This is a genomic window from Duganella fentianensis (assembly GCF_964031615.1).
In the GTDB taxonomy this organism is placed as follows: domain Bacteria; phylum Pseudomonadota; class Gammaproteobacteria; order Burkholderiales; family Burkholderiaceae_D; genus Rugamonas; species Rugamonas fentianensis_A.
In genome coordinates this window covers 57,672-173,014 of the sequence record NZ_CAXIQN010000002.1, presented here as the reverse complement: position 1 = coordinate 173,014, position 115,343 = coordinate 57,672, and the positions used below count along the sequence as shown (strand labels likewise).

The window sequence follows — 115,343 nt, the reverse complement described above, 5'->3', positions numbered from 1 at the left end:
CAGCAGTGGTGCTTCGCGCGTAATGAACTGCGGCAGCACGGCCACCATGAAAATGATGCCTTTCGGGTTGGTGGCATTGGTCAGGAAGCCCGTCAGCAATCGCTGTTTTACCGACGGAATTTTGACTTCCGCATGGGCTGCCTCGCCGCTGATGCTGACTTTGGCGCGCCACTGGCTCAGGCCCAGATAGATCAGGTAGAGCGCGCCCACGGTCTTGACCACATTGAAGGCTACTTCCGACGCCAGCAGCAGCGAGCCCACGCCTGCGCCGGCAATGAACAGCACCAGTAGCAGGCCGGCCTGCAGGCCCAGAATGGTGATGCTGGCGCGTTTCAGGCCATACGATAGGCCGTGCGACATCGACAGGACGGCGCCCGAACCGGGCGAGATGGCGATAATCCAGGCGGCAACAAAGAAGGTGAACCAGGTAGTGAAACTCATGTCATGTCCATAGCATCGGCAGGCAGCCGGCGGCTGCGTCTAAGAGCCCTATTTTAGCGGTCTGCGCGCTTGCCCGCTTCGGTTAATATGTGGACAACTGGGCAAGCCCTCGCGCCTGCCACAATTTTATCCAATTGATAACAAGGAGTTCCTATGGCCGCAAGCAGTCTGCTGGCGCTGATCGACGATATTGCCAGCATCCTCGACGATGTTGCTCTGATGAGCAAAGTGGCCGCCAAAAAAACGGCCGGCGTGCTGGGCGATGATCTGGCCCTCAATGCCCAGCAGGTGGCGGGGGTGCAGGCCGAGCGTGAATTGCCGGTGGTGTGGGCAGTGGCGGTGGGGTCGCTGAAGAACAAGGCTATTCTGGTGCCGGCGGCGCTGGGTATCAGTGCGTTGGCGCCATGGGCCATTGCACCCTTGCTGATGCTGGGTGGACTCTATCTATGCTTCGAGGGCTGTGAAAAAATCGCCCATTCGCTGTGGCATGCCGAGCCGGAAGCACCGGCCGGTACGCTGGCGGCCGTGCTGGCCGAACCGGAGCTGGATCTGGTGGCGCTCGAGCGCGACAAGATCCGTGGTGCCATCCGGACCGATTTCATCCTGTCGGCGGAAATCATCGTAATCGCCTTAGGGACGGTGGCCACGGCGCCGTTCGCCCAGCAGGTGGCCGTGGTGGTGGGCATTGCGCTGGCCATGACGGTGGGGGTGTACGGCATTGTCGCGGCCATCGTCAAACTGGATGACGCGGGCCTGTATCTGAGCCGGCGCCCCGCTGCCGTCTGGCAGGCGCTGGGCCGCATGTTGCTGGCGGCCGCACCCAAGCTGATGAAACTGCTGTCGGTGGCGGGCACGCTGGCCATGTTCATGGTGGGCGGCGGCATCCTCACGCACGGTATTGCTCCAGTGCATGAACTGATCGAACACGCGGGAGCCGTGGCGGCCGCATGGCCGGCACCTGCCTCGTGGCTGGCAGTGCTGCTGCCGTCTGTGCTGAACGCGCTGGCCGGTTTGCTGGCAGGCGGTGTGGCGCTGGGGCTGCTGACAGTCGTGAGTAAGTTGCGTGGTAGCAACGAGCATTGAGTCTCATTACGCCTGTACAGGGCCATTTCGCGCTATAAATTCAGTGCTGCGGCCGCCCGTGGAATACCTATACTGAAGTCATGACACGAGCGGGGCGGCGGTTTTACTCCCCTTATTTGTCCATGTCAAGAAACTGGCCACGGCGTGCCGTGGCTGACCCTATTATTGATAGGGTGTAACACAGGCAATCTGGGGAACTTTGATCTAAATCAATCAAATATCTAGCCAATATCCGTAAACTGACAGGACTATAATTGCGGTAGAGCAATATATCCATCTGGAGAGACAATATGCGCAATAATCAACCGGTAACCAACCGCGAAGTAGAAGTGCAGGAAGATCAGGCGATCGTATCGAAAACCGACTTGAACGGTAACATCGTCTATGTAAATCCGTATTTCTGCCACGTTAGCGGTTACAGCGAAGCCGAGTTGATGGGCGCACCGCAGAATATCGTGCGTCACCCCGACATGCCGCCCGAAGCGTTTGCCGACATGTGGCGCTCCATCCAGTCCGGTACGCCATGGACGGGCATCGTCAAGAACCGCGCCAAGAGTGGCGATTTCTACTGGGTCAAAGCCAACGTCACGCCTATCCGCGAAGCGGGCAAGACCATCGGCTATATGTCGGTGCGTACCAAGGCCGAGCGCAGCCAGATCAATCGCGCGGAAGAGGCGTATCGGGCTATCCGTTCCGGTGGCAAACATAACATCCGCATCAAGAATGGCCAGCTGATCCACGGCAGCGGCGGTTCGCTGGCGGCGCGTCTGACCCGCCGCCTGATTCACTCCTCGCTGGCGCTGCGCATCTGGGCCTCTACCAGTCTGGTGAATACCCTGCTGGCCGGTGTGGGCGCTGCCGCCCTGCTGGGTGGCGGCAGCGGCCATAACTACATCATTTTTGCGGCCACCGTGATCGGTCTGCTGGTCAATGTGTTCCTGTGGTACACCCTGCGCGTCTCGGTGCTGCAGCCGCTCGGTCAGGCCGTGCTGGGCGCTCGCGCGATTGCAGCGGGCGATCTGTCCGGCACGTTTGAAACGGAAGCCACCGATGAAGTAGGCCAGTTGCTGCGCGCCTTGCAGCAGATGAATAACAATCTGATCGCCACCATCCGCGATGTGCGGGTGAATGTGGAAACCATGGCCGTGGCCACGCGCCAGATCGCCGCCGGTAATGCCGACCTGTCCGGCCGCACGGAAGCGCAGGCCGCCAGTCTGGAAGAAACCGCTTCCAGCGTGGAGCAGTTCTCGTCGACCGTGAAACAGAATGCCGACAATTCGGCGCAGGCTAACCAGCTGGCGCTGAACGCATCCAACGTGGCCGTACACGGCGGTGAAATTGTCGCTGACGTTATCGCTACCATGGACGAGATCAATGCCTCGTCGCACAAGATTGTCGACATCATCGGCCTGATCGAAGGCATCGCCTTCCAGACCAATATTCTGGCGCTGAACGCAGCAGTGGAAGCGGCCCGCGCCGGCGAACAGGGCCGTGGTTTTGCCGTGGTGGCAGGCGAGGTACGTAATCTGGCCCAGCGCAGCGCGACGGCCGCCAAAGATATCAAGAATCTCATTAACGTGTCGGTGGGCAAAGTCAGCGCCGGCATGGAGCAGGTGGGACGCGCCGGCGCCACCATGAAGGAAGTAGTGGCCTCGGTGCAGCAAGTGACTTCGATCATGCAGGAAATTACCGTCGCTTCGCAGGAGCAGAGCATCGGTGTCGATCAGGTCAATGCTGCCATCGCCCACATGGATACTGTGACCCAGCAAAATGCCGCGCTGGTGGAACAGGCTGCCGCTGCGACTGCCAGTCTGGCAATCGAAGCGGGCAACCTGACCCAGGCGGTGAGTCTGTTCAAATTCGGCAGCGCACGCACTTCGCGCGCGGCACTGGCCGTCCGTAAACCCCAGCCTATGAAGCGCATTGCAGCCTGATTATGTATAACCACGCAAGTAGCACCGGCTCTGCTTTTCCAGCCGTAGAATTTGATGCCGAAATTATCGGTAAGCTTAGCCAGTCGGGCCCGCGCTATACCTCGTATCCGACGGCCGACCGCTTCCAGCCCGAGTTCGGCTATGGCCAGTTCCTCGAGGCGGTGGCCGGTCTGCGCATGCGCCGCAGCTCGCGCCCGCTGTCGCTGTACATTCATATCCCGTTCTGCGATACCGTGTGCTACTACTGTGGCTGCAACAAGATCGTTACCAAAGACCATAGCAAGGCCGCCACCTACCTCGATTATCTGAAACAGGAAATCGATATGCAGGGCCGTCTGTTTGCCGGCATGGGCAAGCTCGAGCAGCTGCACTTCGGCGGCGGCACGCCCACCTATCTGAGCGACCGCCAGATGGGCGACCTGATGGCGCACCTGCATGCGAGCTTCGATTTCGCGCCGGACCAGCAGGGTGAATATTCGATCGAGATCGATCCCCGCACCGTCAGCGTGGAGCGCGTGCATTCGCTGCGCAAGCAGGGTTTCAACCGCATCAGTCTGGGTGTGCAGGACTTCGATCCGGACGTGCAGAAAGCCGTCAACCGTATCCAGCCGGAAGCGGAAACCCGTGCCGTGATCGATGCCGCCCGTGATGCCGGCTTCCGCTCCATCAGTATCGACCTGATCTACGGCCTGCCCAAGCAGAGCATGACCAGCATGGAGCAGACGCTGGACAAGGTGATCGCCGCCAATCCTGACCGGATTGCGCTGTACAACTACGCCCACCTGCCGCATCTGTTCAAACCGCAGCGCCGCATCAGCGAAGATGATCTGCCGACGCCGGCCGTCAAGCTCGATTTGCTGGCGCTGTGCATCCGCCGCCTGTGCGCGGCCGGCTATGTCTACATCGGCATGGATCACTTTGCCAAACCCGATGACGAACTGGCCGTGGCCCAGCGTCAGGGCCGCTTGCAGCGTAATTTCCAGGGCTATTCCACCCGCGCCGAGTCGGAGCTGATCTCGTGCGGCGTGTCGGCCATCAGCGCGGTCGGCGCCACCTACAGCCAGAACGAAAAGACGCTGGAAGGCTATTACGAAAAACTCGACGAAGGCCGTCTGCCGGTGGTACGCGGCATCAAGCTGGAAAACGATGACCTGCTGCGCCGGATTCTGATCCAGAAGCTGATGTGTAACTTCGAACTGTCGATCGGTTCGATCGAACAATCGTTCCCGATCCGCTTTAGCGAATACTTCGCCACCGAACTGCAGAAGCTCAAAGCCTTCGAGGAAGATGGTCTGCTGATCGTGGAGCCGGACTGGATTACCGTGACGCCGAAGGGCCGTCTGCTGATCCGTAACATCTGCATGGTGTTCGACCGCTACCTGAGCCAGCCACGTCTGGGCGAAGCGCAACCGCTGCGCTATTCCAAGACCATCTGAGCCTGCCATGAACGCATTGCAGCTGCTGCCAGTACTGGTAGTCGGACTGGCCGGCAGCGTGCATTGCATCGGCATGTGCGGCGGCATCGTTGGCGCCCTGTCGGCTTCGGCCGCGAGCCCGGCTGCTGCTGCTGCCGCTGCGCCTAACTCGGCCAGCGCGGCCAGCGCGGCGCGTACTGTCATCCCCATCGCCGTAGCCCAGCCAGCCCGTCCGCTGACCCGCGTGCTCGCGTATAACGCGGGCCGCATCAGCAGCTATATGGTGGCTGGTGCACTGGCCGGCGGACTGGCCAGCGGCGCGCAAAGCCTGAGCGCACTGGCCGGTGTGCAGCTGGGTTTCTACTGGCTGGCCAATCTGATGCTGGTGGCGCTGGGCTTGTATCTGATGAATGCATGGCAGGGGCTGGCCCTGCTGGAACAGGGGGGGCGCGTACTGTGGCAAGCCGCCCAGCCCGCCATTGCTCCCGTCATGAAATCGTTGATGCCGGCCACCCGCCCCCATCAGGCCTATATTCTGGGAGCGCTGTGGGGCTGGCTGCCTTGTGGCATGGTGTACAGCGTGCTGCTGACGGCCATGCTGAGCGGCTCGGCCACGAATGGCGCTGCGGTGATGCTGGCGTTCGGACTGGGCACGCTGCCCATGCTGACCGGGCTGGGGCTGGTCGGTGCGCGCTTGCAGCGTGCCCTGCAGCGCCCGCCCGTACGGCTGGCCTGCGGCCTGCTGGTGCTGGCCTTTGGCCTGCTGGGCCTGTATCGCGCCATAGGCGGCTTCACGCCTGACTGGATGAACACCTTATGTCTGACACCACAACACTAACCCCGCCGCCCGTACTGGGCGCGACTAGCCCGGCCGAGGCTGCGCCTGCTGCCGGCGCTGTGGCCGCGGCGGCGAGCAAGCCGGCCGGCTGCTACCACTGCGGCCTGCCGGTACCGGCCAATGCCAAGCCGGAATGGAAGGTGCATATTGCCGGCGCCGATCAGGCGATGTGCTGCCCCGGCTGCACGGCCGTGGCCCAGACCATCATGGATCTGGGGCAGGAATCGTATTATCTGAACCGCTCCGAGTATGCCGCCACGGCCGAAGGAGCGCAGGTACTGCCGCCGGAACTGCAACTGTATGACAATGCCGACCCGCGTTTCGTCTGCCGCGAAAATACCAGTGAACGGGAAACTACGCTGGCGGTGGACGGCATCCGCTGCGCCGCCTGCGTATGGCTGATCGAACAGCGCCTCAACCAGTTGCCCGGCGTGGCCAGTGCCCAGCTGAATGTGGCGACCGAGCGGCTGTACGTGCGCTGGCGTTCGGACGATTGCCGCCCCGGCGATATTCTGGCCGCACTGCATACCATCGGCTATTCGGCCTATCCTTACGATGCCGCACGCCATAGTGTGCAGCAGCAGCAGGCCCAGCGCACGCTGGGGCGCCAGCTGTTCGTGGCCGGACTGTCCATGATGCAGGTCATGATGTATGTGGCGCCCGCCTATATGGCCGAAGACGGTACGCTGGACGAGAATATGGCGCAGCTGATGCGCTGGGCCAGCCTGCTGCTGACGGCGCCCGCGATCTTCTATTCCGCCCTGCCGTTCTGGCGTGGCGCGTGGTCCAGCCTGCGTGCGCGTGCGCTGGGCATGGATGTGCCGGTGGCGCTGGGTATCGCGGCGGCCTTCGGCGCCAGTGTGCTGGCCACCTTCCAGGGCGGGGGCGAAGTGTATTACGACTCCGTCACCATGTTCATCTTCCTGCTGCTGTGCAGCCGCTATCTGGAACTACGCGCACGGCGTAAAGCGGGGGCGGCGCTGGAACGGCTGCAACACGCTCTGCCCGCTTCGGCGACGGTGCTGGCCGACTATCCGGCCAGCCAGCAGGGCACGCTGGTCAAGGCGGCGGCACTGGAAGTCGATCAGGTCATCATGATCAAGCCGGGCGAGGCCGTGGCGGCCGACTGCGTGATCCTGCAAGGCCATACGGCGCTCGATCTGTCGCTGCTGAGCGGCGAAAGCGCGCCCATTCCCAAACAGGTGGGCGACGAGTTGCCGGGCGGCGCCATCAATGCCAGCAATATGATCATTGCCCGCGTGACCCAGCGGGTGCAGGACAGCACGCTGTCGAATCTGGTCAAGCTGATCGACCGCGCGGGCCGCGACAAGCCGCGCATCGCCCAGTGGGCCGACGATGTGGCGGCGTGGTTCGTGCTGGCGCTGCTGCTGTTCGCCGTGGCCACCTTCGGTTTCTGGTTCTGGCTGGATGGCTATAACGCTACCCGCGCCTGGCCTATCGCGATTGCCGTGCTGGTGGTGTCCTGCCCGTGCGCGCTGTCGCTGGCTACGCCGACGGCACTGGCGGCCGGTACCGACCGCCTGCTGCGTGCAGGGGTGCTGGTGACGGGCGCGCAGACGCTGGAAACGCTGCACCGTGCCACCCATATCGTGTTCGACAAGACGGGCACGCTGACCTATGGCCGTCCCGTGCTGCAGCAGACCACTACTCTGGGACAGATGCAGCCAGATTTCTGCCTGCAGGTCGCAGCGGCACTCGATGCGGCCAGCGCTCACCCGCTGGCGCGCGCCATCGTGCAGGCGGCGGGCGAGGCTGCCTGCGCCAGTGGCGCAACAGCCGATCCGGCCAGCACCGACTGGCATCCGTCCGTGCTGCAGGAAGTGGCCGGACGCGGTGTGGAAGGGGTGCTGCACGAGCGCCGTTACCGGCTAGGGAATGCCAGCTTTGTGGCCGAACTGAGCGGTGGCGTACCGGCCCATGTCGTGCCGGAGGGCGCTACGCCCGTGTATCTGGGAGCGGAAGGCCAGTGGCTGGCCTGTTTCGCCCTGCATGACGGCATCCGTGCCGAAGCGGCCGGCACCATCGATTATTTCCGCAAGGCGGGCAAGACGGTGGTGCTGCTCAGTGGCGACCATGATGCACTGGCGCGCAAGGTGGGCGATCAGCTGGGCATCAGCACCACTATAGGCGGCTATCTACCGGATGAGAAACTGGCATTCGTGAAGCAACTGCAGGCCGGTGGTGCCGTGGTGGCCATGGTGGGCGACGGCATCAACGATGCGGCCGTACTCAGTGCGGCCGATGTGTCGTTCGCCATGGGCGCCGGTGCAGCGCTGGCGCAGGCCCATGCCGATGCCGTGCTGCTCAGTGGACGGATAGACTCGGTAGTCGACAGTGCCGATGTGGCGGCGCGCACCATGGGCGTGATTCGCCAGAACCTGTGGTGGGCTAGCCTGTACAATGGCGTGGCCATCCCGGCCGCGGCGCTGGGCTGGCTCAATCCGTGGCTGTCGGGCGTGGGCATGGCGCTCAGCTCGGCAGTGGTAGTGGCGAACGCCTTGCGACTCAGAAAGGGAGCGTGATGGAAGCTTTGTATCTGCTCATACCGCTGAGCGTATTACTGGTCTTTGTGGCGCTGTGGATCTTCTTCCGCGCTTCGGACAATGGCCAGTTTGAAGATCTGGTCGGTCCCGGCCTGCGCATCCTGCAGGATGACGACAAGCCGCCGCTGGAAGATCCGTCGAAAACTGACTAGTGCAATGCTAGTTTGTGCCGGAGGGGGGCTGCCTCCGGCAAGCGCCCCGGCCGCGCCCTGCGGCCAGCCATGATGGGGACGAAATGTCCCTATGCAATGATTCATAAGAGATATTTTGATCTGTATCAAGGTTTTTTAAGTCTCACCTAAGTAACCTTTGACCCACATCATCAAAGCGTTCTTGGGAGAACATCAAGTGGACCTTGCACAGAACTACAACTACAAGATTGTGAAGCAATTCGCAGTCGCCACCGTGGTCTGGGGCATCATCGGCATGCTGGTCGGCGTCATTATCGCCGCCCAACTGGCATGGCCGGCGTTGAACCTGGACATTCCATGGTTAACTTATGGCCGTCTGCGGCCATTGCACACCAACGCGGTGATTTTCGCGTTCGGTATTTGCGGCCTGTTCGCAACTTCGTACTACGTGGTACAGCGTACCTGCCAGGTACGTCTGTTCTCGGATAAGCTGGCTGCCTTCACCTTCTGGGGCTGGCAAGCTGTCATTCTGAGCGCCGTCGTCACTCTGCCACTGGGTCTGACCCGTGGTAAAGAGTACGCCGAGCTGGAATGGCCTATCACCCTGCTGATCGCTGTCGTGTGGATTGCCTACGCGGTAGTGTTCTTCGGCACCATCATTACCCGCAAAGTTAAGCACATCTACGTGGCTAACTGGTTCTTCGCTTCCTTCATTCTGGCGGTGACGATCCTGCACGTGGTGAACGGTGCTTCGATGCCTGCAACCCTGTTCAAATCCTACTCCGCCTATGCCGGTGTACAGGATGCGATGATCCAGTGGTGGTACGGCCACAATGCGGTGGGCTTCATCCTGACCGCTGGCTACCTGGGCATGGTGTACTACTTCATTCCTAAGCAAGCTGAACGTCCTGTGTACTCGTATCGTCTGTCGATCGTGCACTTCTGGGCGCTGATTTTCACCTACATGTGGGCGGGTCCGCACCACCTGCATTACACTGCACTGCCAGACTGGACTCAGTCGCTGGGTATGGTGTTCTCGCTGATTCTGCTGGCACCATCGTGGGGCGGTATGATCAACGGTATCATGACCCTGTCGGGTGCATGGCACAAACTGCGTACCGATCCTATCCTGAAATTCATGATCGTTTCGCTGTCGTTCTACGGTATCTCGACCTTCGAAGGTCCGATGATGTCGATCAAGACCGTCAACGCACTGTCGCACTACACCGACTGGAGCATTGCTCACGTTCACGGTGGCGCTCTGGGCTGGGTGGGCTTCATCACCATGGGTTCGATCTACTACATCCTGCCACGCATGGCCGGTTCGCAGAAAATGTATAGCACCAAGCTGATCGACCTGCACTTCTGGGTAGCGACCATCGGTATCGTTCTGTACATCGCCGCAATGTGGATTGCCGGTGTGATGCAAGGTCTGATGTGGCGCGCAGTCAATCCAGACGGCACCCTGACCTACACCTTCGTCGAAAGTGTCAAAGCCACCTTCCCGTACTACGTCGTACGTTTCACTGGCGGCCTGCTGTACCTGACCGGCATGTGTGTAATGGGCTACAACACCTGGATGACCTTGCGTAACCGCGAGACCGCCGTAGCGCGTATTCCTGCGCTGAACAGCGGCCACGCTTGATATCGGAGCACCTATGAAATTTTCACATGACTGGATTGAAAGAAATCCCTGGCTGCTGATCGCGCTGGTAGTGCTGGTAATCAGCGTTGGCGGTGCCGTAGAAATCTTGCCGCTGTTCTTCCAGAAGTCGACTACCGAACCGGTAGCTGGCCTGAAGCCTTACTCGGCACTGCGTCTGACCGGCCGTGACATCTATGTTCGCGAAGGTTGCTACAACTGCCACTCGCAGATGGTGCGTCCGTTCCGTGCAGAGACCGAGCGTTATGGTCACTACTCGGTGGCTGGCGAGTTCGTCTACGATCGTCCGTTCCAGTGGGGTTCCAAGCGTACCGGTCCGGATCTGGCCCGTGTAGGCGGCCGTTACAGCGATGAATGGCACCGTACCCACCTGAACAACCCACGTGACGTGGTGCCAGAGTCGAACATGCCGAACTACCCATGGCTGGCGAAGACGGCACTGGACCCACAGGGCGTGATTCCGAAAATGCGTGCACTGCAACGTCTGGGCCATCCGTACACTGACGCTGAAATCGCCGCCGGTCCGGAAGAGCTGAAAGATAAAACTGAAGAAGATGCTCTGATCGCCTATCTGCAAGGCCTGGGCACGTTAATTAAATCGAGGAACTAACATGGCAATCGATTCCCTGTTGGACCGTGCCAGCAGCGTGATGACGGTGATTTCTTTCATCACGTTTGCCGGAATCCTGTGGTGGGCATTGATCCACAATAAAGAAGCTGATTTCGCTCAAGCGGCACATCTGCCGTTCGACGACGAAGATTTGGAGGCGCAACATGGCTGATTTTACTAGTAGCTTCTGGGACCTGTACATTGTTGTACTGACTATCCTGGGTATCGTCGGCTGTGCCGTACTGCTGTATTCGCAATCGAAAGTGACCAGCAAACCCGGTGAAACCACCGGTCACGTGTGGGACGAAGATCTGTCGGAACTGAATACGCCGATGCCGCGCTGGTGGATGTGGATGTTCTACATCACCATCGTGTTCGGTGTCGTGTATCTGGTGCTGTACCCGGGTCTGGGTAGCTTCGCTGGCAAACTGGGCTGGAAATCTTCCGGCCAGTACCAGGCTGAAGTACAGGCTGCTGACGCTGAGTTCGGCCCCCTGTTCGCCCAGTTCCAGAAACAGGACCTGAAGGCCGTAGCAGCTGATCCGAAGGCACACGCCATCGGTGAGCGTCTGTTCCTGACCTACTGCGCCCAGTGCCACGGTTCGGATGCCCGCGGTAACAAAGGCTTCCCTAACCTGACCGATAAAGACTGGCTGTTCGGCGGTGCGCCGGAAACCATCAAGGAAACCATTCTGCATGGCCGTAATGGCGTGATGCCACCGATGGGTGCCGCCGTGGGTTCCGACAAAGATGTGGAAAATGTCGCACACTACGTACTGAGCCTGTCCGGTTCGACCGCTGATCCGATCAAAGCCTCGTTCGGCAAAGAGAAGTTCGCTGCCTGTATGGCTTGCCACGGCGCAGACGGCAAGGGCAACCTGGCCATCGGTGCACCAAATCTGACCGATAAGATCTGGCTGTTTGGCGGCAGTGCTGATACCATCATGGAGACCATCCGCAAAGGTCGCAATACCACCATGCCTGCGTTTGCCGAGTTCCTGGGCGATGCGAAAGTGCATGTACTGGCAGCCTATGTGTGGAGCCTTTCCAACGACGTTAATCAACCGGCCGCTCCGGCTCAAGAAGTCGCCCCGGCAGCACAATGAATGAACCTGCACCACAAGTAATCAAGATGTACGCGGCTCGCGAGGAGATCTATCCTCGCGAGATCAAGGGTAAGTACGTCAGTCTGCGTTGGCTGTTTGTCTGGCTGACGCAGCTGGTGTTCTACTGCGGCCCTTGGCTGCAATGGAACGGCCGCCAGGCTGTGCTGTTTGATCTGGGCGCGCGTAAGTTTTATATCTTCGGGATTGTCTTGTGGCCGCAGGACTTCATTTATCTGGCCGCACTGTTAATCATCAGCGCCTACCTGCTATTTCTGGCCACAGCAGTAGCAGGGCGGGTGTGGTGCGGCTTCGCCTGTCCACAGACGGTTTACACCGAAATCTTCCTGTGGATAGAGCGTAAATGGGAAGGCAATCGCAGCGCCCGTATGGCGCTGGACAAACAACCGCCTTCGCTCAAGAAATTTGTCAAGAAAACCGGTAAGCATCTGACCTGGATCGCCCTTGCGCTCTGGACCGGCTATACCTTTGTTGGTTACTTTACCCCGATCAAAGTACTGGGTAGCGAAGCGGTCACGCTAAGCTTCGGCCCCTGGGAATGGTTCTGGGTAGTGTTCTACGCGTTTGCCACCTACGGCAATGCGGGCTGGATGCGCGAGCAGGTGTGCAAATACATGTGCCCTTACGCCCGCTTCCAGAGCTCGATGTTCGACAAGGACACCCTGATCATTTCCTACGATAAGGAGCGTGGCGAACCGCGTGCTCCTATCTCCAAATCGAAACAGCAAACCGGCAACGGTTCCTGTATTGATTGCTCGCTGTGCGTGCAGGTCTGCCCTACCGGCATCGATATCCGCAATGGCTTGCAATATGAATGTATCGGCTGCGCTTCCTGTGTGGATGCCTGCAACAGTGTGATGGACAAGATAGGCCAGCCGCGTGGTCTGGTGCGTTACACCACCGAGCACGGTCTGGTGAACAAATACACGCCGGCACAGATTCGCGAACGCACTTTCCGTCCCCGTGTACGGATCTATACGGCGATTCTGGGCCTGATCGTCTGCGCTGCGGCCGCTTCGCTGTATCTGCGCACGCCGCTGAAGATGGACGTGATCCGCGACCGCGGCTCGATGGGGCGCGAAGTGGAAGACGGCATGATCGAAAACGTCTACCGTCTGCAGATCATGAATACCTCGGAACGTGGCCATACCTACCAGATCCGCGTCAGTGGCATGGATACGCTGAAGCAGGTAACTGCTGATCAGGTTACCGTGGCGGCCACCGAAACCAAGGGCTATCCTATCCGTCTGCGTGTGGCGCATGGCGTCGGCAAGCCCGGATCCAACAAGATTGATGTGGAGCTGACGGCAATCGACGAGCCGTCGCTGCATGTGAAAGAACACGCGGTGTTCATCGTCCCGCGCTAAGGAGTAAGTATGACCGTCTCGATGCTGGAACAAGCGCCTGCCGCACCCTGGTATAAACACCGCTGGCCTTGGCTGCTGATGCTGGGTCCGGCGACAGCCATCGTCGTGGGTACCATGTTTGCCTACATGGCTTATACCCAGCAGGATGCGCTAGTGGTGGGCGATTACTACAAAAAAGGCAAGGCCATCAATCAGGACTTGCGGCGCGATCACCGTGCGGCCGAACTGGGTCTGTCGGCCCAGCTGTCTTACGATGCCGCCCGTGGCGTGCTGGTGGGGCAGCTGAGCCGTGCTGCCGGTGCCGCCAAGCAGGAAAAACTGTTCGTCCGGCTGTCGCACGCTACCCTGCCCGAAAAAGACATCAATCTGGTGGTGCAGCCCGATGCCAGCGGCGTGTTCGAAATGAACCTGCCTATGCTGGAACAAAGCCGCTGGGTAGTCCTGGTGGAAGGCGAGCAGCGCGACTGGCGTCTGGCCGGTAGCTGGAGCTGGCCTAAGCAGCGGGCCGTCTCGCTGCAGGCTGATCTGGCCAAGCCGGTGGACGATTAAGCTAGCGTCCTTAGAAAAAAAAGCGCCCAGCTGACAGTGGGCGCTTTTTTTATGCCTGCCGGACTGACCTGGCAGAGCGATTAGTTGCAGGAGTGAGTCCCGGCGGTGATGGCTTTCAGGCGCAAGGGATCGAGCAGTTCGATTTCGCGGTTGCTGACGCGCAGCAGGCCTTCTTTCTTGAACTTCGATAGCAGACGGCTGATGCTTTCGATGGTCAGGCCCAGATAGTTGCCGATTTCTTCGCGCGACATGCGCAGCTGGAATGTGTTCGGCGAGTAGCCACGGGCTTCGTAACGGGACGACAGGTTGACCAGGAAGGCAGCAAAGCGCTGGGTGGCCTGCATATTCCCCAGCAGCAGCATGACGCTCTGCTCGCGGGTAATTTCCTGACTCATCATGCGGTGGAAGTGGCGCAGCAGGGCCGGCATATCGGCCAGCAGTTGCTGCAGGCTGCCGAATGGCACTTCGCACACTTCGCTATCTTCCAGCGCCACGGCGGTGCAATGGTGCAGATCGGTGCTGATGGCATCCATGCCCAGCAGTTCGCCAGCCATCTGGAAACCGGTAATCTGTTCGACGCCGTCGCGGTTGACCTGATAGGCCTTGAAGTGGCCCAGCCGGATCGCATACAGGTTCTGGAACGGATCGCCGATGCGGAACAGGGTACTGCCGCGCGCCACTTTGCGGCGCCGGCCGATAATCTGGTCCAGCCTATCCATGTCGTCATTGTCGAGGCCCATCGGCAGGCACAACTGGTGCATGCTGCACGTTGCGCACTTGGCTTTGAGCGCTTCGAGTGGGGTGCTGGGACTAACCAGCGAGTCAAATTCTCGTATCATCCCGCCAGTGTAGACCATTTGTAGTCCTTTTGGGCTATGCCATAGTTACTATCTCGGGTATTCCAGTAAGTATTTTGCCTGTAAAGCCCTTGTGTTGCGTTGCAGCATCGTAAAACTACTGTGGCAGATTCGGCACAGGCAATGCGCACGACGGATTTGTGCTGCGCTGCTCAGGCGGGCGGGCAGTGAATTGTATTGCTAAAAGCTAGCATTAATAGCAAAATTTACTCACCTCCGACGAGGTTCTAACCGGTTTTCTGCAGGTGCTAGACTCACAGGGAACACATGACCTCATTAGGTATCAAGGCAAAAGTTGCGCTGGCCACTAGCCTGACATCGATCCTGATGCTGGCGCTGGTTACGGCAGTGCAGATGCATCGCCTGCAGGAAGATTTCAGCAAAGTGCTGTTTGCCCAGCAGACTGCGCTGATCAACCGTACCGCCGAGGAACTGGACGACAAGCTGCTGATGCTGCGCGATATCATCGCCCAGTCCGCCAGACAGCAGCCACCGGAACTGGCCACCGCGCCCGCCAAGCTGCGCGAATACTATCGCGACCGTGCCGTGCTGGCACTGTTCGACGACGTGCTGATTCTGAGCCCCCAGGGCCGCATCATCGCCGACCTGCCCGAGCAGCCGGGGCGGATCGGCATCAACGCATCCGACCGCGCCTATTTCAAGACGGTGATGCAGACCCGCATGCCGGTGATCTCCGAACCCGTGATCGGGCGCGCCCAGGGCCAGCCCATCGTGCAGATGGTAGCGCCCGTGCTGAATGCGCGTGGCGAAGTGGTGTGCGTGCTGATCGGTGTATTGCGGCTCTACAAGGACAATCTGCTGGGCCACCTGCGCAACGCCAAGGTGGGCCGCACTGGCTACTATTTTGCCCTGACGCGCGAAGCTATGCCACGCTATGTGCTGCATCCGGATGCAGCCCGCCTGCTCAAGCCGCGCCAGCCGTTTGCCAATCCGGCCACCACCCGTGCGCTCGAACAGGGTTTCGAAGGGACCATCGACGGTATCAATGGCAGTGGCCAGCGCACCCTGAACAGCTACAAGGCGCTGCGTGCCGTGAACTGGGTGCTGGCCGCTTCGTTACCGGCCGAGGAAGCCTTCGAGCCTTTCAACGGTGCGGTCCAACGGCTGCTGTGGTGGAGCGGACTGGCCGCCTTGCTGGCGGCTCTGCTGATCGGCTGGCTGACCATGCACCTGCTGGCGCCGCTGGTGCGGTTGCGCGATGCCATCGTGGCGCTGCGTGCGGCGCCGGCCGGCTATACTCCGCTGCCGGTGGCCACGGCCGACGAGGTGGGCCAGTTGACCAGTGCCTTCAATGCGCTGATGCAGGAGCGGCTGGCCGCCGATGCACGGCTGCAGAATCTGGTGGAATATGCCCCCAATGCCATTCTGGTGGTGGATGCCGAGGGCCGCATCGAAAGCATCAACCGTGAAGCGGAGCGCTGCTTCGGCTATGCCCGCACGGAGCTTTTGGGGCGTGCCCTGACCATGCTGGTGCCTGCCCGTTTGCATCAGCTGTATGTGGACATGCAGCAGCGCTTCTTTAACGAGGGTAGCGGCGCCGTGCCGATGCGCATGGGGCGTGAGCAGGTGCTGTATGGCTTGCGGCGTGACGCCAGCGAGTTCCCGCTGGAGCTCAACCTGAGTGCGGTGCGCACTGATCAGGGCATCAAGATGCTGGCCATGATTGCCGATATCACCGAGCGCCACCGTCTGCAGCAGGATGTGGAAGCGCGCGCCGCCGAACTGGAGCGCGAGCGCGACCGCGCCGAAGCGGCCAACCGTGCCAAGAGCGATTTCGTGGCGAATATGAGTCATGAAATCCGCACCCCCATGAATGCCGTGCTGGGCATGGTCTACCTGCTGGGCAATACCCCGCTGACGCCGCAGCAGCGCAAGTATCTGAATATGGTGCGCGAATCGGGCCAGTCGCTGCTGGGCATCCTCAACGATGTGCTGGACTTTTCCAAGATCGAAGCGCGCCACATGGAACTGTCGCCGGTCGACTTTGCGCTCGATGAAGTGGTGAATGCACTGGCCACCCTGATGACGTTGAACAGCGGCGAGAAAGCGCTGGAACTGGCGATCCGGGTGGATCCGGCGATACCGCGCCAGCTGCATGGCGACGCGCTGCGCCTGCAGCAGATACTGGTGAATCTGGTGGGCAATGCCATCAAGTTCACCGAGCAGGGCGAAGTGGCGGTGAATATCGAGCTGGTTGCGGCCGACGCACGCCAGATCCTGCTGCGCTTCGAGGTGCGCGATTCCGGCATGGGGATGACGCAAGCCCAGCTGACCCAGCTGTTCAACGCCTTCACTCAGGGCGACCAGAGCATCACGCGGCGCTTCGGCGGCACGGGGCTGGGGCTGGCCATCAGCAAGCGCCTGATCGAACTGATGGGGGGAGAAATTGCCGTCGCCAGTGTGCCGGGACAGGGGTCGCGTTTCTGGTTCAGTCTGGCGTTCGGGGTGGCCAGCAGTGCTGCCGAAGAACGCCGCCAGCCCGTGCCGGGCCCGCTGTCGGTACTGGTCGCGGTTCAGCACGACAGCAGCCGCGCCATTCTGCTGGAACTGCTGCGCGGCTATGGCTGGCAGGCCGATGAAGCACAGACGGATCAGGCGGCACGCCAGTGTTACCAGCAGCGGCTGGCGGCCGGCCAGCCGTACGACCTGCTGTTGCTGGACTGGCAGTTGCAGGATGCGGACGGTCGCAGTACGGCGCAGGCGTTGCGCAGCGCGGCCGGGGTGGCCGCCGTGCCACTGGTGTTGCTGGCGCATCCACGCGCACGGGCACAGGCGGAAAGCGATGAAAATGCCGTGGTGCTGGTCAAGCCGGTGACACCGACCAATCTGTATGACGCCCTCCAGCATGCACTGGCTGGCTACGGCGAGCACGGCCAGAGCAGTAGTCACGAAGCCAGCATTGCCGGCAGTCTGGCCGGGGTCCACTTCCTGCTGGTGGAAGATAATCTGCTGAATCAGATGGTGGCGCGCGGCATCCTCGAACATGCTGGTGCCACGCTCGATGTGGTGGGTGATGGCCGTCAGGCGGTCGAGCGCATGCGCGCCACGCCCGCGGCCTACGACATGATACTGATGGATATGCAGATGCCGGTGATGGATGGCTATACGGCCACCCGCATATTGCGCCAGCAACTGGGTCTGCGCCTGCCCATCATCGCCATGACGGCAGGCGTACTCGGTAGCGAGCGCCATCGCAGCGAAGAAGCCGGTATCAGCGATTTCATCCCCAAGCCCATCGAAGTGGACGAAATGCTGGCCGTGCTGCAGCGTCACTTGCCGCTGCGCAGTACGGTGCCGCTGGCACAAGCCGTATCGGCGGCGGCCGCCAGCGTTACGCCGGCCGCCGCCGAGGCGGGTGTGTTCAATATGGATAGCCTGATGCGGGTGATGGGCAAGGATGCGGCAGGACGCGCCATGATGGAGCGTATGGTGCGCGGTGCCATCGATAGCGGCATGGGCCCCGTCGAGGTGGCCGGGCTCGCCTTGCAGGAGGGGCGATTGCGCGATGCTGCCCATGCCTTCCATGGCCTGCGCGGCGCGGTGGGCGTGCTGGGCGCCAAGCGACTGGTGCAGGCGACGCTGGATGCGGAACAGGCCATCAACAGCGATGCCGTCAGTGCGGACGGGGCTGATCTAGCGCCCTACTTCCTTGCCGTGCGGCAGGAACTGGCCCTCACGCTGGCTCAGGCCAGAGCGTGGCTGGAGGCGCAAACCGTCGACAAATCGAATTGAGAATAATTCGCATTTACATTTGTATCCTTCCTTGTTACAATCCTGCTACCCCTTGTAGTTCACCGGCAGCCAGACGCCTTTAGCAGCAACTCTTGCAGCGCAGCCAGCCACCCACTCCCACGGATGAAGGATGCACATGATTAAGAGTCGTAAGCACGCGCCTGCGCGTTCGGAACAGCGTTTTAACACCACTCTGGCAGCCCTGTTGCTGCCAGTTAGCATGGCCGTGCAGGCGGCCGAAACCACGCCGCCAGCCCAGAAAACGCTGGAAGAAGTCAAAGTGGTGGCCGATGCCATCAATGATTTCAAGGCTGAGAAAGCCAGCTCGCCCAAGTACACGGAAAAGCTGGTGGATACAGCCCAGACGATTACCGTCATCAAGCGCGAACTGGTGGAGCAGCAAGGCGCCGTGACCCTGACGGAAGCGCTGCGCAACACCCCCGGCGTGGGTGCTTTCTTCCTCGGTGAAAATGGCAGCACGAATACGGGTGACGCCATCTATATGCGCGGTTTCGACGCTTCGGGCAGTATTTTTGTCGATAACGTGCGCGATGTCGGCTCGATTTCGCGTGACACCTTCAATGTCGAGCAGATCGATGTGCTGAAAGGCCCGGCTGGTACTGACAGCGGCCGCAGCACGCCGACCGGTTCCGTCAATCTGGTCAGCAAACAGCCGCAACTGGAAAACTTCAGCAATGCTGCGCTGACGGCCGGCAGCGGCCAGCAGCGGCGTGGCACGGCTGACTTGAATCGCGTCATTAATAGCGACAACGGTACCGCCTTCCGTCTGAATCTGCTGGAGCAGGATAGCGGCAATCCCGCCCGTGACGTGGTGCGCAACAAGCGCTGGGGTGTGGCACCGTCGCTGGCCTTCGGCCTGAATGGACCGACCCGGATCTACCTGAACTATCTGCACGTGCAACAGAACAACATTCCCGATGGCGGTGTGCTGACCATCGGCCTGCCGGGCTGGACGCCGCCGGCCAATATCGCTGCCACCGCCACCAAGCCGGCCCAGAGCTTTGCCTTTATGGCGGGCGCCAAACCGGTCGACCCATCGAATTTCTATGGTTCCGTGCTGGACTTCGACAAAGTCCGTGCCGATATGCTGACCACCCGTATCGAACATGATTTCGCTTCCGGTGCACGCTTGCAGAACACCACCCGCTATGGCCGCACCAAGCAGGACTATCTGCTGACCGCCTTCATGTCGACGGGCGCCAATCTGTCGGCTAACCTGTCCGGCTCCGACCCGTCCAGCTGGGTGATGGCGCGTACCAATCTGACCTACAAGGATCAGCTCAACGAAATTCTCACCAACCAGACTACGCTGAGCTTCAATCTCGACGATGGCCTGTTCAAGCATGCGCTGGTGGCGGGGCTGGAATTGACCAATGAGAAGCAGACCAACTATACCCACGTCAATGGCGCCGTCTCGGTCAATGGTTCCGTGATCGGCTTGCCGCCCACCAGCATCTACAGCCCCAATCCGGCCACCCCGATCAGCACGGCCCAAGTGAATATGGTGCGTAACGGTGCGCGTGGTGATGGCAGCACCAATACCCAGGCGCTGTATCTGTTCGATACGGCCAAGCTGGGCGAGCGCTGGATTTTCAACGCTGGTGTGCGTCTGGACCATTACACCACCACCTATAACGGCGTGACGGTGCAAGGGACGGCCACGCCGCAGACCATACCCGTAGGCACCTTGCTGGCGACTGCGCTCAGCGGCAGCGATACGCTGGTCAACGGCAAGCTGTCGGTCCTGTACAAGCCGACGGAAAACAGCAGCGTGTATGCGCTGGCAGCGAGCTCGAAAGCGCCACCGGGCGGTAACACCTTTACCCTCAGCAGCGCGGCCAGCAGTGCCGCCAATCCGAACTATGATCCGCAAATGACCACGACTTATGAAGTGGGCACCAAGTGGGATCTGCTCAAGCAGAAGCTGTCGCTCTCGGCCGCGGCCTACCGCACCCAGGTGCGCAATGAAGTGGAAGTGGACCCCACCAATAGCGCGCAGTATTTCCAGACGGGTAAAAAGCAGGTGCAGGGTCTGGAACTCGGTGTCACGGGCGAGCTGATGCGCAACTGGTTGATCAGCGCCGGCTATACCCGCATGGCGTCGGAAGTGGTGTCGGGGCGTATCGTTACCAGCAGCGGCGAAAACCGCCTGAGCTACACGCCTAAGCAGGCCTTCACGGCGTGGACCTCGTACACCCTGCCGATGGGCTTGCAGATCGGTGGCGGCGCCCGCTTTGTCGACAAGCTGCTGCGCGGTACCGATGGCGCCGTCGGCACGCCCGCCTATGCCGATGCCTACTGGGTGTATGACGCCATGGCGTCCTACCCGCTCAGCAAGAATATCGACCTGCGTCTGAATGTATATAACCTGGCGGACAAGCAGTACGTGGCAGCGATTAACAAATCGGGCTATCGCTACACACCGGGCGCGCCACGCTCGGCCAGCCTGACTGCCAACTTCCACTTTTAATTAACGCGGTGACGGCGTTCCCAAGAAGGGAACGCCGTTTTAGCTTGTAGGAGTCGTATCATGATGTTGCATATCCCCGGTGTGCTAAGCCGGGAACAGGTGGCCGCTATGCGGCGCAAACTCGATGCCTCGAACTGGGTCGACGGCCGTAGCACGGTGGGCGCGCAAGGCGCCCAGGTGAAACAGAACCGCCAGCTGGCGCAAGGTTCGCCACTGGCGCAGGAACTGGGCGCGGAAGTGCTGGCGGCACTGGCGAATAGCCCGCTGTTCTTCTCGGCCGCGCTACCACTGCGCACCTGTCCGCCGCTGTTCAATTGCTACGCTGGTGGCGAACACTATGGCGACCATGTCGATGGCGCCATGCGCCGCGTGGCCGAGACGGGGCAGTGGCTGCGCACCGATGTTTCTTCCACCCTGTTCCTGAGTGATCCCGACGAATATGAGGGGGGCGAACTGACCGTGGTTGATGCCTATGGCGAGCATGAAGTGAAGTTGCCGGCCGGTGATCTGATCGTCTATCCGTCCACCAGCATCCACCGGGTAGCGCCCGTCACGCGTGGCGCCCGCGTGTGTTCCTTCTTCTGGACCCAGAGTATGGTGCGCGATGATATGCGCCGCTGTATGCTGCTAGAACTCGATCAGAATATTCAAAGTCTGCGTGCCCGTCTTGGTGATTGCACCGAACTGGTGGGTTTGACGGGCCACTATCACAACCTGCTACGCCAGTGGAGCGAGGTTTAAGCCGCGCTGTGACCAGAACGGCTGGCGCGGCGCTCTATCCAGGCACCGAAGGGGCGCAGGCCCAGCATCAGCAGGAATACTAGATTGGACATGCCGGGGGCGACATAGCTCAGCGGTATGGCCGAGAGCGCGATCAGTAGCAAGCCCAGCCCTCGCGCCAGCACGGCGGCATAGCTGGCTGGCGTCAGCTGGTGGCCGCACAGTTCGGGATGGCGGTAGATATAGCGCGCCTGCAGCAGCGTGGCCACACCCAGCAGCACCATCACGCCTGAGTACACTAGCTGCCCCGTCAGCGAGGCGAATTCGTTGTTGACGGCGGAAGCAAACGGCAGCAGTGCGGCGCCGGACAGGCCCAGCATGGTCAGCCACAGCAGGGGCTGATCGACATGACGCACGAAGCTGTACAGGCGATGGTTGGCGATCCAGAAGTTGGCTAGCACAAAGAAGCTGATCACCCACGAAATCATTACCGGTAGCAGATGCAGTAGCGCGCCGCGCAAGCCTGCTTCACCGGCATGGTGGGCTTGTTCGGGGATGCGCAGCTCGATCACCAGCAGCGTCATGGCGACGGCGAAGATGCCATCGACCAGTGCCTCGATGCGGTGTTTGCTCAGTTGCGGCTGGGCGGTACTGACTAGTTCGGACATGGTGCGCTTTCTAGGATTCGGCAGAGCGCACATTCTTGCGGAAAATTACATAAATCGCAATGTTGCGTATCGAGGATGTCGCTTTATGGCACAGCGCGAATGCTGGGTAGAAAGCGCCCTAGATGACGCGGTCGCCGGTTATGCGATTCGGAATTAAGCGGCGATCAATTTCAGCTTGCCAACACGACGCAGATCAACCAGTTGCCGAGCGATCCAGAGATCATGTGCATCCTGCATGGCAAGCCAGCTTTCGGGTGTGCGTCCGAGTGCTTTGGATAGTCGCAGTGCCATTTCGGGTGTGACGCGGCTGCTGCCTTTGAGAACCCGACTGAGAGTAGACGGGGCGACATTGAGTTTGTCTGCCAGTTCACGTCCACTTACGCCGTTGGGCTCAAGGTAAATTTCTGTGATGAACTGTCCGGGATGGGGGGGATTGTGCATTACCATCAGTGATAGTCCTCGTAGTCTAGAACGTAAGCGTTTCCTTCAATAAATTCAAATGTCATGCGCCAGTTTCCGTTGACGGTTATAGACCAGCGACCATGCATTTCACCTTTTAAAGCGTGTAAGCGGAATCCGGGGATATCCATGTCGTCGATACGCTGCGCCGTATCGAGTGCCGCCAGTTGCATTCGTAATCGTTTGGCATGCATAGCCTGGACACCAGAGATGTTGCCCGTTTCAAAAAGTCGCTTCAGACCTTTGTGCCGGAACGATTTAATCATCACCGTAATGTAGCATGTTGCGCACCACGCAACAAATGTGGCAGATCAAATCGGGCGGTGTATTCGGTTTGCTAGTACGGTCTGGATGCGGGCTGGCCGTTCAAGTCGGTCCAGAGGTCGTCTGGCAGGGAGCGATCACGCAGGCAAACTCGTGCGTGGTCCGGGTAGGTAATCCGGTCGACCGGCGCGCGGGTGCCGACCACGAGACAACGTGTCGGCGCAGAACTGCGATTCTCCAGATAGTGACCGACTGCAACACCAGCCTTGAAGGCGGCAACCCCGCCTGCCTGCAGGCGCGTCTCAGTGTCACCCTCGACCACGGTAATTTCTCCTTCAAGCACATAGACCATTTCGTCCTCGGCACTATGCCAGTGCTTTAAAGACGAGATGCAACCGGGTTGCAGCACTTCGATGAAGGAGCCGAACTGGGTCAGTCCTGCCGTGTCACTGATCCACAGAGTCTGATTGGGCTGGGCAGATCCTGCGACTTCGCTGACTTCGGTTTCAAGTTGTTCGGGGCGGTAGACCGGCATGGTGGAGATTCCTTGGCGACGAATACAGTAGGGTGATGCGCGACCAGAGCGAGGTGAAATGTGCGCCCAGCTTATTGGCAATCAGGCTCCGGTGCAACGTCAGGCTTACCATACTTGAGCTGTACGGCTGGCAGTTCCGGCTGTTGTAGCGTCACGACGAACAGGTTGGCGAAGCTGGTTTCGCACAGCGTGACGGGCTTGCTCGACGAGAGGCCTGCCACGATACCTGCCACCGTGTTGCTATGGCCAACCACCAGCACCGGTCCTGTCGATTTGCGCACCTCGGCGACGACTTCTGCAATATGGGCCTGTGCTTGCCCGCGCTGAATGGTCAGCACCTTGGGCGTGAGCCCGAATTGCTTGGCAGTGGGGGCTGCGGTCTGCTGGGTACGAAGGTATTGCGTGGTCAAGATGGTGCGAATATTGGTCGCAGCGAGAACCTGTGCCAGCGTCTCGGCGCGTGCGACCCCAACAGCGGAGATGGCCGGATCATCCTTGGGTTCTGCCGCTTTCTCGGCATGGCGCACAATAAACACCTGTGTTGGCTGACACCAGCCCGCCAGCGGGGCGGTCAGCATGGCGACCATGGCCAGTAACAGTTTTAGTTTCAGTTTCATCTTGCGCGCTCCGTCGAAGTTTTATTTAATTTGCAAGGCTGGCTCAATTTAGCACAACCGGATCTTAGATCACATCCCCAACCTGGCGTGCGTGGCACAAGTGCGTGACACAAGTGCGCGGCACAAGTGCGTGGCACAATAGCTGCGATCTCACAGAGCGGGAGCTTGCCATGTCTGACCGGATTGCCGCATTTTTTGCCAAGGCCCAGCCGTGGCAGCAGGAGTTTGCCGAACTGCGCACCATGCTGGGCGAGTGTGGCCTCGAACAAGGATTTAAGTGGGGCTGGCCCTGCTATATGCAGGACGGTGCCAACATCGTGTTGATGCACGGCTTTAAGGAATACTGCGCGCTGCTGCTGTTCAAGGGCGCCCTGCTCGATGATGCCGACGGCCTGCTGGTGCAGCAGACGGAAAACGTGCAGTCGGCGCGCCAGATCCGCTTTACCAGCGTGGCGCAGATACGGCAGCACAGTGCAGCGATACTGCACTATGTGCGTGCCGCCATGGCCGTAGAAAAAGCCGGCCTGACAGTGCCGCGCAAGTCTACCGCCCAATTCGCCATGCCGGAAGAATTCGCCAGCCGGCTGGCTGGGGAGCCCAAACTGCAGGCGGCTTTCGAGGCCCTCACGCCGGGGCGCCAGCGCGGCTACCTGCTACACTTCGCTCAGGCCAAGCAGTCGGCCACCCGTGCCGCGCGGGTGGAGCGCTGCATACCCCGCATACTCGAAGGCAAAGGACTGGACGATTGAAAGTAACACCCCGTAATCCCTGGGCCTGGGTGCCCAGTATCTCGTTCAGTCAGGCGGTGCCCTATGTGGCCGTGATGATGCTGGCCACCGTGATGTACAAGAATCTCAACGTGCCGAATGCGGAACTGGCGTTCTATACGGCGTGGCTGTATCTGCCGTGGGTCATCAAGCCGTTGTGGTCGCCGCTGGTGGAACTGTTCGGCACCAAGCGGCGCTGGATTGTGGGCTTGCAGTGGCTGTCTGCCGTGGCGCTGTCCAGTGTGGCGCTGAGCCTGCACCTGCCCGATTTCTTCCGCATCAGTCTGGCTCTGCTGTGGCTGCTGGCTTTCAGTTCGGCTACCCATGATATTGCTTCCGACGGCTACTACATGCTGGGCCTGCCGGAGCGTTCGCAGCAGGCCGCGTATGTGGGTGTGCGCAGCGCTTTCTACAAACTGGGCATGATCGCCGGTCAGGGCGGGCTGGTGTATCTGGCGGGCGTGCTGATCGAGCGCCATGGTGATGCGGCGCAGGCATGGGCAGTGGTATTCGGCCTGCTGGCGCTGCTGCTATTGCTGCTGGGGGCTTACCACCAGTGGGTGTTACCGCGTCCGGACAGCGATCAGCCTTATCTTGCCCGCGCCAATGTCTGGGCCGGCTTCGTCGAAACCTTCCGCAGCTTCTTCCGCAAGCCCGGCATCGGCGTCATCGTCGGCTTTCTGCTGCTGTACCGGCTGGGCGAAGCGCAGTTGCTGAAAATGGCAGCCCCGTTTCTGCTCGACGGGCGGGCACAGGGCGGGCTGGGTCTGAGTACGGCCAGCGTGGGCATCGTGTATGGCACGGTAGGCGTAGCGGCGCTGGTGCTGGGCGGTATCGCTGGCGGGCTGGTCATCGCCCGTTTCGGCCTGAAGCGCAGCCTGTGGCCCATGGTGTGCATCATGCACATCCCTGATCTGGTGTTCGTGTATCTGGCCGTGGCCCAGCCTAGCGATGTGGTGCTGATCGCGGCGGGACTGGCGGTGGAGCAGTTCGGCTATGGCTTCGGCTTTGCCGCTTTCATGCTGTACATGGTGACGGTGGCCGATGGCGAGCATAAAACCGCCCATTACGCGCTGTGCACAGGCTTCATGGCGCTGGGCATGATGTTGCCGGGGATGGTGGCGGGCTGGTTGCAGCAGCAGCTGGGCTATCAGCTGTTCTTCCTGTGGGCCTGCATTGCCACTTTGCCAGCTTTCGGTATGACGCTGCTGGTACGGCGCTCGCTGTAAAACTGCCCGCCGCGCTTCCGCTACAATACGGGGGCTTATTCGATTCGGGGAACGGTTTTGGTTTTTAATGCAAAAAAGCGGCTGACCTTGTCTGCCGCTGCCGCGGGGGCAATTTCACTGTTGCTGGAGGGGTGTTCCAGCACGCCGGTGGTGCCGTCCACCGGTCCGGCTACGGCCAGCGGCGCGCAGCCACAGCCTAATCCGCCCGCGGCAGGCACGAGCGCAGCCAGCAGCGTTGCGACCAGCGCAGGCCCGTCCGGCGCAGCGTCGGCAGCAGCGGCGCCGGTCGATGCCAACCAGCCGCCGCCGGCACCGCGCGAATTCCGCGCCGCATGGGTTTCCACTGTCGCCAATATCGACTGGCCGAGCCGGAACAATCTGGGCATGGCTAAACAGCAGGCCGAAGCGCTGGCTATCCTTGACCGCGCCCAGAGCGTGGGCCTGAATGCCATCGTGCTGCAGGTGCGTCCTAGTGCCGATGCGATCTACCCGTCGGCGCTGGAGCCATGGTCGGAATTCCTCACGGGTCAGCAGGGGCGTGCACCGGCCACGCCATGGGACCCGCTGCAGTTCTGGATCGATCAGGCGCACGCGCGCGGGATGGAGCTGCATGCGTGGTTCAATCCGTATCGCGCGCGTCACGCTACGGCCAAGTCGCCGCTGGCTGCCAGCCATATCGCCAACACCGATCCGGCCGTCGTGAAGTCGTATGGCCGCTACCTGTGGATGGACCCGGGCGAAGCGGCAGCATCGCAGCGCACGCTGGACGTGGTGCTCGATGTGGTGCGCCGCTACGACATCGACGGTGTGCATATCGACGATTATTTCTATCCATATCCTATCGATGCCACGGCGAATACGGCGGGGCCGGAAGGCGTGGCACTCGATGCCGGCGTGGGCGCCAAGCAGGAACTGGAATTCCCCGACCAGCCGTCGTGGCAGCGCTATCTGCTCGATGGCGGCACGCTGGACCGTGCGGGCTGGCGGCGCCAGAACGTCAACCGCCTGATCGAAGCGCTGTATCAGGGCATCCACAGGGAAAAGAGCTGGGTACGTTTCGGCATCAGCCCTTTCGGTATCGGCAAGCCTGAGCGGCGTCCGTCCGGCATCGTCGGTTTCAGCCAGTACGACAAGCTGTATGCCGATGCTGAACTGTGGCTGGCCAATGGCTGGCTCGATTATCTGGCGCCGCAGTTGTACTGGCCTGTTTCGCAAGCGCCGCAGGCGTTCGATGTGCTGCTCGATTACTGGGTGGCGCAGAACACCCGCGCGCGCCATATCTGGCCCGGCTTGTACACCAGCCGCATAGACCGCAGCAGCAAAGCTTTTGCGCCGGAGGAGATCCTCAAGCAGATTGCCGTCACGCGTAGCCGCGCCAGCGTGGGCGGTCATGTGCACTTCAGCATTGCGGCGCTGATGGAAAACCGCAAAGGCATTAGCGAACAATTAAAGGCCCAGAGCTATCAGAGCCCGGCACTGACACCGGCCACGCCGTGGCTGGGGAGCACGCTGCCGCCGGCACCGACGGTGGGCACGCGGCGCGAAGCCAACGGGCTGGCGCTCAAACTCTCTGCTAATGGCGGTAAGCCGGTGGCGCAATATGCCATCTGGACGCGTTACGGCAGCGAATGGCGCTTCAGCGTGGCGCCAGCCGCACGTGCGCAAGTGCTGCTGGCCGATGATGCTACCGCCGGAGCCGCACAGGCCGTGGTGGTCAGCGCGATCGACCGGCTGGGCAACGAGAGCGAGCGGGTTACCGTTTTGCGTTAGGCCGGACCACCATGCATGCATACGGGCTAGGCATCGACGCGGGCGGTACGCAGACCCGCTGGGCACTGGCCGCAGCGGACGGGCAGATCGTGGCCGAAGGTGCGCTAGCCGGCCTGTCCGTCAACCAGATGCAGAATGACGCAGGGCGTAGCGCCGTGCAGACCCTGTTGCAGCAACTGGCGGCACAGGCGCTAGCCGTGATGCCTGCACATGGCGGCCTGCAGGGCGTGTGCGCTGGCCTGACGGGCTTCGATGGCGCTGTAGTGCAACCGGCGCAGTGGCTGGCTGCGGCGCTGCAATTGCCGCTGGCAGCGGTGCAGCTGCGTAGCGATATCGAAATCGCCTATCTCGATAGTTTTACTCTGGGCGAGGGTTATCTGGTGTATGCCGGCACCGGCTCCATCGCGGCGTGGATTGATCCGCAAGGGACGCTGCACCGTGCCGGCGGCCGCGGCGTGCTGCTCGATGATGGCGGCGGCGGTTACTGGATCGCGCGCGAAGCGCTGCGCTACATCTGGCGGCTGGAAGATGAAGCGCCCGATAGCTGGCAGCAGTCGGCACTGGCGCGCGCCGTGTTCGAGCGCATCGGCGGTAGCGACTGGGCGCTGTCGCGCCAGTTCGTGTACGGGCAGGAGCGCGGTGCGCTGGGCCAGCTGGCGCTGGCCGTCGCCGCCAGTGCTGATGCCGATCCTGTGGCGCAGGATATCCTGCGGCGCGCGGGCGAGGAGCTGGCGCGCATCGGGCTGGCGCTGGTACGCCGCTATGGTGCACGGCCGATGGTGCTGAGCGGACGTGCAGCGACGCTGCATCCGCTGATTGCGGCCAGCATGCAGGCCGCACTGCCGGCCGGACAGGTGCTGCTACAAAAAGCTACACAGAGCCACCACGCGGCAGCCCGCATTGCACTACACTGCCAGAATTGATCGTACGAGAGCATTTATGAGCAAGTTACTTCCGCTGGTGGCGCTGACGGCTGCCGCCTCCTTGCTGTCCGGTTGTGCCACGGTGGCGCCGCCGGCTGGCCCGCGCATCGATAAAAGCCTGAGTTCGCGCGGCCAGAGCGAGCGTATCAAATACATCATCCTGCACTACACGGTGGCGGATCTACCGCGCTCCATCAAAATCCTCACGCAGCAAGATGTAAGTGCTCACTATCTCTTAACCGACACGGATCAGCCATTCTTCTATGCGCTGGTGGATGAGTCGCGGCAGTCCAACCACGCTGGCCTGAGTAGCTGGAAGATTTATAACCAGCTCAATTCTGCCTCGATCGGCATCGAAATCGTCAATCCCGGCTTTACCGAAACGCCGCAGGGACGGGTGTATGCACCGTTCAAGCCGGCCCAGATCGACCAGCTGATCCTGCTGCTGAAGCAGCTGGTGGCGCGCTACAACATCAAGCCGGAGAACATCCTTGGCCACAACGATATAGCGCCCCAGCGCAAGCAGGACCCGGGGCCCATGTTCCCGTGGAAGCAGCTGGCCGATGCGGGGCTGGTCGCGTGGCCCGAGCCTAGCCGCGTGGCAGCGCGGGTGCCCATCTTCACAGAACAGCTACCCGATGTGGCGTGGTTCCAGCGCAAGCTGGCGCAGGTGGGCTATGCCACGCCGCAGACGGCCGAACTGGATCAGGCCACGCGCAATGTGCTGGTGGTGTTCCAGTCCAAATACCGCCAGTCGCTGTACGACGGCACGCCGGATGCGGAAACGGCGGCCCTGCTCGATGTGCTGACCAGCCCTGTGCCGGAACTGCCCGCGCCGGCCGCCCCCACGCCCACGCCGGCACCTGTGTCAGCCAGCGGCGCTGCCCTGCCGCGCAATACATCCAGCCGATAAGGGACGCACGCCATGACCATCGCCAGCGCAAGTACCCTGCCTTGCGAAGCCATTGATGGCCATGCGGCTTTCCGCCACCTGAATAGCATAGCCGGCATCGCGGTCGATCTGCGTTACGCCACGCCGGATAACTTCGTCGGCCGTGACCTGTATAGCCCGCTCGATTGCGCATGGCTGCACCGTGATGCGGCAGCTGCGCTGGAGCAGGCGGTGGCATGGCTGGCGCACCAGCGGCCGGACTTCCGCCTGCTGATCCTCGATGCACTGCGCCCGCAGCGCGTACAGGAACAGCTGTGGCAGACTTTGCAGGGCACGGATTTACTGGGCTACATCGCCGAACCGGTGCGTGGTTCCATCCATTCCTTCGGCATGGCGCTGGACCTGACCATCATCGATGGCGCAGGGCGCGAACTGGATATGGGCACTGCTTTCGATGATCTGTCCGAGCGCTCGCAGCCCGCGCTGGAAACCGTGCTGCTGGAACGGGGCGAGCTGACGCGCGCCCAGTGCGACAACCGCCACCTGCTGCGCAATGCCATGCTGCTGGCCGGTTTTTACGGCATCAGCAGTGAATGGTGGCACTTCGATTGCGGCGACCGCCAGCACGTGCGGCGCACCTATACGCGGGTGCTGTAGCGGCAGTGCAGTGAACTCAGGGCGCCGAGCGCGCTACCCATTCGATCAGGCCATCGAGCACATTGCGCCCCGCTCCGCCGGCCACGTGTTCGTCATTGAGGAAGGCCACCACCACGCAGGGCTGGTTGGCGGCATCGTAGACATAGCCGGCAATCGCCGTAATGCCGTTCAGCGTGCCCGTCTTGATGCGGGCGCGGCGCGTGGCCGGACTATCCTTGAGGCGTTTGCGCATGGTGCCGTCGGTACCGGCAATCGGTAAGGTAGCGAGGAATTCCGGCATCCACGGGCTGCGCAGGCCAGCCTGCAGTACTGCCGCCATTTGCGCTGGCGTGGCACGCTCCAGCCGCGACAGGCCGGAACCGTTCTCCAGTACCAGCCCGTCAGCGCTGATGCGCTGCGCTTGCAGCCAGCTACGGATGGCCAGATCGGCCCGCATCGGCGTGCTGGCGACGCTGTCGTCGGCGGGCAAGGGCTTGCTGCCCAGCGCAGCATCGGCCTGCAGGCTACCCAGCATGAGGAACACGGTACGGGCGATGGTGTTATCGGAATTCTTGTTCACATCGCGCAGCATTTCCGGCAAGGCGCGCGACTGATGTTCGGCCAGCAGCCGGCTCTCCGGTGCCAGTCCGGCCGCTTCGGCTTCGCGTACTTCGCCACTCAGGCTGCCGCCCAGCTTGCGCCACTGCGCACGCAGCAGGCGGGCCAGAAAATCATGGTGATCGAGTACGTCGATGTAGGTGGACTTGTTGCAGTTGCGCGGATAGCGGCCATGCAGCACCACCGTCAGCTGCTCGCCACGGCGGCGTACTTCTGGCATGCGCCAGTCCTTTTCCCAGCTGGCGCAGGGGGCATCGATCAGCGCCAGATCGGCCTTGACGCTGACCTGCTCCATTTCCGGCTGCATCACCACCGCCAGTTCGCTGGCGCTGGCACGCAGTTCCACCCGCAGCAGGTTGCTGTGGGTGAGCAGCGCGTCGGGGATCACGTTGTAATAAGCCCACGGGAATTCGTCGAACGGCGGCTGGCCCAGTTCGGGGCGGGCCGGCTGGAATAGCTGGCGGTCCAGTATCACGTCGCCTTTGATCTTGCGTATGCCCTGATTGCGCAAGGCCTGTAGCAGGTGCAGCAGCACATCTTCGTTGAGATCGACATCGGCACCACCGCGCACAATCAGATCGCCTTTGAGTACGCCGTTCTCGACCTCCCCGCTGGTGCGCAGTTCGGTGCGGGCGCGGAAGGCGGGCCCCAGTTGCTCCAGCGCGGCCAGCGTGGTAATCAGCTTCATGGTGGAGCCGGGCTGCATGCTCTGGCTGCTGTTATGGTCGATCAGCGTCTGGTTGCCGCGCATGACGACGATGCCCGCACCCTGCTGGGGAATATTCGCAGCGCTGAGCAAGGTGCTGATGGCTTCGGGCAGCTCCGCCGCCATGGCGCTGCCAGCCAGTGCGGCACAGGCGGTGAACAGGGTAGCGAGGACGGTACGGCGCAGCGGCATGGGACAGTCTCTTGGTAGCGATCAGTGGAAGAATACGTAGGCGACGAAAATCGCCGCAATCACGCCGGCCAGATCGGCGATCAGGCCGCAGGAGATGGCGTAGCGGGTTTTGCGTATGCCCACCGAGCCGAAATACAGCGCCACGATGTAGAAGGTGGTATCGGCCGAGCCGTTGAATACGCAGGCCAGCCGGCCGACGAAGGAGTCCACCCCATACTGGCGCATGGTATCGATCATCATGGCTTTGGCGCCGCTGCCGCTCAGAGGTTTCATCAGCGCCGTCGGCAAGGCCGGGACAAAATCGGCATTGATGCCCAGCTGGTTAAAGATCCAGCTGAAACCTTCGACGATGAAGTTGAGTACACCGGCGTTGCGGATCACGCTGATCGCCACCAGCATCCCCACCAGATAGGGAATCACGGTGATGGAAGTCTGGATGCCGCCTTTGGCACCTTCGATAAACGCTTCGTACACATTCACCTTGCGCCGCAAGGCACCGATGATGAAGCCGACGATCACCAGCAGTAGTACCAGATTGCTGAAGACTTTGGATGCCAGTTCGATTTCTTGTTTGCTCAGGTAGTGGGTGAAGTACCACACCACGCCCGCAATGGCGGCCGTCATGCCGCCCAGCCAGCCCATCACCACGGTGTTGAACAGGTTGATACGCTGGCGGATCGAGACTGCAATGATGCCGGTGACGGTGGCCACATAGGTGGCGATCATGCAGGGGATGAAGATGTCGGACGGATCGGCTGCGCCGAGGATGGAGCGCTGCGCCATGATGGCCAGCGGGATCAGCGTCAGGCCCGAGGTATGCAGCACCAGAAACATGATCTGCGCATCGGTCGGTTCATCCTTGCTGGGATTGAGTGTCTGCAGGCTTTCCATGGCCTTCAGGCCGAACGGTGTAGCGGCATTGTCCAGGCCCAGCAGATTGGCCGAGAAATTCATCACCATGTGGCCGGTGGCCGGATGCTGCGATGGTACGCCGGGGAAGATGCGCGAGAAGAAAGGCGCGATCAGGCGTGCCAGCAGGTCGATGGCACCCGCCTTTTCGCCGATGTTCATAATGCCCAGCCACAGCGTCATCACGCCGGCCAGCGGCAGGGCGATATCCATCACGCCGGTGCGGGCCGAATCGAAAGTGCCGTCGATGATGCGCTTGAAGATTTCCGTGTCGCCGGACAGCAGGAACTGCGCCATGGCGGCGATGAAGCCGATCAGGAAAAAGCCGGACCAGATGTAATTGAGCGACATATCGGAAAAAAAGTGGGAAAGACAGCCCAAGTATAGCGGCTGGGAGTGGATATGCTGGTCAAAAAAGTTATAAGCTGCCCCTTTAGTTTGCAGATGTGGGAAAGCAGGTATGTGGAAACGAGTGGTGGTGGCCGGATGGGCACTGATAGGCATGCTGGGCACGCCTGCGCAGGCGCAGGAGAAAATGCAGGAGAAAGTGCTGCATGCGTTTCTCAGTACGGGCGAAACGGGGCTGGATCCGGCCGTGGCGTCCGACATTGCCAGTCTGAGCCTGCTGGAAAACCTGTTCGACCCGCTGCTGCGCTACGACTATCTGGCGCGCCCCGTGCAGCTGCAGCCGAATACGCTGAGCGCCATGCCGGAGGTGACGGATCAGGGGCTGACCTACACCTTCCATCTGCGGCAGGATGTGTACTTCACGCCCGATCCTGCCTTCAAGGGACAGCGGCGGCAGGTGACGGCGCAGGATTACGTCTACAGCCTGAAGCGGCTGTACGATCCCGTACTGAAGTCGCCGTGGCTGTTTCTGCTCGATGGCAAACTGGCAGGTGATGGGGCGCTCAAGCAGCAATTCAGCTACGAGCGCGAGATTGCGGGGCTGCAGGCGCCCGACCGCTACACTTTGCGCATCCGCCTGACTGCGCCGGATCCCAATTTCCTGTTCTATCTGGCCACGCCGGCCACGTCGGTGGTGGCGCGCGAAGTGATGCAGACCTATGGCGCGCAGGCGGGCAATCATCCGGTGGGCACAGGGCCGTTCGTGATGGGGCAGTGGAAGCATAGCGACCGCATTACTTTGCTGGCCAACCGCCAGTTCCGTCCTGTCAGCTATCAGGGCCGGCGTGTGCCGCTGCTGGACCGCATTGACTTGCGCATCGTCGAGGAATACCAGTCGCGCGTGCTGGGCTTCCTGAATGGCGAATTCGATTTCCTCGAACAGCTACCGGAATCGATGAAGGATATGGTGCTGACTGCCGACGCCCAGCCCACGCTGCAGCCGGCGCTGGCGGCACGCGGCATCGTGCTGTCGCCCTTCCCCGTGCTGCAGACTTACTACATGTGGATGAACATGGAAGACCCGCTGATCGGCGGCTACAGCAAGGACAAGCTGGCGCTGCGGCGTGCCATCGCCATGTCCTACAACAGCGCGGAGGATGTGGCGCTGCTGAAGAAGGGACTGGCCGTGGCAGCGCAGACGCCGCTGCCGCCGAATGTGCGTGGCTACGATCCGGCCTACCGCAGCCCTGTGCCCTACGATCCGGCGCTGGCGCAGGCGCTGCTGGAACGCTATGGCTACCGCAAGGGCGCCGACGGTTTCCGCAATCAGCCGGACGGCAAGCCGCTGACGCTGGTGATGCATAGCGAAGCGTCGACGGTGGGACGGCTGCGCGACGAGTTATGGCGCAAGAATCTGAACGCGATCGGTTTGCGGGTGGTGTTCAAGAGCGACAAGAAAACCGAGATCATCAAGGCCTCGCGGCTCGGCTCCGTGATGATGTTCGAGACCAACTGGGTGGCCGATTTCCCCGATGGCGATAACTTCTACCAGCTACTGTACGGTGCCAACCGGGGCCGCGCCAACTACGCCCGCTTCGACCTGCCCGCCTACAACCAGCGCTACGAAGAAAGCCGCCAGCTAGGCGACACGCCGCGTCGCACGGCGCTGTATCGCGACCTGGCCGACATCCTGCATGCCTATACGCCGTGGGTGCTGCTGACCCATCCCGTCTCGGCCGACCTGCAGCAGCCATGGCTGCTGCACTACCGCCGCCATCCCGTCGAACTGACCAACTGGCGTTATCTGGATATTGCACGTCCAAATTAGTTGAGGCCTGAATGGGGAGCGCTCAGCTTTCGTCGGGTGTGATGAATCCTATCGGGCGCTTCTTGATAGGTTCGGTCGGTTTGATCAGTGCACGCAAGGCATTAAAGATCTGTTTAACTTTTTCGCGGGTCTCAGCTTCGAAATTTTCCTGACTCTGCGAGAGGCGGTCAAACTGGCTTTCCATCAGGTCCATACGCTGCGTCAAGTCTTTGCGCGTACTGTCGGCCAACCTAATCCTGACAAAGGTGCGCATGATCTCGATGTTGACGGAGATGGCCTGAGCGCTACTCAGGATGGACGATAGCATCGCAATACCTTGCTCGGTAAACGCATAGGGTGGATAGCGGCGGCCTCCGTGCTTTTGGTTTGAGGTCACAGTTTGTGACCTCAAAGATTCCCATTCTGCGCTATCGAGTTGAAACATAAAGTCGGCAGGAAAACGCGCGAGATTCCGTTTCACTGCTTGAATGAGTGCTTTGGTTGGCACTCCGTAAAGATCTGCGAGGTCTGCATCAAGCAGTACTTTTTGCTCCCGTATCACCTTGATACGGGACTCTAGCGGTATCGTCGCCGATGAATTTGCCGGAATTCCACTATGCTGCGTCGCCATATTTTTCTCGCATGAAGTACCGTCTATCTTATGCTTGCAGCGCGAATTCCTGACTAAGCAAAGTTTGCAATTGTTGATTTTCCTCTAGTTTGAAAAATAATTTGTGCGCCGCACAAATATTGTGGTATAGTTTGTCTGTGGTTGAGGTTTGCAGTGCAAACAGTCCCACGCCCGAGGCTAGCGCCGCGGTCCGATTGGTGTAAGAACGGATTGCAGTTGACGCGAAGTAAGGGCTTGTAATTCCGGATACGTTGGTCGATTTACACGTTGGAGGCACCTGGCAGATAGCCCGGGCGTCCAAGAAACCGGTTCACTTTGCAGATAGCACTGGACCCGGCCCGATTAAAGCATTGGTAATACATTGGAACGAGCCCGCAGCGATGCGGGCTTTTTTTATTCCGGAACGGTTTTTATCCTCATTTCGATAATATTTGAAATATCGAAATGTAAACGCTATCATGGCATCATGGATACCAAACAAGCATTGTCGGCGCTCGCTTCGCTGGCGCAGGAACACCGGCTGGCCGTGTTCCGTCTGCTGGTGCAGACGGGGCCGGACGGGCTGGCGGCCAGCAAAATCGGCGAACAGCTGGCGCTGGCGCCCTCGTCGCTCTCGTTCCACCTGAAAGAACTCAGCCATGCTGGCCTGATTAGCGCCCGCCAGCAGGGGCGCTTTCTGATTTACAGCGCCGACATCAGCGCCATGAATGGCCTGATCGGCTTCCTCACTGAAAACTGTTGCGGCGGTCAGCCGTGCAGCCCTACTTCCACCAAGTGCCAACCATGAACGTACTGTTTCTCTGCACGGGTAACTCGTGCCGCTCGCTGATCAGCGAAGCCACTTTTAACCATCTGGCACCGGCCGGCTGGCACGCGATCAGCGCGGGCAGCCAGCCCACCGGCGTGCTCAATGCGCAGGCACTGGCGCTGCTGGCCAGTAAAGGCATTGCGACCGATGGCTATTACAGCAAATCGTGGAACGACCTGCCGCTCACGCCCGATATCGTGATTACCGTGTGTGGTAGTGCTGCTGGCGAAACCTGCCCGGCCTATCTGGGCTCGGTGCTGCGCGCCCACTGGGGCGTGGATGACCCTAGCCATGTGGTGGGCACGCAGGCCGAAATTGATGCCGCGTTCGAGCGCGCCTACAAACTGCTGCGCGGCCGTATCGAAGCGTTTCTGGCGCTGCCGCTGGATCAGTTAGCGACTGACCGCGCCGCCTTTAAGCAGGCGCTGGACCGTATCGGCCAGCTGGAGGCGCAATAATGCTGGCAGCAAGTCTGATTTTTCTGGTCACGATCACGCTGGTGATCTGGCAGCCGCGCGGGCTGAATATCGGCTGGAGCGCCGTTGCTGGGGCCATCGCGGCACTGCTGGCAGGCGTGATACAGGTCAGCGATATTCCCGTGGTGTGGCACATCATCTGGAACGCCACGGCAACCTTTGTCGCCATCATTATCAGCAGCCTGCTGATGGATAAAGCCGGCTTCTTCGAGTGGTCGGCATTGCATGTGGCTCGCTGGGGCGGTGGTAGCGTCAAGCGCCTGTTTGTCTTGTTTGTGCTGCTCGGCGCGGCCGTGTCGGCGCTGTTTGCCAATGACGGCGCGGCGCTGATCCTCACGCCTATCGTGATTGCCATGCTGCGCGAGCTGAAATTTTCCGGCAAGGCCACGCTGGCTTTCGTGATGGCGGCCGGCTTCATTGCCGATACGGCCAGTTTGCCGCTGGTGGTATCGAATCTGGTGAATATCGTTTCGGCCGACTATTTCAACGTCAGCTTTGCACGCTATGCCGCCGTGATGGTGCCGGTGAACTTTGTCGCCATCGCCGCCACGCTGGCTGTGCTGCTGTGGTACTTCGGGCGTGATCTGCCCAGCACCTACGATGTGCAGCAGATTAAAGATCCCGCTACTGCCATCCATGACCGCGCCACGTTCGTCACCGGCTGGTGGGTGTCGGTGCTGCTGCTGGTCGGCTTCTTCTGGCTGGAAGACCTGGGTGTGCCGATCAGCCTGACGTCATCTGTAGGTGCGCTGCTGTTGCTGGTGGTGGCCGGACGCGGACACCGCATTTCTACGCGCGAAGTGCTGCGCCATGCGCCATGGCATATCGTGATCTTCTCGCTGGGTATGTACATGGTGGTGTACGGCCTGCGCAATGCCGGTCTGACGGCCTATCTGACGCAGGCGCTGAATGCCTGTGCCGCGTATGGTGTCTGGGGTGCCGCCATGGGCACGGGCGTGCTGACGGCGCTGCTGTCTTCGGTGATGAATAATCTGCCGACGGTGCTGATCGGCGCACTGTCGATTGACGCCACCACGGCGCAAGGCGCAGTGCGCGAAGCGATGGTGTATGCGAATGTGATCGGCAGCGATCAGGGGCCGAAGATTACGCCGATAGGCAGTCTGGCTACCTTGCTGTGGCTGCACGTGCTGGCGAATAAGGGTGTGCAGATTTCGTGGGGCTATTACTTCCGCGTGGGGATCTGTCTGACCGTGCCCGTGCTGCTGGTGACGCTAGCGGCGCTGGCGCTACGCCTATCTTGAGAGGACGCTATGGAACTACCGAACATCAATCACGATCTGCTGCAGACACCGACGCTGGCGCAACTGGAACCGGTGGGGAATTATGACCATCCTCCCCGTTTTCTGCTGCTGTATGGTTCGCTGCGCGAGCGCTCGTTCAGCCGCTTTCTGACGGAAGAAGCGGCGCGCATCCTGCAGCATTTTGGCGGCGAAGTAAAAATCTTCGATCCGACCGAGCTGCCGATGGTGGGCAGCGTCGACGAAAGCCATCCCAAGGTGCAGGAGCTGCGTGCGCTGTCGCAGTGGTCGGAAGGTCAGGTGTGGTGCAGCCCCGAGCGGCATGGCGCGATTACGGCCGTGATGAAGAACCAGATCGACTGGATTCCGCTGGAACAGGGCGCGCTGCGTCCCACGCAAGGACGCACGCTGGCCGTGATGCAGGTATGCGGTGGTTCGCAGTCGTTCAATGTGGTCAACACCATGCGCCTGCTGGGACGCTGGATGCGCATGTTCACCATCCCTAACCAGTCTTCGGTGCCGATGGCCTACAAGGAGTTCGACGATGCAGGCCGTATGCGCCGTTCAGCCTACTACGAGCGCGTGGTCGACGTGATGGAAGAACTGTTCAAGATGACGTTGCTGATGCGCGGTCGCGCCGATTATCTGACCGACCGCTACAGCGAGCGCAACGAGCGGGCGGTCAAGGCCATCAACCGCCAGATCGCCCAGCTCTAGAACGGCGCGCTTACAGGGCGCGCGCGATCAGCAGCTTCTGGATGTCGCTGGTGCCTTCGTAGATCTGGCACACGCGCACATCACGGTAGATGCGCTCGACGGGGAAGTCTGACACATAGCCATAGCCGCCATGGATCTGGATCGCATCCGAGCAGACCTTCTCTGCCATTTCGGAAGCGAACAGCTTGGCCATGGCCGCTTCTTTCAGGCACGGCAGACCTGCATCCTTCATCGAGGCGGCATGCTGGATCAGCTGGCGTGCTGCTTCGATCTGGGTGGCCATATCGGACAGGCGGAACTGCACGGCCTGATGTTCGAAGATAGGCTTGCCGAAGCTTTCGCGCTCGCGCGCATAGCTGAGCGCTGCTTCATACGCCGCGCGTGCCATACCCACGGCCTGTGAAGCGATGCCGATGCGGCCACCTTCCAGACCGGACAGGGCGATCTTGTAGCCCTGACCTTCTTCACCGATCAGATTCTCGGCCGGAATGCGGCAGTTCTCGAACAGAATCTGCGCCGTATCGGACGAGTGCTGGCCCATTTTCTGTTCCAGTCCTGCGACGATGTAGCCGGGCGTATTGGTCGGCACCCAGAACGCGCTGATGCCCTTCTTGCCGGCCGCTTTATCCGTGACGGCCATGACGATGGCTACGTCGGCATATTTGCCGCTGGTGATGAACTGCTTGGTGCCGTTCAAAACGTAGTCATTGCCATCGCGCGTAGCGGTGGTGCGCAGCGCGGCAGCATCGCTACCCGTATGCGGTTCGGTCAGACAGAAAGCGCCCAGCATGTCGCCTTGCGCCAGGGGCCGCAGCCACTGCTGCTTCTGCTGCTCGTTGGCGTACATCATGGCGATGCTGCACACAGGGCAGTTATTGACGGAGATAATGGTCGAGGTGCCGCCGTCACCGGCAGCAATCTCTTCCAGCACCAGAGCCAGCGATACATAATCCATGCCCGCCCCGCCCAGTGCTTCCGGCACGGCCACACCGAAGGCGCCCAGTGCTGCCAGCTCCTTCAGTTCTTCCTTGGGGAAGTGGTGTTCCTTGTCCCAGCGTGCGGCGTTGGGGGCCAGACGTTCCTGCGCAAAGCTGCGCAGGGCGTCACGGATCATTTGATGTTCTTCGCTCAGTATCATGGTGTCTCGTCGTTATTGTATAAATGATTTCAGACTGCTCGGTGTCCTTACCAGCCTATGGTTTTGCCATCGTAGTTAAGGTAGAGCGCACTGGTGGTCGCGGGTAGCGCCGCCAGCGTTGCGCGCATGCCTGCCGCGCTCTGTTGCACCGACAGGTCGGCTTCGGCGCCGCCCATGTCCGTGCGGACCCAGCCCGGATGGAAGGCCACGCAAGTGGCGCCCTGCGGGCCGAAAGTGTGCGCCGTGTCGATCAGCACGGAGTTCAGTGCTGCCTTGCTGGCGCGGTATAGCGAACCGCTAGGGTTGTTACGCTCGCTGAGGGAACCCATGCGCGAGGACAGCACGGCCAGCTTGCCTTTCACCGCGCAGACTAACGGCGCGAGGATGGGCAGCAGCCGCATGGCGGCCAGCACATTGGTGTGCATCACAGCGTCGAAGTCCGTCTGCATGGGGAAGCCGTCGTGGCGCGGGCCGTACACGCCCGCGTTGAGGAAGGCGACGTCGAGTTCCTCCCCATCGAGCTTCCAGCCCAGCCCTGCTACCGCTTCCACGTTGTTGACGTCCAGCGTGTGTACCTCGGCCCCCATGGCGTGCAGGGCGTTGGTATCTTCCGGCTTGCGCGCCGTGGCGATCACGCGCCAGCCATCGGCCAGATACTGGCGTACCAGTTCGTGGCCGATGCCGCGCGAGGCACCGATGATGAGTGCAGTCGCCATGCCTTACGCCAGTTCGATGGCGATGGCCGTGGCTTCGCCGCCGCCGATGCACAGTGCTGCCACGCCCTTCTTGCCGCCGGTGCGTTTCAGTGCGCCGATCAGGGTGACGATGATACGGGCACCGGAAGCGCCGATAGGGTGACCCAGAGCGCAGGCGCCGCCGTGAATGTTGACTTTCTCGTGCGGGATGTCGAGGTCGCGCATAGCGGCCATAGGCACGGCAGCAAACGCTTCGTTAATCTCGAACAGGTCCACATCTTTGCTGGTCCAGCCGACTTTTTTGTACAGTTTTTCCATCGCGCCGATCGGTGCGGTGGTGAACCAGTTCGGTTCCTGCGCAAAGGTAGCGTGGCCGTGGATGGTGGCCAGCACGGTGGCGCCCAGCTGTTTGGCGGTCGACGCGCGCATCAGCACCAGTGCGGCAGCGCCGTCGTTGATGGACGAGGACGAAGCAGCGGTGATGGTGCCGTCTTTTTTGAAGGCGGCGCGCAGGGTAGGAATCTTGTCGATTTTGGCTTTGAGCGGGCCTTCATCCTTGTCGATCACCACATCGCCAGCGCGGCTGCTGACGGTCACTGGTGCGATCTCCCAGTTGAAATAGCCTTCCTTGGTGGCGACCTGTGCGCGCTTGACGGATTCGATGGCGAAGTTGTCCTGCGCTTCGCGGGTAAATTCGTACTTGGCCGAGCACTCTTCGGCGAACGTGCCCATCGAACGGCCTTCGCCGGTTTTTTCATTGCGCGAGTAGGCGTCTTCCAGACCGTCGTACATCATGTGATCGAACAGCATACCGTGGCCGATGCGGTAGCCGCCGCGTGCCTTAGGCACCAGATACGGTGCATTGGTCATGGATTCCATGCCGCCGGCGATCACCACGTCGGCGCTGCCAGCGACCAGCTGGTCGTGCGCGAAGATGGTGGCCTGCATGGCCGAGCCGCACATTTTCGACAGGGTGACGGCGCCGGTGGACATCGGCAGACCTGCTTTGAGCAGGGCCTGACGGGCCGGTGCCTGACCCTGACCGGCCATCAGGCAGTTACCGAAATACACGTGCTCGACCAGTTTGCCGTCGATGCCGGAACGTTCTACTGCCGCTTGAATCGCAACGGCGCCCAGATCGTGTGCGCTCTTGCTGCTGAAATCGCCCTGGAAGGCGCCCATAGGGGTACGGGCGGCGCCGACGATAACGATAGGATCATTCATTTTCTAGTGTCTCCATAAATGGCGGTGGTGTCACCGCCGGGGCTGAGGTGTGCTGATTGCAAAAACGGATGTGCTGCGGATACGGGAACACGTCTTCGACGATGCCCTGCTGTATGCGCTGCTTGCGGGCCTGCCACCATTCGGGCGTGAGCAGGTCGGCATGGTGTTTCATGAAGTAGTGGCGGATGCGCGGATTACCGAGCAGGAAAGCGCCAAACTGTTCGGGGAACACGTCGGACTTGCCGATCGGGTACCACGGCTCGGAAGCCATTTCTTCTTCTTCCGTGCGGGCTTGCGGAATCGCGCGGAACTGGCAGTCGGTGATGTACTCGATTTCATCGTAATCGTAGAACACCACGCGCTGGTGACGGGTGACGCCGAAGTTCTTGTACAGCATATCGCCGGGGAAGATGTTGGCGGCCACCAGTTCCTTGATGGCGTTGCCGTATTCGACGATGCCATGTTCGAGCTGGACTTCGTCGTGTTCCTTTTCCGCGTTGCTGAGCCAGATATTCAGCGGCACCATGCGGCGTTCGATGTACAGGTGCTTGATGATCAGCTGCTCGCCATCTTCTTCGACCAGCGAAGGGGCGAAATGTTTGAGCTCGTCCACCAGATCGTCCGTGAAGCGGTGACGGGGGAAGGCCACGTTGGAGTATTCCAGCGTGTCGGCCATGCGGCCCACACGGTCGTGGTGTTTCACCAGCAGGTATTTTTCCTTGATCAGCGCGCGCGAAGTTTCCTTAGGCGGCGGGAAGAAATCCTTGATCACCTTGAACACATACGGGAACGAAGGCAGCGCAAATACCAGCATCACCAGACCGCGAATACCGGGCGCAATTTCGAACTGGTCGGACGAATGCTTGAGGTGCTGAAGGTAGTCGCGGTAGAACAGCGTCTTGCCCTGCTTCTGCAGACCGAGAATGGTGTAGATCTCGCTGCGCGGTTTGCGTGGCAGCAGCGAGCGCAGGAACTGCACATAGGCCGACGGCACTTCCATATCGACGAGGAAGTAGGCGCGCGTGAACGAGAACAGGATGGTGATCTGTTCGTGATCGAACAGCACCGTATCGAGTACCAGCTGGCCCTGACGGTTGTGCAGGATGGGCACCACGAACGGGAATTCGCGGTTGCCGTTAATGCCCTTGCCGACGATGTAGGCGCCCTTGTTACGGAAGAACAGGCTCGATAGCACCTGTATCTGGTGATTCGGTTCCAGCTTGGCGTTGCCGAAGATGGACTTCAGGCGTGCTTCCACCAGATCGACATCGCGATTCAGATCGGCGAATTCGGCATTGAGCTGGAAGTTGGTGACGATGCGCTTGAGCGTGTAGTGCAGCCCGTCCGTGGCGGGATAGTACACACGGTAGGTCGGTGCGATTTCTTCCGTCTCGATGTATTCGGTCGAAACCACGGGACGCACGAATATGAATTCGTTGTGGAAGTAGCTGCGGTGCAGGATGTTGCAGCAGACCGAGTTGAAGAAACTCTCGGCCAGTTCCGGCTGCTTGTGGTCGGACAGCATACCGATGAAGTGCAGCTTGAGTTCGCGCCACACTTCATCCGTCAGTTCCGACTGCTCGTACTCGTCTTCCAGCATCTGCACGCATTCCTGCACGCGTTTGTCATAGAAGCCGATACGCTCGCGCGCGGCTTTCTGCGCCTCGCCCCATGCGCCCTGCTCGAAATGCAGCTTGGCCTGCTGGCTGGTGGCGCGGAACAGGCGGTAGTGCTTGTCGAAACCGTCGCGGATAGTGCGGGCAATATCGAAAGCGATCTGCGAGCGCAGCAGCTTGGGAAATGCAGCCTGGGTCATATTCAACCTTTATGTGCGTGTTCTAGTGTGCCGTCCCAGCTCACGCACATAGTCTGCTTACTTGGTTTCTGCGAACAGTTCGCGACCAATCAGCATGCGGCGGATTTCGCTGGTGCCGGCGCCGATTTCATACAATTTGGCGTCGCGCCACAGGCGGCCGACCGGATACTCGTTGATGTAGCCGTTGCCGCCCAGCGTCTGGATTGCCTCGCCGGCCATCCAGGTTGCTTTCTCTGCGCTATACAAAATGGCTCCCGCTGCATCTTTACGCAGTTGGCGGACTGCTTCCGGAGTTTTGGCCCGGTCGCAAGCCTGACCGACAGCGTACACATAAGCTTTGCACGCCATCATGGTCGAGTACATATCTGCAATCTTACCCTGCATCAGCTGGAATTCGCCGATAGGCTGACCAAATTGCTGACGATCGTGGATGTATGGCACCACACTATCCATGCAGGCCTGCATGATACCGAGCGGGCCGCCGGACAGCACAGTGCGCTCGAAGTCGAGGCCGGACATCAGCACATTGACACCCTTGCCCACTTCGCCCAACACGTTTTCGAGTGGTACTTCGCAATCTTCGAACACCAGTTCGCCCGTGTGCGAACCGCGCATGCCCAGCTTGTCCAGTTTCTGGGCAATCGAGAAGCCTTTATAGCCCTTTTCGATCAGGAAAGCCGTCATGCCGCGCGGGCCGGCTGCCAGATCGGTCTTGGCGTAGACCACCAGCACATCGGCGTCGGGGCCGTTGGTGATCCACATTTTCGAGCCGTTCAGTACATAGCGGTCGCCCTTCAGGTCGGCACGCAGTTTCATCGACACGACGTCGGAGCCGGCATTCGGTTCGGACATGGCCAGCGCGCCGATGTATTCGCCGGAAATCAGTTTCGGCAGGTATTTCTGTTTCTGCGCTTCGTTACCGTTGCGCTTGATCTGGTTCACACACAGATTCGAGTGGGCGCCATACGACAGACCCACCGAGGCGGAAGCGCGCGAGATTTCTTCCATGGCGATGATGTGGGCCAGATAGCCCATGTTGGCGCCACCGTATTCTTCGCCGACGGTAATGCCGAGCACGCCCAGATCGCCCATCTTGCGCCACAGGTCCATAGGGAACTGGTCGCTGCGGTCGATTTCGGCAGCACGGGGCGCGATTTCGGCGGCAGCAAACTGTTGCACTGCTTCGCGCAGGGCGGCGATATCTTCGCCGTGGTCAAAGGTCAGGCCGGGCAGATGGAGCATGTCATCCTCATTCTTATAGTGGTTAGTAACGGCACATGATACGCTGATGTGACGTTTACGTAAACGTAACTTGCCTGTTTTCTGTGCAGGTCACTCGGCTTGGGCGGCCGGTGCGCCGATCGCAGCCAGCAGACGTTGGCATTCGTCTTCGTGAGCGGTGATTTCGGCCAGCGACATTTCGATGTCTTCGCGCTGCTGTTCCAGCGTTTCGCGGTGCTGGGCCAGCACGCCGAGGAAGCGATGCATCTGGGCGGCCGTATCTTTCGGCGTCTCATACATGTCCACCAGACTCTTGATTTCCGAGAGCGACAGGCCGAGGCGTTTGCCGCGCAGCGTCAGTTTCAGGCGGGTGCGGTCGCGTGGCGTATAGACGCGGTTGCGCCCGCCAGCGCCTTCGCGCGAAGGGCTCAGCAAGCCCTGATCTTCGTAGAAGCGGATGGCGCGCGCGGTAATATCGAATTCGCGGGCCAGTTCGGTAATGGTGTAGGTAGGCATTGGTCCTGTGCGCTAGAGTCTGAACTATCCGTCGAGGTCTTGACGGTTGTTTCCGTTTACGTCAACGTCAATCCCATTGTAGCCTGAACTGCGAGTCTAGGAGAAAAATTGAGCACTACTGCCGAACGCGATGCCCTTGCCGCTGCACTCACCTATCCGCTGGGCGATACGTTGCCGGCCACGGGCAGCGTGCACTGGCTGGCGCCGGACGTGGGCTGGCTGCGCATGCCGCTGCCGTTCGCGCTCGATCACATCAATCTGTGGCTGCTGCGCGATGGCGCCGGCTGGGCCATCGTCGATAGCGGTGTGGCTACAGCCGCCACGCGCGAGGCATGGGAGCAGATTTTTGCCCATGAACTGCAAGGCTTGCCCGTGCGGCGCGTGCTGGCCACCCATTGCCACCCCGACCATATCGGACTGGCCGACTGGCTATGCCAGCGCTGGCAGGTGGCGCTATGGACCAGTGCCGGCGAATATGCGTTTGCCCGCATGATGTCGGCCGCACTGCCCGGTGTGGATAATGCCGCCGCGGTGGCGCATTTCCAGCGCCATGGTCTGCGCGATCCCGTGCTGCTGGAGCAGATGAGTGCGCGCAAAAACTACTATCCCTCGCTGGTGCCGGCCGTGCCCGTCAGCTACACCCGTCTGCAGGATGGCCAGTTACTGACTATCGGCACGCGGGTGTGGCAGGTGGTGTGCGGCTACGGCCATTCGCCCGAACATGTGGCGTTGTATTGTGAGAAAGATAAGTTGCTGATCGCAGGAGACATGGTGCTGCCGCGAATTTCTACCAATGTCTCCGTGTTTGCCATCGAACCGGAAGCCAATCCGCTCACGCGCTATCTTGAATCTTTGGATAAATTTGCCAAATGGCCAAATGATGTATTGGTCTTACCCTCCCATGGGAAACCATTCCAAGGGTTGCATCAGCGCATTATTCAGCTGCGCGAGCATCATCGTGACAGGCTGGCCGAGGTGCTGCAGGCCTGTCATACGGGACAGTCGGCGGCCAGCATCGTGCCGCTGATGTTCCGCCGTCCGCTGGATGCCCACCAGCTCAGCTTCGCGCTAGGGGAAGCCTTAGCCCATCTACATGCCTTGTGGTATGACGGCGTGCTGCAGCGCTCCGTAGAAGCGGACGGCAGCGTGCTATTCCGCCGTGCGGCAGACTAGTGTTGCGCAGTCACTAGCACATGAAAATTCTTCGCGAATAATTTCTGGTTTTAAACTAAAATAAACCAAGAGCCGATGTTTCTTTAGGAAAACATAAACCGAATTTTCTTCAGTTGAGTAATTTGGTGTTGAAGTGGTATTAGATCGGCTAAGTGTGTCGCTCAAGTTCGCAAGATGTCACAAATTGGTCGGTATTGCCATAGACTGACTTTCATGTCGCAACGTGAAATAGTGCCAATATGAATTCCTCAAATGAACGCGAAAGCTTTAGCCAGCGCCTCCAGCAGGCGCTGAAGAATGCCCACTACTCCCCCGACAGCCCGACCCGGCTTGCTCGGGAATTCAATATCCGCTTTGATGGCCGCCCCATCACGGTACACGCTGCCCGTAAATGGCTGGTCGGTGAAGCGATTCCTACGCAGGAAAAGTTGCGCATGATCGCCCAGTGGCTGGGCGTGCCGGCCGACTGGCTGCGCTTCGGCGGCGCCGAAAGCGATGCTCCGCAAGGAGATAGCGCTACCGGCCTGTCCCGTTTTGAGTCGGCGGACGTCAAATTAATCGCAGATTTACAACGTTTGGACGAACATCATCGCCAGATTGCACGTGAATTTATCCGCATGCTGGTACGGGTCAACTACCAGAAGTAACAAAACTCCGTAGTAGTACGGAGATAAGTTGACCGTTTGTGACTATCGGATGGCTTGTTCTCTGGTGAAACTAGTTTCACTGGCTGGCCAGTTTTTCTTCGGCATAGGCGCCCATCCGGGCGCCTTTTTTATTTTGTGAACTTCTGCACAATGTCATGGTTTCGACATCGTTTTGAGGTACAGTGAGGTGTGCAGGCAGTTGATTGAATCGCACGCAACAACTTCGCATCCACCTTATTCCGGGAGTCAAGGTTTTGAGCCATCCGATGAATAGCAATTATAGCAATGTTGCGCAGTTGAAGGATCTGATGACCGCACCGCCCATGACGGCGGCCCAGCATGCGGAAGTGATGCGCAAGCGCATCGCTCATCGCCGCATGGTGGAAGAGGCACGCGAGCTGAAACGGCTCAGCGGCCAGTCATACGACCAGCGCTAACCGCCTAGCTGGCGTCAGTGCCGGTGCTGCCGGCCTGCATGCCTTGCCAGCGCGGTGCGAGGCCGTGTTCGATCTGGAACAGGTCGAGCACGCGGGCCACTGTGTGGTCCACCATTTCAGCGATGGTCTTGGGCTGGTGATAGAAACTCGGCAGCGGCGGGAAGATAATCCCGCCCATTTCCGTTACGGCTGTCATATTGCGCAGGTGCGCCAGATTGAACGGTGTTTCGCGCACCATCAGCACGAGACGGCGGCGTTCCTTGAGCACCACATCGGCCGCACGGGCAATCAGGTTATCGGACAGGCCATGGGCCACGGAGGCCAGGGTTTTCATCGAGCAGGGGGCGATGATCATGCCATCGGACTGGAACGAGCCGCTGGCTACGCTGGCGCCCACGTCGCGCACCTTGTGCACTACATGGGCCAGCGCTTCCACCTCGCGCTTTTGCAAGCCGGTTTCCTGATGCAAAGTCAGGATGGCTGCGTCGGACAATATCAGGTGGCTTTCGATGCCGGGGGCATCGCGTAAAAACTGCAGCAGACGCACGCCATACACGGCGCCCGTGGCACCGGTAATGGCGACGACGATCCGCCGCGGACGATCAGGCATTCAGCAGGGCTTTCAGTTCGCCCGATTCGAACATTTCATTCATGATGTCCGAGCCACCGATGAATTCGCCGTTGATGTACAGCTGAGGAATGGTCGGCCAGTTCGAATAGTCCTTGATGCCCTGACGCACTTCCGGATCGTCCAGCACGTTGACGGTGGCAATGTTTTCAATGCCGCAAGCTTTCAGGATCTGGATGGCACGGCCGGAAAAGCCGCATTGCGGGAACTGGGCAGTGCCCTTCATGAACAGCACCACTTTGGTGTTGGTCACAGTGTCTTTGATCCAGGTTTGTACGTCGTCGCTCATGGCTACCTCAGTGTAAAGATGTATTGAATCTCGATATTTTATAAGAAAATTCCCAAGGCCGTATTTTGCCTCAGGAGCGCAGCTTGGCGAAGGCCGCTGCCATGCTGCCTCCCAGCGGTTCGGCCTTGGCGGTCTGCTTGCTATGCTGGCCCATGCTGCGGCGGTCGTTGCGGTCGGCACGCTGCTGCGGATTGCTGCCGGCCACAGGCGCGCTGTCGCTCAGGCGCATGGTCAGGGCGATACGTTTGCGCTTGGCATCGACTTCCAGCACTTTCACTTTGACCACCTGCCCTGCCTTGACCACCGTATGCGGGTCTTTGACGAAGGTATTCGACAGCGCGGAAATGTGCACCAGACCATCCTGATGCACGCCGATATCGACAAACGCGCCGAACGCGGCCACGTTGGTGACCACGCCTTCGAGGATCATGTCGGGACGCAGGTCGCTGATTTCTTCCACCCCTTCCTTGAAGGTGGCGGTGGTGAATTCAGGACGGGGGTCGCGGCCCGGTTTTTCCAGTTCCTTCAGAATATCGCTGATGGTGGGCACACCGAACTGCTCGTCGGCATATTTGGCCGGTTGCAGCGTCTTGATCAGGCTGGTTTCACCGATCACCGCTTTGATGTCCTTGTTAATGTCGCGCAGTATTTTCTCTACCAGAGGGTAGGATTCCGGGTGCACGGCGGAAGCGTCCAGCGGATTCTCGCCGCCCATCACGCGCAGGAAGCCCGCGGCCTGCTCGAAAGTCTTGTCGCCCAGACGGGGCACAGCCTTCAGCGCCGCGCGGTTAGGGAAGGCGCCCTTGGCATCGCGGTAGTTGACGATGGCCTGCGCCACCGAGGCCGACAGGCCGGATACGCGCGTCAGCAGGGGCACCGACGCGGTGTTGACGTCGACACCGACGGCATTCACGCAATCTTCCACCACGGCATCCAGACTGCGCGCCAGCTGGGTTTGCGACACATCGTGCTGGTATTGGCCCACGCCGATAGATTTCGGGTCGATCTTCACCAGTTCCGCCAGCGGGTCCTGCAGGCGGCGGGCAATCGAGACGGCGCCGCGCAGCGACACATCCATGTCCGGCAGTTCGCGCGAGGCGAATTCCGAAGCCGAATACACCGACGCGCCTGCTTCCGACACGACGATCTTGTTCATCTTCTGTTCCGGATACAGCTTGATCAGTTCCTGCGCCAGCTTGTCGGTTTCGCGCGAAGCCGTGCCGTTACCGATGGAGATCAGGGAAACCTTGTGCTTGATGGCCAGCTGGCCCAGCGTGTGCAGGGAACCGTGCCAGTCGTTCTTGGGCTGGTGCGGGTAGATCACGGCCGTATCGACCACCTTGCCGGTGGCATCGACCACCGCCACTTTGACCCCCGTACGCAGGCCCGGGTCCAGCCCCATGGTGGCACGCTGGCCAGCCGGAGCGGCCAGCAGCAGGGCTTTCAGATTGGTGGCGAACACATTGATGGCCGACTGTTCAGCCGCTTCGCGCAGTGCCCCCATCAGTTCCGTTTCCAGATGCATAAAGCTTTTCACGCGCCAGGTCCAGCGTGCCGTATCGCACAGCCATTTGTCGGCCGGACGGCCCGCCTGTTTGATGCCGAAGCGAGCCGCGATGCGGCTTTCGCACGGGTTGTGCGGCGCATCCCATTTCGGTTTTTCTGCTTCGGTATCAAGCCGCAGGATCACATCCAGCATGCCTTCGCGGCGGCCGCGCAGCAGGGCCAGCGCACGGTGCGAAGGAATGCTGCTGAGGTTTTCCGAATAGTCGAAATAGTCGGCGAATTTTTCGCCTTCTTCCTGCTTGCCTTCCACTACCTTGGATTCAACAATGCCGTGCTCCTGCACGTATTCGCGCAAGGATTGCAGCAGGGTGGCATCTTCGGCAAAGCGTTCCATCAGAATCTGGCGCGCGCCGTCCAGTGCGGCCTTGTTGTCGGCCACGCCGGGATTGTTGCCATCGGCCGATTCAAACGGTGCGCGCAGGTATTTGCCCGCTTCCACTTCCGGATCGAGTTCGGGATTGCCCAGCAGACTCTCGGCCAGCGGTGCCAGCCCTGCTTCGATGGCGATCTGCGCCTTGGTGCGGCGTTTTGGCTTGTAGGGCAGATACAGGTCTTCCAGCCGGGTCTTGTCTTCCGCGTGCATGACGGCGTCGAGCAGTTCCGGCGTCATCTTGTTCTGTTCGGTAATCGAGGCAATGATGGCGGTGCGGCGGTCTTCCAGTTCGCGCAGATAGCGCAGCCGTTCTTCCAGCAGACGCAGCTGGGTATCATCGAGTCCGCCCGTCACTTCCTTACGGTAGCGGGCAATAAACGGCACGGTAGCGCCTTCGTCGAGCAGGGCGACGGCGGCAGCAACCTGGTGGGCTTTGCAGTTGAGTTCAGTGGCAAGACGTTGTTCGATGGTAGGCAGCATGGACGGTATTCCTCAGCAATCAAGCTCGGAATGATACGCAATCGGCGCGAATCTGCCAGTCTTGACAGCCTGCGGGGTCTGTGAACCCGTTGCGTTCCGGGTGCATGAGTGCACGAAAAAACGGGTAAATATGAAGAATCCGCAAACACGGAAGCGCGTATGACGGATAATATTGCCTGTTGCTGTTTTTGAACTATCTTTGACCAACAATGCGACCCATGGATTTAACCCGCGACGACGCCCCTGCTGCTCCCGCTGCACCTGCGCGCCCTGCGCCGCCTGCGAATCAATTGTCGTACGCTGTGGCCACCTGGCTGCAGCGGGTGGATGCGGCAGCGCATCCCAAGGCCAAATTGAATGTTGCGCCGCCCGATGCGGACCCCAAGCTTTCTGCACATAAACTGATTTACGTGATGGCGCCCACCAGTGGTGGCCGCCATGTGGCGCTGTGCCTGTACAAGGCGCGCCTGAAGCCGAATGGCGATGTGGCTGCGGCCAGCCCCGTCAGCGAAATTTTCTCGCTGCTGTCGGCGCCGCCCAGCTTCCTCACGCCCGGCGATGAAGATCTGATCCGTTTCTTTGTGGCCATGCGCAGCGGTGCCAGTTCGCAGACAGGTTCGGCCACCGAGCCGCGCGGCAAGATCGGCGCGGCGCTGCTGAATATGCTGGCCGAGCAGGATAAATTGCTGTGGGCAAATTCGTGGGCCGATGTGGGCAATGGTCTGGTGTATCCCCTGAAAGGCGGGGTGATGCGCGAGGCCCATCTGGCGTGGCGCGAAGAAGGCAAGGGTTTGCGGCTGGGCTGGCAGGTGCAGGCGCCACCGAATGCGCGCCATAGCGGTGCCGATCAGGTCGACTACATGCTGCCCACCGATCCGCCATGGTATATCGATAATCTGTCCTGCGGCGTGCTGCAGCTGAATCAGGGCGGCGCCCAGATTCCGCTGGCCGATCTGCAGGCACTGGTGGCGCAGGCGCCACTGCTGACCAGTAATGACAAGCTGCGCGTATCGCAGTTGCTGCTGGCTCATGGTCTGCAGCAGCTGATGCCGCTGCCACAGCCTTTGCCGCAGCGACTGCGCGACGATGTGCTGCCCCGTCCCGTGCTGACGCTGGACGCGGCCATGCTGGCCGATGGTTCTATCCAGCGCTGGCATGACTTTGCCGTGCTGTCCTTCGATTACGATGGCGAACGGGTGTCGTTCGATCCTTCCCAGCGCGTGGTGCGCCAGAAAGGCGAAGTGACGGAAGTTATCCAGCGTAACGAAGCGGCGGAAGCGGCTGCGCTGACGCTGCTGGAAGAACGCGCGTTTGCCGCGCCGACTACTTTGCCACTGAGCAGCGTCAAAGGCGGATTGTTGCTGCCGACGCAAGCGGAATGGATACGTTTTGGTCGTGACGGCATCGCTGATCTGCGTGCTGCCGGCTGGAAGATCGAGAAGACCGTCAAATACCGCTACGACCTGACGGAAGTGGGCGACTGGTTCGCCGAAGTGGAACAGGATACCAGCGAAGGGGGCCATGCCTGGTTCGAGCTGGAGCTGGGCATCAACGTGGAGCAGGAACGGATTTCCCTGCTGCCATTGCTGGTGCAGCTGATCCGCAATGCGCCCAACGATTTCGCTCCCAAAGTCATTGCCCAGCATGGCGAGGAAGACCAGATGCTGGCCGTGCTGGCCGATGGCCGCCGCGTGGCGCTGCCATGGGCACGCGTGCGCCCCATCCTGAATACGCTGGGCGAACTGTATTTCAGCGACAAGATCAAACCGACCCTGCGCATGACCAGCCTCGATGCGGCCCGTCTCGACGAACTGGCCCGTTCGGTGGACATGGCGTGGACGGGCGGTGAAGAGTTGCGCGAAATGGGCGCGCGCCTGAACCAGTTCGGTGCTATCAAGCGTATCGCCACGCCGGCCGGCCTGCAGGCCACGCTGCGCGACTACCAGACCGATGGTCTGTCTTGGATGCAGTTCCTGCGTGAATATGGCTTCGGCGGCATACTGGCCGACGATATGGGTCTGGGCAAAACGGTACAGACGCTGGCCCACATTCTGGTGGAAAAAGAGGCGGGCCGCCTGACGGCACCGGCTCTGGTGATTGCGCCGACTAGCCTGATGGGCAACTGGCAGGAAGAAGCGGCCCGTTTTGCGCCCGGCCTGCGCGTGTTGCTGCTGCAAGGCAAGGAGCGCATGGGCCAGTTCGACCAGATCGCCGAAGCAGATCTGGTGCTGACCACCTATGCCCTGCTGCCCCGTGACGAGGAAAAACTGCGCGAGCACGATTTCCATCTGGTCATTCTGGACGAATCGCACTACATCAAGAACACCCGCAGCAAAGCGGCCCAGAGTGCCGGCTTGCTGAAAGCGCGCCACCGTCTGTGCCTGTCCGGCACGCCGCTGGAAAACCATCTGGGCGAACTGTGGTCGCAATTCCACTTCTTGCTGCCCGGTCTGCTGGGCGACGAAAAAGGCTTCAACACGGTATTCCGTCATCCGATCGAACGGCAGGATGATCCGCTGCGACGTGCCCTGCTGAACCGCCGCATCAAGCCTTTCCTGCTGCGCCGGACCAAGGACCACGTGGCCAAGGAACTGCCGCCGAAAACGGAAATGGTGCGCAAGGTGGAACTCACGGGCGCCCAGCGCGACCTGTACGAAACCGTGCGGCTGGCGATGGACCAGAAGGTGCGCGAGGAAATCGACCGCAAGGGCGTGGCGCGCAGCCAGATCGTGATACTGGAAGCGCTGCTCAAGCTGCGGCAGGTGTGCTGCGATCCGCGGCTGGTGAAGTCGCTGACCGGCAAGAAATCGGTAGCACCGTCGGCCAAGCTGGTCGACCTGATGCAGATGGTCGAGGACTTGCTGGAAGAAAAACGCAAAATCCTCGTGTTCTCGCAGTTCACCAGCATGCTCGAACTGATACAGGAAGAACTCGACGAGCGCGATATTCCGTATGCACTGCTGACCGGCGACACCAAAGACCGTAGCGCGCAAGTGGCAGCATTCCAGCAGGGCGCTGTGCCGATCTTCCTGATCAGCCTGAAGGCGGGCGGGGTGGGTCTGAACCTGACGGCAGCCGATACCGTGATCCACTACGATCCGTGGTGGAATCCTGCGGCGGAAAATCAGGCCACCGACCGGGCATGGCGTATCGGTCAGGACAAGCCGGTGTTTGTGTATAAGCTGATCGCCAAAGGCACGCTGGAAGAGAAGATACAGGTACTGCAGCAGAAGAAATCCGATCTGGCCCAGTCGATACTGGCGGAAGGCGAGTCGCAGAAGATGGCACTGACGCAGGAAGACCTGCAGCAGATCTTTGCGCCGCTGGTGGAATAATGACCGCCCCTGCCGAACTGGAGGCCGCTCTGGCGGCAGCGCAGGCCGAGTTGCAGCGCTGCCGTGAATGGCTGGCCTATAGCGAGGAAGCCAGTTTTATTGCCGACGCCACGGGGCTGCTCTGGCTCAGCCCGGCCTGTGAACGCCAGTTCGGCTACACGCTGGCCAGTGCGCAGGCGCTGGCTGCGCCGCTGCTGGCCGCCTTGCCGGCGCGGCTGGCCCGTTATGCCAGCGGCGATGCCACGCGCTGGCAATTACGGCGCGAACTGCAACTGGCGCATGCCGACGGCCAGCCCCTAGCACTCGAAATCACCACCACCTTGCTGCCCGAAGCGGATGGCACGCTACGCCGCATCCACGGTATCGTGCGCGACCTGACGGCAGCCCATGCGCTGGCCGTGCAGCAGAAACAGTTCACCTCCATGCTGTCGCACGAATTCCGTACGCCGCTGGCGGTGATCGATGGCGCCGCCCAATTGCTGGAAATGACGGGCAGCAGCCACGACGAGGGCACCCGTAAGCGTTATCGCAAGATCCAGACGGCGGCCGACCGCCTGCTGGCGCTGGTAGACGAGCATCTGACGCCGCAGCGCATGGCCGAAATCGGCCGCGAGCGCCAGCCTGATCAGGTGGCGCCCGCGAGTTTGCTACAGGCTGCCGTGCAGCAGGCGGTGAGCCGGCGCAGCGGCATTACGCTGGAACTAGGCAATTTGCCCGCGCAGATGCGCTGCGATCCGGCCGGGATGCGGCTCTGCCTCGATATCCTGCTCGACAATGCCGTCAAGTACACGCCAGCCGCTACGGCGATCGAGGTGACAGGCCGCATGGCCGGCGGCGGCGGACTGGAACTGCTGGTACGCGACCATGGCGCCGGTGTGGCCGAGAGCGAACTGGGGCAGATTTTCCAGAAAGCGTATCGCGGAAACAACGCTGCGGCGGTGGCCGGTTCGGGGCTGGGCTTGTACATGGCCAGTGCAGTCATCGAGGTACACGGTGGTACGCTGACGGCGCGCTATGCGCAGGGCGGGGGAATGGAATTCCGTATTTGGTTGCCAATTGCTAGTGAGACAGGGAAAGTTCTTGCTTAGTAAGGTTGCAGCAGTGATAATTCCTAAACGCAAGCTAATCTGGCAGGGCGGGGCTGGGCACGTTGCTCAGAATTAGAACTCATGGCGCATCAATGACGCAGATACTCATCGTAGAAGACAATCTGGACTATGCCGAAGAAATGGCAGAGTTTCTGGTTGAGCTCAAGCATGAAGTGCGCATCACCAACAGCGCCAGCGATATGTGGTCGGCCCTGAGCCACGGCAATGTGGGCGTGGTGGTGCTCGATCTGGGCCTGCCTGATGAAGACGGCTTCAACGTGATTCCCCGCATGCGCCAGCTGTATCCGCAGATCGGCCTGCTGGTGCTGACGGGCCGCGTGGCCTTCGATAACCGCATACTGGGCCTGCGTCTGGGCGCCGACCATTATCTGACCAAACCTATCAAATTCCCCGAACTGGCAGCCCATATCGAGGCGCTCAACCGCCGCGTGGGGCCGCAGGAAACCGCGCCCGTGGTCAGCAAGTGGACGCTGCATGTCAGTGGCCGCAAGCTGGAACTGGAAGGCACCATCATCGGCCTGACGGAAAAAGAGTGCAATTTCCTCCATCTGCTGACCATCAATACCCGGCCTGTGCCGCGTCAGGTCATTGTGGCCGGTATCGGTGGCGACGATCCCGATGCGGGACGGCGCGTGGATATGCTGGTCTACCGCCTGCGCAAGAAAGCCCGTACGGGACTGGGGCAGGATCTGCCGCTGCGCAGCGCCTATGGCGAAGGCTATAGCCTGTCGGCCAGTTTCAACCTTTCCTAAGCCTCCCTGCCTAAATAGGGACAGAGTCGCGCCGATTTTTTCAATTGGAAAAATAATCGGGGACAGAGTGGTGTAAAATCCCTGCATACCCACTCTGGAGCACTGCTTGATGGCCCGCTTACCGCGCCTGATCGTGCCCGGCCAGCCTCACCATGTGATTCAGACCGGCAATAACGATCAGCTGATATTCCGCGACACTGACGATTACCAGACTTTTCTGGGCTGGCTGCGCACGGCCGCTAAAAACTACAAGGTGGCCATCCACGCTTATGTGCTGATGCCGAATCACCTGCATCTGCTGGCCACGCCGGCTGATGAGCAGGGGCTGGGCCAGATGATGCAGTGGATAGGCCGCTATTACGTGCCCTATTTCAACCAGAAATATGGCCGTGGCGGCACTTTATGGAATGGCCGCTACAAAACTTCGCTGATCGATGCCGAGCAGTATTTCATGGCGACCTGCCGCTACATCGAGTTCAACCCTGTGCGCAATGGCATGGTGGCGCGGGCGCAGGATTATCCATGGTCCAGTTTCGGCCACCATGCCGGTTTGCGCGCCGACGGCCTGATTATCGACCACGCCCGCTTCTGGCAGCTAGGCAATACCCCGTTCGAGCGCGAAGCGGCCTATCTGGCCCTGTCCGAGCCGGCACTGAGCGCGGACGAAGTGGCGCATATCTCCAAAGCACTGCTGAAAGGCTGGCCGCTGGGTTCCGAGCAGTTCAAGCTTACGCTGCAGCAGCGGGTCAAGCGGCAGGTGCTGCCGGCGAAACGAGGCCGACCATTCAAGCTTAGTCCAAAAGAAGAAAATCCCGAATAATCCGGCGCTAGACCTTACGTGCGCCAAGTAAACCACCACGAAATCGCAAATTTCGTGGTTTTTTATTAGATCGCACCACTCTGTCCCTATTTAAATTTTTCAGCATCTTTTAAAAAATTAATTCGACTCCGACCCTAATTTTTCTTGTTGAGTTTTCTGCTGCATTGCACTACTCTAGTTTTTCGTTAGTCAAATTGCAGTGGAGAACTCATGAAAGCCCAAGGTCTGTACGATCCGTCCAATGAACATGACGCCTGTGGCGTCGGTTTCGTCGCCCATATCAAGGGCAATAAGAGCCACTCCATTGTGGAACAGGGTCTGCTGATCCTGAAAAACCTCGATCACCGGGGTGCCGTGGGCGCGGACGCGCTGATGGGTGACGGCGCCGGTATCCTGATCCAGATTCCGGACCAGTACTATCGCGACGAAATGGCCAAGCAGGGCGTGGAACTGCCGCCACCGGGCGAATATGGCGTGGGTATGGTGTTCCTGCCGAAAGAGAACGCTTCGCGTATCGCCTGCGAACAGGAAATCGAGCGCGCCGTGCGCGCCGAAGGTCAGGTAGTACTTGGCTGGCGTAATGTGCCGGTCGACAGCGACATGCCGATGTCGCCTACCGTGCGCGCCAAAGAACCAGTGATCCGCCAGATCTTCATTGGCCGTGGCGCCGACATCATGGTGACCGATGCGCTCGAGCGCAAACTGTATGTGATCCGTAAATCGTCGGGCCACGCAATTCAGGCTCTGAAACTGATCCACGGTAAAGAATTCTTCGTGGCCTCGATGTCGGCCCGTACCATCGTCTATAAAGGCCTGCTGCTGGCCGATCAGGTTGGCGTGTACTACAAAGACCTGCAGGATGCCCGCTGCATCTCCGCTCTGGCACTGGTGCACCAGCGCTTCTCCACCAATACCTTCCCTGAGTGGCCGCTGGCTCACCCATACCGTCTGCTGGCCCACAACGGCGAGATCAACACGGTAAAAGGTAACTTCAACTGGATGCGCGCCCGTGAAGGCGTGATGAAATCGGCCGTGCTGGGTGACGATCTGTCCAAGCTGTTCCCGCTGATTTACGAAGGCCAGTCCGACACCGCCTGCTTCGATAACGCGCTGGAACTTCTGCTGATGGCAGGCTACCCTATCGCCCAGGCGATGATGATGATGATTCCGGAAGCGTGGGAAAACCACGGCACCATGGATGACAACCGTCGCGCCTTCTACGAATACCACGCTGCCATGATGGAACCATGGGACGGCCCTGCCGCCATGGCCTTCACCGATGGCCGCTATATCGGCGGTACGCTGGACCGTAACGGTCTGCGCCCTGCGCGCTACATCGTCACCGACGACGATCTGGTGGTGATGGCGTCGGAATCGGGCGTGCTGCCGATTCCTGAATCGAAAATCATCCAGAAATGGCGTCTGCAGCCGGGCAAAATGTTCCTGATCGATCTGGAAGCCGGCCGCATCATCGACGACAAGGAACTCAAAGATACCTACGCTAACGCCAAGCCCTACAAGGCATGGATTAACGCCGTACGGATCAAACTCAATGAAATCAAGCTGAGCGAAAGCCAGCTGGCGGTGAACCGCGTCAAGTACAGCGCTGCGCCGGGCGAAAAAGCCGTGGCTTCCGTGCTGGATCGCCAGCAGGCCTTCGGCTACACCCAGGAAGACCTGAAATTCGTGCTGGCGCCGATGGCGACCAACGGCGAAGAAGCCACCGGCTCGATGGGTAATGACTCGCCGCTGGCCGTCATGTCCAACAAGCTGAAACCGCTGTACAACTACTTCAAACAGCTGTTCGCGCAGGTAACCAATCCGCCGATCGACCCGATCCGCGAAGCCATGGTGATGTCGCTGGTGTCCTTCATCGGCCCGAAACCTAACCTGCTCGATACCAACAACGTCAACCCGCCTATGCGTCTCGAAGTAGCGCAGCCAGTGCTGGGCTTCGACGATATGGCACGTCTGCGCGGCATCAGCCAGCACACGGGCGGCAAGTTCAAATCGTATGAACTGAATATCTGCTACCCGCTGGCTTGGGGCAAAGAAGGCGTGGAAGCCTGCCTCGCTTCGCTGTGCGCAGAAGCGGTGGACGCCGTCAAATCGGGCCACAACATCCTGATCGTGACCGACCGTTCGGTGGCGGCTGACCGCGTGGCGATTCCAGCCCTGCTGGCCACCTCCACCATCCACCAGCATCTGGTCAGCAAAGGCCTGCGTGCTTCTACCGGTCTGGTAGTGGAAACCGGTTCTGCCCGCGAAACCCACCACTTCGCACTGCTGGCCGGCTATGGCGCCGAAGCGATCCACCCTTACCTGGCGATGGAAACTCTGGCCGAAATGGCACCGGGCCTGCCGGGCGATGTGAGCGCCGAACAAGCTGTCTACAACTACACCAAAGCCATCGGCAAAGGCCTGATGAAGGTGATGTCGAAGATGGGTATTTCCACCTATATGTCCTACTGCGGCGCGCAGATCTTCGAAGCCGTTGGTCTGAATAAATCGCTGGTGAACAAATACTTCCGCGGCACCGCTTCGAATGTCGAAGGTATCGGTGTGTTCGAAGTGGCCGAAGAAGCGCTGCGCCTGCACCATCTGGCTTTCGGCAACGACCCTGTGCTGGCCGATAAGCTGGACGCGGGCGGCGAATATGCGTTCCGTGTACGCGGTGAAGACCACCTGTGGACGCCGGATGCAATCGCCAAGCTGCAGCATTCGACCCGTAGCAACAACTACAACAGCTACAAAGAATACGCCCAGATCATCAACGATCAGAGCAAGCGTCACCTGACGCTGCGCGGCCTGTTCGAGTTCAAGATCGATCCGACCAAGGCGATCCCGCTGGATGAAGTGGAACCAGCCAAGGAAATCGTCAAGCGTTTCGCCACCGGTGCAATGTCGATGGGTTCCATTTCGACCGAAGCCCACGCGACGCTGGCCGTGGCCATGAACCGTATCGGCGGCAAGTCGAACACGGGTGAAGGCGGCGAAGATCCATCGCGCTACACCATGGATCTGAAAGGCATCAAGATCAAGCAGGGCGAAACCATGGCTAGCGTCATGGGCAAAGAGCAGATGGTGGTCGACATTCCGCTGCAGGAAGGCGATTCGCTGCGTTCGCGCATTAAGCAGGTGGCTTCGGGCCGCTTCGGTGTGACCGCGGCCTACCTGAACTCCGCTGACCAGATCCAGATCAAAATGGCACAGGGCGCCAAGCCCGGTGAAGGTGGCCAGCTGCCGGGCCACAAAGTGTCGGAATACATCGCGACGCTGCGCTTCTCCGTGCCGGGCGTGGGTCTGATCTCGCCGCCACCGCACCACGACATCTACTCGATCGAAGACCTGGCCCAGCTGATTCACGATCTGAAGAACGCCAATCCGCGCGCTTCGATCTCCGTCAAGCTGGTATCGGAAGTGGGTATCGGTACCGTGGCTGCCGGTGTCACCAAGGCCAAGGCCGACCACGTGGTGGTAGCCGGCCATGACGGCGGTACCGGTGCTTCGCCGCTGTCGTCGGTGAAACACGCTGGTACGCCATGGGAACTGGGTCTGGCTGAAACCCAGCAGACGCTGGTGCTCAACGGTCTGCGTAGCCGTATCCGCGTTCAGGCCGACGGCCAGATGCGTACCGGCCGCGACGTGGTCATCGCCGCCATGCTGGGCGCCGACGAAATCGGCTTCGCCACCGCACCGCTGGTGGTAGAAGGCTGCATCATGATGCGCAAGTGCCACCTGAATACCTGCCCGGTCGGCGTTGCGACCCAGGATCCGGTGCTGCGCGCCAAGTTCTCCGGCAAGCCTGAGTACGTGGTCAACTACTTCTTCTTCGTAGCCGAAGAAGCGCGTCAGCTGATGGCGCAACTGGGTATCCGTACCTACGACGAACTGATCGGCCGCGTTGATCTGCTGGACAAATCGAAAGCCATCTCGCACTGGAAAGCGCAAGGTCTGGACTTCAGCAGCATCTTCTACGCACCGCAAGTGCCGAACGGCGATTCGATCTATCACACGATGGAACAGGATCACGGTCTGGACAAGGCGCTCGATCACAAGCTGATCGCGCAAGCCAAGGCTGCGCTGGAAAAAGGCGAGCGCGTATCGTTCATCTCGCCAGTGAAGAACCTGAACCGCACCGTGGGCACCATGCTGTCGGGCGAAGTGGCCAAGCGTTATGGTCATGCCGGTCTGCCGGATGACACCATCCACATCCAGCTGCAAGGTACGGCGGGTCAGTCGGCCTGCGCCTTCCTGGCACACGGTATCACCATCGATCTGGTGGGCGAGGGTAACGACTACGTGGGTAAAGGTCTGTCCGGTGGCCGCATCATCGTGCGTCCGAACACCGAGTTCCGTGGCTGGGCCGTCAACAACATCATCATCGGTAACACCGTGCTGTACGGCGCGATCGCTGGTGAAGCCTTCTTCAACGGCGTGGCCGGCGAGCGTTTCGCTGTGCGTAACTCGGGTGCTACCGCCATCGTCGAAGGTACCGGCGACCACGGTTGCGAGTACATGACGGGCGGTACCGTCGTGGTACTGGGCAGCACGGGCCGTAACTTCGCCGCCGGTATGTCGGGTGGCGTGGCCTATGTGTACGATCCGGACGGCGATTTCGCCAGCCGCTGCAACACCTCCATGGTGTCGCTGGAGCCGGTGCTGTCGGCCAAAGAGCAGGATGCTCATGCCGCCACCTTCCATATCCAGCACAAGGATAACGGTCGTGAAGCGGATGAAGTGATCCTCAAGCGTCTGATCGAGCGTCACTTCAAGCACACCGGCAGCACGCGTGCCCGCCTGTTGCTGGATAACTGGGCCGAAGGCCGCAGCAAGTTCGTCAAGGTCTTCCCTAACGAATACAAACGGGCGCTGGCAGAAATGGCCGAACTGGCCGCCGCGCAACCGATTGCTGCCTGATTCACCGGCACAGACTGCAGACAGAACATATTTAAGGAACTATCGTGGGTAAAATCACCGGCTTTATGGAATTCCAGCGTCAGGACGAAGGCTATCTGCCACCTGCTACGCGCCTGAAAAACTATGCTGAATTTGTCATTCCGCTGACCAAGGAACAGGCCACCATCCAGGGCGCACGCTGCATGGACTGCGGCATCCCGTTCTGCAACAACGGCTGCCCCGTCAACAACATCATCCCTGACTGGAATGATCTGGTGTATCGCGGTAACTACCGCGAAGCGCTGGAAACCCTGCACTCGACCAATAACTTCCCCGAGTTTACCGGCCGTATCTGCCCGGCACCGTGCGAGGCGGCCTGTACGCTGGGCATCCACGAAGCACCGGTGGGCATCAAGTCGATCGAGCACAAGATCATCGACGAAGGCTGGGAACACGGCTGGGTGACGCCACAGGTCGCTGCCGTTAAAACGGGCAAGAAAGTGGCCGTGGTCGGCTCCGGTCCTGCCGGTCTGGCCGCTGCCCAGCAGCTGGCGCGCGCCGGTCACGCCGTGACCGTGTTCGAAAAGAGCGATCGCGTCGGTGGTCTGCTGCGTTACGGCATTCCTGACTTCAAGCTGGAAAAATCGCATATCGACCGCCGTGTCGAGCAGATGCAGGCCGAAGGCGTGGTATTCCGCACCAGCGTGCTGGTGGGTAAAGATTTCCCTGCCAACGTCAACAACTGGGCCAAGGAAACCATCTTCCCTGAAGATCTGGAAAAAGACTTCGACGCCGTGGTGCTGGCCGGTGGTGCCGAGCAGCCGCGTGACCTGCCGGTACCGGGCCGCGAACTGAAAGGCGTGCACTTCGCCATGGACTTCCTGCCCCAGCAGAACAAGGTCAATGCAGGCGACAAGGTGAAAGACCAGATCAAAGCCACCGGCAAGCACGTGGTGGTGATCGGCGGCGGTGACACGGGTTCCGACTGCGTGGGCACTTCCAACCGTCATGGCGCCGCTTCGGTAACCCAGTTCGAACTGATGCCTATGCCGCCTGAGCAGGAAAACAAGCCGCTGGTGTGGCCTTACTGGCCAACCAAGCTGCGCACTTCCTCGTCGCACGACGAAGGTTGCTCGCGTGACTGGGCGGTGGCGACCAAGCGTCTGGAAGGCAAAGGCGGCAAAGTCGAGAAGCTGATCGCCTGCCGCGTCGAGTGGAAAGACGGCAAGATGACCGAAGTCGAAGGTTCCGAGTTCGAAATGAAGGCCGATCTGGTCTTGCTGGCGATGGGCTTTGTGTCGCCAGTGGCCAACGTGCTGGAAGCCTTCGGTGTTGACAAAGATGCACGTGGTAACGCCAAAGCCAGCACCGACGGTGCCGGCTGCTACCTGACCAACGTGCCTAAAGTATTTGCCGCCGGCGACGTACGCCGCGGCCAGTCGCTGGTGGTGTGGGCGATCCGCGAGGGTCGTCAGTGCGCCCGTGCGGTTGACGAGTTCCTGATGGGTAGTTCGGTACTGCCGCGCTAATTAGCAAAACTTTACCGCTTCGTTCCCACCGGTGGTGTACGGGTGATCCCCGCAGCCACCGGTTTTTTTTATCTTGCGCTGGTGTTTCCAACAATATTACGCGCGCTGGATCGTCGGCACTGGACGACTGACGCAGTCTTCTAGTGCGGTGCAGCAATGTAACATTTGATGTCAGGTGTAAATTGCTGACTTGAGATTCATTAATGTTGTATTATCTGCCATTTGGTGGGCCTCGCCAGCCCGTTCAGGGGTGCGTCAGCAGACTAAGTCCTTTCTGAACTACAATACGGCATTAAAAACAATGAGTTCTGACGTGTCCAATCTTGTCGAAATCCGTGATTTACACTTTGCATACGGGAAGCGCGCGATCCTTTCGGGCCTGCAGATGGACTTCCCGCGTGGTAAGGTGGTGGCCGTCATGGGCGGCTCCGGTAGCGGCAAGACCACGGTACTGCGCCTGATCGGCGGCCAGTTGCGGCCCCAGCGCGGCCATGTAAAGGTGCACGGTCAGATCGTGCATCAGTTAAATACTGCCGGTCTGTATCTGTTGCGCCGCAAAATGGGCATGCTGTTCCAGCATGGCGCCCTGTTTACCGACCTGACCGTGTTCGAAAACGTGGCGTTTCCCCTGCGCGAACATACCGATCTGCCGGAAGAGCTGATCCGCAATCTGGTGCTGATGAAGCTGCACGCGGTCGGCCTGCGTAATGCTGCCAAACTCAAACCGGGCGAGATTTCCGGTGGTATGGCACGCCGTGTGGCGCTGGCCCGTTCCATCGCGCTCGATCCGGAACTGATTATGTATGACGAACCGTTTGCCGGTCTGGACCCGATCTCGATGGGCGTGACCGCCAATCTGATCCGCAACCTGAATACGGCGCTCGGTTCCACCACGGTGCTGGTGTCGCACGATGTGAAAGAGTGCTTCGCTATCGCTGACTATGTTTACTTCTTATCCCAAGGCAAGATCGTCGCCCATGGCACGCCGGACGAGATGATGGTCTCGACCGATCCGTACGTGAAGCAGTTCGTCAATGCCGAAGCCGATGGTCCGGTGCCCTTCCACTACCCCGGCAAATCGCTGGCCGATGATCTGGGTCTGGGAGCACAGGCATGAGAATACACAACGGTTTATCCAAGCTGGGCGCCACCCTGCGCGACTACATCGAGAGCATAGGCTATGGCGCCCGTACTTTCTTCAATGTGCTGAAAGTGTCGCCCGGCCTGCTCAAGCGGCCGAGTCTGATCATTGAGCAGTTGCACTTCATCGGCAATTATTCGATGCTGATCATTACCCTGTCCGGCCTGTTCGTCGGCATGGTGCTGGGTCTGCAGGGTTATTACACGCTGAACAAGTACGGCGCGGAACAGTCGCTGGGCCTGCTGGTGGCGCTGGGTCTGAGCCGCGAACTGGGCCCCGTGATTACGGCGCTGCTGTTTGCCGGCCGTGCCGGTACCTCGCTGACAGCCGAAATCGGTCTGATGAAGGCGGGCGAGCAACTGTCGGCCATGGAAATGATGGCGGTGAATCCTATCCAGCGCGTGCTGGCCCCCCGCTTCTGGGCCGGCGTGATTTCCGTGCCGCTGCTGGCTTCCGTGTTCAGCGCGGTGGGCGTGTTCGGAGGCTATCTGGTCGGCGTGCAGCTGATCGGGGTGGATAACGGCGCGTTCTGGTCGCAGATGCAGGATGGTGTGGATATCTGGAAAGATATCTACAACGGTTTCGCCAAGAGCGTGGTGTTCGGCATTGCCATCACCTTTATCGCGCTGTATCAGGGCTACGAGGCCCAGCCTACGCCGGAAGATGTGGCGCGCGCCACCACCCGTACCGTGGTGATCTCGTCGCTGATGATCTGGTGGCTGGATTTCATGATGACGGCGCTGATGTTCAGCAAATAAGCAGGGCAGGTGCTAGCGACTAGTAAGCACTGCACGCAAACAAGATAATGTAACGAAGGAATCACTATGCAACGTAAATCTCTGGATGTCTGGGTCGGTCTGTTCATCGTCGTCGGCGTGGCCGCTCTGATGTTCCTCGCACTGAAAGCCGGCAACATGGGATCCATGTCTTTCGCCAAGGTCTATCCGGTCACGGCTAAATTCGACAACATCGGCAGCCTGCGTCCGCAAGCGCCGATCAAGGCCGCCGGTGTAGTAGTGGGCCGCGTGGGCGAGATCCGTTTCGATGACAAGAGCTATCAGGCGCTGGTCACGCTGAATATGGAAGAAACTTACAAGTTCCCGAAAGATAGCTCGGCCAAGATTCTCACTTCGGGTCTGCTGGGCGAGCAGTATGTGGGCATCGAAGCGGGTGGCGATATGAACAATCTGGTGGCTGGCGACAAGATCGCCCGCACCCAGTCGGCCGCCGTACTGGAAGACCTGATCAACCAGTTTATCTACAGCAAAGCCGCTGAAGGAAAGGACAGTAAATGAGCCTGACCGTTGCTAAATCCGCCGCCCCGGCCCGCGCCGCTCTGGCGCTGGGCCTGACTGTGCTGCTGGCCGGCTGTGCCGGCCCCAACCCGCGCGACCCGTACGAGAACTTCAACCGTGCCATGTTCACCTTTAATGACACGGTGGATACCTATGCGCTGAAACCTGCCGCTACCGCCTACCATACGGTGCTGCCATCGTTCGTGCAAACGGGCGTGAACAACTTCTTCGGCAATCTGGCCGATGCGTGGACGGGCGTGAACAATCTGCTGCAGGGCAAAGGCGAAGCGGGTCTGTCCGACGTGACGCGCTTTGCGCTCAACTCCACGCTGGGCATCGTCGGCCTGTTCGACATTGCTTCCGAAGCGGGTCTGCCCAAGCACAAGGAAGATTTCGGCCAGACGCTGGGTACCTGGGGCATGCCATCCGGCCCTTATCTGATGCTGCCGCTGCTGGGCCCGTCCACCGTGCGTGACGCTGCTGCCCTGCCGCTCGACATCACCGGCGACATCTGGCGCTACAAGGAGCCGGCCTACATCCGCAACACGGGTACGGCCTTGCGCGTGGTCGATCAGCGCGCTGGTCTGCTCGATGCCTCCACCCTGCTGGAAGATGCGGCACTGGATCGCTACGAGTTCATCCGCGACAGTTTCCTGCAGCGCCGTGAAAGCCTGATCCATCCGGACGACGACAATGCGCCTCGGCGCAAGCGTAAGAATGACGAGTCGGCTTACGAGGCAGTACCGGCCAGCGAACCTGTTGCTACCGAGGAAAAAACTGCGCCGGCATCCGACGCGCTCACGCCAAAAGAGGTAAACTCTGGTGCTCTGGCTGCAACTTCTGTCAGCCCGTGAACCCGAAGAACACTTCATAGGTAGAAAACATGACTTTTATTAAACAACTTATCGCTGCGGCAGGCCTGACTTTTGCGGCCACCATGGCACAGGCGGCTGTACCGGCCAACGAAGCACCCGATGCACTGGTGAAGCGTATCAGCCAGGAAGTGATCGAGATTGCCAAGACGGACAAGGCGATTCAGGCTGGCGACCAGAAAAAGGTCATGGATCTGGTGGAAAACAAGATCCTGCCTTACGTTGACTTCCAGCGTATGACGGCACTGGCAGCTGGCCGTTTCTGGCGCGATGCTTCGCCGGAACAGCAGAAAGCCCTGTCGGAACAGTTCCGCACCCTGCTGATCTTCACCTATTCCGGTGCGCTTTCGCAGATCAAGGATGAAACCATCGAGTTCAAACCGCTGCGCGCCGACGCAACTGACACGGAAGTGGAAGTGCGTTCGCAGGTCAACGTTGCCCGTGGCGAGCCGATTCCCTTGAACTACCGCGTGGCGAAATCGGCCACCGGCTGGAAAATCTACGATATCAATGTGCTGGGCGCCTGGCTGGTGGAAACCTACAAAGGCACGTTTGCTTCGGAAATCAACAAGGGCGGCATGGATGGCCTGATCAAGGCGCTGACCGAGAAGAACAAGAAGCTGGCCAATAAACCACTGAAACCTGCCGCTAAATAAGACTGTCTGCCATGTCCACTGCTGTTGCCGAAGCCATCGACGATTTCAAATCGCTCACCACTCTGAACGTGCAGAACGCCACGGCGGTGCTGGAGCGCGGTCTGACGGCCCTCAAGGCCGGCCAGACCGTGTTCGATCTGCGCTACGTGCTGACGGTGGACTCGGCCGCAGTTTCCGTGCTGCTGGCATGGGAAAAAGCGGCGCAGGACGCAGGCCTCAAGCTGGAACTGAAAAACCTGCCGCCGGCTCTGCAAAGCCTGACCAAGCTGTATGGCGTGTGCTCGCTGCTGTTCCCGACTTCGGTCACGCTGGAGCCGGGCGAGGCAGCACCCGCCAACCCACTGCATGAAGAATTCCACGCCGTCACGGGCCAGCCCGATACGGCCAAGCTGAAAGTGGGCGCCAGCCCTGAAGCAGCGCATCACCATCATTGACCCCCGCCTCATCGAATTGGGCCAGAAACTAGCGCTCTGGCTCGGTTCCCGTCGATTTCCCCTATAATTGAAGGTTGCCGCTGCCGTAGAGCCGTGGCGTTCCCAGTAGTCCCCGCCCTCGGGCACCACGCGCCGGACTAAAGCCGCCGCACCTTACGAATAAATCAAGCATGACAGCGATCCAAATAAGCAATGTCGAGAAGCGCTACAAGTCGCTCCAGGCGCTAGGTGGCGTGTCCCTGACCATCGAAGAAGGCGAATTTTTCGGTCTGCTAGGCCCTAACGGTGCCGGTAAAACCACCCTGATTTCCATCATCGCCGGTCTGATCCGCCCTGATGCGGGCAAGGTCACCATCCACGGTCACGACGTGACGGGCGATTTCCGTGCCGCGCGCAAGAAGCTGGGCGTGGTGCCGCAGGAACTGGTATTCGATCCCTTCTTCACGGTGCGCGAAACGCTGCGCCTGCAGTCTGGTTACTTTGGTCTGCCGAATAACGATGCGTGGATCGACGAGGTGATGCACAACCTCGATCTGACCAACAAGGCCGATACCAATATGCGCGCCCTGTCCGGCGGCATGAAGCGCCGCGTGCTGGTGGCGCAGGCGCTGGTGCACAAGCCGCCCGTGATCGTGCTGGATGAACCGACCGCCGGGGTGGACGTGGAACTGCGCCAGACCCTGTGGCAGTTCATCACGCGCCTGAACCGCGAAGGCCACACGGTGGTGCTGACTACCCACTATCTGGAAGAAGCACAGGCCATGTGCAAACGCGTGGCCATGCTCAAACTGGGCAAGGTGGTAGCGCTCGACAGTATGGCCGCGCTGATCCGCCGCATCTCTGGCTCGCAACTGGTGCTGAATCTGCGTCAGGGCGAACTGCCGGCCGATCTGCGCCATCTGGTCAGCCATCCTGACCTGACTGACGACGGCCGCAAGTACAGCCTGCGCATCAATGATTACGCCGAAGTGGAACCTATCCTCGCGCGCCTGCGCGAGAGCGGCGTGCAGCTCGACGAAATGCAGTTGCAGCAGGCCGATCTGGAAGACATCTTCCTGCAGATTATGGATAAGGGGAGCGTATGAGTTTGATGTCGATCGGGTTCCGCACGCTGGTGTACAAGGAGACCCTGCGTTTCTGGAAGGTGGCTACCCAGACCATCGCCGCCCCTATTCTGACGGCCATGCTGTACCTGCTGATCTTCGGCCATGTGCTGGAAGGCCGCGTGACGGTGTATAGCGATGTCAGTTACACCGCCTTCCTGATTCCGGGGCTGGTGATGATGAGCGTGCTGCAGAATGCGTTTGCCAATGCCTCCTCGTCGCTGATCCAGTCCAAGATTACGGGCAATCTGGTGTTCGTGCTGCTGACTCCTCTGTCGCACTGGGAGATCTTCTCGGCCTACGTGATCGCGGCCATGGTGCGCGGCATCGTGGTCGGTGCCGGCGTGTTCATCGTCACGGCGTGGTTCGCCCACCTGTCGTTTACGGCGCCGCTGTGGATCATCGTATTCGCCCTGCTCGGTGCTGCCATTCTGGGCACCATGGGCCTGATCGCCGGTATCTGGGCGGAGAAATTCGACCAGCTGGCGGCGTTCCAGAACTTCCTGATCATGCCGCTGACTTTCCTGTCCGGCGTGTTCTATTCTATCCATTCGCTGCCACCGTTCTGGCTCACGGTGTCGCACCTGAATCCGTTCTTCTACATGATAGACGGCTTCCGTTACGGTTTCTTCGGCCAGTCCGACGTCAATCCGCTGGTTAGCGTGAGCATCGTCGCGGCCTTCCTCGTGGCGCTGGCTTTGCTGGCGATCCGTCTGCTGCAAAGCGGATACCGCCTGCGCCACTAAGCCTCCAAATAACAAGGACACCATCATGACTACTACCCCGGAACTGATCCACGGCTACCTGAGCGCCGGTCTCGAATGCACCCATCTGGAAGTGGAAGGCGACGGCCAGCACTTCCAGGCGCTGATCGTTTCGCCGGCCTTTGCCGGCAAGCGCATGGTGCAGCGTCACCAGCTGGTGTATGCCGCACTGGGCGACCGCATGCGTGAAGAAATCCACGCGCTGTCGATGAAAACCCTGACCCCTGAAGAATACCAAGGATAAGTATGGACAAGCTGCTCATTCAAGGCGGTAACCGCCTGCAAGGTGAGATCACCATTTCCGGCGCCAAGAACGCTGCTCTGCCTATCCTGTGCGCCGGTCTGCTGACTTCCGGTGACGTAGAACTGAGCAACGTGCCGCATCTGCACGATGTGGCCACCATCCTCAAGCTGCTGGGCCAGACGGGCCTGAAAGTGCAGCAGGATGGCGACAGCGTGACGCTCAACGGCAGCGCCATCGACAAGCTGGAAGCACCGTACGAGCTGGTGAAAACCATGCGCGCTTCGATACTGGTACTGGGCCCGCTGCTGGCCCGTTTCGGTTCGGCCAAGGTCTCGCTGCCGGGCGGCTGCGCGATCGGTTCGCGTCCCGTCGATCAGCACATCAAAGGCCTGCAGGCCATGGGGGCCGAGATCACCATCGAAGGCGGCTACATCTACGCCAAGTGCGCCAAGCTGAAAGGCGCGCGCATCGTGACCGACATGATTACCGTGACGGGTACGGAAAACCTGCTGATGGCCGCTACGCTGGCCGAAGGCGAAACCATCCTCGAGAACGCGGCCTGCGAGCCGGAAGTGACCGACCTCGCCAACCTGCTGGTGGCAATGGGGGCGAAGATCGAAGGTATCGGCAGCAACCGCCTGACCATTCAGGGCGTGAGCGAACTGCACGGCGCCAAACATGCGGTGATTTCCGACCGTATCGAAGCGGCCACCTTCCTGTGCGCCGTGGCGGCCACGGGTGGCGACATCACCATCCGCAACACCCGCGTCGACATCATGGATGCGGCGCTGGACAAGCTGCGCGAAATCGGCCTGCAACTGACCATCGGCGATAACTGGATCCGTGCGCAGATGGACAAGCGCCCGCACCCTGTCACCTTCCGTACCACCGAATATCCGGGCTTCCCGACCGATATGCAGGCGCAGTTCATGGCGGTGAATACCATCGCCGATGGCGCCAGCCGCGTGACGGAAACCATTTTCGAAAACCGCTTCATGCACGTGCAGGAGATGAACCGTCTGGGTGCGGCCATCGAGACCGACGGCAACACCGCCTTCATCAAGGGCGTGGAACAGCTGGTAGGAGCGCCCGTGATGGCCACCGACCTGCGCGCTTCCGCTTCGCTGGTGATTGCAGCGCTGGCTGCCCGTGGCGAAACCCTGATCGACCGCATCTACCACCTTGACCGTGGCTACGACCAGATGGAAGTCAAGCTGTCGGCAGTGGGCGCGGACATCAAGCGCATCAAATAAGAACCTAATTAGGAAGAACCATGAGCGGATTTCAGGCCAACTCGCAGCTGATACTGGCGCTGTCGAAGGGACGTATTTTCGAGGACACCCTGCCCTTGCTGGAAGCAGCAGGCATTACCGTGACCGAAAACCCCGAGACTTCGCGCAAGCTGATTCTGTCTACCAATGATCCCGACGTGCGCGTGATCATCGTGCGCGCGACCGACGTGCCGACCTATGTGCAGCATGGCGCGGCCGATTTCGGCGTGGCCGGCAAGGACGTGCTGCTCGAGCATGGCGGCGAGGGCCTGTACCAGCCTATCGATCTGAATATCGCGGCCTGCCGCATGTCGGTGGCCGTGCGCAACGGCTTCGACTACGAGACGGCCGTACGTCAGGGTGCGCGTCTGCGCGTGGCCACCAAGTTCGTGCAGACAGCGCGTGAGCACTTCGCCAAGAAGGGCGTGCACGTTGATCTGATCAAGCTGTATGGTTCGATGGAACTGGCGCCGCTGGTGGGCCTGTCGGACGCCATCGTCGACGTGGTCAGCACCGGCAACACGCTGCGTGCCAATGACCTCAAGGAAGTGGAAGCCATCATGGACATTTCGTCGCGTCTGATCGTGAATCAGGCGGCCCTCAAGCTCAAGCGCGAGCGCTTGCAACCGATTATCGAGGCCTTCGAACGCGCCTCCAAAAAATAAAGCACATTCATCATGTCGATTCAGATTACCAAGCTAGATTCAAGCCAAGTAGATTTCAAAAAGTCGCTGGATGCCCTGCTGGCATTTGAAGCGAGTACCGATGAAGCGATCGAGCGTGCCGTCGCCGGCATTCTCGCCGATGTGAAAGCGCGCGGCGATGCCGCCGTGCTGGAATACACCAACCGTTTTGACCGCATCCCTGATGGCGGTGCTGCCAGCATGGCGGCCTTCGACATTGGCACAGCCGAACTGCAGGCGGCGCTGGCCGCCATCCCTGCCGCCCAGCGCAGCGCACTGGAAACGGCAGCGCAGCGCATTCGCGCTTTCCACGAACGCCAGAAGCAGGAACTGCAAGGCTTCCGTTACACTGAAGCCGATGGCACGGTGCTGGGTCAGGTGATCACGCCGCTGGATCGCGTGGGCATCTACGTGCCGGGCGGTAAAGCTGCCTATCCTTCTTCGGTGCTGATGAACGCGATTCCCGCCCACGTGGCCGGTGTGCAGGAAATCATCATGGTGGTGCCGACGCCGGATGGCGTGAAGAACCAGATGGTGCTGGCCGCTGCCGCGATTGCCGGCGTGACCCGCGTGATCACTATCGGCGGCGCACAGGCAGTGGGCGCACTGGCCTACGGCACGGAAACCATTAGCCCGGTCGATAAAATCGTCGGCCCCGGCAATGCCTATGTGGCTGCTGCCAAGCGCCGCGTGTTCGGCATCGTCGGCATCGACATGATTGCCGGCCCTTCCGAAATTCTGATCATCTGCGACGGTACTACCGATCCGGACTGGGTGGCGATGGATCTGTTCTCGCAGGCCGAGCACGACGAACTGGCGCAGTCGATACTGCTGTGTCCTGATGCCGACTACATCGCCAAGGTGGAAGCTAGCATCAACAAGCTGCTACCGGCCATGCCGCGTGCCGATGTGATCCGCACTTCGCTGACCGATCGCGGTGCGCTGATCAAGGTGGCCGATATGGCCGAAGCCTGCGCCATCGCCAATTCGATCGCGGCGGAACACCTCGAAATCTCGGCGGAAGATCCACAGCGCTGGGCTGACCAGATCCGCCACGCGGGCGCCATGTTCCTCGGCCGTTATTCGTCCGAATCGTTGGGTGACTACTGCTGCGGCCCGAATCACGTGCTGCCCACTTCGCGCACGGCGCGCTTCTCGTCGCCACTCGGTGTGTACGACTTCCAGAAGCGTTCCTCGCTGATCCACGTCAGCGAAGCGGGTGCGCAGACGCTGGGCAAGGTGGCGGCGGAACTGGCCTACGGTGAAGGCTTGCAGGCACACGCCCGCAGCGCCGAACTGCGTCTGAAATAAGCAGCACAGGACAATACTCACCACCATGACGGCAGCCGGCTGGATCGATCAGGTATTTTGCGAGGATGCGCTAGCAGGGCTGGCGCGCATCCCCGATGGTGCTATCGATCTGATTCTGACCGACCCGCCCTACAATCTGGGTAAGGATTACGGCAACGATTCCGACAGCCAGACGGTGGAAGACTATCTGCGCTGGACCGAGCAGTGGATCGATGCAGCGCTGCCCAAGCTTAAGCCTAACGGCAGTTTGTACATCTTCCTCACGTGGCGTTTCTCGCCCGAGATCTTCGTGCTGCTGAAACAGCGCATGACCATGATGAACGAGATCATCTGGGATAGACGCGTGCCGTCCATGGGTGGCAGCGTGCGCAGCTTCTCGTCGGTGCATGACACCATCGGCTTTTTCGTACGCCGCAAGGATTACTACTTCGATCTCGATGCGGTGCGTATTCCCTACGATGCCGAGACCAAGAAAGCCCGTTCGCGCTCGATCTTCGTGGGCGCCAAATGGCTGGAAGTGGGCTACAACCCGAAAGACCTGTGGAGCGTGTCGCGCCTGCACCGCGAGCATCCCGAGCGGGCCGACCATCCGACCCAGAAGCCGCTGGAAATCATCGAGCGCATGGTGAAGGCCTCCTGCCCGCCCGAAGGCGTGGTGCTCGATCTGTTCATGGGCAGCGGCACCACGGCGATTGCCGCCAAGCGCTGCGGCCGCCATTTCGTCGGCTTCGAGCTCAATCCCGATTACTGCGCCATCATCGCCGCACGGCTGGCACGCGAACAGCAGCTCGCCGATGCCGCGCTGGCCGCTAGCACCGCCACTACCGCGTTGCCCGAGCCGGTGGCCGTGCAGGCCGCCGCCAGCAAGAAAAAATCTGCGCCCCGTACGCGCAAACCCGTCGTTAAACGAAGTTCTGTGAACTCATAGCTTAGGAGCCCTTGCAAGATGTCCCCCATCGACACCCTGATCAACACCACTATCCGCTCCGACGTGCGCTCCATCCAGAGCTACCACGTTGCCGATGCCAGTGGCTTTATCAAACTGGATGCGATGGAGAACCCTTACGAGCTCCCTCATGCGCTGCGCCAGCAACTGGGCGCGCGGCTGGCCGAAGCCAGCCTGAATCGCTACCCCGTTGCTTCTTATGCCACCCTCAAGCAGCGCGTGCGCGAAACGCTGGGCGTACCGGCCGGCTACGATGTCATGCTGGGGAATGGCTCGGACGAACTGATCTCGATACTGTGCATGGCCTGCGCCCAGCAGGACCGGCGCGCCGTGGTGCTGGCACCGACGCCTTCGTTCGTGATGTACCAGCGCTCGGCCCAGTTTGCCGGCATGGACTATGTGGGCGTGCCGCTCAAGGCCGACCTGACGCTGGACCTGCCGGCCATGCTGGCGGCCATCGCCGAACACCGCCCTGCGCTGGTGTTCCTGTCCTACCCGAATAACCCGACCGGCAATCTGTTCGATGCCGAGCAGATCGTCGCCATCATCCGCGCGCTCGATGGTTTCGGTCTGGCCATCGTCGATGAAGCCTACGAACCGTTCGCCAGCGACACCTTCATGGGCCGTCTGCCGGAGTTCCCGAATCTGGTGGTAATGCGTACGGTGTCCAAGCTGGGGCTGGCCGGTATCCGCCTCGGTTATATGTCGGCGGCACCGCAACTGCTGGCTGAACTGGACAAAGTGCGGCCTCCTTACAACATCAACGTATTGACCCAGATTGCGGCCGAGTTCGCGCTCGAGCATGTGGAGGTGCTGAACCAGCAGGCCAGTGCTTTGCGCGCCGCACGCGCCGATCTGGCAGCTGCCATGGCCGCTCTGCCCGGCGTGGAGGTTTTCCCGTCGGCGGCGAATTTTATCTTGATTCGGGTGCCAAATTCCGATGATGCCTACGCGAAACTGCTGTCTCGCAAGGTATTAATTAAAAATGTGAGTAAAATGCACGGTGTGCTGGCCAATTGTTTGCGTATCACGGTCAGTACGCCGGAAGAAAATCGTGCCTTCCTCGATGCCTTTGCTGCATCGCTGTCGGCCTGAAGTTATCGACATCGCTATCGCGAGCCTTTCATGAACCGCACCGCAGAAATTATCCGCAACACCAACGAGACGCAAGTTCGCGTTTCGCTCAATCTTGATGGTACCGGCAAGCAGAAACTGAATACCGGCGTACCATTCCTCGATCACATGCTGGACCAGATCGCCCGCCACGGCCTGATCGATCTGGAAGTGGAAGCCACCGGCGATATCCACATCGATAACCACCACACGGTGGAAGACGTCGGCATCACGCTGGGCATGGCGGTAGCCAAGGCCATCGGCGACCGCAAGGGCATCGTCCGCTACGGCCACTCGTATGTGCCGCTGGACGAAGCACTGTCGCGCGTGGTGCTCGATTACTCGGGCCGTCCCGGCATCGAATACCATATTCCGTTCACCCGCGCGATGATCGGCACCTACGATGTCGACCTGACGCTGGAATTCTTCCGCGGCTTCGTCAATCACGCCGGCGTGACCCTGCACATCGATAATCTGCGTGGTACCAATGCGCACCACCAGTGCGAAACCGTGTTCAAGGCCTTCGGCCGCGCGCTGCGCATGGCATCGGAACTCGATCCCCGTGCTGCTGGCACCATCCCATCGACCAAGGGCAGCCTGTAACAGCTCAATCAACATGAATAAAATCGTAGTAGTGGATTACGGCATGGGCAATCTGCGCTCGGTCGCCCAGGCTTTGCGCGCAGTAGCGCCGGAAGCCGATGTGGTGATTTCGGGCGAGGTGGCCGACATTGAAAGTGCCGACCGTATCGTTTTGCCCGGACAGGGCGCCATGCCGGACTGCATGCGCAGCCTGCGCGAATCGGGTGTGCAGGAAGCCTTGCTGGCCGCTGCGCGCAACAAGCCGCTGATGGGGGTATGCATCGGCGAGCAGATGCTGTTCGAGCACAGTGAAGAAGGCAATGCTGCCGGTCTGGGCTTGCTGCCCGGCGAGGTGGTGCGCTTCCAGCTCGACGGCCTGCTGCAGGAAGATGGCTCGCGCTTCAAAGTGCCGCAGATGGGCTGGAATCAGGTACAGCAGAGCGCTGCCCACCCGATGTGGCAGGATATTCCCGACAATAGCTATTTCTATTTCGTGCATAGCTATTTTGCCCGTCCCAGTGTGGCCGAACACACCGTGGGCGTGACCGTGTACGGTGCGCCGTTCAGCTGCGCCGTGGCACGTGATAATATTTTTGCGACCCAGTTCCACCCTGAGAAGAGTGCCGCCACGGGTCTGCAGCTGTACAAGAATTTCGTCCACTGGAATCCCTGATTCCGGCGCAGTGATAGCTTTAACTTTAACGCTTTAACGTTCACCCATTTACAGTTCACTTTACTGATCAAATCATCATGCTGCTCATTCCTGCCATCGACCTGAAAGACGGTCACTGCGTACGCCTCAAACAAGGCGATATGGAACTTGCTACCGTATTCTCCGAAGAACCTGCTGCCATGGCGCTGCACTGGCTCAAGCAGGGTGCACGCCGTCTGCATCTGGTCGATCTGAACGGCGCCTTTGCCGGCAAGCCGAAGAACGAAGCGGCCATCAAGTCCATCCTGAAAGTGGTGCAGGAATACGCCGAAGAGAACGATCTCGACGAAATCCCTGTGCAGCTGGGCGGCGGTATCCGTGATCTGGACACCATCGAGCGCTACCTCGACGCCGGCATCAGCTACGTCATCATCGGTACGGCGGCCGTGAAAGAACCGGGCTTCCTGCATGACGCCTGCGGCGCCTTCCCCGGCCACATCATCGTTGGTCTCGATGCCAAGGACGGCAAAGTGGCCACCGATGGCTGGAGCAAAATGTCCGGCCACGAAGTGATCGATCTGGCCAAGAAGTTCGAAGCCTACGGCGTGGAATCGATCATCTACACCGATATCGGCCGCGACGGCATGATGGGCGGCGTGAATATCGAAGCCACCGTGAAACTGGCACAGGCTGTGAAGATTCCCGTGATCGCCTCCGGTGGTCTGCATAACATCGCCGACGTGGAAGCCCTGTGCGCGGTGCAGGACGAAGGTATCGAAGGCGTGATCTGCGGCCGTTCGATTTACGAAGGCACTATCGATCTGGCCACGGCTCAGGTGCGTGCCGATGAACTGAGCGGCGATCTGGTCGACGACGAAGCTGAATAACCCTATGCTCGCTAAACGCATCATTCCCTGCCTCGACGTGACCGATGGTCGCGTCGTCAAAGGCGTCAATTTCACCGAGCTGCGCGATGCTGGCGATCCGGTGGAAATCGCCCGCCGTTACGACGAACAGGGCGCCGACGAACTGACCTTCCTCGACATTACCGCCACCAGCGATAACCGTGGCCTGATCCTGCACATCATCGAAGCGGTGGCTTCGCAAGTGTTCATTCCCCTTACCGTGGGTGGCGGGGTGCGCGAAGTGGCCGATGTGCGCCGTCTGCTGAATGCGGGCGCGGACAAGGTCAGTATGAATTCGTCTGCCGTGGCCAATCCGCAGCTGGTGTATGACGCCGCCCACAAGCACGGTTCGCAGTGCATCGTGGTGGCGATCGATGCCAAGCAGGTGGCACCGGGCAAGTGGGAAGTATTTACCCACGGTGGCCGCAAGGCGACCGGCCTCGATGCCATCGAATGGGCCAGGAAAATGGAACAACTGGGCGCGGGCGAAATCCTACTGACCAGTATGGACCGCGACGGCACCAAGTCCGGCTTCGATCTGGGCTTAACGCGCGGTGTATCGGATGCGATCAGCATTCCCGTGATCGCTTCGGGCGGTGTGGGCGGTCTGCAGGATCTGGCCGACGGCATCAAGCTGGGCAAGGCCGATGCGGTACTGGCTGCCAGTATCTTCCACTATGGCCAGCACACGGTGCAGGAAGCCAAACAGTTCATGGCGCAGCAGGGTATCCCTATGCGTCTGGCATAGGGAATTAAAGGAAACACGATGTCTACGCCTACTGCTAGCAGCCTCGCCAAGGCTAAATGGCTGAAAAAAATCCACTGGGACGAGCATGGTCTGGTGCCGGTGATCGCCCAGGAAGCGGGCAGCAACGATGTGCTGATGTTCGCCTGGATGAACCGCGAAGCACTGGCCCGCACGGTGGAACTGGGCGAAGCCGTGTACTGGAGCCGTTCGCGTAAAAAGCTGTGGCACAAGGGCGAAGAGTCCGGCCACGTGCAGAAAGTGCTGGAAATCCGCCTCGACTGCGATGAAGACGTGGTGCTGCTGAAAATCGAACAGGCTGGCGGCATCGCCTGCCACACGGGCCGGCACTCCTGCTTCTACCAGAAGTTCGAAGGCGATGCGCTGGATGGCGACTGGCAGACGGCCGAGCCGGTGCTGAAAGATCCGGCAGAAATCTATGCGGCCGAGCAGGCCGCCAAACCGAAAAAGACCACCCCATGAGCACTATACTAGACCGTCTGGCCGAGATCATCGAATCGCGCAAGCCGGCGCAGGGCGGCGACCCTGCCACTTCCTACACGGCCAAACTGCTGGCCAAGGGCGATGACGCCATTCTGAAAAAAATCGGCGAAGAAGCCACCGAAACGGTGATGGCCGCCAAAGATGTGCGCGCGGGCGCCGATAGCGGTAAAGTGCTGTACGAGGTGGCTGACCTGTGGTTCCACACGCTGGTATTGCTGGCCCAGTTCGACCTCAAGCCGCAGCAGGTGCTGGATGAACTGGCGCGGCGCGAAGGCGTGTCCGGTCTGGCCGAAAAAGCGGCACGCAAGGAATAAACCTGTCTAACCGGAGCTGTTGTGGATAACTGCCTGTTTTGCAAAATCGCTGAGAAAAAAATCCCGTCCACCATCGTCTATGAAGATGACGATCTGCTGGCCTTCAAGGACATCAATCCTGCCGCGCCCGTGCATCTGCTGGTGATTCCGAAGAAGCATTACGCCACCTTGTCGGCCTGCACGGCGGACGATGCGCCGCTGCTGGGCAAGATGCTGGCGCTGGCGCCCAAGCTGGCGGCGGAATTCGGCTGCGGCGTGCAATATGGTGCCGACGGCGAACCTAGCGGCGGCTACAAGACGCTGATTAACAGTGGTCCTGACGGCGGGCAGGAGGTGTACCATCTGCACATGCACATCATCGGCGGGCCGCATCCGTGGCGTGGCCAGCGCTAGAAAACGTTGGGTTAAGGTCCGGTAAAAACCGGCCTTTTGGTCATTGTTGCTTGTATGAAAACATTACAAATGCATGACTTTGGCGCTTCGCTTATACTGTCGCAGGCGTTTTTTGAATCAACGGAATTTTGGGGCGCATGCGTCCTGCAAGGGGAATAGAAATGGGTACAGGTAGCTGGTTGCACTGGGCAATTCTGCTGGTGGTCGTAATTCTGATCTTCGGCACCAAAAAGCTCGGTAATGTGGGTTCCGATCTGGGTAAAGCGGTTAAAGGCTTCAAGGACGGTATCAAGGGCGAAGAAGACAAGGCGGCATCTGCCGCTTCTGCACCCTCTGCGGCGCCGGCACAGGTGGCTGACAAGAGCACCATCGACGTCGAAGCCAAGGAAAAGAGCAAGCAGTAAGCACTGGCCTGCCGGCTGGTTTCCGTTTGGACGGAGGCTGGCTGCTGGCCTGCTCTGATGCCGGATATTTATGATCGATCTTGGTCTGACCAAACTCGCGGTAATCGGTGTGGTGGCGCTGGTCGTCATCGGACCGGAAAAGCTGCCCAAGGTGGCGCGTATGGCGGGTACGCTGTATGGCCGTGCCCAGCGTTATCTGAGCGAAGTCAAATCGGAAGTCTCGCGCGAAATCGAGATGGAAGAACTGCGCAATATGCAGAAGGAAGTGCAGACGGCGGCGCAGAACATCAAGCAGGACGTGGAAGCCTCGCTGGCAGAAAGCGTGGCCGAAGTACAGAATATGTGGCCGGACTCGGTGGCCGAGACGCGCATCATCAGCGCCACGGAAGAGGACCTCAAGCGCAAGGCGCGCGAATTCCGCCGCAAAAAGCTGGTGCGTAATGCCGCTGTGCCGGGCTGGTACAAGCAGATGCACGGTGGACGCCAGCACGTCGTGTCTGGCGCTGCGCGGGTGGCACGTTTCCGTCCCCGCAATCAAACCCCTACCTCGTTTTACTAAATGACTACTTCCAAGCCGGGCGAAGAGACCTTTATCTCTCACCTGATCGAACTGCGCGACCGTCTGGTACGTGCCACCATCGGTGTGGTGGTGATGTGCGTCGGTCTGCTGATCTGGCCGGGTCCGGCCCGCATTTACGACATTCTGGCCGAGCCTATGATCGCGTCGCTGCCGGTAGGTTCGAAGATGATCGCCACGGGCGTGACGTCGCCGTTTCTGGTGCCGATGAAGGTAACCTTGGTGCTGGCGCTGGTGCTGGCCTTGCCGTGGGTGCTGTACCAGATCTGGGCGTTTGTGGCGCCGGGCCTGTATGCGCATGAGAAGCGGTTGGTGGCGCCCTTAGTTATTTCGTCGTCGCTGCTGTTCATGGCGGGGGTGGCGTTCTGCTACTTCTTCGTGTTTGGCCGCGTGTTCAAATTCATTGCCGAGTTTTCGCCGCAGTCGATCGCGGTGACGCCTGATATCGAGAACTATCTGGATTTCGTCATGTCCATGTGTCTGGCTTTCGGCGCGACGTTTGAAGTGCCGGTGGTGGTCGTGATACTGGTGCGTATGGGGCTGGTCAGCGTGGCCAAGCTGAAAGAGATCCGGCCGTATGCCATCGTTGGTGCGTTCGCTATCGCCGCCGTGGTGACGCCACCGGACGCGGTGAGTATGTTCTCGCTGGCCATTCCCATGTGTCTGCTGTTCGAGCTGGGCATACTGGTTGCGCCACTATTTGTGCGCATGTCAACGGCGCCGGAAGATAAAGCCTAAGTCCGGGCTAGCAAAGCTGCAACGCCGCACAGGGTGACGGCGTTGATCAGCAGCGAGCTGCCGACCAGCCAGAAAACCACCTTGGAACGCTGTTCTAGGTGTTCGATCCGAGCGCTAAGCACTTCCAGTTTGCCATTGATTTCCTGCCGCAGCGCATGCAGTTGCTCATGCATTTCCTTGCGTAGGGCCTCCATTTCCATGCGTATCTTATTTACCTCGTTACGCAGGCTTTCCACTTGGCTACGTAAGTCGGCCACTTCGCCATGCAGACCATTGATCTGAGCTTGTAGATCTTTATGCAGCGCGCCTAGCATCGCCAGCATTTCGCCACGCAAAGTCGCGATCTCCGCCCGCATTTCCGCACGTAAAGCTGCGATCTCTGCACGCATTTCGGCGCGCAAGGTGGCGATCTCCGCCTGCATTTCAGCTCGCAACGCGGCGATCTCTGCTTGCATCTCAGCACGTAAGGCGGCAATCTGTGTCTGCATTTCGGTGCGTAGCGCACTAAGCTGGGCATGCATTTCATTGCGCAGGATGTCGATGCGCGCCAGTACATCGGTTTTGAGCAACAGCAGGTCGGCGGGCGTGACAGTGGCGTCGTGCAACACCTCGGCCAGCGCCTGAGCTTGCGCCTCGGCCTGATCGGACGGCACGCCAGCGTCACCCAGCTTGCGCGCATAGTCCAGCGTATTGAAATGAATGGGCATATTCATTACCGCTCCCTGTTCGCATGCTAGCAGAACTGGCCGAAATGGCTGCCAGTTCGTCATCGTATCGAATCAGGGGCGGGACTGTTTGCGGACACGCAAGCGTGCCGCACCCATCTACATTACTGGTTCATCAGCCCTTTGATGACGCGCACGGGAGCGCTGCCGTAGCTGAGGAATTGCTCGTGAAAGTCTTTCAGCTTGAACTTGCTGCCCAGCGCCTGTTTGCGTTGTTCGCGCAGTTCCATGATTTCGCTGTAACCGCTGAAGTAGCTGGTCAGCTGCACTGACGAGACCTGCACGCGATGCCATTTTTCCACCGCTTCGCTACGGGTCTGGAAGGCCTGACGGGTCAGCAGATCGAGCGCCTGCGGTTCCGTCATGCCCAGCACATGCACGCTGTAATCGAGGATGGTATTGGTCACGCTGCGCAGATTCCACTTCGAATACATCAGCCACATTTCCGGCGCATTGTCGCCATAGCCCGATTCCAGCATCATGCGCTCGCCGTACACGGCCCAGCCTTCCACCATGGCGCCATTGCCAAAGATGGATTTGACGATGGACGGCGAACGGTTGGCATACACTAGCTGGGCGTAATGGCCGGGGATGGCTTCGTGGATATTCAGGATCTGCAGTATCCAGTAGTTGTACTCGCGCAGGCTGCTTTCGGCCTGTTCCGCCGTGGCGCCGTCCAGCGGGGTCACGTTGTAATAGGTCTTGTCCTGCGGACGGTAAGGACCGGGCGCATCGATGCTGGCACCCGCCACACCGGCCGCATAGGCTGGCGTAGCGCGTACTTCCAGCGGCTTGCTGGGGTCGAGTGTGAGCAGATCATGGCTGATCACCCAGTCCTGCAGCAGCGGCACCTGACGGCGGATTTCGTTGACAAAATCCTCGCGCGCCACATGGCGTTCGGATAGCTTGTCGATCATCATGCCGATGCGGCCATAGCGGTCCGCCGGACGGGGCGTGGCCCCCAGATAGCGCTCCCACAGTTCATCGGTAATCCGGCTCATATTCGATAGCAGTTCTTCCCGTGCCGCCAGCGCCTTCTGGTAGGTTTCCTCTGCCGTGCTGGCCGACTGGATATCGAAAGCGAACTTCTGTTCGTACAGTTCCTTGCCCAGACGGAAGCTGCGGCGGCCCGTGCTGTCGGACTGCTTATCCAGCTCGGTGAGGAAGGCCACATAGCCATCGATGGCCGTCAGGGCAGCGTTGATGCGCTGGGTGTACAGCTGCTTCTCTACCGGCGTGAGGATGGAAGCCTGTGCCGCCTTGTCCACTTCCGTCAGCAGGGTCTGGATGCCGGGCGCTTGTGCAATCGCCAGACGGGTGTGCTCGCGCGTGGGATTGACGATGTTGGCGCGCGCCGCTTCGTAATAGGCGGGAATGCCGGCAATCCGCTTGAGCAGTGTGCGCAAACGCTGCGGCTGGGCCGCGTATTCGGTGTTCAGGATCAGGTCGATCGGGCCGGCCACGTTGTAGCTGGCAGGATTCCATTCCCATTCCTTGAGGGTGGTGAGGCGGAAGCGGTCGCTGTCGAGCTTGTTCATCAGCAGCGCCAGATCGGTGCGCTGCTTGAGCGCCAGCTTGCTGGCCTCGACGGCGGCAAACTTCATCTTCCATTCATCGATGAAGGCCAGCGCACGGGCATGTCCTGCCTTGTCGGGGATGGCCAGCGTCGCTGCCGTATCGTACTTGCCCGCATACACGGCGCTCTCCGAATCCAGTCGCCACAGGGCGTTGAGGAACTGGTTGCTCAGGCTGTTGAAGTTGCGGTCGCGGTAGCTCTCTGGCGCGACCAGTTTCAGCGATGCGGGCGTGGCGATGGCCGCACCGGCTACCAGTGCCTTGCCCGTACTGGCGTGTTTGTCTTTGCTGTGCTTGCTGCTCTTACTACTCGTGCTGCTGTCCTTGCTGCTTTTTCCGCTCTTGGACTTGCCGCTCTTGCTGCTACTTTTGCTGCTGCTTTTAGTGCTGCTTTTTTCGCTGCCCTTGCTGCTATGGCTGCTTTTACCTGAGCTCTTGTGGCGTTTGCCACTGCTGCTGGTTTCTTCTGTATCCTTGTGGTGGTGCTTGCTGGCGCTGGCCGGTGCGACGGCGAGCGTCGTCATCAATACAGCTAGCGCAATCCTGGTTTTGATCATCGTGAACAGCCTTGTCGTAGAGGCCCGGGTGGGTACCGGACCGAAGCGGTGGAGATTATCATTAAATCGCCGGTTTGCGCGCTTCCGTTTGTAACGGTTACGCCCCCTGTTTGCTACATTTGGATCAGCGCCGCAAGCCTTCCTGCAGCATGGCCAGCATTTCGCTGGCCGACATGCGACCGGACACGTCGGCGCCTTCCAGCAGGCTATCGGCCAGATCGCGTTTATGCTGGTGCAGTTCGACGATGCCTTCCTCGATGGTGTGACGCGCCACCAGCCGGTAGATGGTAACAGGGCGCTGCTGGCCCATGCGGTGGGCCCGGTCGGAGGCCTGATCTTCTACCGCCGGATTCCACCACGGGTCCATGTGGATGACGTAGTCGGCCGCCGTCAGGTTGATGCCTACCCCGCCCGCCTTCAGGCTGATCAGGAAGACTTCGCCCTGACCCGACTGGAACAGATCGACGCGCTTTTTGCGTTCGGCCATAGGCGTCGCGCCGTCCAGATACTGGTAAGCGATGTTTTGCTGGTCGAGGTGGGTGCGGATCAGCGCCAGATGGTCGACAAACTGGCTGAACACCAGCACCTTGTGGCGGTTTTCCAGCAAGCCCAGCAGCAGGCGCGAGAACGCCGCCAGCTTGCTGCTGGCTAGCCCCAGTTCCGGCGCTACCAGTTGCGGATTGCAGCAGGCACGCCGCAGCTTCATGATTTCGGCCAGTATCTGCATGGATTTCTTCTCGGCAGGACCTTCCACTTGTGCGAGTTTTTCCAGTGCCGCGCGGCGCAGCGATTCGTACAGCGTGGCCTCTTCCGGCGACAGATCGACTTCCAGCGTGATTTCCGTGCGGGCCGGCAGTTCGCTGAGCACTTGCGCCTTGGTCCGGCGCAGCATGAAGGGCTGGATCAGGCGGCGCAGACGATTGCGTGCGCCCACTTCGGCGCGGTGATCCTGCTGGCGCTCGATCGGGCCGGCAAAGCGCAGATTGAACTGGTCCAGATTACCGAGCAGGCCGGGATTGATGAAGCGGAACAGATTCCACAACTCGCCCAGATGGTTTTCCAGCGGCGTGCCGGTGGCCACCATGCGGAAATTACCTTTCAGCGCCATCACGGCCTGCGAACGTTTGGTCGCGCCATTTTTGATGGCCTGCGCTTCATCGAGCACGATGGTGTGCCACTGCACGCCCGCGAAGCGGGCCGCTTCCAGTTGTAGCAGACCGTAGCTGGTAACCACCACATCAAAGGGCTGCAAGTCACCCAGCATGGCGGCGCGATCACCAATGCCGAACTGGTGCACCTTGAGCGTGGGGGCAAAGCGGGCCGCTTCGCTGATCCAGTTCAGGCACACGCTGGTAGGTGCCACCACCAGCGTCGGCCCTTGCGGTGCGCGTGACAGGATTAGCGCCAGTGCTTGCAGGGTTTTACCCAAACCCATATCGTCGGCCAGACAGGCGCCCACGCCCCAGTGGGCCAGACGGGCCAGCCAGTTATAGCCTTCCAGCTGGTAGTCGCGCAGTTCGGCCTGCAGGGTGGACGGCAGTTGCGGCTGGAATGCGGCCTGCGCCGCCATCTGTTCCAGATGCTGCTTCCAGCGCTTGTCCGATTTCAGCGTGCCCACTTCGCTGGCCAGTTCTTCCAGCGAGAAGGCGGCCAGCGGGTGCAGGCGCACGCCATCGCCCTGCAGTTCGCCGTAGGCGGCCACCTGTTGCAAGCGACGGTGCAGCGCATCGGTCAGCGCCAGATAGCGGCCTGCCGACAGTTCGACAAAGCGGCTCTGGCTATTGCGCATCAGTTCCAGCAGGGTTTTCAGATCGATCACCTGATCTTCCGCCACTTGCAGTTCGCCGCTGGCAGCAAACCAGTCCTTATTGCTCTTGATGGCAAGGCGTAGCTGGCGCGTGCTGGCTTGTGCAGTGAGCGCGAACGGCTGGCCATCCGGCCATGCCAGTACCAGCGTGTCGGCTGGTAGCTCCTGCAGTTCGGCCAGCAGTTGCAGACACAGAGCCGGCTGGCCGAGCAGCCATTCATCGTGATCCTGCTCGGCTTCTCCCAGCACGGGACAGCGTTCGATCAGCTGGCGCTCGGCGTCCTTTTCATCGGCCAGTGCGCGCGTGGCGCGGGCCGGCTTGCCGTCGATTTCCGCGATCACGTTGGCAGCTCCGGCACCGGGCGCGTAGTAGGCGCCATTGGCCAGCGGGCGCACCAGTATCTGTAGCTTGAGGCCGTGCTGATAAGGCAGCAGGTGCAGGTGCAAGCGGGTGTCGGCGGGCACTTGCAGCATGTCGGGCGTGGCGCCGCCGATCTCCGATTGCACCGTGACCATACTGGACATGGCGCTGATGGCTTCCAGCACCTGCGCTTCGGCGCGTGCCGGCACTACCAGTCCCGTGCCGACGATGGCAGCGATGCGGCGGTGTTCGTCGAGGATGCTGATCACGCGCAGGCGGTTAGGCGTTTCGCGGCTGATGATGACCAGCGCGCTATCGTCCGGTATCGGCGGCTGCAAACGCAGTTCCAGACTGCCGGCCTGTTTGGTGATCAGCAGTTCCGGTGCACCGGCCAGCAGTTCTACCCGCGTATCCGGCGCGTCGGCCCAGAACAGCAGCGGGTGGCCCACCAGCAGTGGCGCGGCGCGCTGGGGATCGACTTCGTAACTGAGGCCGCTGGCGTGGTAGTTGCGGTGGGCCACCGAGATGGCCTCCGCTGCACGGATGTCCTGCGGCGTCAGGTAGTCGAACTGTTCGGACTCGAAGCGCAGCCGCTTCAGGCTGACGGCGCGGCCCTTGCTCCACGTGCCACGCGCATCGCGCTTCTGTTCTACCGCGCTGATTTCGTGCAGACCATAGCGGCTATCGTAGCGCAGCAGCCATGCCAGCCTTGCCGCGCCGCTGCTGCTGTCGGCGCTGGCCGGCTGCTGCAGATTGATCAGTGCAGTGAGCTGGCGCTGCCATGCTTCCTGCCGCTCGAACCAGATGGAGAGATCGCACAGCCCCAGTTGTGTGCGTAGCGCCTGCGCCTGTTGCTGGCGTGCGTGGTCGCCCAGTGTTCCCAGCAGGCTGGCTAGCTGACCGGCCAGCAGCAGATAGCCGGCCGCTTCCGCAGCGGCCAGCGCATCTGCCATTTCGGCGCGACGTTCGGCCAGTTGTGGCAGCGACAGCCAGAAGTACAGCAGGCACTGGAACACCTGCGTCTGCAGCTGGTTGCCCCATGCCAGCGCCGCGGCCGCTTCGGCTGGCAGTGTACCGGCGCGGATCTGGCGCAGCAGATCGATCTGCTGGTGAATCGCGCTGTCGTGGTTGTGCCCTGCGCGCACGGCCAGTTCCAGATAGGCACCCGCAGCCTTGCGGTGCTTGGCGTCGTCGCTGCGCAGCAGGGCCAGCATGTACAGATAGCTGCCCATGCCGCTGAACAGACGCGTGCGTTTTCCCGTTTCGCGCCGCAGGATTTTGAGTGCCGCTTCGTAGCCAGTCAGTGCCGCGCTGGTGTCGCCGCGCAGCAGGCGCACGCTGGCCGCCAGATACTGGCTTTGCCAGCCTTGCGTACCGGCCAGATAGCGCTCGGCGTCGTCGCAGCGGCCGCACAGGATGGCGTCTTCGGCCAGCGCCATGCGCAGTTCCATGCTGATGTCGTCGCCAGCCGCTTGCCGGTTCTGCTGGTGCTGCTGGCAATACAGGCGGATGGTGGGTGCCGTGGCCGGCGCATACTGGGCTGCCTGCAGCAGCACTTCCAGCACATCGTCGCGCAGCAGCGGGTGCACTGGTGCCAGCATCTCTGGCTCGAACGGGCGGCCGAAGATTTCCAGTACGGGGTGTAGCTGCGCCGCTTCATAGCTGCCCAGACAGAAGGTCAGCAGGGGCTGGATCTGTTGCGGCGTGTGGCCGCGCAGATAGCCCATGCGCAGGCGCGCGATGCCGGCGCGGTAGCTGCGCGGCTCCATGCTGTTCCACGTCTGGCGCAGGGGCGCCAGCGTTTCGTAGGCGCGGCACAGATCGTCGAGCATGTGCTGGTCGATGGCGGCGCGCAACGCGGGCCAGCGCAGCTTCGGGTTGCAGACAAAGCCGCGCCCGACCACCACGCTGATGAAGGCCAGCCGCTCCAGTCGCAGCAGGGCCTGATCGAGGCTGCCCACATCGAGCGGACGGCGCGCCGTGTCCAGCACCCGTGCCGAATCCAGCTGGTCGAGCAAGGCGGTGCGGCCTACCGGCTCGCCGATCAGCGCCAGTTGCGCCAGTATCATCTGCTCGTGCGGAGCCAGTGCAGCGAATTCGTCCAGCAGCATGGAGTCACTCATGCAGACTTAGTCCTGCAGGTTATCGATCTGCACGGGCGCACTGGCTGTGGCATCGTGCAGGCCGAACATGCGCTGATAGAAGTACAGCTCCGCTTCCAGCGTGCGGATGATGGTGTCGGCTTTGCGGAAGCCGTGGCCCTCGCCTTCCAGTGCCACATAGGCCACCGGCACGCCGCGCGCCTTGAGCGCCTGCACCATCATTTCCGACTGCTTGGGCGGCACTACTTTGTCGTCCAGCCCCTGGAAGAAAATCATCGGGCAGGACAGCTTATCGGTGTGATGGATGGGCGAGCGCGCCTTGTACAGTTCCGCAGCGGCAGGCTGTGGCGCGATCAGGTATTCGTTGTAGTGCGATTCGAATTTGTGCGAATCGGCATCGAGGCCGGCCAGATCGGACACGCCGTAGTAACTGGCGCCCAGCTTGAAGGTGTGGTGGAAGGTCAGCGCGCACAGCGTGGTCAGCCCGCCCGCGCTGCTGCCGCGGATGATCAGGCGCTGTTCGTCCGCCAGTCCGCGTGCTACCAGCGCCTTGGCACCGGCCACGCAGTCTTCCACATCGATGATGCCCCACTGGCCTTTGAGCAGGTCGCGGTAGGCGCGCCCAAAGCCGGTGCTGCCGCCGTAGTTCACATCGAGCACGCCGAAGCCGCGGCTAGTCCAGTACTGGGTGGCCAGCTTGAGCGTACTCACCGTCATGCCGGTCGGGCCGCCGTGGCCGATGACGATTACGGGCGGCTTGCTGCCCGCAGGCGCCTGCACGGCCGGATTGCATGGCGGGTAGAAGAAGGCATGCGCGGTGCGGCCATTGGCGCTCGGGTAGCTGATGCTGGATGGGATGGACAGGCAGGCTTCTTCCGGCAGCTCGGCGATGGACTGCGCCAGAATTTCCACCCCTTCTTCGGTGAAGTCGATGCGCGCCAGTTCCAGCGGGATGGTGGGGCTGCCGGCCAGCATGACGATATAGCCCGGTGCTACGCGTAGCTCGCGGATTTCCGCATACGGGTTGGCGATGGCTTCCAGCTTGCCGCTAGCGGGCAGCAGGCGCGCCAGATGGCTGACGCCTTTGACGATATAGGTGCAGATGATTTCGCTGGCCGAACGGAAGCCATACATGCTGTTACCGAAGGTCCAGTGCGGGGTGGCGAATTCGGCTTCCATCGGGCACAGGCCCTCGGTGCGCTGGCCGTCGCGGCACAGACGGTACAGATTCCACCAGCCGCTGCGGTCGGAAACGAAGTGCAGCAGGCCGTCCGGCGACCATTCCGGCTGGCAGACCGATTCTTCGCGGCTGCCGGCTATGCGGCGCGGCTCGCCCAGCGTGCCGTCGGCGGCGAAGGCGGCCAGCCACAGCGTGGTGCCCTGCCATGGCATGTCGGGGTGATTCCAGCTGAGCCACGCCAGCGCGCTGCCGTCCGGTGCCACGCGCGGCGAGGAAAAGAAGTCGGCGCCCTGCACCAGTACCTGCTCGCTGCCGTCGGCATCGATGGCGCAGAGGGTGTTCTGTGGCTGGCCGTGGTCGTCGCCATGCAGTTCGCGCACGGCGATCAGGCGGTTGCGCAGGCGGTCGATGGCCAGATCGGCAAAACGCTGCCGGCCGGCTGCCGTGATGGCCTGCGGTTCCGGCGCATCTGCTGTCAGATCAAGTCGGTACAGGCGGTTATCGGCGAAATGGGAGAAATATACCGTGTCGCCATCAACCGCATAGGCGCCGCCGCCATATTCGTGCACGCGGCTGCGCACGTTGTAGGGCACGGGTGTGACTTCTTCTTCATGCACGCCGTGGTAGCGCAGCAGCGCGCTGCGCCCTGCCTGTGCGGCCCGTCCCGCCAGCCAGAAAATATCGCAGCCATCGGCCCCGCCCAGCATCAGCCCCGAGAGCGGCGTCGCCCCGGCTGCCACCTGTGCGGCGCTGATGGTCGATGGCCATGCGCCAAACGGTAGGACGGGCGCGATGGGGGGGATAGTGTTGCTCATGGGGTCTCCGGGAGGGGGAATTGCACAGTGCTAGGCATGATAGTGAATCGCGCGACGATCATCCAGCAAAAAAGCCCGCGCGGGATGTCATAATAGCCGTTTCACCGCTTTCGATTGCTACCCATGCCACAATTTGCCCCGCTCCAGAATGACACCTTCTTGCGCGCGCTGTTGCGCCAGCCGACCGAATACACGCCTGTGTGGCTGATGCGTCAGGCGGGGCGCTACCTGCCTGAATACCGCGCCACGCGCCAGAAAGCCGGCTCCTTCATGGGTCTGGCCACCAATTCCGACTACGCTACCGAAGTCACGCTGCAGCCTATCGACCGCTATCCGCTGGATGCCGCGATTCTGTTCTCGGACATTCTGACGGTGCCGGACGCCATGGGTCTGGGTCTGTATTTTGTCGAAGGCGAAGGGCCGAAATTCGAGCGTCCGCTGAAAACCGAGGCCGATGTGATGGCGCTGCGCGAACCGGCCGAAGGCTCGCTCGACTACGTATTCAAGGCCGTGACCCAGATCCGCACCGAACTCAATGGCCGCGTGCCGCTGATCGGTTTCTCGGGCAGCCCGTGGACGCTGGCTTGCTATATGGTGGAAGGTCAGGGTTCGCGCGAGTTCCACACCATCAAGAAGATGCTGTACAACCGTCCGGAACTGATGCACCACATCCTGCGCATCAACGCCAAATCGGTGGCCGACTACCTGAACGCCCAGATTGACGCGGGCGCACAGGCTGTGATGATCTTCGATTCGTGGGGCGGTGCGCTGGCCGATGGCGCCTATCAGGAGTTCTCGCTGCAGTACATGCAGCAGGTGGTGGCGCAGCTGAAACGTGAAAAAGACGGCGTGAAGATTCCTGCCATCGTGTTCACCAAAGGCGGCGGCCTGTGGATCGAGCAGATTGCCGACATCGGCGCCGATGCGGTGGGTCTGGACTGGACCGTAAATCTGACCAAGGCCCGCCAGCAGGTAGGCGACAAGGTGGCGCTGCAGGGTAATCTGGATCCGGCCATTCTGCTGGCCAGCCCGGAGCAGGTGCAGGCCGAAGTGCGCAAGGTGCTGGATGCCTACGGCAAGCCGTCGGCGGGTCACGGCCATGTATTCAATCTGGGCCACGGCATTTCCCAGTTCACCGCGCCGGAGAACGTGGCCGCCATGGTGGAAACTGTGCACAGCTACAGCAAAGCCCAGCGCGCCTAAGGTAGTTTGCTAACAGAGGGCACGTTTCGTGAGGAAACGTGCCCTTTTTCATTGGTGTATAGAAGAAATCCGTAGCGACTTATACACATTTTTTTCAGCTGTGGAAATATCCAGCACTGTATAACTTTGCTCTAGGAAGGCTTTTCTAAGTCACTGATTTTAAACGGATAAATTTATTTACCCACAAGTAACTTTTAGCAAGTCGTAAACGCTGAAATGGAACTTCAACTGGTTTATTTGTTCATTGTCCACAAAGTTATCCACAAAAACTGTGGATAAAAAATAAAAGTACTTAGTAAACCGTGACTTAGCCATAATGTTGTTGTTTTTCATGAAGTTCATGTTGCGTTGCACGATTTTTAGGCAGTGATACGATGACTTTGGAGAAGTTGTGAGAGCACAAACCTTGTCGTTGAGGCATGTGTAGAATTCGCCGGCAGCGCGGCCTTATGCTGCTGTGCAGTATTGCCTCACCCTGTGCAAAAAGTGCTTGATTTCGGCAAAAAATTTTCTCTAAATACAGCACTTATGCACAGCAGAGACGTCACAGAGGGCTTTTTTTCTGCTCTAGGAAGCATTTTCTAAGTAATTGATTTTAAAAGGGAATAATTGTGAATTTTTGACCAGTTTACGGGCGCACCAAGTTGTCTGTGCACGTTTCTGGGGATTAAGATTCCTTTGTCCACAAAGTTATCCACAAAAACTGTGGATACATCAAATAGTTGAAGTGGTGTGGGTCTGGCGAGGCGCCCGAACCGCGGCGACCTTACTGTAACGGGAGCTATGTCTGGTCTTTTAAACCATTGCATCTTGCAGGTCGTGCTCGATACGCCGCTGCATGCCGTGTTCGATTACCGCTGGCCTTGCGCTGCGGCAGAGCGGCCACAGGTCGGACAACTGGCGCTGCTGCCGTTTGGCCGGCGCGAAGTGGCGGGCCTGATCGTGGGCGTGGCCGACAGCAGCGAAGTGCCTGAAGACAAGCTCAAGGATGCACTGGCCGTGCGTAGCCAGCTCAGCCCTCTGTCGCCCCAGTGGCTGGCGCTGGCCGGCTTTGCGGCCGATTATTATCAGCGCCCGCTGGGCGAAGTGGCGCTGCCCGGCCTGCCCAAGAATACCCGTCTGCCCACCACGGTGGCGCTCGATCGTGCGTTGAAGAAACTCGCCAAGCTCGATCTCGAACATGACGGCACGCCGCTCAACGTACCGGTGCTGAATCCGGCCCAGCAGCAGGCGGCCGATGCCATCGGCGGCGCGCAGGGCTATCTGCCTACCCTGCTGCACGGGGTCACGGGCAGCGGCAAGACGGAAGTCTATCTACAGGCCTGTGCTCAGGTGCTGGCGCGCGAGCCGGACGGCCAGATTCTGATACTGGTGCCGGAAATCAATCTGACGCCCCAGCTGGAAGGCAATATCCGCGCGCGCTTCCCCGGCGTGATGCTGGCCACGCTGCACAGCAGCCTGTCGGAAGGCGAGCGTATGCTGCACTGGCTGGCCGCCCATCAGGGGCGCGCCCGCATCGTGCTGGGCACGCGGCTGGCCATCCTCGCTTCGCTACCGGCGCTCAAGCTGATTGTGATCGACGAGGAGCACGACCCGTCCTACAAGCAGCAGGAAGGGTTGCGCTATTCGGCGCGCGATCTGGCTGTGTGGCGCGCCCGTCAGCTCGATATCCCCATTGTGCTGGGTTCGGCCACGCCCTCGCTGGAAAGCTGGCAGCATGCCCAGTCGGGCCGCTACCGCCTGCTGACGCTGCGCGAGCGCGCCGTGCAGAATGCCGTGCTGCCCCGTATCAGCCTGCTCGATATGGAGCGCGACAAGCCGCAGGACGGGCTGACCTCGGCGCTGGTGGCGGCGCTGCGGCTGCGCATGGAACGCGGTGAACAGTCGCTGCTGTTCCTCAACCGGCGCGGCTATGCGCCCGTGATCTGCTGCGAGGCCTGCGGCTGGATCAGTAATTGCCACCGCTGCACTGCCTACATGGTGCTGCACCGGCCTGAACACCGGCTGCGCTGCCACCATTGCAGTCTGGAGATGCGGATTCCCCGCCACTGCCCCGATTGCGGTAATGTCGATCTGCAGCCGCTGGGGCGCGGTACCCAGCGGGTGGAAGAAGGCTTGCAGCAGATTTTCCCGGACGCGCGGATTCTGCGCATCGATGCCGATTCCACGCGTCGCAAGGGCAGCGCGCAGGCCGCGTTCGACAGCGTGCACCGGGGCGAGGTGGATATCCTGATCGGCACCCAGATGGTGGCCAAGGGGCATGATTTCAAAAACCTTACGCTGGTCGGCATACTGAATCCCGATACGGCGCTGTTCTCGCAGGATTACCGTGCCAGCGAACGCCTGTTTGCCCAGTTGATGCAGGTGGCCGGACGGGCCGGGCGGGCAGGCCAGAGCGCGGGTGGCAGTGTCAGCGAAGTACTGATCCAGACCCGCTACCCGCAGCACCCCCTGTACGGTTCGGTGGTGCGGCATGACTACGATAATTTTGCTTCGGCGTTGCTGGAAGAACGCCAGCAGGCGGCGTTGCCACCTTTCCTGTATCAGGCGCTGCTGCGGGCGGAAGCGCCGGAACTGGCCACGGCCATCGCGTTTCTCACGCAGGCGCGCGATCTGCTGGTCCATCCCGAGGTGACGCTGCACGACCCTATTCCGATGAGCATGACGCGCGTGCATAACGTCGACCGTGCCCAGTTGTTGCTGGAAGCGGCCTCGCGCCCGCTGCTGCAAGCCTTCCTCAAGGAATGGCTACAGGCGCTGCGGGCGGTGAAAACCCGCGTCAAGTGGTCGCTTGAAGTGGACCCCGTCGATATCTGAACGGGGGGCGTTACAGTAGGTAGCGCTGGGCGGTATGGGTGATCTGCTCGCTCAGGGCGCGGGTGAAGGGGGTATCCAGATTCCACGCGTGCCATTCGAGCGCCACATCGAGCGGCTGGCCCGGGGTCAGCTCCACCAGCCGTTCCGTGGCCAGCGCACCGGCCACCTGCAACAGCGGCATCAGGCCATAGCCCAGACTGCCGTACAGGCACTCCGTGGTGGCGGCCGAGTGCGGCATGCTGTGATGCGGATAAGCGCCTTGTATGCCAAGCGTACTATGCAGGAAACTGGCCATAAGTTCGGCATCGCTGACGATGGCCGGTGCCAGTCGCACGGCTTCGGCTGAAAAGCCGTCGCCGAACCAGTGCGCTGCAAACGCCGGCGTGGCCACGCAGACGTAGCGCAGTCGTCCCAGCGGTGTGATCTCGGGCCCGCTGGCCGGTGGCGTGCCATGGCTGGCAGCGACAATGCTGCCGAATACACTGCCTTCATGCACCTGCTGCAGCGCCTGTTCGCGGCTGGCGCTGTGGATTTTCAGCTGGCAGCGCGGCGGCGCCAGCAGCGGTGGCAGGCACAGGGGGAACCATGTGCCCAGGCTGGCGTGATCCACCGCAAGGGCAATTTCCGGCATGCTGGTGGTGTGGCCCAGATCAATATCCAGCGCCGCTTCCATCAGCCGCACACTGCGGTGGTGCGACACCAGCCGCATGCCCAGCCCCGTCGGCACGGCCGGCTGACCGCGGATAATCAGCAGGCGGCCAGCCGCATCTTCCAGTGCCTTGATGCGTTGCGATACGGCCGACTGGCTGATGCCCAGCGCTAGTGCAGCTTTGTCGAAGCTGCCCTGACTGACCACAGCATCGAGTACGGCGAGCGCACGGTAATCCAGAGTTCCCATAAGCTGCACTTATAAAAATTTAAAACGATAAGCGATACTAATACCTCTAACGGCAGCTTGTTGAAGTTTCTACAGTCCGATGTGGCACTGTGCGAGTGAGAATCTGTGAGAATGTAGTGCAAAAATACAACATTCTCACACATTGTCACTAAAAAACATCGTATGCTGCGGGCTCGGTGGCTTTCTACATAACAGCAATGAATCTAGATAAAGTGACAGCGGCCGATCTTCAGCCGGGCCTGCCTATGGATGACAGCGGCCACAGCAGCGTGCAGCGTTCGGCGGTGCGCAAACTCAATGCCGCGGGCCAGCAGCTGGATGCGCTGCTGCCTCTGGTCGAGCAAGGGATGGCGCCGCCTGATGTGGCCAGCCAGCTGGACGCGATCGCCAGTCTGGTGGCACGCGCCGTGATGGTCGATGCCGATGTGGCCGTGGCCTCCATTCTGCACAACCAGCAGAGGCTGCCCTACAGCATCCGTCACAGCCTCAACAGCGCTATCGTAGTCCACCTGCTGGGACAGGCTCGCCAGCTTCCGGCGCAGGACGTGCGCAGCCTGACGCTGGCCGCGCTGACCATGAACGTGGGCATGCTGGCCCAGCACCAGCGGCTGCAGGATTGCAGCGCGGAGCTATGCAGCGACGACCGCGCCATGGTGCTGGCCCATTGCGAGCGCAGCGTGGCGCTGCTGCAGGCCGCCGGTATCAGCGATACGCGCTGGCTGGAATGTGTACTGCACCACCACGAGAATGAAGACGGCAGCGGTTATCCGCTGCGTAAATCGGGCGCCCAGATTCCGCCGCTGGCACGGCTGCTGGCGCTGGCCGACCGCTATTGCGCACGCGTCAGCGAACGTGCCTACCGTAAGACCATGGCGCCTAATCTGGCCCTGCGCGATCTGCTGCTCGATGCGAATGTGACGGTGGATGGCAATCTGGCACCGATGCTGATCCGTGCGCTGGGCATCTATCCGGTCGGCACTTATGTGCGTCTGCTGAATGGCGAAGTGGCGGTGGTGGCCAAGCGTGGCCTGCAATCGACCACGCCGCAGGTGGAAGCCGTGCTGTGTCCCCGTAGCGGCCCGCTGGCGCGCAGCGAACCGCGCGATACCCGCGCCGGTGTGCATGGCATCCGCGATGCGCTGACGACGGCACAGGCCGCAGCGCTGCAGGCACCGCCACTGCGCATGGAGCAGGTGTGGGGCGGGCGCGCTGCGCTGTAATCAGCGCAGTCGCGAATTAATTCAGCAGCGAGTCGAGCCGGCCCTGCTCGGCCAGATCGCGCAGTACGCGGATGGTATCGAGATCGGCGGCGTGATAGGCCGAACGGCGATAATCGTCATACATGCTGTTGGCCGCATCGGTGGCGGCATCGTGGCCGTCGTCGTACTGGAAGCGCACGAACAGCGCGCCTTCGGTGGGGCTTTCGATGCTCATGATCAGGCTGGACGCGCTGATTTCGCCCTGCGCGGCCACCAGATAGCGCACTTGCCGCAGTGGCTCGAATTCCACCCGGTCTGACACCACCAGTTCGCCATAGCGCAGGCGGCGGCGCAAGCCTTCCACGCTGCGTTCCTCGATCTGGCATTCGTCCAGATGGGGCATGAACAGCTGCGGCGATTCCGCGCGCAGCACCAGACCGCGCCACAGTTGTTCTACGCTCAGGGGTTCGAGCAGAGGATTGAGCGGGTCGTTAATTTCTATCAGATGTTCGAATTTCATGGTCTTTGTGTTTCAGGTCAGGCGCCAGCGCCTCGATCCCGCATGGTAACGCAATAGCCCCCGGCTTGTCCGGGCCGCTGCGGCGGGCTGCTACAATGCGATTCTGAATTTCCCTGCAAGAGCCTGATCCGATGTCCAAAGCCCCTATGTTCGGCCTGAATGTTCCGCAAAGCGAGGCCGTGACCTATCTGGACGGCCCCTGTCTGGTGCTGGCCGGCGCCGGCTCGGGCAAAACCCGCGTGATCACGCAGAAAATCGCCCATCTGATCGAAGACCGTGGCTACGACCCCCGCACCATTGCGGCGCTGACCTTTACCAATAAGGCGGCGCTGGAAATGCAGGAGCGGATTGCCAAGCTGCTCAAGCAGCCCCGTCAGGCCAAGCAGCTGACCGTCTCCACCTTCCACTCGCTGGGGGTGAAGATACTGCGCCAGGAAGCCAACGGGGTGGGCCTGAAAGACCGCTTTTCCATCATCGATAGCGATGACTGCGGTTCGCTGATACAGGATCTGGCCATCACCACGGACAAGCAGATCGTGCGCCGCATCCAGACCGATATCTCGCTGTGGAAGAATGGCCTGATCGATCCGGTACAGGCGCTGAATCAGGCCAAGGACGAAGATCAGGCCCAGTCGGCGCGCATCTACGCCAGCTATGTGGCCACGCTGTCGGCCTATCAGGCGGTGGATTTCGATGATCTGATCCGCTTGCCGGTAGAGCTGTTCCGCAACAACGAGCCGATCCGCGACAAGTGGCAGCGCCGCCTGCGCTATCTGCTGATGGACGAGTATCAGGACACCAATACCTGCCAGTACGAGCTGGTCAAGCTGATGGTGACGGGACTGGGCAAGAAGCCCATGTTCACCGCCGTGGGCGATGACGATCAGGCCATCTATGCATGGCGCGGCGCCTCGGTGGAAAACCTGAAAACGCTGCAGACGGATTTCCCCGATCTGGCCGTGATCAAGCTGGAGCAGAACTACCGCTCCACCACGCGCATTCTGCAGGCGGCCAATGCCGTGATCGGCAACAACCCCAAGCTGTTCGAGAAATCGCTGTGGTCGGAACACGGACTGGGCGAACCGATCAAGGTGCTGGGCATGGCCAACGACGATCAGGAAGCCGAGCAGGTGGCCATCATGATTTCGGCCGACCATTTCGAGCGCAAGAACAAATGGTCCGATTATGCGATTCTGTACCGCGGCAACCATCAGGCCCGCGTGATCGAGCAATGCCTGCGCAAGGAGCGCATTCCCTACACCATTTCCGGCGGCCAGAGCTTCTTCGACAAGGCAGAAATCAAGGACATCATCAGCTATCTGCGCCTGCTGGCCAATACCGACGATGATCCGGCCTTCATTCGTGCCGTCACCACGCCACGGCGCGGGGTCGGCCAGTCGACGCTGGAAACGCTGGGGACGTTTTCGGGCCAGTGGCAGTGCTCGCTGTTCGAAGCCGTGTTCAAGGGCGGCATCGAAGCGCTGCTGGCGGAAAAGCAGTTGCGTCCGCTGCGCGAGTTCTGCAACTTCATCAACGATCTGGAATCGCGTGCCAGCCGGCCCGGCCCGAGTGGCAGCGGCGACAATGCGGCGCAGGTGCTGGACGATCTGCTGGAAGCCATCAACTACGAATCCTATCTGTACGATATGTTCGACGAGCGTGCGGCCCAGAGCAAATGGCAGAACGTGCTGGAATTTACCAACTGGCTCAAGGAACGTGGCCGTGGCGGCAAGGACCGCGATGGCGACGAAAAGAACGTGCTGGAACTGACCCAGATGGTGGCGCTGATGTCCATGCTGGAAGGGCAGGACGAAGATCCCGATGCCGTGCGCATGTCCACCCTGCATGCGTCGAAAGGGCTGGAATATCCCCACGTGTTTCTGGTGGGGGTGGAAGAAGGCATTCTGCCGCACAAGGGTGATGCCGATGCTCCGGCCGAGCAGATCGCTGCGCGGGTACAGGAAGAACGCCGCCTTATGTATGTGGGGATTACCCGCGCCCAGCGCACGCTGCACGTCAGCTGGTGCAAGAAGCGCAAGCGCGCAGGCGAGCTGGTGCACTGCGATCCCTCCCGTTTTATCAAGGAAATGGCACTCGATGTGGGCACGGCCGTGCCGCTGGAAACGGAAGTGCTGACACCCAAGGAAAGGCTAGCAAGAATGAAGGAATTGCTGGCCACGCCCAAGTCCTGAAGCAATGATGACGGTTACGCAAAAATTGCCACTTTGAGTGTTGCGCAGGTGTCGCAAAAAGTGGCGCGGCGACACAATTCATGGCGTCCCGTGTGCACGTGAGGAAGAACAGGACTAGTATGAAGTTGTCGTGCAAATGTTAATGCACGTCAACTTTCATCCTGATTCCTTACAAAAAGAGACATCATGCTAAAGACTACTTCCCTCCGTCTGGCATTGGCTGTGGCTGCTTGCGCGCTGGTGCCGTCTCTCCACGCTGCCGAAGGCGGTGCCACCCGGGCCGATGCCGAAGCCATGGTGAAAAAAGCCGTGGCGCATATTAAAAAAGAAGGCGATACCAAAGCCTACGCTGATTTCACTGGCAAGGCGCCGCAGTTCATCCTGCATGATCTGTACATCGTGGTCTACCGTCTCGATGGCACGGTGCTGGCGCATGGTAGCAACACCAAAATGGTGGGCAAGAACCTGATCGAACTGAAGGATATCGACGGCAAAGCCTTCGTCAAAGAACGGGTGGATCTGGGCAAAGCCAAAGGCACGTTCTGGCAGGACTATAAATTTACCAATCCAGAAACCAAGAAGATCGAGCCCAAGCAGATGTACTGCGAGAAGCTCAACGATACGGTGGTTTGCGGCGGCATATATCTTTGATCCCTAGTACCTGCGCGCCGCTGGGCGGCGCGCAAAGATTTGGATGGATAGACCTTGAAGATCGCACATAAATTGCTGGTCGTGCCAGCAGCGGCATTAGCCTGTTTGATGTTCCTCGGTACTGTGTCTTACTTCTCCATGCAGGACAACGAAGGCCGCATACAGAATTTGAAGGAAAGCACCTTCGTAGCGCTACGAACGGCTAGCCAGCAAAGCAATGTGCTGGGGCAGATCCATTCTTCAAGCTACGCAAAAATTGCCATTGCGGGCAGTCTGACGGAAGCCGATCTAGCGGCCTTCGGCAAGCAGACTTCGGGCGAACTGGATAAGGTCGCCGCCGAACTCAACCGGCTCAAGGATATGACGGGCGCTAACGAGGCAGCGCTGGCGCTGCCCATGCTGGCGGCCTACCGTGCCGGCGTCGCGCAGGCACTCGATCTGGCCTCGATGGATGCGAATACGGGGGTGGCCGCAATGCAGGGGGCGGACGGCCAGTACCAGAAAATGCGTGCCGTACTGGACAAGGTGGTGGGCAATCTCAACCAGCAGGCCGATCTGTCGCTGCAGGAAGCCAAGACCGCCGACAGTCGTGCCATATGGGTGATACTGATCGTGATGGGCATCGGTTCGCTGGTGCTGCTGGCGCTGACGGGCGCCATTACGCGGGCCGTGCTGCATCCGATTGCCGATGCCTGTGCCACCGCCGAACGGCTGGCCGCCGGTGATCTGGCCACGCCGGTAGAGATGCGGCGCGATGATGAAATGGGCGCGCTGTCGCGTGCATTGAGCACAGTGATCGATAACTGGACCCATCTGCTGACGGATATCCGTACGGCCGGCCATACGATTACGCAGGAAGCCAGCGAGATCGCGCAAGGCAATGCCGACCTGTCGGCGCGCACGGAATCGCAAGCCAGTTCGCTGGAAGAAACCGCAGCCTCCATGCACGAACTGACTGACACCGTACGGGAGAATGCCGATCACGCCCAGCAGGCCAACCAGCTCGTGGTGTCGGCTTCCGATGTGGCCGTGCAGGGCGGGCAGGTGATGGAGCAAATGGTCGATACGATGGCCTCCATCAAGGAAAGCTCGGCGCGCGTAGTGGACATTATTTCGCTGATCGATTCGATCGCGTTCCAGACCAATATTCTGGCGCTGAATGCCGCCGTGGAAGCGGCCCGTGCCGGTGAACAGGGCCGCGGCTTCGCCGTGGTGGCAACCGAAGTGCGGGGGCTGGCCCAGCGTTCGGCGCAGGCCGCGCGCGAAATCAAGCACCTGATCGACGATTCGGTGGGCAAGGTGGAAACCGGCAGCAAGCTGGCCGACACGGCTGGTCAGACCATGGGCAATATTGTCACTTCGGTGCGCCATGTGACGGAAATCATGAACGACATCAGCGTGGCCAGCCGGCGTCAGACGCAGGGGATCGAGGAGGTCAACAGTGCGATCACGGAAATGGATGATCTGACCCAGCGCAATGCCGCGCTGGTGGAACAGGCCGCCGCAGCTGCGCAGAGCATGCGCGAGCAGGCGCACGAGCTGCTCAAGGCTGTCAGCAGCTTCCAGTTGCCCGCCTCGGCCGCCGTAGCCGCCGTGCCGGAAGCAGGGGCAGCCTCGGCCGCAGCGAGTAATGTGCCCAGCCTGCTAAAGCGGCGTGGCCATGGGGGCGTGGGCAAGCGGCTGGCCATCGCCAAGTCGTAAAGCGGCAGAGCCGGTAAAATGCATGCTTTCCAGACGGGAGCATGGCGTGAGCAATACTGAAGACCGATTTATCGATATAGAAATCAAACTGGCCCATCAGGAACATCTGGTGGAAGCGCTGAACCAGCGCATCTATGAACAGCAGCAGCAGATCGACAAGCTCGAGCAGTTGTGCAATCTGCTGGTGCAGCATGTGCGCGATCAGGCGCGCAATGCCGGTGCTGCGCCGCTGGCACACGAACCGCCACCGCACTACTAAGCCACGGGCGGCGCGCCAGACTGGCGCGCACGCTGCCTGACTAGCGCAGCACTGCCTCCAGCGCTTCGACCAGCAGCGCATGGTCCTCGGCCTGACGCAGACCGGACACGGCGGCCGTACCGATCATGCCCGTGCCGCGCAGCAGTATCGGGAAGGCCCCGCCAAAGGCTGCGTAGTCTTCCGGCGGCAGATGCTTTTGCTGGTCAAAGGCCACACCGCGCTGGCGATAGTCGCAGCCCACTGCATATGAGCTGCGGCCAAAGCGCAGCACCACGTTGCTCTTGCGCCGGATCCAGTCGGCCTGATCCGCCGTGCAGCCCTGCATGGCATGCTGGAACAGTTGTTTGCCATTCACACTAATCTGCACCGTGACATTTTTTTGCCGCTGGCGCGCCAGTTCTATCACCTTCAGGCCCAGTGCGAGCGCCGTCTCGCTGCTGAAAGTGGTAAATTGCAGTGCGTTTTCCTGCTGCGCCAGAGTCGCTAGCAGCTCAGCTTCGTTTTCCATCATCAAGTCCTGTAGCTTTCATCAGGCTGGCAGTGTAGCGTAAAGCTGCTGCGCCGGTCAGCTGAGGCGGGGCGCACGGATGGCCACTTACCGTATCCGACAGGAGCAGAACCATGACCCACACTATCAAGCTGCACCGCGTAATGCGCGCCCCGGCCGAGCGTATCTATCGGGCGTTTCTGGATGCCGATGCTCTGGCCAAGTGGCTGCCACCGCATGGTTTCAGCGGCAAAGTACATGCGCTCGATGCACGCGTGGGCGGGAGCTACCGCATGTCTTTCACCCACTTCGGTAGCGGCAACAGCCACTCCTTCGGCGGCGAATATCTGGAACTGGTGCCGCATGAAAAACTGATCTACACGGCCCAGTTCGATGATCCCAATTTGCCGGGCCAGATGCAGACCACGATCGCTCTGCGTAGCGTGTTCTGCGGCACGGAGCTGGCCGTGGTGCAGCAGGGCGTGCCGGAAGTAATCCCGCCGGAAGCCTGTTATCTGGGCTGGCAGGAATCACTGACCTTGCTGGCTCAGCTGGTCGAGCCGGAAATTCCCCAGTAATTCTGCATAGTTGCATCTGGGCACTGCACATCCCCTTTCTAGGCCGCTGGCGGCCAAGCTTTGTTCGGAAAAACTGCTAACTCTCCGATAAAGTGCAGTGCAGCATCTTTTGCCCGTGACGGCCGTCATGAGCGACTGCTATCATCGCCGCTGTATCTGCTGCGCACGTCAGCATCTTCCACCGGCGTTTATTGAAAGAGTCCCCCATGTCCCGTCCACAAATGCTCGTCGTCGCGGCCGCACTCGGCCTGGCGTTTTCCCAGACCGTGATCGCCGCAGCGGAAACTCCTGCTGCATCGGCTGTATTGGCTGGCAATCCGCTGGCAACGGCCAGCAAGCTGCCGTTCAACTATCCTGTGTTTGACCAGATCAAGGACGAGCATTTCGCTCCCGCTTTCACGGAAGGCATGCGTATCCAGCTGGAAGAAATAGCCGCGATTGCCAATAACCCGAAACCGGCCACGTTCGACAATACCATTGTGGCGATGGAAAAATCGGGCGAGCTGCTGAGCCGCACTCAGACCGTGTTCTACAACCTGCAGGGCGCGAATACCAACGACAAGATGGATGCCATCGATAGTGAAATGTCGGCCAAACTGGCCGCCCACGGCGATGCTATCTATCTCAACCCGCAACTGTTCGCCCGCGTACACAGCCTGTACCAGCAGCGCGCCAAGCTCAAGCTCGATGCGGAAGCGCGCCACCTGCTGGAGCGCTACCACAAGGATTTCGTACGGGCCGGTGCCCAGTTGTCCGATGCGGACAAAGAGAAGCTGAAGAACCTCAACGCCAGCATCGCTACGCTGCAGACCAGCTTTAGTCAGAGCGTGCTGAAAGAAGCCAATGCTGCCGCGCTGATCGTGGATAGCCGCGCCGAGCTGGCCGGCATGAGCGAAGCAGCCATCGATGCCGCCGCTGCTGCCGCCAAGGCCAAAGGTCTGGACGGTAAATTCCTCGTCTCTATCGTCAATACCAGCGGCCAGCCGGCACTGGCGGAACTGACGGATCGCAACGTTCGCGAAAAACTGATGGCGCTGTCGCTGGCACGGGGCAGCCATGGCGGTGAATTCGATAGCCGCGAGATCGTGCTGAAGATCGCCAAGGCGCGTGCCGAAAAAGCCACCCTGCTCGGTTATGCCAACTTCGCTGCCTATGCGCTAGACGACCAGACCGCGCATGACACCAAATCGGTCAATCAACTGCTGGGCGATCTGGCCAAACCGGCGGTGAATAACGCGCGCAAGGAAGCGGCTGATCTGCAGGCCATGGTGGTGGCCGATGGTGCCACCTTCCAGCTGGGCGCTGCCGACTGGGCGTATTACGCGGACAAAGTGCGCGCCCAGCGCTACGCTTTCGACGAGAAGCAGATCAAGCCTTACTTCGAGCTGGATAACGTATTGACCAAGGGCGTGTTCTTCGCCGCCAACAAGCTGTACGGCATCTCGTTCAAGGAACGCAAGGATCTGCCCGTGTACAACCCCGACGTGCGCGTGTTCGATGTGTTCGACGCTAACGGCAAACAGCTGGCCATCTTCATGGCCGACATGTACGCCCGTGGCAATAAGCAGGGCGGCGCATGGATGAACGAATACAGCTCGCAATCGAAGCTGCTGGGCCGTCATCCGGTGGTGGCGAACCACCTGAATATTCCCAAGCCACCCGCGGGCGAACCGACCTTGCTGACCTACGATGAAGTGTCGACTGCCTTCCACGAATTCGGCCACGCGCTGCACGGCATGTTCTCCAACGTGACCTATCCGCGCTTCTCCGGCACCAGCGTGCCGAGCGACTTCGTGGAATACCCGTCGCAAGCCAATGAAATGTGGGCCGTGTGGCCGGAAGTGCTGGCCAATTACGCCAAGCACTACAAGACGGGCGAGCCGATGCCGAAAGAATTGCTGGACAAGGTAATCGAGTCGCGCAAATTCAACCGCGGCTTTACTGCTACCGAATATCTGGCCTCCTCGCTGCTCGATCAGCGCTGGCACCAGCTCACACCCGCCCAGATTCCCAGCGATGTACTGGCTTTCGAAGCGAGTGCGCTGAAAGATCTGGGCGTGGACTTCGCGCCCGTGCCGCCACGCTACCGCACCACCTATTTCTCGCATAGCTTCTCCGGTGGCTATGCAGCGGGCTACTACGCCTATCTGTGGTCGGAAAAGCTGACCGCCGATACGGAAGTCTGGTTCAAGCAGAACGGTGGTCTGAAGCGCGCTAGCGGCGACTGGTATCGCAACCAGCTGCTGTCGCGCGGCGGCACCGATGATGCGATGAAGCTGTTCCGTAACTTCCGTGGCCGCGATGCCATCATCGAGCCGCTGCTGGAACGCCGCGGCCTGAAATAAGCCCTTGCCCAGTTCAACACCTACCATTTAAGACAGGAACACCATGAACCGTCCTCTGATGATTGCTGCCGCCGTTGCGCTCGTATGCAGTGCGGCACACGCTGCCGAACCGGCCTCGATGCTGCCAGCTAGCAATCCGTTTGCCCAGCCTAGCAAGCTGCCATTCGGCTACCCGATGTTTGACCAGATCAAGAACGAAGACTACGCGCCAGCGTTTGCCGAAGGCATGCGCATCAACGCTGCGGAAATCGAAGCGATCGCCAACAATCCCAAACCGGCTACCTTCGACAACACCATCGTGGCGCTGGAAAAATCCGGCCAGCTGCTGTCGCGCGTGAGCTCGGTGTTCGGCAATCTGTCCGGCGCCAACACCAACGATAGCTTCAAGGCACTGGAACGCGAACTGTCGCCCAAGCTGGCGGCGCACAGCGATGCCATCCGTCTCAACGAGAAGCTGTATGCGCGCATCAAGTCGCTGTACGACAAGCGCGACAAGCTGCACCTCGACGCGGAAGCCAAATACCTGCTGCAGCGCTACCACACCGACTTCGTACGCGCCGGTGCCCGCCTGTCGGCCGCCGACAAGGATAAGCTGAAAGCCATGAACGGCCAGCTGGCCAATCTGCAGACCGCGTTTGCCCAGAACGTGCAGGAAGAAGCCAATGCGTCGGCACTGGTAGTCGATACCCGTGAAGAACTGGCCGGCATGTCCGATGCCGCCATCGATGCCGCCGCCGCCGTGGCCAAGGCGCGCGGTCTGGACGGCAAATTCGTGATTCCGGTGGTAAATACTTCGGGACAGGCCAATCTGGCCGTGCTGACCAACCGCGCCGTGCGCGAGCGCCTGATGGCCGCTTCGCTGGAGCGCGGTAGCCATGGCGGTAAATTCGATAACCGCGAAGTGGTGCTGAAGCTGGTGCGTTTGCGCGCCGAGAAAGCGGCGCTGCTGGGCTACGCCAGCTTTGCCGATTACGCACTGGAAGACCAGACGGCGCATGATGCGCAGGCCGTGAACCGCATGCTGGCCGAATTCGCCCGCCCGGCCGTGGCGAATGCCAAAAAAGAAGGCGCGGAGATCCAGCAGGTGATAGACCGCGAACAGGGCGGCTTCCAGCTGGCCGCGCAGGACTGGTCGTTCTACAGCGACAAGGTGCGCGCCGAGCGCTTCAACTTCGACCAGAACCAGCTGCGCCCCTACTTCGAGCTGAACAACGTGCTGACCAAGGGTGTGTTCTTTGCTGCCAACAAGGTGTACGGTCTGACGTTCAAGGAACGCAGGGATCTGCCGGTCTACCATCCCGATGTGCGCGTGTTCGATGTGTACGATGCCGATGGCAAGCAGCTGGCTATTTTCCTCGCCGACTTCTACGCGCGCAGCAACAAGCGCGGCGGCGCATGGATGAATGCCTACGTGTCGCAATCCAAGCTGATGGGCACCCATCCGGTGGTGGCCAATCACCTCAACATTCCTAAACCTAAGGATGGCGAAGCCACCCTGCTGACCTATGACGAACTGCGCACCCTGTTCCACGAGTTCGGCCATGCGCTACACGGCATGTTCTCCGATGTGACCTATCCGCGCTTCGCCGGCACCCGTGTACCGCGCGATTTCGTCGAGTTCCCGTCGCAGGTCAACGAGATGTGGTCGGTCTGGCCGGAAGTGCTGGCCAACTACGCCACCCACTACCAGACGGGCGCCGCCATGCCCAAGGAATTGCTGGACAAGGTGATCGCGTCGAAGAAATTCAACGAAGGTTTCCGCACCACGGAATATCTGGCCGCATCGATACTGGATCAAAAATGGCACCAGCTCAGTGTGGCGCAGATCCCGACCGATGTACTCGGGTTTGAAGCGGCCGCGCTGAAGTCGGCCGGCATCGATTACGCGCCCGTGCCACCGCGCTACCGCACCACCTACTTCTCGCACACCTTCGCCGGTGGTTACACGGCCGGTTACTACGGCTACCTGTGGTCGGAGAAGCTCGATGCCGATACCGTCAACTGGTTCAACGAGCAAGGCGGCATGCTGCGCAAGAACGGCGACTGGTTCCGCAAGATGCTGCTGTCGCGCGGCGGCACCATGGATGCCATGCAGATGTACCGCAAGTTCCGCGGCCGTGATGCCACCGTCGAACCGCTGCTGGAACGCCGCGGCCTGACGGAAAAATAAGCAGTCCCGCTAGGTCAGGCAGCGCGCTGCCAAGGGCCGCTGGGTCGATTTATGTGAAAATCGGCCCAGCGGTCTTTTTTTATGGGTAAGATAAAGTATGAGCAAACAACTGCAGGGCATGACACTGGAAGCGATCCTGATCCGCTTGCACGCATATTACGGCTGGGAGCAACTGGCCCAGCGCATCGCGATCAACTGTTTTATGAGCGACCCCAGCATCAAATCCAGCCTGAAATTCCTGCGCAAAACCCCGTGGGCGCGCGAGCGCGTCGAAGCGCTGTATTGCGCCACCCACTTTAACGATTAGGATTGCAACATGGATAGCAAACTCAAGGCCACTCTGACGACCCTGCACAGCCATCTGGCCCAGAGCGGCCCGCTGGATGAGGAATCGCGTGCCCTGCTGAGCCAGCTCGACGGCGATATCCAGCAACTGCTGGCCCGCAATGCTGCCGCCGAAGCCGACGTTGCCGAGCAAAGCAGCACCTTCGGTCTGGCCGAGCGGGCGCAGGAGCTGGGTGCCAAATTTGCCGTCAAACACCCGCATCTGGAACCGGCCCTGCGCGAACTGGGCAATATTCTCTCCAGCATGGGTATCTAAAGCCTACCCGTTCAGGGAAAAGCCAGCGCCGGCGGTTCCATGCCGTCAAAGCGCGCGGCCGGATGGCGGCGCGCGATCAGCGCTTCGATTTCTTCTACCCGCGCAGCGGGTACATCGAGGATGAGCAGCAGCTGGCCCTGTGCCAGTGCCGGCCCGAAGCGGCGCAGCCGCGTATTCGGCACGGCTGCGGCATTCATGGCGCTGGCCCAGCTACCGAGCAGGGCTCCGGCCAGCATCAGCAGCAGGATGGCCAGCGTGCCGCTTTGCCAGCCCGCCAGCGGGTGTAGCGCCAGCAGCACGGCAGCACTCAGGCCGATGGCCGCACCCAGCGCGGCACCCAGCTGGGCGCCATGGACTATATCGGTGCGGGCCAGCATGCCCAGCGCCGGTAAATCCTCCGGCATAGCGTGCTGGGCCATAAAATGGATGTGGCGCACGGAGATTCTGGCCAGCAGCAGTTCGTCGAGCAGGCTGCGCGCGCTGGCGCTATCGGGCAGCATGAAGTAGAGGCGGCGTCGCATGGTAGTCCTCCTCGCATGGTGATGCTTTCGTTATAGCCAGCCACGCCGCGCACGCAAGGTGATTCTGACATCATTGCCGGATTGTCTAGCTTGCCTGTATTGCCCAAGTGTTTGAATACTAAAAGGTTTTCCGCTGGCGCGCCAAGCGGGGGCGGCGCATTTCCGGTACAATGCCGTCCGATATGAGCTCCCCTACCAATTTATTTGCGACCGTCCCCAAGCGGTCTGCCCGCGCTGCCTCTGCGCCTTTCCTGCCGATGTCCCGCGCCGAGATGGACGCGCTCGGCTGGGACGAGTGCGACGTGATTCTCGTCACTGGCGACGCCTATATTGACCACCCCAGCTTCGGCATGGCGCTGGTCGGCCGCCTGCTGGAAGCGCAAGGCTACCGTGTCGGCATCATCAGCCAGCCGGACTGGACTTCTGCAGAAGCCTTCCGTGTGCTGGGCAAGCCACGCCTGTACTTCGGCATCACGGCCGGCAATATGGATTCCATGGTCAACCGCTACACGGCCGACCGCAAGATCCGCTCGGACGATGCCTACACCGCCAATGGCGAACCGAACAAGCGTCCGGACCGTGCCGTCACGGCCTATTCCCATCGCGCGCGCGAAGCCTATCCCGGCATCCCCGTGGTGATCGGCTCGATCGAAGCGTCGCTGCGCCGTATTGCCCACTACGATTACTGGTCGGACAAGGTGCGCCGTTCCGTGCTGGTCGATTCCAAGGCCGACCTGCTGATTTTCGGGAATGCCGAACGGGCGCTGGTAGACCTGACCCACCGCATGAACGCGGGCGAAGATATCAAGGCCATCCGCGATCTGCGTGGTACGGCTTTCATGGTGCCGAGTGGCTGGCTGCCGTCGCCTGAATGGGGCGTGCATAACAGCACCCGCGTCGATACGCCGGGCAAGGTGGATGCCCATCCCGATCCGTATCTGATGGTGCAGCCGAATACCTCGTCCTGCGCCAGCAATGGCGGCGCCGAGGCGAGCAGCGCGCCAGCCGTCGTGGAAAAACCGATCCGCATCATGAGCCGCGCCGAACGGCAGGCCATGGAGCGGGAAAAACACCAGCGCACGGTGGTGCGCCTGCCGTCGTTCGAAACCGTCAGCACTGATCCCATCATGTACGCGCACGCGTCGCGCGTGTTCCACCTCGAGTCGAATCCCGGCAATGCGCGCGCACTGGTGCAGGCGCATGGCGAACGCGATGTGTGGCTGAACCCGCCACCGCTGCCCCTGCGCATGGATGAGATGGATGGCGTGTACGACATGAACTATGCCCGTGCCCCCCATCCGTCCTACGGCAAGGCGCGCATTCCGGCATGGGAAATGATCCGTTTCTCGGTGAATATCATGCGCGGCTGCTTCGGCGGCTGCACCTTCTGCTCGATTACCGAGCACGAAGGACGCATCATCCAGAGCCGCTCCGAGCCGTCCATCCTGCGTGAGATCGAACACATCCGCGACAAGACCAAGGGCTTCACGGGCACCATCTCCGATCTGGGCGGGCCGACGGCGAATATGTACCGGCTGTCCTGCAAGGATCCGGAAATCGAGAAAACCTGCCGCCGCCTGTCGTGCGTGTTCCCGTCCATCTGCGTCAATCTGGGCACTGACCACAGCAAGCTGATTTCGCTGTACCGCAAGGCGCGCGCGATTCCCGGTGTGAAGAAGATCCTGATCTCGTCCGGCCTGCGCTACGATCTGGCCGTGCGTTCGCCCGAGTATGTGAAAGAACTGGTGACCCACCACGTGGGCGGCCTGCTGAAAATCGCCCCCGAGCACACGGAAGAAAACACCCTGAACAAGATGATGAAGCCCGGTATCGGTGCTTACGACGAGTTCAAGGAAATGTTCGATCGCTTCTCGCTGGAAGCAGGCAAGAAGCAGTACCTGATCCCGTATTTCATCGCAGCCCATCCGGGCACGACCGATCTGGACATGCTGAATCTGGCCCTGTGGCTGAAGAAGAATAACTTCAAGCTCGATCAGGTGCAGACCTTTATGCCGACCCCGATGGCCATGGCGACCACCATGTACCACTCGCGCCGCAACCCGCTGCACAAGGTCACGGCCGATTCGGAAGTAGTGGAAACCGCCCGTAGCGGCAAGATCCGCCGCACCCACAAGGCTTTCCTGCGCTATCAGGATCCGGAAAACTGGCCTATCCTGCGCGAAGCGCTGGTGGCCATGGGGCGTGCCGATCTGATCGGCAACGGCGAGCGCCATCTGATTCCTGCTGCCGGCCAGAGCCAGTCGGCTGCACCGGCTGCCACCGGCCGTCCGGCGCGCGCTGGCAAATCGGGCGTGGTGGCTGCCGTGCAGCCGGTGGCGCGGGGGCCCCGTGCCAACGCGCTGACCGGCTCGCTGACTGCCCGTAAATCGCAGGAAACCAAGCCTCGCGCTTCGATTCTGGACACCATCAAGGTCAAGAAACCGGCCAGTCCCCGCGGCCGCAAATAAGTTCCGACGGAATTTATTTTTGCCTAGATGGCAAAATTGACTGCTGATTAAGCTGGCCCCATGCGGGCCGGCCTTCTAAGGCGCGAGTTAGCCCCGGTTTTCCGTCCTGCTCCGGCGATGCCGGCAGCAGGATTCCCGCTAAACTAGTTCGCAAGCTGGCCACCATTGCGCGTGGCCTCGATTGCATCCCACCTTCTGCGAACTGGAAGATCATGAAAAAATTCTGTAAAACCTATCTGCTGCTGCCTTTGCTAGGCGTGCTGGCAGCTTGCGGCGGCGGTGGCGGCGGTTCCTCCACGCCTGCGCCAGCCACGCTGAAATCGATCGCCGTGACGGCGCCGAGCAGCACCATGCCGGTCGGCACCACCATGCAGCTGACGGCCACCGGCACCTATTCCGATAACAGCACCAAGGTGCTCAACACGGCTACCGGTCTGGTCTGGGCTTTCAAAGGCACGGGCGCTGTGGCCAGCATCTTCTCCAGCGGCAGCGTAACGGCCAAGGCGGTGGGCTCCGATACCTTCACGGCGACGCAGGACGGCATCACCGGCAGTATCAATCTGAGCGTGATCGCACCCTGGGCCAACGTGGTGGCAGGCGGCTATCAGACGCTGGCGCGCAAGGCTGACGGCAGCCTGTACGCATGGGGTTCCAACATCCGTGGCCAGCTCGGTGACAGCACCACCATCGACCGCAATGCACCGGTACAGGTGAGTGGCGGTAGCCTGCTGTGGAAGCAGATCGCTGTGGGCGAACAGTTCGTGGTGGCGCTGCGCAGCGACGGCACCATCTGGTCGTGGGGCTTCAACCAGAATGGCCGTCTGGGCGATGGCACCACCGTCGATCACGCGATCCCTACCAAAATCGGCAAGGATACCGACTGGGCCTACGTGGCAGCCGGTAAAGGCCATGCCTTCGCTATCAAGACTACCGGCGTGATGTACGCATGGGGCCGTAACTTCAATGGCCAGCTGGGTGATGGCACCACCATCGACCGTCTGGTACCGACCAAGCTGACTTCGCCTACCACGGGCGGCTGGCTGGCCGTCAGCGCCGGTGATACCCATACGCTGGCCATCACCAAGGACACGCTCAATCTGTATGGCTGGGGCGGCAACGCCAATGGTCAGGTGGGCAATGGCGGTCAGGTCGATGTGACGGCGCCAGCCAAGATCGGTTCGTCCACCTGGGCTTCGGTCTCGGCCGGTGGCAGCCATTCGCTGGCCGTGCGCGCCGACGGTTCCATGTACGGCTGGGGCTATAACCTGAGCGGTCAGGTGGGTAACAATGGCTCGGCCAGCGTGAATGCGCCGGTACAGATATCCACCGCCACCAACTGGGCCATGGTATCGGCCGGGGCTGCGCACAGCATGGCAGTCACCCGTGAAGGCCAGCTGTGGGGCTGGGGCAGCAATGCCGAAAGCCAGCTGGGTAACGGTGGTCCGGATATTTCTGCACCAGCGCAGATCGGCACTGCCAGCAACTGGATTTCTGTGACGGCCGGCAATGCCCATACTTTTGGTCTGCGCTCGGATAACACCTTGTGGGGCTGGGGCCGGAATGTCGAAGGTCAACTTGGTAAAGGTGATAATACGCAAGCACCAGTGCCTGTAAGCATCCCTTAATCAGGTAGAACAGCGCCTTGCGCGAGGGACGGCCCAGCTTATGCTGCGCCGTCCCTTAGTTTTTGCAGGATTAGCTTGCCGAATGGCATTAAGGCGGGCGGAACCGGCTACAATCTGGTTTCCATTGCTGCCGATAGGATAATTCGTGCCCCTAGCCACTTCCGCCTTTTTTGCCAGCATGGCCGCGCGTCTGATGCGGCGCAGTTTGCTGACATTGCTGGCGCTGCTGCTGGGTACAAGCGTGCTGCTGCCGGCACAGGCACTGGAGCAGGTGACGCTGCAACTCAAGCACCACCACCAGTTCCAGTTTGCCGGTTATTACGCTGCAGTGGAGCAGGGTTATTACCGCGAAGCAGGGCTGGATGTCCGCATACTCGAAGGGGCCGATGGTAACGAGCCTGAGCGCAATGTGGAAGCGGGCAAGGCGCAGTATGGCACGGGCGCCAGCAGCCTGCTGCTGGCCCGCGCTGCTGGCAAGCCGGTGGTCGTACTGGGGGTAATCTTCCAGCATTCGCCGTATGCGCTGGCCATGCGCCAGACCAGCAGCGAACCGGACCTGCGCCGCATCATCGGCAAGCGCGCCATGATAGGCACGCTCACGGACGAACTGGGCAACTCCGATGAACTGCTGGCCTATCTGGTCAAGGAGGGCATACCGCCCAATAGTTTCCAGCGCGTCGAGCATAGCTATAACGTCAATGACCTGATCAACGGCAAAGTTCAGGCCATGGCCATCTACACCACCAACGAGCCGGATCTGTTCGACCGGCGCGGTTTCCCTTACGAGATCTATAGCCCCCGTTCGGTCGGGATCGATTTTTACGGTGATAATCTGTTCACCAGCGAAAAGGAAATCGCTGACCATCCGGCCCGCGTACGGGCCTTCCGTGAAGCCAGCATGCGCGGCTGGCAGTGGGCCATGAGCCATCCGGAAGAAATGGTGGAACTGATCCTCAAGTACTATGCGCGCGGCGGCGACCGCCAGCATCTGCTGTACGAAGCGCGCCAGATGGTGCCGCTGGTGCAGCCTGTGCTGGTGGAAATCGGCTATATGAATCCGGAGCGCTGGCGCCATATCGCCGATGTGTATGCCGGTCTGGGCATATTGCCCAAGCAGATCAGTCTGGATGGTTTCCTGTACAACGTCGATAGCAGTGCTAGCCGGCTGCGCTGGCTGTACCGCGCGCTGGCCGCAGTGGCCGTACTGCTGCTGATAGGCGCGGTGATCCACTACAGCATGCTGACGCGCGAGCGGCGCCGGGCCAGTGCGGAAATCCGCGCCGGCGAGCAGCGTTTCCGCACCATGTTCGAAGCGTCGCCGCTGGGCATCGCGCTGATCGATTCGGTGACCTATGAATACCGCGACATCAATCCCCGCTATCAGGAAATTCTCGGCCGGTCGCAGGATGTGCTGCGCAATATGCGCTGGCTCGATTCCGGCCATCCGGACGATGTGGCGCAGGTGAAGGCCCAGATGGCACGGCTGATGGCACATGAAATCAGCAATTTCAAAGTGAGCAACCGGATCTTCCGCTCCGACGGCGAAATGGTCTGGATCGCCGTCTCCGTAACCGCCATCGAAACGCCGCCCGATAGCCATGCCCTGCATCTGTGCATGATCGAGGATGTGACCGACAAGAAGCAGACGGAACAGCTGATCTGGCAACAGGCCAATTTCGACCCGCTCACCCAGCTGCCCAACCGCCGCATGTTCCTCGACCGGCTGGCGCTGGATCTGCTGAAAAGCCAGCGCAGCCGCAGCCGCATCGCCATCCTGTTCATCGATCTCGATCACTTCAAGGAAGTCAACGACACGCTGGGCCATCATCAGGGCGATGTGCTGCTGATCGATGCGGCGCGCCGCATCAGCGATTGCGTGCGCAAATCCGATACGGTGGCGCGGCTGGGCGGCGACGAATTCACCGTGATCCTGTCGGAACTCGATAGCACCGAACGGGTGGAAGCCATCGCCCAGAACATCATCGACCGCATGTGCCAGCCGTTTGCGCTGGGGCAGGAGCAAGCCTTTATTTCGGCCAGTATCGGCATTACGCTGTATCCCGACGATGCCGACGATATCGACGATCTGCTCAAGCACGCCGATCAGGCCATGTATGCGGCCAAGGGCGCCGGACGCAACCGCTATAGCTATTTCACGCCAGCGCTGCAGGTGGAAGCGCTGACGCGCATGCGCCTGACCAATGATTTGCGCAATGCCGTCAAAGGTGGCCAGCTGGAGCTGTATTTCCAGCCCATCGTGCACCTGAAAACGGGGCGTATCCACAAGGCCGAAGCGCTGATCCGCTGGCGCCACCCCACGCGCGGGCTGGTCAGCCCGATGGACTTCATTCCCCTGGCCGAAGCGAGCGGGCTGATTTTCGATATCGGCATGTGGGTATTCAGCGAATCGGCGCGCTGGGTACAGCGCTGGCGTAGCGAGCACCATCCGGACTTCCAGATCAGCGTCAACCAGTCGCCGCTGGAATTCCAGCGTGACGATGGCAGTTATCTGGAATGGCAGCGCCAGATGCAAAGCCTGACCCTGTCCGGTCAGGCACTGGTGGTGGAAATCACGGAAGGCATGCTGCTCGACGCTAACAGCACGGTGGCCAGCAAGCTGCTGCAATTGCGCGATGCCGGCATACAGGTGGCGCTGGACGACTTCGGCACCGGTTATTCCTCGCTGTCCTATCTGAAGAAATTCGACATTGATTACCTCAAGATCGACCAATCCTTTACCCGCAATCTGGCGCCCGATTCCAGCGACATGGCGCTATCGGACGCGATTATCGTGATGGCCCACAAACTGGGCCTGCGCGTGATCGCAGAAGGGGTGGAAACGGAACAGCAGCGTGCTCTGCTGGCCGAAGCGGGCTGCGACTACGGGCAGGGCTATCTGTTCTCGCGCCCCATCCCGGCCG

At 60.6% G+C, this 115,343-nt stretch carries 101 protein-coding genes (2 of these 101 cut by a window edge); 74 read left to right on the top strand and 27 right to left on the bottom strand.

Annotated elements, in window-relative coordinates; all coding sequences use genetic code 11:
* Positions 1–441: the 5' portion of a LysE family transporter gene (locus tag ABNT42_RS00785; protein ID WP_348692686.1), read on the bottom strand. 201 nt of this gene lie to the left of the window's left edge; 441 of the gene's 642 nt are visible here — the first part of the coding sequence; the start codon lies at positions 439–441; its stop codon lies beyond the left edge, outside the window.
* Positions 442–594: 153 nt separating this feature from the next.
* Here ABNT42_RS00785 and ABNT42_RS00780 point away from each other — a divergent pair, with 153 nt between their 5' ends.
* The 12 genes from ABNT42_RS00780 to ABNT42_RS00725 all read left to right on the top strand — a co-directional run bounded on the left by ABNT42_RS00780 (position 595) and on the right by ABNT42_RS00725 (position 13,719).
* Complete coding sequence (locus ABNT42_RS00780; RefSeq protein WP_348692684.1) at positions 595–1,524, top strand: DUF808 domain-containing protein; 930 nt, start codon at positions 595–597, stop codon at positions 1,522–1,524.
* 290 nt (positions 1,525–1,814) lie between these two features.
* The gene (locus ABNT42_RS00775) at positions 1,815–3,458 is read left to right on the top strand and encodes a methyl-accepting chemotaxis protein (protein ID WP_348692681.1); all 1,644 of its coding nucleotides are present in this window, start codon (positions 1,815–1,817) and stop codon (positions 3,456–3,458) included.
* Between the two features lie 2 nt (positions 3,459–3,460).
* Positions 3,461–4,894, top strand: coding sequence for an oxygen-independent coproporphyrinogen III oxidase (gene hemN / locus ABNT42_RS00770; RefSeq protein ID WP_348692678.1), 1,434 nt, complete (start codon positions 3,461–3,463; stop codon positions 4,892–4,894).
* 7 nt (positions 4,895–4,901) lie between these two features.
* Entirely contained in the window at positions 4,902–5,711 is an 810-nt protein-coding gene (locus tag ABNT42_RS00765; protein WP_348692676.1) for a sulfite exporter TauE/SafE family protein, read from the top strand.
* On the top strand, positions 5,690–8,254 hold the full coding sequence (locus ABNT42_RS00760; RefSeq protein WP_348692673.1) for a heavy metal translocating P-type ATPase: 2,565 nt from the start codon (positions 5,690–5,692) through the stop codon (positions 8,252–8,254). The genes ABNT42_RS00765 and ABNT42_RS00760 overlap by 22 nt, the downstream gene beginning before the upstream one ends.
* On the top strand, positions 8,254–8,427 hold the full coding sequence (ccoS, locus tag ABNT42_RS00755) for a cbb3-type cytochrome oxidase assembly protein CcoS (RefSeq protein WP_348692671.1): 174 nt from the start codon (positions 8,254–8,256) through the stop codon (positions 8,425–8,427). The genes ABNT42_RS00760 and ccoS overlap by 1 nt, the downstream gene beginning before the upstream one ends.
* Positions 8,428–8,623: 196 nt before the next feature.
* A complete protein-coding gene (ccoN, locus tag ABNT42_RS00750) occupies positions 8,624–10,051 on the top strand; it encodes a cytochrome-c oxidase, cbb3-type subunit I (protein ID WP_348692669.1) in 1,428 nt (475 codons plus the stop codon).
* Positions 10,052–10,064: 13 nt separating this feature from the next.
* Positions 10,065–10,679, top strand: a complete 615-nt coding sequence (ccoO, locus tag ABNT42_RS00745; protein WP_155435690.1) for a cytochrome-c oxidase, cbb3-type subunit II — start codon at positions 10,065–10,067, stop codon at positions 10,677–10,679.
* Position 10,680: 1 nt separating this feature from the next.
* On the top strand, positions 10,681–10,851 hold the full coding sequence (locus tag ABNT42_RS00740) for a cbb3-type cytochrome c oxidase subunit 3 (protein ID WP_348692666.1): 171 nt from the start codon (positions 10,681–10,683) through the stop codon (positions 10,849–10,851).
* On the top strand, positions 10,844–11,785 hold the full coding sequence (ccoP, locus tag ABNT42_RS00735; RefSeq protein WP_348692664.1) for a cytochrome-c oxidase, cbb3-type subunit III: 942 nt from the start codon (positions 10,844–10,846) through the stop codon (positions 11,783–11,785). The genes ABNT42_RS00740 and ccoP overlap by 8 nt, the downstream gene beginning before the upstream one ends.
* On the top strand, positions 11,782–13,170 hold the full coding sequence (ccoG, locus tag ABNT42_RS00730; RefSeq protein WP_348692661.1) for a cytochrome c oxidase accessory protein CcoG: 1,389 nt from the start codon (positions 11,782–11,784) through the stop codon (positions 13,168–13,170). Before ccoP ends, ccoG begins: the two co-directional genes overlap by 4 nt.
* 9 nt (positions 13,171–13,179) lie before the next feature.
* On the top strand, positions 13,180–13,719 hold the full coding sequence (locus tag ABNT42_RS00725) for a FixH family protein (RefSeq protein ID WP_348692658.1): 540 nt from the start codon (positions 13,180–13,182) through the stop codon (positions 13,717–13,719).
* Positions 13,720–13,799: 80 nt separating this feature from the next.
* Here the strand turns inward: ABNT42_RS00725 and fnr are convergent, their stop codons facing one another.
* Positions 13,800–14,558 carry a fumarate/nitrate reduction transcriptional regulator Fnr gene (fnr, locus tag ABNT42_RS00720; protein ID WP_348692777.1) on the bottom strand — a complete coding sequence of 253 codons (759 nt, stop codon included), beginning with the start codon at positions 14,556–14,558 and terminating at the stop codon, positions 13,800–13,802.
* Between the two features lie 285 nt (positions 14,559–14,843).
* On the opposite strand from fnr, the gene ABNT42_RS00715 reads away from it, so the two are divergent.
* The 3 genes from ABNT42_RS00715 to ABNT42_RS00705 all read left to right on the top strand — a co-directional run bounded on the left by ABNT42_RS00715 (position 14,844) and on the right by ABNT42_RS00705 (position 21,561).
* Positions 14,844–18,329 (top strand): response regulator, encoded by a 3,486-nt coding sequence (locus ABNT42_RS00715; protein ID WP_348692655.1) that lies wholly within the window; start codon positions 14,844–14,846, stop codon positions 18,327–18,329.
* Positions 18,330–18,459: 130 nt separating this feature from the next.
* Positions 18,460–20,820, top strand: a complete 2,361-nt coding sequence (locus ABNT42_RS00710; protein WP_348692652.1) for a catecholate siderophore receptor Fiu — start codon at positions 18,460–18,462, stop codon at positions 20,818–20,820.
* 60 nt (positions 20,821–20,880) lie between these two features.
* Positions 20,881–21,561, top strand: coding sequence for a Fe2+-dependent dioxygenase (locus ABNT42_RS00705; protein ID WP_348692649.1), 681 nt, complete (start codon positions 20,881–20,883; stop codon positions 21,559–21,561).
* Here ABNT42_RS00705 and ABNT42_RS00700 read toward each other — a convergent pair.
* The 5 genes from ABNT42_RS00700 to ABNT42_RS00680 all read right to left on the bottom strand — a co-directional run bounded on the left by ABNT42_RS00700 (position 21,558) and on the right by ABNT42_RS00680 (position 24,083).
* Entirely contained in the window at positions 21,558–22,208 is a 651-nt protein-coding gene (locus ABNT42_RS00700) for a TMEM175 family protein (RefSeq protein ID WP_348692646.1), read from the bottom strand. The two genes, ABNT42_RS00705 and ABNT42_RS00700, sit on opposite strands and share 4 nt — an antisense overlap.
* Positions 22,209–22,361: 153 nt before the next feature.
* On the bottom strand, positions 22,362–22,655 hold the full coding sequence (locus ABNT42_RS00695) for a HigA family addiction module antitoxin (RefSeq protein WP_348692643.1): 294 nt from the start codon (positions 22,653–22,655) through the stop codon (positions 22,362–22,364).
* The gene (locus ABNT42_RS00690) at positions 22,655–22,933 is read right to left on the bottom strand and encodes a type II toxin-antitoxin system RelE/ParE family toxin (protein ID WP_348692640.1); all 279 of its coding nucleotides are present in this window, start codon (positions 22,931–22,933) and stop codon (positions 22,655–22,657) included. The genes ABNT42_RS00695 and ABNT42_RS00690 overlap by 1 nt, the downstream gene beginning before the upstream one ends.
* A gap of 71 nt (positions 22,934–23,004) precedes the next feature.
* Positions 23,005–23,466 (bottom strand): cupin domain-containing protein, encoded by a 462-nt coding sequence (locus ABNT42_RS00685; RefSeq protein WP_348692638.1) that lies wholly within the window; start codon positions 23,464–23,466, stop codon positions 23,005–23,007.
* Positions 23,467–23,537: 71 nt separating this feature from the next.
* Positions 23,538–24,083 carry a histidine phosphatase family protein gene (locus ABNT42_RS00680; RefSeq protein ID WP_348692635.1) on the bottom strand — a complete coding sequence of 182 codons (546 nt, stop codon included), beginning with the start codon at positions 24,081–24,083 and terminating at the stop codon, positions 23,538–23,540.
* Positions 24,084–24,253: 170 nt separating this feature from the next.
* On the opposite strand from ABNT42_RS00680, the gene ABNT42_RS00675 reads away from it, so the two are divergent.
* The 6 genes from ABNT42_RS00675 (at position 24,254) to ABNT42_RS00650 (ending at position 30,321) form a co-directional block, all read left to right on the top strand.
* Entirely contained in the window at positions 24,254–24,832 is a 579-nt protein-coding gene (locus tag ABNT42_RS00675; RefSeq protein WP_348692633.1) for a YdeI/OmpD-associated family protein, read from the top strand.
* Positions 24,829–26,079: an MFS transporter gene (locus tag ABNT42_RS00670; RefSeq protein WP_348692630.1), complete on the top strand. Its 1,251-nt coding sequence runs from the start codon at positions 24,829–24,831 to the stop codon at positions 26,077–26,079. Before ABNT42_RS00675 ends, ABNT42_RS00670 begins: the two co-directional genes overlap by 4 nt.
* A gap of 87 nt (positions 26,080–26,166) precedes the next feature.
* Positions 26,167–27,849, top strand: coding sequence for a family 10 glycosylhydrolase (locus ABNT42_RS00665; protein ID WP_348692628.1), 1,683 nt, complete (start codon positions 26,167–26,169; stop codon positions 27,847–27,849).
* A gap of 11 nt (positions 27,850–27,860) precedes the next feature.
* Entirely contained in the window at positions 27,861–28,772 is a 912-nt protein-coding gene (locus ABNT42_RS00660) for a BadF/BadG/BcrA/BcrD ATPase family protein (protein WP_348692625.1), read from the top strand.
* 16 nt (positions 28,773–28,788) lie between these two features.
* On the top strand, positions 28,789–29,685 hold the full coding sequence (locus ABNT42_RS00655; RefSeq protein WP_348692623.1) for an N-acetylmuramoyl-L-alanine amidase: 897 nt from the start codon (positions 28,789–28,791) through the stop codon (positions 29,683–29,685).
* 12 nt (positions 29,686–29,697) lie between these two features.
* A complete protein-coding gene (locus ABNT42_RS00650) occupies positions 29,698–30,321 on the top strand; it encodes a M15 family metallopeptidase (protein WP_348692620.1) in 624 nt (207 codons plus the stop codon).
* 16 nt (positions 30,322–30,337) lie between these two features.
* Here ABNT42_RS00650 and dacB read toward each other — a convergent pair whose 3' ends face one another.
* Together dacB and ABNT42_RS00640 are read right to left on the bottom strand one after the other, a co-directional pair.
* Positions 30,338–31,816 (bottom strand): D-alanyl-D-alanine carboxypeptidase/D-alanyl-D-alanine-endopeptidase, encoded by a 1,479-nt coding sequence (gene dacB, locus ABNT42_RS00645; RefSeq protein ID WP_348692617.1) that lies wholly within the window; start codon positions 31,814–31,816, stop codon positions 30,338–30,340.
* Between the two features lie 21 nt (positions 31,817–31,837).
* A complete protein-coding gene (locus ABNT42_RS00640; protein ID WP_348692614.1) occupies positions 31,838–33,076 on the bottom strand; it encodes a nucleoside recognition domain-containing protein in 1,239 nt (412 codons plus the stop codon).
* A 151-nt stretch (positions 33,077–33,227) separates the two neighbouring features.
* On the opposite strand from ABNT42_RS00640, the gene ABNT42_RS00635 reads away from it, so the two are divergent.
* The gene (locus ABNT42_RS00635; RefSeq protein ID WP_348692775.1) at positions 33,228–34,901 is read left to right on the top strand and encodes an ABC transporter substrate-binding protein; all 1,674 of its coding nucleotides are present in this window, start codon (positions 33,228–33,230) and stop codon (positions 34,899–34,901) included.
* 22 nt (positions 34,902–34,923) lie between these two features.
* Here the strand turns inward: ABNT42_RS00635 and ABNT42_RS00630 are convergent, their stop codons facing one another.
* On the bottom strand, positions 34,924–35,511 hold the full coding sequence (locus ABNT42_RS00630; protein ID WP_348692611.1) for an ORF6N domain-containing protein: 588 nt from the start codon (positions 35,509–35,511) through the stop codon (positions 34,924–34,926).
* 466 nt (positions 35,512–35,977) lie between these two features.
* Between ABNT42_RS00630 and ABNT42_RS00625 the strand changes: the two genes are divergently transcribed.
* The 4 genes from ABNT42_RS00625 to arsH are packed head-to-tail and all read left to right on the top strand — an operon-like array spanning position 35,978 to position 38,771.
* Positions 35,978–36,298: a metalloregulator ArsR/SmtB family transcription factor gene (locus ABNT42_RS00625; protein ID WP_348692609.1), complete on the top strand. Its 321-nt coding sequence runs from the start codon at positions 35,978–35,980 to the stop codon at positions 36,296–36,298.
* The gene (locus ABNT42_RS00620; protein ID WP_348692607.1) at positions 36,295–36,777 is read left to right on the top strand and encodes an arsenate reductase ArsC; all 483 of its coding nucleotides are present in this window, start codon (positions 36,295–36,297) and stop codon (positions 36,775–36,777) included. Before ABNT42_RS00625 ends, ABNT42_RS00620 begins: the two co-directional genes overlap by 4 nt.
* The gene (locus ABNT42_RS00615; RefSeq protein ID WP_348692604.1) at positions 36,777–38,057 is read left to right on the top strand and encodes an arsenic transporter; all 1,281 of its coding nucleotides are present in this window, start codon (positions 36,777–36,779) and stop codon (positions 38,055–38,057) included. The genes ABNT42_RS00620 and ABNT42_RS00615 overlap by 1 nt, the downstream gene beginning before the upstream one ends.
* A gap of 9 nt (positions 38,058–38,066) precedes the next feature.
* Entirely contained in the window at positions 38,067–38,771 is a 705-nt protein-coding gene (arsH, locus tag ABNT42_RS00610) for an arsenical resistance protein ArsH (protein WP_348692602.1), read from the top strand.
* A 10-nt stretch (positions 38,772–38,781) separates the two neighbouring features.
* Here arsH and ABNT42_RS00605 read toward each other — a convergent pair whose 3' ends face one another.
* The 6 genes from ABNT42_RS00605 to ABNT42_RS00580 all read right to left on the bottom strand — a co-directional run bounded on the left by ABNT42_RS00605 (position 38,782) and on the right by ABNT42_RS00580 (position 45,381).
* The gene (locus ABNT42_RS00605) at positions 38,782–39,909 is read right to left on the bottom strand and encodes an acyl-CoA dehydrogenase family protein (RefSeq protein ID WP_161035749.1); all 1,128 of its coding nucleotides are present in this window, start codon (positions 39,907–39,909) and stop codon (positions 38,782–38,784) included.
* Between the two features lie 47 nt (positions 39,910–39,956).
* Complete coding sequence (locus ABNT42_RS00600) at positions 39,957–40,625, bottom strand: SDR family oxidoreductase (protein ID WP_348692599.1); 669 nt, start codon at positions 40,623–40,625, stop codon at positions 39,957–39,959.
* A gap of 3 nt (positions 40,626–40,628) precedes the next feature.
* A complete protein-coding gene (locus tag ABNT42_RS00595; RefSeq protein ID WP_348692596.1) occupies positions 40,629–41,828 on the bottom strand; it encodes an acetyl-CoA C-acyltransferase in 1,200 nt (399 codons plus the stop codon).
* Positions 41,821–43,644: a bifunctional isocitrate dehydrogenase kinase/phosphatase gene (gene aceK, locus ABNT42_RS00590; protein ID WP_348692593.1), complete on the bottom strand. Its 1,824-nt coding sequence runs from the start codon at positions 43,642–43,644 to the stop codon at positions 41,821–41,823. Before aceK ends, ABNT42_RS00595 begins: the two co-directional genes overlap by 8 nt.
* A gap of 57 nt (positions 43,645–43,701) precedes the next feature.
* Positions 43,702–44,886 carry an isovaleryl-CoA dehydrogenase gene (locus ABNT42_RS00585; protein WP_348692590.1) on the bottom strand — a complete coding sequence of 395 codons (1,185 nt, stop codon included), beginning with the start codon at positions 44,884–44,886 and terminating at the stop codon, positions 43,702–43,704.
* A gap of 90 nt (positions 44,887–44,976) precedes the next feature.
* Positions 44,977–45,381 carry a MerR family DNA-binding transcriptional regulator gene (locus ABNT42_RS00580; protein WP_348692587.1) on the bottom strand — a complete coding sequence of 135 codons (405 nt, stop codon included), beginning with the start codon at positions 45,379–45,381 and terminating at the stop codon, positions 44,977–44,979.
* Between the two features lie 108 nt (positions 45,382–45,489).
* Between ABNT42_RS00580 and ABNT42_RS00575 the strand changes: the two genes are divergently transcribed.
* The 3 genes from ABNT42_RS00575 (at position 45,490) to ABNT42_RS00565 (ending at position 47,638) form a co-directional block, all read left to right on the top strand.
* Positions 45,490–46,554 (top strand): MBL fold metallo-hydrolase, encoded by a 1,065-nt coding sequence (locus tag ABNT42_RS00575; RefSeq protein ID WP_348692585.1) that lies wholly within the window; start codon positions 45,490–45,492, stop codon positions 46,552–46,554.
* A 239-nt stretch (positions 46,555–46,793) separates the two neighbouring features.
* Positions 46,794–47,201, top strand: coding sequence for a hypothetical protein (locus tag ABNT42_RS00570; RefSeq protein WP_161040793.1), 408 nt, complete (start codon positions 46,794–46,796; stop codon positions 47,199–47,201).
* A 266-nt stretch (positions 47,202–47,467) separates the two neighbouring features.
* Positions 47,468–47,638, top strand: a complete 171-nt coding sequence (locus tag ABNT42_RS00565; RefSeq protein WP_196308786.1) for a hypothetical protein — start codon at positions 47,468–47,470, stop codon at positions 47,636–47,638.
* Positions 47,639–47,642: 4 nt separating this feature from the next.
* Here the strand turns inward: ABNT42_RS00565 and ABNT42_RS00560 are convergent, their stop codons facing one another.
* The 3 genes from ABNT42_RS00560 to ABNT42_RS00550 form a co-directional block, all read right to left on the bottom strand.
* A complete protein-coding gene (locus tag ABNT42_RS00560) occupies positions 47,643–48,248 on the bottom strand; it encodes a UbiX family flavin prenyltransferase (protein ID WP_348692581.1) in 606 nt (201 codons plus the stop codon).
* Entirely contained in the window at positions 48,241–48,555 is a 315-nt protein-coding gene (grxD, locus tag ABNT42_RS00555; protein ID WP_155435723.1) for a Grx4 family monothiol glutaredoxin, read from the bottom strand. The genes ABNT42_RS00560 and grxD overlap by 8 nt, the downstream gene beginning before the upstream one ends.
* A 70-nt stretch (positions 48,556–48,625) precedes the next feature.
* Entirely contained in the window at positions 48,626–50,974 is a 2,349-nt protein-coding gene (locus tag ABNT42_RS00550) for a Tex family protein (RefSeq protein WP_348692578.1), read from the bottom strand.
* 218 nt (positions 50,975–51,192) lie between these two features.
* Between ABNT42_RS00550 and ABNT42_RS00545 the strand changes: the two genes are divergently transcribed.
* From ABNT42_RS00545 to tatC, 30 genes are all read left to right on the top strand, one after another.
* A complete protein-coding gene (locus tag ABNT42_RS00545; protein ID WP_348692576.1) occupies positions 51,193–54,309 on the top strand; it encodes a DEAD/DEAH box helicase in 3,117 nt (1,038 codons plus the stop codon).
* On the top strand, positions 54,309–55,397 hold the full coding sequence (locus ABNT42_RS00540) for a HAMP domain-containing sensor histidine kinase (RefSeq protein WP_348692573.1): 1,089 nt from the start codon (positions 54,309–54,311) through the stop codon (positions 55,395–55,397). The genes ABNT42_RS00545 and ABNT42_RS00540 overlap by 1 nt, the downstream gene beginning before the upstream one ends.
* A 92-nt stretch (positions 55,398–55,489) precedes the next feature.
* Complete coding sequence (locus ABNT42_RS00535; RefSeq protein WP_348692570.1) at positions 55,490–56,170, top strand: response regulator transcription factor; 681 nt, start codon at positions 55,490–55,492, stop codon at positions 56,168–56,170.
* A 109-nt stretch (positions 56,171–56,279) separates the two neighbouring features.
* Complete coding sequence (locus tag ABNT42_RS00530; protein ID WP_348692568.1) at positions 56,280–56,990, top strand: transposase; 711 nt, start codon at positions 56,280–56,282, stop codon at positions 56,988–56,990.
* Between the two features lie 210 nt (positions 56,991–57,200).
* Positions 57,201–61,910, top strand: coding sequence for a glutamate synthase-related protein (locus tag ABNT42_RS00525; protein WP_348692567.1), 4,710 nt, complete (start codon positions 57,201–57,203; stop codon positions 61,908–61,910).
* A 44-nt stretch (positions 61,911–61,954) separates the two neighbouring features.
* Complete coding sequence (locus tag ABNT42_RS00520) at positions 61,955–63,418, top strand: glutamate synthase subunit beta (RefSeq protein ID WP_348692565.1); 1,464 nt, start codon at positions 61,955–61,957, stop codon at positions 63,416–63,418.
* A gap of 313 nt (positions 63,419–63,731) precedes the next feature.
* On the top strand, positions 63,732–64,535 hold the full coding sequence (locus ABNT42_RS00515; protein ID WP_161040803.1) for an ABC transporter ATP-binding protein: 804 nt from the start codon (positions 63,732–63,734) through the stop codon (positions 64,533–64,535).
* A complete protein-coding gene (mlaE, locus tag ABNT42_RS00510; RefSeq protein ID WP_348692562.1) occupies positions 64,532–65,317 on the top strand; it encodes a lipid asymmetry maintenance ABC transporter permease subunit MlaE in 786 nt (261 codons plus the stop codon). The genes ABNT42_RS00515 and mlaE overlap by 4 nt, the downstream gene beginning before the upstream one ends.
* A gap of 66 nt (positions 65,318–65,383) precedes the next feature.
* Positions 65,384–65,854: an outer membrane lipid asymmetry maintenance protein MlaD gene (gene mlaD / locus ABNT42_RS00505; protein ID WP_155435732.1), complete on the top strand. Its 471-nt coding sequence runs from the start codon at positions 65,384–65,386 to the stop codon at positions 65,852–65,854.
* On the top strand, positions 65,851–66,708 hold the full coding sequence (locus ABNT42_RS00500; protein WP_348692560.1) for a VacJ family lipoprotein: 858 nt from the start codon (positions 65,851–65,853) through the stop codon (positions 66,706–66,708). The genes mlaD and ABNT42_RS00500 overlap by 4 nt, the downstream gene beginning before the upstream one ends.
* Positions 66,709–66,737: 29 nt before the next feature.
* A complete protein-coding gene (locus ABNT42_RS00495; RefSeq protein ID WP_348692558.1) occupies positions 66,738–67,382 on the top strand; it encodes an ABC transporter substrate-binding protein in 645 nt (214 codons plus the stop codon).
* 11 nt (positions 67,383–67,393) lie between these two features.
* A complete protein-coding gene (locus ABNT42_RS00490; RefSeq protein WP_348692556.1) occupies positions 67,394–67,816 on the top strand; it encodes an STAS domain-containing protein in 423 nt (140 codons plus the stop codon).
* 170 nt (positions 67,817–67,986) lie between these two features.
* On the top strand, positions 67,987–68,901 hold the full coding sequence (locus ABNT42_RS00485; protein ID WP_348692554.1) for an ABC transporter ATP-binding protein: 915 nt from the start codon (positions 67,987–67,989) through the stop codon (positions 68,899–68,901).
* The gene (locus tag ABNT42_RS00480; protein WP_155435737.1) at positions 68,898–69,665 is read left to right on the top strand and encodes an ABC transporter permease; all 768 of its coding nucleotides are present in this window, start codon (positions 68,898–68,900) and stop codon (positions 69,663–69,665) included. Before ABNT42_RS00485 ends, ABNT42_RS00480 begins: the two co-directional genes overlap by 4 nt.
* A 25-nt stretch (positions 69,666–69,690) precedes the next feature.
* On the top strand, positions 69,691–69,927 hold the full coding sequence (locus ABNT42_RS00475) for a BolA family protein (protein ID WP_348692551.1): 237 nt from the start codon (positions 69,691–69,693) through the stop codon (positions 69,925–69,927).
* 2 nt (positions 69,928–69,929) lie between these two features.
* Positions 69,930–71,180, top strand: a complete 1,251-nt coding sequence (murA, locus tag ABNT42_RS00470) for a UDP-N-acetylglucosamine 1-carboxyvinyltransferase (protein ID WP_348692548.1) — start codon at positions 69,930–69,932, stop codon at positions 71,178–71,180.
* A 20-nt stretch (positions 71,181–71,200) separates the two neighbouring features.
* Complete coding sequence (gene hisG / locus ABNT42_RS00465) at positions 71,201–71,863, top strand: ATP phosphoribosyltransferase (protein ID WP_155435740.1); 663 nt, start codon at positions 71,201–71,203, stop codon at positions 71,861–71,863.
* Between the two features lie 12 nt (positions 71,864–71,875).
* Positions 71,876–73,192: a histidinol dehydrogenase gene (gene hisD, locus ABNT42_RS00460; protein WP_348692544.1), complete on the top strand. Its 1,317-nt coding sequence runs from the start codon at positions 71,876–71,878 to the stop codon at positions 73,190–73,192.
* 25 nt (positions 73,193–73,217) lie between these two features.
* Positions 73,218–74,120 carry a site-specific DNA-methyltransferase gene (locus tag ABNT42_RS00455; protein WP_348692541.1) on the top strand — a complete coding sequence of 301 codons (903 nt, stop codon included), beginning with the start codon at positions 73,218–73,220 and terminating at the stop codon, positions 74,118–74,120.
* A gap of 18 nt (positions 74,121–74,138) precedes the next feature.
* Positions 74,139–75,233, top strand: a complete 1,095-nt coding sequence (gene hisC / locus ABNT42_RS00450; RefSeq protein WP_348692539.1) for a histidinol-phosphate transaminase — start codon at positions 74,139–74,141, stop codon at positions 75,231–75,233.
* A 30-nt stretch (positions 75,234–75,263) separates the two neighbouring features.
* Entirely contained in the window at positions 75,264–75,854 is a 591-nt protein-coding gene (hisB, locus tag ABNT42_RS00445; RefSeq protein WP_161040817.1) for an imidazoleglycerol-phosphate dehydratase HisB, read from the top strand.
* 13 nt (positions 75,855–75,867) lie between these two features.
* The gene (hisH, locus tag ABNT42_RS00440; protein WP_348692536.1) at positions 75,868–76,506 is read left to right on the top strand and encodes an imidazole glycerol phosphate synthase subunit HisH; all 639 of its coding nucleotides are present in this window, start codon (positions 75,868–75,870) and stop codon (positions 76,504–76,506) included.
* 77 nt (positions 76,507–76,583) lie between these two features.
* Positions 76,584–77,372 (top strand): 1-(5-phosphoribosyl)-5-[(5-phosphoribosylamino)methylideneamino]imidazole-4-carboxamide isomerase, encoded by a 789-nt coding sequence (hisA, locus tag ABNT42_RS00435; protein WP_155435745.1) that lies wholly within the window; start codon positions 76,584–76,586, stop codon positions 77,370–77,372.
* 4 nt (positions 77,373–77,376) lie between these two features.
* Complete coding sequence (gene hisF, locus ABNT42_RS00430) at positions 77,377–78,138, top strand: imidazole glycerol phosphate synthase subunit HisF (protein ID WP_348692532.1); 762 nt, start codon at positions 77,377–77,379, stop codon at positions 78,136–78,138.
* A gap of 18 nt (positions 78,139–78,156) precedes the next feature.
* The gene (gene hisI, locus ABNT42_RS00425) at positions 78,157–78,618 is read left to right on the top strand and encodes a phosphoribosyl-AMP cyclohydrolase (protein ID WP_348692530.1); all 462 of its coding nucleotides are present in this window, start codon (positions 78,157–78,159) and stop codon (positions 78,616–78,618) included.
* Entirely contained in the window at positions 78,615–78,953 is a 339-nt protein-coding gene (locus ABNT42_RS00420; protein ID WP_155435748.1) for a phosphoribosyl-ATP diphosphatase, read from the top strand. The genes hisI and ABNT42_RS00420 overlap by 4 nt, the downstream gene beginning before the upstream one ends.
* A gap of 21 nt (positions 78,954–78,974) precedes the next feature.
* Positions 78,975–79,346 (top strand): histidine triad nucleotide-binding protein, encoded by a 372-nt coding sequence (locus tag ABNT42_RS00415; RefSeq protein ID WP_348692528.1) that lies wholly within the window; start codon positions 78,975–78,977, stop codon positions 79,344–79,346.
* A gap of 161 nt (positions 79,347–79,507) precedes the next feature.
* The gene (gene tatA, locus ABNT42_RS00410) at positions 79,508–79,750 is read left to right on the top strand and encodes a Sec-independent protein translocase subunit TatA (RefSeq protein WP_348692527.1); all 243 of its coding nucleotides are present in this window, start codon (positions 79,508–79,510) and stop codon (positions 79,748–79,750) included.
* A 70-nt stretch (positions 79,751–79,820) separates the two neighbouring features.
* Positions 79,821–80,309, top strand: a complete 489-nt coding sequence (gene tatB, locus ABNT42_RS00405) for a Sec-independent protein translocase protein TatB (RefSeq protein ID WP_348692526.1) — start codon at positions 79,821–79,823, stop codon at positions 80,307–80,309.
* Positions 80,310–81,065 carry a twin-arginine translocase subunit TatC gene (tatC, locus tag ABNT42_RS00400; protein ID WP_348692524.1) on the top strand — a complete coding sequence of 252 codons (756 nt, stop codon included), beginning with the start codon at positions 80,310–80,312 and terminating at the stop codon, positions 81,063–81,065. It begins immediately after the preceding gene.
* On the opposite strand, the gene ABNT42_RS00395 is transcribed toward tatC, so the two are convergent.
* The 4 genes from ABNT42_RS00395 to ABNT42_RS00380 form a co-directional block, all read right to left on the bottom strand.
* The gene (locus ABNT42_RS00395; RefSeq protein ID WP_348692521.1) at positions 81,062–81,835 is read right to left on the bottom strand and encodes a coiled-coil domain-containing protein; all 774 of its coding nucleotides are present in this window, start codon (positions 81,833–81,835) and stop codon (positions 81,062–81,064) included. The two genes, tatC and ABNT42_RS00395, sit on opposite strands and share 4 nt — an antisense overlap.
* Positions 81,836–81,894: 59 nt before the next feature.
* A complete protein-coding gene (locus ABNT42_RS00390) occupies positions 81,895–83,889 on the bottom strand; it encodes a DUF885 domain-containing protein (RefSeq protein ID WP_348692518.1) in 1,995 nt (664 codons plus the stop codon).
* 157 nt (positions 83,890–84,046) lie between these two features.
* Positions 84,047–88,213: a DEAD/DEAH box helicase gene (locus tag ABNT42_RS00385; RefSeq protein WP_348692516.1), complete on the bottom strand. Its 4,167-nt coding sequence runs from the start codon at positions 88,211–88,213 to the stop codon at positions 84,047–84,049.
* A gap of 6 nt (positions 88,214–88,219) precedes the next feature.
* Positions 88,220–90,187 (bottom strand): prolyl oligopeptidase family serine peptidase, encoded by a 1,968-nt coding sequence (locus tag ABNT42_RS00380; RefSeq protein ID WP_348692513.1) that lies wholly within the window; start codon positions 90,185–90,187, stop codon positions 88,220–88,222.
* A 123-nt stretch (positions 90,188–90,310) separates the two neighbouring features.
* On the opposite strand from ABNT42_RS00380, the gene hemE reads away from it, so the two are divergent.
* Together hemE and ABNT42_RS00370 are read left to right on the top strand one after the other, a co-directional pair.
* Positions 90,311–91,390, top strand: a complete 1,080-nt coding sequence (gene hemE, locus ABNT42_RS00375; RefSeq protein WP_348692512.1) for a uroporphyrinogen decarboxylase — start codon at positions 90,311–90,313, stop codon at positions 91,388–91,390.
* Positions 91,391–92,173: 783 nt separating this feature from the next.
* Positions 92,174–94,207, top strand: coding sequence for a primosomal protein N' (locus ABNT42_RS00370; RefSeq protein WP_348692510.1), 2,034 nt, complete (start codon positions 92,174–92,176; stop codon positions 94,205–94,207).
* Positions 94,208–94,217: 10 nt separating this feature from the next.
* Here the strand turns inward: ABNT42_RS00370 and ABNT42_RS00365 are convergent, their stop codons facing one another.
* Positions 94,218–95,105: an ArgP/LysG family DNA-binding transcriptional regulator gene (locus ABNT42_RS00365; protein WP_348692508.1), complete on the bottom strand. Its 888-nt coding sequence runs from the start codon at positions 95,103–95,105 to the stop codon at positions 94,218–94,220.
* Positions 95,106–95,302: 197 nt separating this feature from the next.
* On the opposite strand from ABNT42_RS00365, the gene ABNT42_RS00360 reads away from it, so the two are divergent.
* Complete coding sequence (locus ABNT42_RS00360) at positions 95,303–96,325, top strand: HD domain-containing phosphohydrolase (protein WP_348692506.1); 1,023 nt, start codon at positions 95,303–95,305, stop codon at positions 96,323–96,325.
* Positions 96,326–96,341: 16 nt separating this feature from the next.
* Here the strand turns inward: ABNT42_RS00360 and ABNT42_RS00355 are convergent, their stop codons facing one another.
* Positions 96,342–96,824, bottom strand: coding sequence for an SRPBCC family protein (locus tag ABNT42_RS00355; protein ID WP_348692504.1), 483 nt, complete (start codon positions 96,822–96,824; stop codon positions 96,342–96,344).
* A gap of 131 nt (positions 96,825–96,955) precedes the next feature.
* Here ABNT42_RS00355 and ABNT42_RS00350 point away from each other — a divergent pair, with 131 nt between their 5' ends.
* The 4 genes from ABNT42_RS00350 (at position 96,956) to ABNT42_RS00335 (ending at position 101,627) form a co-directional block, all read left to right on the top strand.
* A complete protein-coding gene (locus tag ABNT42_RS00350; protein ID WP_348692501.1) occupies positions 96,956–99,016 on the top strand; it encodes a UvrD-helicase domain-containing protein in 2,061 nt (686 codons plus the stop codon).
* 186 nt (positions 99,017–99,202) lie between these two features.
* Positions 99,203–99,667, top strand: a complete 465-nt coding sequence (locus ABNT42_RS00345; protein WP_348692499.1) for a cache domain-containing protein — start codon at positions 99,203–99,205, stop codon at positions 99,665–99,667.
* 54 nt (positions 99,668–99,721) lie between these two features.
* Positions 99,722–101,368 carry a methyl-accepting chemotaxis protein gene (locus tag ABNT42_RS00340; RefSeq protein WP_348692496.1) on the top strand — a complete coding sequence of 549 codons (1,647 nt, stop codon included), beginning with the start codon at positions 99,722–99,724 and terminating at the stop codon, positions 101,366–101,368.
* Between the two features lie 46 nt (positions 101,369–101,414).
* On the top strand, positions 101,415–101,627 hold the full coding sequence (locus ABNT42_RS00335; RefSeq protein ID WP_161041082.1) for a SlyX family protein: 213 nt from the start codon (positions 101,415–101,417) through the stop codon (positions 101,625–101,627).
* Between the two features lie 40 nt (positions 101,628–101,667).
* On the opposite strand, the gene ABNT42_RS00330 is transcribed toward ABNT42_RS00335, so the two are convergent.
* Positions 101,668–102,135: a heme-degrading domain-containing protein gene (locus ABNT42_RS00330; RefSeq protein WP_348692493.1), complete on the bottom strand. Its 468-nt coding sequence runs from the start codon at positions 102,133–102,135 to the stop codon at positions 101,668–101,670.
* A gap of 113 nt (positions 102,136–102,248) precedes the next feature.
* Between ABNT42_RS00330 and ABNT42_RS00325 the strand changes: the two genes are divergently transcribed.
* From ABNT42_RS00325 to ABNT42_RS00305, 5 genes are all read left to right on the top strand, one after another.
* Positions 102,249–102,692 (top strand): SRPBCC family protein, encoded by a 444-nt coding sequence (locus ABNT42_RS00325; protein WP_348692490.1) that lies wholly within the window; start codon positions 102,249–102,251, stop codon positions 102,690–102,692.
* Between the two features lie 206 nt (positions 102,693–102,898).
* The gene (locus ABNT42_RS00320) at positions 102,899–105,037 is read left to right on the top strand and encodes a M3 family metallopeptidase (RefSeq protein WP_348692488.1); all 2,139 of its coding nucleotides are present in this window, start codon (positions 102,899–102,901) and stop codon (positions 105,035–105,037) included.
* Between the two features lie 43 nt (positions 105,038–105,080).
* Positions 105,081–107,207: a M3 family metallopeptidase gene (locus ABNT42_RS00315; RefSeq protein WP_348692486.1), complete on the top strand. Its 2,127-nt coding sequence runs from the start codon at positions 105,081–105,083 to the stop codon at positions 107,205–107,207.
* 97 nt (positions 107,208–107,304) lie between these two features.
* The gene (locus ABNT42_RS00310) at positions 107,305–107,514 is read left to right on the top strand and encodes a VF530 family protein (RefSeq protein WP_155435765.1); all 210 of its coding nucleotides are present in this window, start codon (positions 107,305–107,307) and stop codon (positions 107,512–107,514) included.
* Between the two features lie 9 nt (positions 107,515–107,523).
* Positions 107,524–107,808 carry a DUF4404 family protein gene (locus ABNT42_RS00305; protein ID WP_348692483.1) on the top strand — a complete coding sequence of 95 codons (285 nt, stop codon included), beginning with the start codon at positions 107,524–107,526 and terminating at the stop codon, positions 107,806–107,808.
* Between the two features lie 11 nt (positions 107,809–107,819).
* Here the strand turns inward: ABNT42_RS00305 and ABNT42_RS00300 are convergent, their stop codons facing one another.
* The gene (locus ABNT42_RS00300; RefSeq protein WP_348692480.1) at positions 107,820–108,329 is read right to left on the bottom strand and encodes a DUF1269 domain-containing protein; all 510 of its coding nucleotides are present in this window, start codon (positions 108,327–108,329) and stop codon (positions 107,820–107,822) included.
* A gap of 257 nt (positions 108,330–108,586) precedes the next feature.
* Here ABNT42_RS00300 and ABNT42_RS00295 point away from each other — a divergent pair, with 257 nt between their 5' ends.
* The 3 genes from ABNT42_RS00295 to ABNT42_RS00285 form a co-directional block, all read left to right on the top strand.
* Complete coding sequence (locus ABNT42_RS00295) at positions 108,587–110,797, top strand: YgiQ family radical SAM protein (RefSeq protein WP_348692478.1); 2,211 nt, start codon at positions 108,587–108,589, stop codon at positions 110,795–110,797.
* A 212-nt stretch (positions 110,798–111,009) separates the two neighbouring features.
* Positions 111,010–112,422 carry a hypothetical protein gene (locus ABNT42_RS00290; protein WP_348692475.1) on the top strand — a complete coding sequence of 471 codons (1,413 nt, stop codon included), beginning with the start codon at positions 111,010–111,012 and terminating at the stop codon, positions 112,420–112,422.
* Positions 112,423–112,567: 145 nt separating this feature from the next.
* Positions 112,568–115,343: the 5' portion of an EAL domain-containing protein gene (locus tag ABNT42_RS00285; protein WP_348692472.1), read on the top strand. Its footprint extends 41 nt past the window's final position; 2,776 of the gene's 2,817 nt are visible here — the first part of the coding sequence; its start codon is at positions 112,568–112,570; its stop codon lies beyond the right edge, outside the window.

Coding starts and splice junctions, on each gene's coding strand:
- ABNT42_RS00780 (WP_348692684.1), top strand. CDS start 595: ATGGCCGCAAGCAGTCTGCTGGCGCTGATCGACGATATTGCCAGCATC.
- ABNT42_RS00775 (WP_348692681.1), top strand. CDS start 1,815: ATGCGCAATAATCAACCGGTAACCAACCGCGAAGTAGAAGTGCAGGAA.
- hemN (WP_348692678.1), top strand. CDS start 3,461: ATGTATAACCACGCAAGTAGCACCGGCTCTGCTTTTCCAGCCGTAGAA.
- ABNT42_RS00765 (WP_348692676.1), top strand. CDS start 4,902: ATGAACGCATTGCAGCTGCTGCCAGTACTGGTAGTCGGACTGGCCGGC.
- ABNT42_RS00760 (WP_348692673.1), top strand. CDS start 5,690: ATGTCTGACACCACAACACTAACCCCGCCGCCCGTACTGGGCGCGACT.
- ccoS (WP_348692671.1), top strand. CDS start 8,254: ATGGAAGCTTTGTATCTGCTCATACCGCTGAGCGTATTACTGGTCTTT.
- ccoO (WP_155435690.1), top strand. CDS start 10,065: ATGAAATTTTCACATGACTGGATTGAAAGAAATCCCTGGCTGCTGATC.
- ABNT42_RS00740 (WP_348692666.1), top strand. CDS start 10,681: ATGGCAATCGATTCCCTGTTGGACCGTGCCAGCAGCGTGATGACGGTG.
- ccoP (WP_348692664.1), top strand. CDS start 10,844: ATGGCTGATTTTACTAGTAGCTTCTGGGACCTGTACATTGTTGTACTG.
- ccoG (WP_348692661.1), top strand. CDS start 11,782: ATGAATGAACCTGCACCACAAGTAATCAAGATGTACGCGGCTCGCGAG.
- ABNT42_RS00725 (WP_348692658.1), top strand. CDS start 13,180: ATGACCGTCTCGATGCTGGAACAAGCGCCTGCCGCACCCTGGTATAAA.
- fnr (WP_348692777.1), bottom strand. CDS start 14,558: ATGATACGAGAATTTGACTCGCTGGTTAGTCCCAGCACCCCACTCGAA.
- ABNT42_RS00715 (WP_348692655.1), top strand. CDS start 14,844: ATGACCTCATTAGGTATCAAGGCAAAAGTTGCGCTGGCCACTAGCCTG.
- ABNT42_RS00710 (WP_348692652.1), top strand. CDS start 18,460: ATGCACATGATTAAGAGTCGTAAGCACGCGCCTGCGCGTTCGGAACAG.
- ABNT42_RS00705 (WP_348692649.1), top strand. CDS start 20,881: ATGATGTTGCATATCCCCGGTGTGCTAAGCCGGGAACAGGTGGCCGCT.
- ABNT42_RS00700 (WP_348692646.1), bottom strand. CDS start 22,208: ATGTCCGAACTAGTCAGTACCGCCCAGCCGCAACTGAGCAAACACCGC.
- ABNT42_RS00695 (WP_348692643.1), bottom strand. CDS start 22,655: ATGGTAATGCACAATCCCCCCCATCCCGGACAGTTCATCACAGAAATT.
- ABNT42_RS00690 (WP_348692640.1), bottom strand. CDS start 22,933: ATGATTAAATCGTTCCGGCACAAAGGTCTGAAGCGACTTTTTGAAACG.
- ABNT42_RS00685 (WP_348692638.1), bottom strand. CDS start 23,466: ATGCCGGTCTACCGCCCCGAACAACTTGAAACCGAAGTCAGCGAAGTC.
- ABNT42_RS00680 (WP_348692635.1), bottom strand. CDS start 24,083: ATGAAACTGAAACTAAAACTGTTACTGGCCATGGTCGCCATGCTGACC.
- ABNT42_RS00675 (WP_348692633.1), top strand. CDS start 24,254: ATGTCTGACCGGATTGCCGCATTTTTTGCCAAGGCCCAGCCGTGGCAG.
- ABNT42_RS00660 (WP_348692625.1), top strand. CDS start 27,861: ATGCATGCATACGGGCTAGGCATCGACGCGGGCGGTACGCAGACCCGC.
- ABNT42_RS00655 (WP_348692623.1), top strand. CDS start 28,789: ATGAGCAAGTTACTTCCGCTGGTGGCGCTGACGGCTGCCGCCTCCTTG.
- ABNT42_RS00650 (WP_348692620.1), top strand. CDS start 29,698: ATGACCATCGCCAGCGCAAGTACCCTGCCTTGCGAAGCCATTGATGGC.
- dacB (WP_348692617.1), bottom strand. CDS start 31,816: ATGCCGCTGCGCCGTACCGTCCTCGCTACCCTGTTCACCGCCTGTGCC.
- ABNT42_RS00640 (WP_348692614.1), bottom strand. CDS start 33,076: ATGTCGCTCAATTACATCTGGTCCGGCTTTTTCCTGATCGGCTTCATC.
- ABNT42_RS00635 (WP_348692775.1), top strand. CDS start 33,228: ATGCTGGGCACGCCTGCGCAGGCGCAGGAGAAAATGCAGGAGAAAGTG.
- ABNT42_RS00630 (WP_348692611.1), bottom strand. CDS start 35,511: ATGGCGACGCAGCATAGTGGAATTCCGGCAAATTCATCGGCGACGATA.
- ABNT42_RS00625 (WP_348692609.1), top strand. CDS start 35,978: ATGGATACCAAACAAGCATTGTCGGCGCTCGCTTCGCTGGCGCAGGAA.
- ABNT42_RS00620 (WP_348692607.1), top strand. CDS start 36,295: ATGAACGTACTGTTTCTCTGCACGGGTAACTCGTGCCGCTCGCTGATC.
- ABNT42_RS00615 (WP_348692604.1), top strand. CDS start 36,777: ATGCTGGCAGCAAGTCTGATTTTTCTGGTCACGATCACGCTGGTGATC.
- arsH (WP_348692602.1), top strand. CDS start 38,067: ATGGAACTACCGAACATCAATCACGATCTGCTGCAGACACCGACGCTG.
- ABNT42_RS00605 (WP_161035749.1), bottom strand. CDS start 39,909: ATGATACTGAGCGAAGAACATCAAATGATCCGTGACGCCCTGCGCAGC.
- ABNT42_RS00600 (WP_348692599.1), bottom strand. CDS start 40,625: ATGGCGACTGCACTCATCATCGGTGCCTCGCGCGGCATCGGCCACGAA.
- ABNT42_RS00595 (WP_348692596.1), bottom strand. CDS start 41,828: ATGAATGATCCTATCGTTATCGTCGGCGCCGCCCGTACCCCTATGGGC.
- aceK (WP_348692593.1), bottom strand. CDS start 43,644: ATGACCCAGGCTGCATTTCCCAAGCTGCTGCGCTCGCAGATCGCTTTC.
- ABNT42_RS00585 (WP_348692590.1), bottom strand. CDS start 44,886: ATGCTCCATCTGCCCGGCCTGACCTTTGACCACGGCGAAGATATCGCC.
- ABNT42_RS00580 (WP_348692587.1), bottom strand. CDS start 45,381: ATGCCTACCTACACCATTACCGAACTGGCCCGCGAATTCGATATTACC.
- ABNT42_RS00570 (WP_161040793.1), top strand. CDS start 46,794: ATGAATTCCTCAAATGAACGCGAAAGCTTTAGCCAGCGCCTCCAGCAG.
- ABNT42_RS00565 (WP_196308786.1), top strand. CDS start 47,468: ATGAATAGCAATTATAGCAATGTTGCGCAGTTGAAGGATCTGATGACC.
- ABNT42_RS00560 (WP_348692581.1), bottom strand. CDS start 48,248: ATGCCTGATCGTCCGCGGCGGATCGTCGTCGCCATTACCGGTGCCACG.
- grxD (WP_155435723.1), bottom strand. CDS start 48,555: ATGAGCGACGACGTACAAACCTGGATCAAAGACACTGTGACCAACACC.
- ABNT42_RS00550 (WP_348692578.1), bottom strand. CDS start 50,974: ATGCTGCCTACCATCGAACAACGTCTTGCCACTGAACTCAACTGCAAA.
- ABNT42_RS00545 (WP_348692576.1), top strand. CDS start 51,193: ATGGATTTAACCCGCGACGACGCCCCTGCTGCTCCCGCTGCACCTGCG.
- ABNT42_RS00540 (WP_348692573.1), top strand. CDS start 54,309: ATGACCGCCCCTGCCGAACTGGAGGCCGCTCTGGCGGCAGCGCAGGCC.
- ABNT42_RS00535 (WP_348692570.1), top strand. CDS start 55,490: ATGACGCAGATACTCATCGTAGAAGACAATCTGGACTATGCCGAAGAA.
- ABNT42_RS00530 (WP_348692568.1), top strand. CDS start 56,280: ATGGCCCGCTTACCGCGCCTGATCGTGCCCGGCCAGCCTCACCATGTG.
- ABNT42_RS00525 (WP_348692567.1), top strand. CDS start 57,201: ATGAAAGCCCAAGGTCTGTACGATCCGTCCAATGAACATGACGCCTGT.
- mlaE (WP_348692562.1), top strand. CDS start 64,532: ATGAGAATACACAACGGTTTATCCAAGCTGGGCGCCACCCTGCGCGAC.
- mlaD (WP_155435732.1), top strand. CDS start 65,384: ATGCAACGTAAATCTCTGGATGTCTGGGTCGGTCTGTTCATCGTCGTC.
- ABNT42_RS00500 (WP_348692560.1), top strand. CDS start 65,851: ATGAGCCTGACCGTTGCTAAATCCGCCGCCCCGGCCCGCGCCGCTCTG.
- ABNT42_RS00495 (WP_348692558.1), top strand. CDS start 66,738: ATGACTTTTATTAAACAACTTATCGCTGCGGCAGGCCTGACTTTTGCG.
- ABNT42_RS00490 (WP_348692556.1), top strand. CDS start 67,394: ATGTCCACTGCTGTTGCCGAAGCCATCGACGATTTCAAATCGCTCACC.
- ABNT42_RS00485 (WP_348692554.1), top strand. CDS start 67,987: ATGACAGCGATCCAAATAAGCAATGTCGAGAAGCGCTACAAGTCGCTC.
- ABNT42_RS00480 (WP_155435737.1), top strand. CDS start 68,898: ATGAGTTTGATGTCGATCGGGTTCCGCACGCTGGTGTACAAGGAGACC.
- ABNT42_RS00475 (WP_348692551.1), top strand. CDS start 69,691: ATGACTACTACCCCGGAACTGATCCACGGCTACCTGAGCGCCGGTCTC.
- murA (WP_348692548.1), top strand. CDS start 69,930: ATGGACAAGCTGCTCATTCAAGGCGGTAACCGCCTGCAAGGTGAGATC.
- hisG (WP_155435740.1), top strand. CDS start 71,201: ATGAGCGGATTTCAGGCCAACTCGCAGCTGATACTGGCGCTGTCGAAG.
- hisD (WP_348692544.1), top strand. CDS start 71,876: ATGTCGATTCAGATTACCAAGCTAGATTCAAGCCAAGTAGATTTCAAA.
- ABNT42_RS00455 (WP_348692541.1), top strand. CDS start 73,218: ATGACGGCAGCCGGCTGGATCGATCAGGTATTTTGCGAGGATGCGCTA.
- hisC (WP_348692539.1), top strand. CDS start 74,139: ATGTCCCCCATCGACACCCTGATCAACACCACTATCCGCTCCGACGTG.
- hisB (WP_161040817.1), top strand. CDS start 75,264: ATGAACCGCACCGCAGAAATTATCCGCAACACCAACGAGACGCAAGTT.
- hisH (WP_348692536.1), top strand. CDS start 75,868: ATGAATAAAATCGTAGTAGTGGATTACGGCATGGGCAATCTGCGCTCG.
- hisA (WP_155435745.1), top strand. CDS start 76,584: ATGCTGCTCATTCCTGCCATCGACCTGAAAGACGGTCACTGCGTACGC.
- hisF (WP_348692532.1), top strand. CDS start 77,377: ATGCTCGCTAAACGCATCATTCCCTGCCTCGACGTGACCGATGGTCGC.
- hisI (WP_348692530.1), top strand. CDS start 78,157: ATGTCTACGCCTACTGCTAGCAGCCTCGCCAAGGCTAAATGGCTGAAA.
- ABNT42_RS00420 (WP_155435748.1), top strand. CDS start 78,615: ATGAGCACTATACTAGACCGTCTGGCCGAGATCATCGAATCGCGCAAG.
- tatA (WP_348692527.1), top strand. CDS start 79,508: ATGGGTACAGGTAGCTGGTTGCACTGGGCAATTCTGCTGGTGGTCGTA.
- tatB (WP_348692526.1), top strand. CDS start 79,821: ATGATCGATCTTGGTCTGACCAAACTCGCGGTAATCGGTGTGGTGGCG.
- tatC (WP_348692524.1), top strand. CDS start 80,310: ATGACTACTTCCAAGCCGGGCGAAGAGACCTTTATCTCTCACCTGATC.
- ABNT42_RS00395 (WP_348692521.1), bottom strand. CDS start 81,835: ATGACGAACTGGCAGCCATTTCGGCCAGTTCTGCTAGCATGCGAACAG.
- ABNT42_RS00390 (WP_348692518.1), bottom strand. CDS start 83,889: ATGACGACGCTCGCCGTCGCACCGGCCAGCGCCAGCAAGCACCACCAC.
- ABNT42_RS00385 (WP_348692516.1), bottom strand. CDS start 88,213: ATGAGTGACTCCATGCTGCTGGACGAATTCGCTGCACTGGCTCCGCAC.
- ABNT42_RS00380 (WP_348692513.1), bottom strand. CDS start 90,187: ATGAGCAACACTATCCCCCCCATCGCGCCCGTCCTACCGTTTGGCGCA.
- hemE (WP_348692512.1), top strand. CDS start 90,311: ATGCCACAATTTGCCCCGCTCCAGAATGACACCTTCTTGCGCGCGCTG.
- ABNT42_RS00370 (WP_348692510.1), top strand. CDS start 92,174: ATGTCTGGTCTTTTAAACCATTGCATCTTGCAGGTCGTGCTCGATACG.
- ABNT42_RS00365 (WP_348692508.1), bottom strand. CDS start 95,105: ATGGGAACTCTGGATTACCGTGCGCTCGCCGTACTCGATGCTGTGGTC.
- ABNT42_RS00360 (WP_348692506.1), top strand. CDS start 95,303: ATGAATCTAGATAAAGTGACAGCGGCCGATCTTCAGCCGGGCCTGCCT.
- ABNT42_RS00355 (WP_348692504.1), bottom strand. CDS start 96,824: ATGAAATTCGAACATCTGATAGAAATTAACGACCCGCTCAATCCTCTG.
- ABNT42_RS00350 (WP_348692501.1), top strand. CDS start 96,956: ATGTCCAAAGCCCCTATGTTCGGCCTGAATGTTCCGCAAAGCGAGGCC.
- ABNT42_RS00345 (WP_348692499.1), top strand. CDS start 99,203: ATGCTAAAGACTACTTCCCTCCGTCTGGCATTGGCTGTGGCTGCTTGC.
- ABNT42_RS00330 (WP_348692493.1), bottom strand. CDS start 102,135: ATGGAAAACGAAGCTGAGCTGCTAGCGACTCTGGCGCAGCAGGAAAAC.
- ABNT42_RS00325 (WP_348692490.1), top strand. CDS start 102,249: ATGACCCACACTATCAAGCTGCACCGCGTAATGCGCGCCCCGGCCGAG.
- ABNT42_RS00320 (WP_348692488.1), top strand. CDS start 102,899: ATGTCCCGTCCACAAATGCTCGTCGTCGCGGCCGCACTCGGCCTGGCG.
- ABNT42_RS00315 (WP_348692486.1), top strand. CDS start 105,081: ATGAACCGTCCTCTGATGATTGCTGCCGCCGTTGCGCTCGTATGCAGT.
- ABNT42_RS00310 (WP_155435765.1), top strand. CDS start 107,305: ATGAGCAAACAACTGCAGGGCATGACACTGGAAGCGATCCTGATCCGC.
- ABNT42_RS00305 (WP_348692483.1), top strand. CDS start 107,524: ATGGATAGCAAACTCAAGGCCACTCTGACGACCCTGCACAGCCATCTG.
- ABNT42_RS00300 (WP_348692480.1), bottom strand. CDS start 108,329: ATGCGACGCCGCCTCTACTTCATGCTGCCCGATAGCGCCAGCGCGCGC.
- ABNT42_RS00295 (WP_348692478.1), top strand. CDS start 108,587: ATGTCCCGCGCCGAGATGGACGCGCTCGGCTGGGACGAGTGCGACGTG.
- ABNT42_RS00290 (WP_348692475.1), top strand. CDS start 111,010: ATGAAAAAATTCTGTAAAACCTATCTGCTGCTGCCTTTGCTAGGCGTG.